Source organism: Catenuloplanes sp. NPDC051500 (genome assembly GCF_044454585.1).
Taxonomy (GTDB): Bacteria; Actinomycetota; Actinomycetes; order Mycobacteriales; family Micromonosporaceae; genus Catenuloplanes.
In genome coordinates, this window is the sequence record NZ_JBITDX010000003.1 from 1 (window position 1) to 112,134 (window position 112,134).

Here is a 112,134-nt window from a genome sequence, read left to right on the forward strand (position 1 = left end):
CTGCCATGGGCATGGCTGGTTGGCTACGTTCGGAAGGGATAACCGCTGAAAGCATCTAAGCGGGAAGCTCGCTTCAAGATGAGGTATCCCACCACCTTCGGGTGGGTAAGGCCCCCAGTAGATGACTGGGTTGATAGGCCGGAGATGTAAGCACGGTAACGTGTTGAGTTGACCGGTACTAATAGGCCGAGGACTTGACTACATCCCAAAAACTTTGAAGTTTGCTCGCGTCCACTGTGTGATATCTGAACAAACAACCGTGTACACATCCGGTTGAGAAGTTCATAGTGTTACGGCGGTTATAGCGGTGGGGAAACGCCCGGTTACATTCCGAACCCGGAAGCTAAGCCCACCAGCGCCGATGGTACTGCACTCGTGAGGGTGTGGGAGAGTAGGACACCGCCGGACTTCTTATTAATCAGGGCCAACCCATATGGGTTGGCCCTGATTTGTTTTCCGGGCACGTCTTTGATCCGGACGTCCGAGGAAAATGTCGCACCCGCTGGATACGGTAACGCCGAAAGTGAGCGAGCCGCAGGAGGTTGGTCGTGACAACTGACGGTGTACCGGGTGATGAGGACACGTTCGTCATGCAGCCGGCCTGGCTCCGCGCCCACTATCCGCGCCGTGGCGAGTCCGGTCTGAAGCCGCGTCACCCGGAGGAGGCCAAGACACTGGCCGTGGTCGCCGAATTGGTAAGCGCGTCGCCCGGGAAGATCCGCAAGGTGCTTGAGCACCCGCTCACGGCTCCCGCGATCGCGGAGGCCGGCCTGGCGTACCACCGGGATCAGCCGGGTTCCACGCCGCTTGGCGCCGCCGCGGTCGTGCAGGCCTGCCACCACGTCATGAGCTACTCCCAGGCGGAGAAGCTGCCGTTCTATGCGGATGTCTGGCTCGCCCGGCACGGACTGCGCTTCGCGGCCGAGGCGGTGGTGGAGTTGTCCGCCATGCACATCGGCAACACCCAGGAGACGATCCGTTCCCTGCACTTCCTCGACGTGGCCGACCCGCGCTTCACCATGCACCGCAAGCCGTTGCTCGACCTGGCCGGCCGGGTGCGGCACGCGCTGGCGACCGCCCCCGAGGCCGAGTACCGGGAGGTGGTCGCCGTCCTGGCGGAGCACCGGGAGCGCGGGTCCGTGCTCCACCGTGCCGCCACCTCGTTCCTGGCGCCGTCCGAGACTGCCTGGGTCGAGGCCGACAGTGTGGAGGTCGCCGCCACCGGTTCCGCCGACCTGGCGTTGGTCACGCTTACCGCGCTCGGCACCCGGGAGCAGGCGGACAGGATCACGCCGCTGATCGTCTCGTGGTGGCTGCTCTCCCAGCCGGCCGTGCTGCACTCGTTCCTGTCCGGCGTCCGCGGGGGCGCGCTGCCGGCGCTGCTCACCTGGCTCGACACCGACGCCGCGGAGTACGCGAAGCGGTTCCTCCCCGCGATCGGTTCGGTTCCCACAGACGAGGCCTTCGAGGCGCTGCTCGACCGCGCCGACGAGCGTTACGTGCTGCCCGAGATCCAGGCCGCCGCAACGCGCTTCCCTCGGCGTGCGATCCGGCTGCTGGCCGCCCGCCCGGCCGGTAAGCGCACGCTCGCCGAGCTGCTTGACGCGCGGGTGCTCGCCGAGCCGGAGCTGGCGTCAGATCTCCTTCCGGACCTGCCTGACGGGTCCGCGGCCCGGGTTCGTGCCGTGCTCGCCCGTGCCGAGGGGGTGAACGAGGCGCCGCCGGAGTCGCTGCCGCAGGTGCTGGTCAGCCCGCCCTGGGCCGGTAAGCGGACGGTGCGGAAGCCGACGGTTGTCACCGGCCTGGAGTGCACAGATCCGCCCGCGCTCGACTGGGCGCCCGGCGAGGCGGAGGCCTGGTCCGGGGTGCGCTTCGAGCAGATGTCCTGGGTGGCGAACCACGACTGGGCCGCGACCGCGGCCACTGCGAAACGTGGGGGGAACACCAGCTGGTACCGGTCCGGCCCGTTCTTCGCGCTGGCGCCGTTGTCGCTGACGCTTCCGGAGATCGGCACCTGGAAGCCGCGTGACCTGTGGCAGCCGAGCGAGATCATGCGGCGGGTGGTGGCTCGGCATGCCATGGCGGCGTACCCGGCCGCGCTCGCCGCCGCGCAGGAGATGCCGCAGGCCACGGACGCGCTGTTGCCGTTCACCTCGCCCGCGGTCGCGACGCTGATCGCGGACCGGTACACGCGCCTCAAGTCGGTTCGGGCGACCGCGCTGGCCTGGCTGCAACGGCATCCGGTCTCCGCCGCCCGTGCGCTGGTCCCTGCCGCCGTCGGCAAGGCCGGGCCGGAGCGGCGGTCGGCGGAGGCGTCGCTGCTGGCGATCGTGTCCGCCGGTTACGCCGAGGAGGTGCGGATGGCCGCCCGGTCGTATGGCGATGCGGCCGCGACCGAGATCGAGCCGCTGATCACCACGAGCCCGCTGGAGCGACTGCCGGCCAGGATCCCTGTGGTGCCGGCGTGGGCGGACGCGGCGTTGCTGCCTCGTCTTCGCACCGCGGGCGGCGCGCTGCCGGCCGACGCGGTGCGGCACGTGCTCACCATGCTGGCGCTGTCGCGCCTTTCCGAGCCGTACCCCGGCCTGGATCTGGTGCGTGGGGTTGTCGACAGGCGGGGGCTCGGGGAGTTCGCCTGGGCGCTGTTCCGGCGCTGGCAGGCTGCGGGCATGCCGTCGAAGGAGTCGTGGGCGTTCGAGGCGCTGGCGCATTTCGGTGATGACGAGGTGGTGCGTGACCTGACGCCGGTGATCCGGGCATGGCCGGGCGAGGGCGGGCACGCGCGCGCGGTCACCGGCCTGGAGATCCTGTCCGCGATCGGGTCGGACGTGGCGTTGATGCACCTGCACGGGATCGCACAGAAGGCGAAGTTCAAGGGTCTGAAGGACCGGGCGACCGAGAAGATGGCCGAGGTCGCGGCCGCGCTCGAGCTGCGCCCGGAGCAGCTTGCGGACCGGTTGCTGCCGGACTTCGGGCTGGACGGCAACGGCAGCCTGACGCTCGACTACGGACCGCGGCGGTTCGTGGTCGGCTTCGATGAGCAGCTGAAGCCGTTTGTCGCGGAGGAGAGCGGCCGGCGACTGAAGGCGCTGCCGAAGCCGGGTGCCCGGGACGACGCGGAGATGGCGCCGGAGGCGTACCGCCGCTTCTCAGGTCTGAAAAAGGATGTGCGCACGGTCGGCGGGGACCAGGTGCGGCGGCTGGAGCAGTCGATGGTGACCGGCCGGCGGTGGACCGGGCTGGAGCTGACGCGCTACCTGGTCGGCCACCCGCTGCTTGTGCACATCGTGCGCCGGGTGGTGTGGGGCGTGTACGAGAAGGGCGAGCTGGCCGGGACGTTCCGGGTGGCGGAGGACAGGTCGTTCGCCGATGTGGATGATGCCCCGGTGACGGTCGCGGACGATGCCCTGGTCGGCGTGGTGCACCCGATGACGCTCGGCTCCGCGCTGCCGGCCTGGAGCGGCGTGTTCGCGGACTACGAGATCCTGCAACCGTTCCCGCAGTTGGGCCGCGAGCTCTTCCGGCTGGAGCCGGGCGAGGGGACGGCGTCGGAGCTGACCCGCTTCAAGGACGTAAAGGTGCCGACCACCAAGCTGCTCGGGCTGGAACGGCGCGGCTGGCGGCGCGGTGAGACCGGGGACGGCGGCCATCAGGGCTGGTTCGAGCGTGACCTGCCGGACGACCGGATCATGGTCGTGGTGATGGACCCCGGGATTGCGGTCGGCGCGATCGACTACTTCCCCGAGCAGCGCCTGGACGAGGTCCGGCCGCAGGGTGCGGGCGACTCCTACTGGAGTTCGCGCAAGAGCACGATCAAGCTGGGTGACCTTGACGAGATCACGATCTCCGAGGTCATCCGCGAGTTGAACGAGGTGACCGCGTGACCGATATCGAGACTATGCAGCGCCCGCCGGCCGAGGTCCGGTACGCGGACGAGCTGCGCAGGCTGCGCGAGACGGACTCGGATCCCCGCCCGCCGGGCTGGGCGCTGAGCCTGCGGGCCGCCCGCCGCTTCATCGTCGGCGACGCGCGGCACGGAATCTCGCAGAAGTTCGTCGGTGACCCGTCGCTGATCGACCGCTCGCTTGTCAGCCTCGCGACCAGCCGCGGTCTGATGCTTGTGGGCGAGCCCGGCACGGCGAAGTCGCTGCTGTCCGAGCTGCTGGCGGCCGCGGTCAGCGGTGACTCCACGCTGACGATCCAGGGTGGTGCGGCCACCACCGAGGACCAGATCAAGTACTCGTGGAACTACGCGCTGCTCGTGGCGGACGGCCCGTCGATGACGTCGCTGGTGCCGGCGCCGCTGCTGCACGGCATGTCAGGTGGCAAGGTGGTCCGGTTCGAGGAGATCACCCGCTGCCCGCTTGAGGTGCAGGACTGCCTGTTGTCGCCGCTGTCCGACCGGGTGATGGCGGTGCCGGAGCTGACCGGGCCGGACGCGATGGTGTTCGCCCGGGAGGGCTTCAACATCATCGCCACCGCGAACACCCGGGACCGGGGTGTCAACGAGATGAGCTCCGCGCTCAAGCGGCGTTTCAACTTCGAGACTGTCTTCCCGATCTCGGACCTGGCCACCGAGCTGTCGCTTGTCGAGGCGGAGGCGTCCACGCTGCTGCGGCGCTCCGGCGTCACCGCCGCGCCGAACCGGGATGTGCTTGAGGTGCTTGTCACCGCGTTCCGGGAACTGCGCGCCGGGCAGACCGCGCGCGGCGACTCGATGGACAAGCTGACGTCCGTGATGAGCACTGCGGAGGCGGTGTCGGTCGCGCACGCGGTCGGGCTGCGTGGCTGGTTCCTGCGCGGCGAGTCCGGCACGGCCGAGGACCTGGTCTCCTGCCTGGCCGGCACCGCGGCCAAGGACAGCCCGGAGGACCTGGCGAAGCTGCGCCGGTACCTGGAGCAGCAGGCCCGGGGGCGTAAGGGTCCGGGGTGGAAGGCGCTGTACGACGCCCGGCACGTGCTCCCCGGATGATCACCTTCATCGGGGTCCGGCACCACAGCCCGGCGTGTGCACGACTGGTCCGCGAGACGATCGAGGAGCTGCGCCCGGCGTACGTGCTGGTCGAGGGCCCGGTCGAGATGAACGCGCGGATCGGTGAGCTGCTGCTCGGGCACGAGCTGCCGATCGCGGTGTTCAGCAGCTACAAGGACGGCGAGCGGCATCACGCGTCCTGGGCGCCGTTCTGCGACTACTCGCCGGAGTGGGCCGCGCTGACCGCGGGCCGGGCGGCCGGCGCGGAGCTGCGCTTCATCGACCTTCCGGCGTGGCATCCGGCGTTCTCCGAGCGGCGGAACCGGTACGCGGACGCGGAGCAACGCTATGCCGAGGTGGTCGAACGGCTCTGCCGCGAGTTCTCGGTGGACAACGTGGACACGCTCTGGGACCACCTGTTCGAGGTCGCAGAGCCGGCGGGCCTGGCCGAGCGCCTCGCCACCTATTTCGACCTGCTCCGGGGTGAGGCCGAGGCGGGCGAGGACGACGTGGCCCGCGAGGCCTACATGGCGTCCTGGATCCGCAGGACCGCACGGGAGGCCGGCGACCGCCCGATCGTGGTGGTCACCGGCGGGTTCCACCGCCCGGCGCTGGTCCGGCTGGCCGCGCTGCCCGGCGACGACGAGCCGGTCGTGCACGCGCTCCCGGCGGACGCGGCCGGTGGCAGCTACCTGGTGCCGTACTCGTTCCGCCGCCTGGACTCGTTCGACGGCTACCAGTCCGGGATGCCGTCGCCCGCGTACTACCAGCGGGTGTTCGAGGCAGGCGTGGACGCGGCCGCGAACCACCTGCTGGAGGCCGTGGTCACCCGGCTGCGCGGCCGGAAGCAGCGGCTGTCCACCGCGGACCTGATCGCGGCGACCACGTCCGGGCAGGCGCTGGCGCTGGTCCGCGGGCATCGGCACCGGTCCCGTACCGACGTGCTCGACGGGTTGGTCTCCGCGCTGCTGGACGAGGCGCTTGACGTGCCGCTGCCCTGGTCGGCACGGGGCACACCGGCGCCCGGCACGCATCCGGTGGTGGTCGAGATGGTCGCGGCGCTCAGCGGTGACAGGGTCGGGCGGCTGCATGCGGACACGCCCGCGCCGCCGCTGGTGCATCACGCCACCGCGGAGCTGGAGCGCCACGGCCTGGACGCGGACGGCGCCCGCCGCCTGGACCTGGCCCGGGACGCTGACCGCGAGGTGAGCCGGGTGCTGCACCGGCTGCGGATCCTTGGCGTACCCGGCTTCGACAGGCACTCCGGGCCGCGTACCGGAATCGACCCGGAGCCGATCGAGGAGTGGGCCGTCGCGCGCGACGACCGCCGGCTGCCCGCGCTGATCGAGGCCGGTGGGTACGGCTCCACCATCGACGAGGCGACCGGCGCGCTGCTCGCCGAACGCGTCACGGACGTGGGCGGTGACGTGGAGAAGCTGGCCGGCGTGCTGTTCGACGCCGCGCTGGCCGGCATCCCGGAGCTGTCCGGCCTGGTGCTGGACGAGGTCGGCCGCGCGGTCGGCGCCACGCCGGAGATGGGCCCGCTGGGCCGCGTGCTCGACGTGGTGCTGGCGCTGTGGCGGCACGACCGGCTGCTCGGCACGGCCGGGAGCACGCCACTGGGCACTGTGATCGCCACGTCCGTGGAGCGGATCCTGTGGCTGGCCGAGGGCGTGCGTGGCGCCGGCCCGGCGGACCTGCCGCGGATCGGTGCGCTGGCCTCGGTCCGGGACGCGATCGTGCACGCCGGGACCGCGCTGGACCTGGACCGGGAGGCCGCGCTCGGGGTGGCCGCCCGGCTCGCGCTGAGCACCGAGACGCCACCGGACCTGCGCGGTGCCGGGTTCGGTCTCGGCTGGTCGCTTGGCTCGGCCGACGCGGGCGATCCGGTGCGGGTGGTCCGCGGCGCGTTCACTCCGACGTCCGCGGGTGACTGGCTGGCCGGGGTGTTCGCGCTGGCCCGCGAGGAGGTGCTGCAGGCCGGCGGCGTGCTTGACGTGCTTGACGAGGCGGTCGGCGTGATGGGCGACGGGGACTTCCTGATCGCGTTGCCCGCGTTGCGTCAGGCGTTCGAGTTCTTCCCGCCGCGCGAGCGGGACATGATCGCGCAGCATCTGCTGGCCCGGCGCGGGATCGCCGGCAACAGCCGTGCGCTGCTGCGCCTCGGTGCCGCGCCCGAGTTGGTGGCCGAGGGTGCGGAGCTGGACGGCCGGGTCGCCGAGCTGCTGAAGCGGGAAGGGCTGATCACGACGTGACGATCGATCCGACGCTGGAGCGTTGGCGGCTGATGCTTGGCGAGCCCGCGTCCGCGCTCAACGACGGCGAGATGAGCGGCGAGGGCAAGGCCCGGAGCGCGGCGCTGGACTGGCTCTACGGCCGCGACGAAGGCCTGCGCAAAAGGGGCATCCGCGGCGGTAAAGAGGGCGGGGACGGTGCCTCGGTGCTCACCACAGTGGACTGGCTGAACGAGATCAACCGGCTGTTCCCGAAGGAGACGATCGAGCGTCTGCAGAAGGACGCGGTCGAGAAGTACCAGATCCACGATGTGGTCACGAATCCGGCCGTGCTGGAGACGATCACCCCGAACCAGACGTTGCTCAAGGCCGTCCTGCAGACCAAGCACCTGATGAACCCGGAGGTGCTGCGGCTGGCCCGGCGGATCGTCGAGGCGGTGGTGCGCGACCTGATGGAGAAGCTCAAGGCGCAGGTGCGCACGTCGTTCAGCGGCAGCCGCAGCCGCCGTCCGAGCCGCTTCCAGCAGGCCCGCAACTTCGACGTCCGGCGCACGATCCGGGACAACCTCGGCCACTACCAGCCGGACGAGCGGCGGGTGCTTATCGAGACGCCGTACTTCTTCTCCCGGACCCGCCGCCACCTGGACACCTGGCAGGTGATCCTGCTTGTCGACCAGTCCGGCTCGATGACCGACTCGGTGATCCACTCCGCGGTCACGGCCGGCTGCCTGTGGGGCCTGCCCGGCATCAAGACGCACCTGGTCGCGTTCGACACCGAGGTCGTGGACCTCACCTCCGATGTGGAGGATCCGGTCGAGATGCTGATGAAGGTCCAGCTCGGCGGCGGCACCAACATCACCCGCGCGGTGGAATACGGCGCCGGCCTGATTGAACAGCCCCGCCGCACCATCTTCGTGCTGGTCAGCGACTTCTACGAGGGCGGCGACCCCGGCCACCTGGTCCGCCTGATCGGCAACCTGGTCGACCAGGGCACCAAGGTGTTCTGCCTCGCCGCGCTCGACGCCGACGCCAACCCGGACTACGACGCGCACACCGCGCAGCGCTTCGCGAACGCCGGCGCGGCCGTGGGTGCGATGACGCCGGGCGAGCTGGCCGCGTTCATCGCGGAACACGTCAACCGATGAGGGGGTACGCGTGAGGGCCGACCTACATGCGCTGACAACTGACGCGCTGGCCGCCCTGACCAACCGGGGCCTGGTCAAGCGCGCGGCACGGGAGCTGGAGACGGCACCGCCGGCGCTCGTCGAGGAGCCGGACGGCACGGTCGTCGCCACGTTCGCGGACGGCCCGGTGACCAGGCTGCCGGTCGGTGGCCTGGACGCCGGCTCCTGCACCTGCGGCGCGACGGGCGCGTGCCGGCACCTGCTCGGCCTGGTGCTGGCGTATCAGTCGCTTCCGGAAGGACCGTCGCCGGAGACAGCGCGCGACGAGGCCGAGGTGGTGGACTGGTCCCCGGCCACGTTCACTGACGAGCAGCTGCAGGCCCGGGTCGGCGCCCGCCTGATGACCGCGGCCCGCAAGACCATGCGCTCAGGTTTCGTGGCCCGGGTGCGCCGCCCGTCCGCGGCCGATCCCGCCCCGCAGGTCGACCTCGGGTCCGCCACCGTCAGGTTCCTGGTCCCGCACGATCTGGGCTTCGTGCACACGGACGCGGTCGCGGGCGCGCGCGACGACGTGCTTGCGCTCGCGGTCTGGGCGTTCCGGGCGGCGGACGAGCGGGCCCCCGGCGCACCGGAGATCCAGATCGAGGTCGGGGGTACGGACGCGGCCGCGGCCAAGGACGGCACCGGGCTGGCCCCCGCCGTGGCGGTCGCGTCCGACCTGCTGCGCGACGGTGCCGTGCACGCCGGCCCCGGACTGGCGTCCGCGCTTGCCGAGGCGCGCCGCGGGCTTGACTCCGCGGGCCTGCGCTGGCCGTTGCTCGCGGTCACGGACCTGGCCGAGCTGCTTACCGCGTACCGGGATCGCAGCGCGGGCTACCGGCCGGAGGCGCTTGCGGAGCTGCTTGTGGAGCTGCACGCCCGGGAGCGGACCGTGCGCAACGGCGGGTCCGGACTGCGCAGCCGGGTGCTGGGCACCGAGGAGGCGGCGGAGACGCCGTTGCGGCGTACCCGGCTGGAGAGCCTGGGCTGCAGGGTGACCGAGCTTGGCGACACCCGGACCGCCGAGATCTTCTTCGCGCACGCGGACTCCACGACCGTGCTGGTCCTGCGCCGGTCCTGGACCACTGAGGAGGACGGGCCCGCGCTGGCCCGCCGCCGGGTGGGCGGCACCACTGTCGGCGCGCTGGCCGGCGGCAACGCGATCACCGAGTCCGCGGTGCGAAGCGCCAGCCGGGTGGTGCGGCTGGCCACCGGCCGGCTGGCCAAGACGTCCGCGAGCCCGTCGCGCGGCACCTGGGACCAGCTGCCGGCCGGCCTGTTCGTCGACTCCTACGACGTGGAGCGCCGCCGCCTGGAGGTGCTGCCGCCGCGCCCGGTCCGGCCGCGCGTCGAGGCGGAGCTGGTCCGCGCACTGGCCGTCGCGGAGGTGCACGCGGTCGTCTACTCGCCCGGTCAGCAGCGGCTTGACGCGCAGGTCGCGGACGCGTCCGGCGCCCGCGCCACGATCACCGCACACCACACGCCTGCCGCGCCAGGCCGGCTCGACGCGCTTGCGGCCGCGCTTACCGGCGAGCACGGCCCGGTCCGGCTGGTCAGCGGCACCGTGCGCCGTGCCGCCGGCGGCCTGGTGGTGGACCCGCTCGCGGTGGCCGCGGACGGCACGATTGTGGTGCCGGACCTGGCGCCGGCGGACGGCCGGGCGGACTCGCTGCCGCACGGCGCCATCCCGGCCGACCCGCTTGCGGACGCGCTGTCCCAGGCCGGTGGCCTGTTGGCCGAGGTCGCCCACCGCGGCCTGGCGCACCTGCCCACGTCGTTCGCGGAGCGGCTGCGCGCCGAGGCCACCGCGCTGACCGGGCTCGGCCTGCGGCGGGTCGCGGACGCGGTGGGCGCGTTCGCGGACGCGCTCGGCCCGGACCCGTCCGACGCCGCGGTGCAGTCCTGGCTTGACGCGTCGCTGTATGTCGGCACGGCCCTGGAGCAGCGCTGATGGCGTACACCAGCCCGGTTGATGTCTTTCTGATCCTGTCCCGTGGCGGCGAGGTGCTGCTCGCCCGGCGGCAGAACACCGGCTTCGCGGACGGGCTGTGGAACCTGCCGTCCGGCAAGATGGAGGCGGGCGAGAGCGTGGTCGCGGCCGTGCTGCGCGAGGCGCGCGAGGAGGTCGGCCTGACGCTGACCGCCGCTGACGTGCGGCTCGCCGCCACCGTCCACCTGAGCCGGCCGGGCGGGCACGCGCGGATCGGCCTGTTCTTCCACGCGCCGCACAACCCCACCCGGCACGGCGCGCCGGTCAACGCGGAGCCGCACAAGTGCGCCGGCCTCGCCTGGTTCCCCGTCGGCGCGCTCCCGCCGGACACCGAGTCCTACAACGTGTCCGGCCTGACGGGCTGGCGCACCGGCACGCCCCTGATCCTGGACGGCTGGCCCAGCCCATGATGACGGCAGGACCAGGGCGAAAGCGAAGATCAAAGTCAAAGCGGATTTCCCGCTCTGCGTGTGGTGGCGGCCCGCATGCTCCCGCGGGCACCGGTCGTCGCCAAGGCTCCTCCCTTCCGGCCTCGCGGTCGGCAAGAAGAAGCAGAGACGTCCGTCCCAGGTCATGATGGTGCGCCCATGGAGCTGGCAGAAGACCGACCGGCTCGGTCTTGATCGTGCGACCACGGACCTGGCAGGGAGGCCGCCCGCGGCCGACCGGTGTCGCCGGGAGGCCTCGGGTGGTGATGCGTGACCAACTCGGCAGAGGAAAGGCTTGAGCTCAGTTGGTGAGGTCGACCATCCAGAAGCCAGCGGCGGTACGCGGGGGCGCCTCCGGCTTGTGCTGCCGGGTGCGGAACGCGAGCGCCTCGTCGTAGAACCGGTCGATCTGGAAGATCGCGCGGTCCGCCATGTGGTCGAGCGAGGCCGCGATCTGCGCGTCAAGCGCGCCGGTCGGGTCGCCCAGCGGATCGGTGCGGATCCAGTGCGCGATGACCAGGCGGACCAGGTGCGGGTCGCCGTTGACCGGCTCGGCCAGTTCGCGGAGTTCGCCGCGCGGGCCGGGATAGCGGCTTGTCGTCCGCGGCGCGGCGGTGATCGCGCGCAGCTCGGCCAGCCATCGGTCGGCGGGCAGCTCGGCCAGGCGCAGGTCGAGGTGGCTGACGACCGGTTCGATCTCGCCGAGCGCGAGGCCGTGCCGGAGCGCGCCGATCCGGTCGCCGGTCTGCTCGTAGTGCTCCCGGAGTCGTTCGTGGACGGCGCGCCACGAGTCCGGATGGTGGATCGGGCGGTCGGCGAGCTGGTCGAGCAGCACCCGGCGCAGGAACGGGTGCAGGACCCGGGCGCCCGGCGCGACAAGCAGGTCCGTCCGGGCGAACTCGGCGAGGCCGGGCGGCGGGGGCGCGGCGAGCGCGACCGCGGTCGAGACCGGGTCGAGGACCGGCAGCACGCTGCAGGTGACAAGCTCGTCGTGGAGCGCGCCGGCGACCCGGCCGAGCAGCCGCGACGCGGTCACCGTCGCGAGCGTCGCACCCGGGTCAACGGCGTCGGCCAGACGCAGCACCGCCCGGGGATCGAGGGGCGGACCGGAAGCTCCGTCCGCCTGTCGTGCCGCAGCCAGCGTCCGTAACACATGGGCAAACCCCCAGGGATGGCCGCCGGTGAGACGCTCGGCCACTGTCACGTCGTCGGAGGTGACGGCGGACTCGAGGTGGCGGCACATCGCCTCGGCGGAATCGTCGTCGAGATCAGGCAGCTCGGTCACGAGCAGCAGGTGTGCGGGATCGGCCCAGCCGGCGGCGAGCCGCTCCCGCCAGGCGCCGGCGCCACCGTCGGAGAGCAGGCCGGGTGGGGTGGAGGTGGCCGGTTTCGCGGTGCCGGCCGGGAATCTGGTGTGGCCGGACGCGAGCAGCAGCATCGGGTCGGACCGGCCGGTGCCGCCGCGCTCGACAAGCCGCTTGTGCCGGATGGCGGTGAGCAGGGAGAGCAGGCTCAGGCCGGAGCCGCTGTCCGCGTGGTCGAGCAGCACCACAGGGTGGTCGGTGCGCGGGCCGGCGAACCGGCCGCCGTCATACGCCGCCGCGAGGTCGGCCAGGAACGCCTCACAGAGGATCGACTCGATGGCCTCGTGGTCGACCTCCATGGTGTGCCGCATGTCGATAAGCGCGTCGAGCGGGTCGCGGGAGGTGGTGTGCCGCTGCCGGTACCACGCCAGGCTCTCGTGGGCGCGGCGGCCGAGCGCGGCCGCGGTGGCGTCGATCGCGGCGAGGTAGCTGACCTCGCTGGGGTCCGGTTTGAGGCCTGCGGCCGCGAGGTCCCGGCCGAGTTTGAGCAGCACCTCGCGGGTGGTGCTCTTCAGCCGGTGCCGGTTCGTCAGCAGCTCGCGGAGCACCTGCTCGGTGGCGTGCCGGCTGTTGTCGTCCTCGAAGGAGACACGCAGCGCGACCAGGCCGAGCGCGAACCGGGGCAGGGTGAGTCGCCCGTAGCCCTTGATCTGCCCGGCCAGGCCGAACATCACCCGGCCCAGCAGCTCGTGCGGCTCCAGCCAGCCGCAGGCGCCGAGGTCGATGCGCACGCGCGGCCGGACGCCCTGCGACTCGGCCCAGACGTGGGCGAGCAGGTCGCTGCCGCGGTCGCCGCGGGCCGTCCAGAACAGCATGATCGGCTGCTCGGCCGGGACCACGTCGCCGTCGTCGGTGAACTCCGGCTCCAGGAAGCGGGGCAGGAGGTGGTCGACGATCCAGCGGCGGTTAGGTGGCAGCGGGGGCGGCTCGGGCATGGCGGGGATCCTCGCTCGACTCGCTAGGTGGTGCGGTGCGGGGGAAGGCGCGAGGCGCTCCGGCAATGATGCGCGTCCGCACAGGACGGAGGCAAGTGCAGATGCACGTGCATCTGCAGACTCTCAAACGTGAGCCACTTCCGACCTATCCGGGGAAATCCGGACAATGTGGCGGGCGGCAGGCGTGACAACCAGGAACACCGATCGTTAGTTTCCCGGATTTTCTGCGTCCTGACGTGCTGAGGTTCGCCGCATCGGGGTCACAACTGGGCCAAGTTTGCGGCACCCCCGGGTCGTCCGTCTCGCTTCCGTCGGAATCCAGTCGTCCTCTTTACAGCGACTAACGGACGAATGCGGTAAGGGCGACGGCGAACAGCAGCAACGCGCCCGCGGCCGTCCACGGTGTCCTTGACGCGCGGCGACGATGCCGCCGGGCGCGTCCCGGCAGGCGGGGGCCGCCGGCCGGCAGCGTGCGGTGCACCCGCTCGGACTGCAGCGCTGTGTGGTGCTCCGCAACCCGGTGAGTGGCTTCGCGGCGCACGTAGTCGCGACTGCCCAGGTAGGCACTGTCCAGCGCGCGCCGGGCGTCCGCCTGCTCGCGCAGGCTCTCCGCACGCTGGGCGGCCGCGTAGATCAGCGCGCGGTGCACGTCCGGCGACTCGCGCTCGGCCGTGGACGCGGCCTCCAACTCCTCCTGCGTCCGCCGGCGCCGATGCCGCTTCGCGATGTCGACCAGGCTGACCGGCGAGAAGACCTTCGCCACGGCCGGAACCAGGTCGACCACCACGAAGACGATCTCCAGCAGGCGGTAGAGCCGGCGGGCCTCCGGGTCGGTCTCCAGCACCCGGGCGAGCGCGGTGCGGCGGGCGAAGATGCCGTCGTTGTGCGCAGTGGACGCGCTGGCCTGGCTTGCGGTGGCCGCGATCCGGGCGTCGAGGTTCCGCACTTCCGCGTCGATCTCCGTGCCGCGCGCCTTCAGCCGGCTCCGCGCGATGTCCCGGGCGGTCTTCGCCACGTTCAGGTCGCCGAGCTTGATGCTGGCGATCCGCCCGCAGCCCCACCGCCGGGTACCGCCGGTGCCGCTGCACTCCTCGTCGAACGCGCGCTGCAACGGCGGGATCGCGGCCGCCGCCCGGTCGTAGTCCTTCTGTAGCGCGGCCTTCTCCGCGGTAAGCGTGGCACGCTGCCGGGCCAGGTCGGAGTCCGCGCGGACCTGGGTGGAGATCGCGGCGGTGCTCTGCAGCCGGTCCGCGTCGAGCTGCTGCTGGATCTCCTTCGCGCCGACGCCGAGCATCGCGAACCAGGCGATCAGCAGCCCCATCGGCGCCGCGATCGCAAGCCGCGGCACCAGCAGCCAGAGCCGGTAGATCAGGCCGTCCCGTTCGAGGTGCGCGGAGACCAGCCACCTGTCGATCTGGAAGATGCCGAAGCCCCAGACCAGCGCGACCGCGGCCGCCACCCGCAGCGGTGCGTCGGTGGCGATCGTGACGGCCCAGAGCATGGCGGCGGATGCCATCAGCGTGGTGAAGAGGACCAGTGCGCCGAAGACGCGGTACCGGCCGGCCTCGCCCCAGAAGAGCGCCTCATCCGGATCCACGCCGGAAGCGCGAAGAAAGAGGTGGGGTCTGCGTCGAGCAGAGGACATCGAGCCTCCAACGGGCTAGATCATCCTCATTATGGGTTTTTGCCCCAGTCGTTTTGCCGCGAATGACCATATCCATCCTGATCAGACCGGGAACCGCCGTGATCGCTATGGGTGGTCGCTTGTAAGCGCTCAGTGATCAGCGGCACGCTAGCAGAGAGACGGCAGAATTTCTCTTGAATCGAAAATCCCATTACGTGCCGAACTTCCGCTACTTTCCTACCCGTTGGCGACGTCCGTTTCGCGCGGGGCGATCACCGCGGCCACCGCGCGCCGTGGTGGTGGCGAGAACGGGCGGCTGTGAACTAGGGGTGCATTGTGATCATGCCAGTGCGGCGTGCGCGTCAATGGTCGCGTTCCGCGCCGGGTCTTCTCGCGGTCGTGCTGATTCTCGTACCGACCGCAGTCCTTTTCGGACAGAGTTGGAACGGCGCCAGCGAGCGAATCGACTCGGTCAATCGCGAGCGCCAGGGTGTCGAATACGCCATCGCGCTCGGCGAGCTGACCCGCGTCCTGGCCGAGGCACAGTCGGCCGCGCTTCATCAGAGCCCGTCGCTGGACCCGGTCAACGGCGCGGTCGCGGCCGTGGACGGGGTGGACGCGCGACTCGGCGCGGACCTCGGCACCACCGCGCGCTGGGCCGACGCCCGCTCCAAGATCGAGGCGCTGGGCGGGGCGAACGGCAGCACGTCCACGGTCTACGAGTCGTACGCGGCCGTCACCGACCTGTTGCTCGCGCTGCACGCCGAGGTGCGCGACAACGCGGAGCTGAGCCGGGACCCACGCGGCGACACGTTCCACCTGCAGGAGGCCGGCGCGGCGGAGCTGCCCGCGCTGATCGTCGGCACCGGGCGCCTCGCCGACCTGGCCGGGATGGCGGTCGGCGCGTCAGACGCGGACCGGCCCGCGCTGCTCGGCCGGATCCTGGCCGCCCGCGCCACGGTCGAGAGAAGCGTCGCGGACCTCACCGACAACCTGCAGGCCTCGCTCGACTCCACGGAGAGCGACACGCTCAGCACCAAGCTGCTGACCGGCCTCAACCGCTTCCGGCAGGGCGTCGACAAGCTCTACGTGGTGGCTGCGGGCGCGGAGACGGACGCCGGCCTGGCCGCGCAGATCTCACCCGCACGCACCGAGGCGCAGCGCGCCCAGGCCGACCTGATGGCGACGGTCCTCACCGAGCTGGACACGCTTCTCCACGACCGGGGCGAGAGCCTGGCCACCCAGCGGATCGTCGCGGTGTTCATGCTTGTCCTGGCCGTACTGATCGCGGCCGTCCCGATACTGCTGCCGCTGGTGCGCAACCGGCCCCGCACCCAGACCGAGCCGGTACCACGGCACGCCGAGGAGACCGCGGCGGCGGAGGACGTCTGGGCGCCGAGACGGAGGCGGACCAGTGCCACGCGTTGAGTTCCCCGCGCTGCGCGTTCAGGGCAAGCTGGCGCTCGTCATGGTGGTGCCGCTGATCGGGCTGATCACGCTTGCGGTGCCGGTGGTCGTCGACCGCATGCAGGAGGCCGCGCGGGCGGGCGACACCGCGGACCGGGTCGTCCAGGCCGGGCGGGTCGGTGCGGTCGTGCAGGCGCTGCAACAGGAGCGGCTGCTCTCCGTGGCGTACGTGCGCAGCCTCACCGACAGGTCCCGGCTCGAACTGCAGACCGCACGCGTCAGCGACTGGACCGCCGAGCTGCGCGTCGAGGGCGACCTGACGCCGGAGCTGGCCGCGGCCGCGGACTCGGTCGGCGACCTTGCGGAGACGCGCAAGGAGGTGCTGGCCCGCACCGCCGGCACCGACGTGATCGGTGAAGACTTCGGGCAGGTCATCGCGCGGTTCATCGACGGGCTGCGGCTGACCGAGGTCGCGGACGGCGGTACCGCGACCGGCCGCCGGGTGCTCGCGCTGGACGCGGCGTTGCGCGTGGACGAGGAGGCGAGCGCCGGCGCGTACGTGCTGCTCGACCTCGCGGGAAGCAAGGACATCGCCGCGGTGGCCAGAGCCGCCGGGAGGTTCGAGGCGCTCGACCGGGAGACGGCCCGGCTGCGCGGCTTCGCGGACGCGGAGCAGGCCGCGGCCTACGACTCGGTGCTCGCCCAGATGCGCATCGCGGCCGGCGACGAATTCTTCGAGAGCTTCGCCGCCGACCCGGTCGGCACCGCGAACCGGATGGACGCCGCGCGCATGCTGCCGTCCATCCAGTCGATCCTTGTCAACGGCCGGTTCATCGAGCACCAGATCGCCCGCGAGGTCGGCGATCTGGTCGAGGCCGACCGGCGCGAGGCGAACGCGATCGCCACCGTGGTGCTCCTGCTGACAGTGCTGCTCACCGCGGCCGTCGTCGCCGGCGCGTTCCTCACCGCCCGCCGCGTCACCAGGCCGCTGCTGCGCCTGACCGAGACCGCGGACCGCGTCGCCCGCCTCACCGAGGAGGAGCTGACCCGCGTCGCCGACGACGAGGCCGAGTCGTCCTCGCCGGTCCGGCTCGATCCGCTGCGGGTGCGCGGCGACGACGAGGTGAGCGACCTCGCGCACGCGTTCAACCGGCTGCAGAGCACCGCGGCCCGGCTGGTCGAGCGGCAGGTCGCGAGCCGGCGGAACGTCGCCCAGATGTTCGGCCACATCGGCCGCCGCGCGGAGAACCTGATCGACCGCCAGCTCGCCATCATCGACGCGCTGGAACGCGACGAGGCGGACGCGACGCGCCTGGAGAGCCTCTACCGCCTCGACCACATGGCCAGCAGGCTGCGCCGCAACGCCAGCAGCCTGGTCGCGCTCTCCGGTGGCGACGCGGCGGCCGGCCAGCACCGCGAGCCGCTGCCGCTGCTTCACGTGGTCCGGCTCGCGCTCGGCGAGATCGAGGGCTACCCGCGCGTCGACGTGGACCTGCCGGACACCATCGACGTGCTGCCGCAGGCGATCGCGGACCTCACGCTGGTCGTGGCGGAGCTGATGGAGAACGCCTGCACGTTCTCGCCGCCGGACACCCGGGTCACGGTCACGGCCGCGCCGGCCGACAACGGCGTCCGCCTGCTCGTCACGGATCACGGCCTCGGCCTGCCGCCGGACCGGCTGGCGTGGGAGAACGCGCGGCTGGCCCGCCGGGAACGGCTCGACCTGGCGCCGTCCGAGGTGCTCGGCCTCCTCGTCGTCGGCCGGGTGGCCCGCCGGCAGGGCATGCCGGTCGTGCTCGGGGAGACGCCCGGCGGCGGGGTCACCGCGTCCGTGCTGCTCGGCCGTGGCCAGCTGATCCTGCCGGAGCCGGAAAAGGCACAGTCCTTCGCGGCGGTACGGGTGGAAGCCGCGCCCTCGACCCCGGGCATGGAGGTGGCGCTGCTGGACCGGGCGAGCCGCAGCCTGGAGGCCGGCCCGTCGTGGGACGCGTTCTCCATCGCGGCCGCGGCGGCCGAGCTTGCGGAGCTGCCCGAGGTCGAGGCGGAGCCGGAACCCGCCGCTCCCGAGCCCGTGCCGCAGACGCCGCTGCGGGTCCGGCCGGTGATCGAGTACCGCGCCGCCCCGGTGCCGCTCCCCGGCACGGTCCCGCTCCCCGGCCCGCTGGCGCTGCCCGGTCCGTTGCCGGCGCCGCGGAAACCGGTCAGCCCGCTGATCGTCGCGGACGCGGACGGCCGGACCGTCGACACGGCCGACACCGCTGAGGTGCCGAGGCCGCTGATCGTCCCGATGGTCGCGTCCCGCGGCGAGATCGTGGAGCACCCGGCGCCGTCCGTCCGGCAGGCCGGCGACGACACCGCACCGACGACCGAGATCACGGTTATCGACCCGGCCGAGACGGGTAACGGGCTGCTGAAGCGGGTGCCGGGCGCGACCATGGGCACCCAGGACCTGCCACGTGTTCCACCGAGGATCATCCGCCCGGGAACCTCGCCGGCCCGTCAGGACCCGGAGAAGGTACGCGAGTTGATGCGGCAGTTCGAGTCGGGCGTCGCCCGAGGCCTGCGTGCCGTCCGATCCGACCAGCACACCGACGAGGGAAACACCCGATGAGCACCCTGAGCACCGAGGCCAAGACCTTCAACTGGCTGCTGGACACGTTCGCGTCCGGCACCGCAGGCGTGGTCCAGGCGATCGCCGTGTCGTCCGACGGCCTGCTGATGGCCATGACCACCGCCCAGGAACGGGCCAACTCGGAACGGCTCGCCGCGGTCGTCTCCGGGCTGACAAGCCTGGCCGCGGGCGCGGCGGGCTGCTACCCGCTCGGCGGCCTGAACCGGGTCATCCTGGACATGGACGAGGGATATCTGCTCGTCACGTCGATCAGCGCGGGCTCGGCACTCGGCGTGATAGCCGAGCGCTCCGCGAACCTGGGCACGCTCGCCTACGAGATGACGCTCTTCGCGAACAAGGCCGGCGACGCGCTCACCCCGACGCTCATCAACGAGCTGAAGCGCAACGTCCAGGCGTGACCGGCCCGGAAGACGACGAAGAGCCCGGCGGACGGCACCGGGTCCGCCCGTACCTGTCCGCCGCGCCCACGGATGAGCCCGGGTGGAACAACTCCACAGGCTTCCGGCCGTTCGTGCTGACCTCCGGGCGGGTCCACGACACGGACGCGGACGTGGGCGGCGGCATCGGCATGGAGACGCGGGTGGTGGCGCGCTGGGGCGAGTCGACTGATGCGCTCGGCCCGGAGGAACGTGAGATCGTGCGGCTCTGCGTGGAGTCGCTGTCCGTCATGGAGATCAGCGCCCGGCTGGGCCTGCACCTCGGCGTGACGATGGTGCTGGTCGGCGACCTGAGCGCGGCCGGGCACCTGGTCGTGCAGGAGGAGGATCCGGCGCCGGACGGGCCCACCGAGGAGACCATGACGCGGGTGGCCGAGGGGCTTCGCCTGCTCTGAATTGTCGTACCCCCTCCATAGGGTCGTTGAGTGCCCGTCGAACCGTGGACGGCCGCGCACGTGCTCGCCCTCGCACCCGACGCCTCCTCGGCGAAGGGTGCGCAGAGCGTGAGCGGCGCGGCCAAATGGGAGGCCCTCGGCCTCAGCGATGACGTTCTGTGGGGGCTCTGCAAGGGCAGCGGCAAGAAGCCGTACCAGGCCTGTGTGGACCTCTCCGGACCCGCCTACAGATGTTCCTGCCCGAGCCGCAAGTTCCCGTGCAAGCATGCGCTGGGTCTGCTGCTGCTCTGGTCCGGCGGCGGCGTGGCCGACGGTGGCGACCTGCCGGACTGGGTGGCGGAGTGGCAGGCCGGGCGGCAGTCACGTGCGGTCAGGACCGAGGCCCGCCGTGCCGAGCCGGGCGCGGTGGTGGACGAGGCCGGTGCCCGCAAACGTGCCGGCCAGCGGGCGGACCGGGTGGCCGGCGGGCTCGCCGAACTCGACCTGTGGCTGCTCGACCAGGTCACCTCCGGGCTGGCCGGCGCGGAGCGCGCCGGATATGCACCCTTCGAGGCGATGGCCGCCCGCCTTGTCGACGCCCAGGCCGGCACGGCCGCGAGCACGGTGCGCAGGCTCGGCCGACTGGCAGGTGTCGGCGCCGGGTGGGCCGACCGGCTGCTCGGCGAGCTGGCGCTGCTGCGGCTGCTGACCGCGGGCTACGGCCGCCGCGACGCGCTGCCGCCGGAGCTGGCCGCGACCGTGCGCACCCGCGTCGGCTTCGCCACCTCGGCCGACGAGGTGCTGGCCGGCCCGCGTCTGCGGGACTCGTGGCAGGTGCTCGGCCAGGCCGACACCGTCGAGGAACGGCTGACCAGTCGCCGCACCTGGCTGCACGGCGCCACCACCGGCCGGTTCGCGCTGCTGCTGTCCTTCGCCGCGCCCGGCCAGTCGCTCCCCGCGGACGCGGTGCCCGGCACGCTGCTCGACGCGGACCTGTGCTTCTACCCCGGCGCGTCCCCGCTGCGCGCCCTGATCGCCCAGCCATACGCCACATCCCCGCTCACAGCCACCCCAGGATCCTCGGGGGTACGGGACGCGCTCGCGTCCGCCGGCCGGCTGCGCGCGGCCGACCCCTGGCTTGAGGAGACGCCGGTCCTGCTCGCCGACGTGCGCCCGGCCGGCCCGGACCGGCTGGTCGACCCGGCCGGCGACGCGGTGTGGCTGGTCGGCGGCGAGCCCTGGTGGCTGCTGGCCGCGTCCGGCGGCCACCCGGTGACGGTCGCGGGCGAGCTGACCACGGACGGCGGCGTACGCCCGCTGGCCGCCTGGTCCGGCGACGGCGTGTTCACTGCGGCGCCGCCCGGCGCGGTGACCGGCGACCGGCACGCGACGCGGCTGCCGGAGGAGCTGGTGTCGGCCGCGCTTGTCGGCGTGGAGCGACGACCGTGGCGCGGCCCTTCGGTGACCGTTGACGGCCGTGAGCTGCTGATCGTCGGATCGCAGACGTCACAGGCGGTTCCCGGCGGCCTCGCTGAGACGCCGGCCCCCGGGAACGACATGACGATCTCCGATCGGGCCGTTGTGCCGGCGGGGGACGCGGTCGGCCATGCGACTGCGGGAGCGGCCGGGTCACCGGCCGGCGATCGGGCCGGTGCGCCGTCGGGGGACGCGGTCGGCCACACGACTGCGGGAGCGGCCGGGTCGCCGGGCGGCGATCGGGGCGGTGTGCCGGCGGGCGACGGGGCCGGCCATGCGGCTCTCGGCGAGGGAGGGGAACGCGGACCCGGGACCGATCGGGCGATCTCCGACCGCGCCGCTCCTGGTGAGCGCGGCGGGACGGCTCTCGAGCCGGCCGCGGCCCTGCTGGAGGCCGCCGCCGTGGTCGTGGCCTATCAACGGTCGGGGCCGGCACCGTCGCGCGACGCCGAGCCGGACGCGAAGGCAGGCGACGAGACGCGCCCGGTGGTCACGGAGGCGGCCGGGCGGCGGCTGGCGCAGCTGCTGTACGGAGCGGGCGTGCCGGGTGGCGGCGATGTGGCGCAGCGGCTGCTCGCGGAGTGGTTGCGGATCGCGGCCGCGCACGGGCTCCGGGCACCCGCGTCCACGTTGCCTGCACTGCTTGACGCCGGTCGCCGCAGCACCGCGCTGCGGCCCGCGCTCGCGCTGGTCGCCGGGCGGCGCGGTGCCTGGCTGGCGGCCCGGCACCCCGACTGGCGGTACCTGCTGGCCGAGGCGGCCGGTCCGGGCGTGGAGGCGGACTGGGCGACCGGCACGCCCGGCGAGCGGCTTGCCTACCTGGTCTCGCTGCGGGAGCGGGATCCGGACGCCGCGCGTGAGCTGCTGGCCGCCGGTTTCGACGCGGAGGAGCCGGAGCAGCGCGCCCGGTTCGTCGCCGCGCTCGCCACCGGGCTGGCCGCGGCCGACGAACCGCTGCTTGAGCGCGCGCTCGACGACCGCCGCCGGGAGGTCCGGCAGGCCGCGGCGGACCTGCTGGCCGTGCTGCCCGGCTCCGCGCTGCGGGACCGGATGACCGCGCGTGCGCTGGCCGCGGTCCGGCTCGACGCGGGCCGGCTGCTGATCACGCCGCCCGCGGCCTGCGATGCGGCCATGCGCCGGGACGGCATCGCGCCGAAACCGCCGCGCGGCGTGGGCGAGCGCGCGTGGTGGCTGGAGGAGGTGGTCGCGCGGACGCCGCTGAGCACCTGGACCGGCACGTTCGGCCTGGACCCGGCCGCGATCACCGAGCTGCCCGTGGTGGACGACTGGGCGCTGACGCTCCACAAGGGGCTGTCCCGCGCCGCTGTCACCGAGCGCGACCCGGCCTGGGTGATGCCGCTCGCGGACCTGATGTCACGGCCGGTCAACCGGGACCTGGACGTGGCCGACCACCTGCTGGCGATGACGCTCTACGAGGCGCTGCCCCCGGCCGAGCTGGCCCGCTACGCCGCACGCGTGCTGCGCGGCGATCCGGCCCGTGCGCACCGGCTGGCCGAGCTGTGCCCGGCGCCGTGGCCTGACGACCTGGCCGACGCCACGCTTGACGGCCTGGCGAGCCTGGCCGGGTCCGGGCGGTACGCGTGGAACCTCGGCGACCTCTGCCGGCTGGCGTCCACGGCCATGCCGGTCGGCTACACGATCCGCGTCGCTGAGCTGGCCGAGCGGATCCGGCAGGCCGGCGACCCGTCCTCGACCCGCCCGGCCGACACCGTCGCGGCGCTGGCCGCCGCACTGACCTACCGACACGAGATGACCGAGGAGCTTCGATGACGGCCCTGCGCCCGCACGCCGAGCAACTGTTCGCGGACGAGTTGGAGCGGCTCGCTGCCGCGGACGACCTGCCCCGCCCGCCCGGCTGGCGGCTTTCCCCGCAGGCGGCCGTGACGTACCTGCTCGGCGACGGCGACACGATCACGCCGAAGTACGTCGGGCCGCGCCGGCTGATGGAGGTCGCGGTCGCCACGCTCGCCACCGACCGGGCGCTGCTGCTGCTCGGCGTACCGGGCACGGCCAAGACCTGGGTCTCCGAGCACCTGGCCGCCGCGATCTCCGGCGACTCGACGCTGCTGGTCCAGGGCACGGCAGGCACGGCGGAGGAGGCGATCCGGTACGGCTGGAACTACGCCCGGTTGCTGGCCGAGGGCCCGTCCACGGACGCGCTGGTGCCCAGTCCGGTGATGCACGCGATGCGGACCGGCGCGATCGCCCGGTTCGAGGAGCTGACCCGGGTGCCGTCCGACGTGCAGGACTCGCTGATCACGATTCTGTCCGAGAAGACGCTGCCGGTGCCGGAGCTGAACACGGAGATCCAGGCGCAGCGCGGCTTCAACATCATCGCTACCGCGAACGACCGGGACCGTGGCGTGAACGAGCTGTCAAGCGCGCTGCGCCGGCGCTTCAACACTGTGGTGCTGCCGGTGCCCGCCTCCGCGGACGAGGAGGTCGACATCGTCGCGCGCCGCGTCGAGCAGCTGGGCCGTTCGCTCGAGCTGCCGGATGTGCCGGCCGCGGTCGAGGAGATCCGCCGGGTGGTCACGGTCTTCCGCGAGCTGCGCGGCGGCCTGACCACGGACGGCAGGACCAAGCTGAAGTCGCCGACCGGCACGCTCTCCACGGCCGAGGCGATCTCGGTGATCACGAACGGGATCGCGCTGGCCGGGCACTTCGGCGACGGCACGCTGCGGGCCGGTGACGTGGCGGCGGGCATCGTCGGCGCCGTGATCAAGGACCCGGTCTCGGACGCGGTGGTCTGGCGGGAGTACCTGGAGACCGTGGTGCGTGAGCGCGACGGCTGGTCCGACTTCTACCGGGCCGCGCGCGAGGCGATCTGATGGAACGTCACTACGGGGTCCGGCACCACGGGCCCGGCTCGGCGCGGGCGGTGCTGCGCGCGCTCGACGAGCAGCGCCCGGACCTGGTGCTGATCGAAGGGCCACCGGAGGCGGACGAGCTGGTCGGCTGGGCCGCGGACGACGGGCTGGTGCCGCCGGTCGCGCTACTGGGCTATGTCACCGACTCCCCGGGCACGGCCGCGTACTGGCCGTTCGCGGTCTTCTCGCCGGAGTGGCAGGCGATCCGCTGGGCGGTCACCCACGACGTGCCGGTCCGCTTCTTCGACCTCCCATGGGCCTATCGCGCGGCCGATCAGCTGGACCAGGCCGGCAACGCAGAGCAGGCCGGGAACGGGGACCAGCCCGGTAACGGCGACCAGCCCGGTAACGGGGAGCAGGCCGGTAACGGGGAGCAGGCCGGGGGCGGGCCGCGAGCCGAGGCGAACGCGGAGGAGGCCGCCGAGCCGGACGCCGGCGAGGATGAGCCGGCGCGGCCGGTCGACCCGATCGGCGAGCTGGCCGCGGCCGCCGGCTACGACGATCCGGAGCGCTGGTGGGAGGACGTGATCGAGCACCGGGGGATGCCGGCGTTCGAGGCGATCGCGGAGGCCATGGCCGCGATCCGTGCGGAGGCGCCGGAGGACCCGGAGGATCTGGTCCGCGAGGCGCACATGCGCACGGTGCTGCGCGCGGCCCGGCGTACCCACAAGAACATCGCTGTGGTCTGCGGCGCCTGGCACGTGCCCGCCCTGGACGCGAAGATCACGGCCGCCGCGGACGCCGCGCTGCTCAAGGGCCGGAAGAAGGCCAAGGTCACGTTCACCTGGGTGCCGTGGACGTACGGCCGGCTCGCGTCCTGGCAGGGCTACGGCGCCGGCGTCCGCTCACCTGGCTGGTACGACCACCTGTTCGCCACCACGGACCGGGTGATCACGCGCTGGCTGGTCCGGGCGGCCGCCGTGCTCCGCGACGACGGCGTGCCGGTCTCGTCCGCGCACGTTATCGAGGCGGTCCGGCTCGCCGAGGCGCTCGCGGTGCTGCGCGGGCGCCCGCTGGCCGGCCTGGCCGAGGTGACCGAGGCGGCCCGCGCGGTGCTCTGCGAGGGCGACGAGCTGCGCCTCGACCTGATCGGCCGGCGGCTTGTGGTAAGCGAGCGGCTCGGCGAGGTGCCGGACGACATGCCGGCCGTGCCGCTCGCCCGCGACCTCGCCGCCCAGCAGCGCACGCTGCGCCTCAAGCCGTCTCCGCTCGAGGCCGAACTCAAGCTGGACCTGCGCAGGGAGACCGATCTCAGCCGGAGCCGCCTGCTGCACCGGCTGCGACTGCTCGGCGTGCCGTGGGGCGAGCCGGACGGGGGCGGCGGCGGCAAGGGCACCTTCCGGGAGACCTGGAACCTGCGCTGGCAGCCGGAGTACGCGGTCGCGCTTGTCGAGGCGAGCGGGTACGGCACGACAGTGCTGTCCGCGGCCACCGCCCGGGTGGTGGAGCGGGCGCGGCAGAGCACCGCACTTGCCGAGGTGACCGCGCTTGTGGAGGTCTGCCTGCTCGCGGACCTGCCGGACGCGTATCCGCCGGTGCTGCGCGCGCTGGACACCCGCGCCGCGCTCGACTCGGACGTCACGCACCTGATGGCCGCGATCCCGGCGCTGGCCCGCACGCTGCGCTACGGCGACGTGCGCGGCACCGACCTGGGCGCGCTCGGCACGGTGAGCACCGGGCTGCTGGGCCGGGTCTGCGCCGGTCTGCCCTCGGCAGTGCTGTCGCTCTCCGACGAGGCGGCCGAGGAGGTGCGCGACCACGCCGACGCGGTGCACGCCGCGATCGGGCTGCTCGACGACGCCGGGCCGAGGGAGCGCTGGCTGGACACGCTGGCGTCGCTTACCGGCCGCGACGACCTGCACGGGCTGCTGGCCGGCCGGTGGACCCGGGTGCTCTACGAGGCGGACCGGCTGGACCGGGCGGAGACGCGGCGGCGGATGGGCCTGGTGCTTACCGCGGGCGTGACACCGGCCGCGGCGGCGCGCTGGATCGAGGGCTTCCTGTCCGGCGGCGGGCTGCTGCTGGTGCACGATGCGGCGCTGCTGTCGCTCGTCGACGAGTGGCTGGCCGGGATCGGCGGGGACGCGTTCACCGAGGCGCTGCCGTTGCTGCGGCGCACGTTCGGCTCGTTCGCGCAGCCGGAGCGGCGGGCGATCGGGGACCGGGTGGCGGGCGCGGCGTCGTCAGGCGATCCGGGCGCCGGCGGGAGCGCGCGGGGTGTGGATCACGAGTCGGCCCGGTTGGCGCTGCCCACGCTTGGCGCGCTGCTGGGCCGGGAGATCGGCTACGAGATGAGGAGCACGGCATGACCAAGCGGGGGATAAAGCTGGCCCGGATCCGGCGGATGCTCGGCGGCGGCGTGCCCGCGACCGGCGTGACCCGGGTGCACCGTGCGGCCACCACACCGTCCATCCTGGACGTGGGCGAGCCGGCCGCGGACACCGAGACGCGGGGTGGGGACGCGCCGGAACCCGGTGCCGGGGAGACCGCGACGACCACGGCCGTCTCCCTCGGAGTCGACGATGTGCACGGGCGCCGTCGTACCGTGGCGGATTCTGGGTCTTACAAGGGTGTGCACCGGCGGGTGGCGGCGTGAACGAGCAGGAGCGGCTGCGACGCTGGCGGCTGGTGCTTGGTGGCGCGGCCGGTGGCGGTTTCCGCGAGCTGACCGGCGCGGAGGCCGCGATGGACGCGGCGCTCGGCGCGCTCTACGACGGTGGCGACGATGACTCGCGCGCGAAGGGCCGGTCCGCCGGGCTGGGTGGGTCGGCGCCGCGGGTGGCGCGCTGGCTTGGCGACATCCGGGAGTACTTCCCGAGCACTGTCGTGCAGGTCATGCAGCAGGACGCGATCGAGCGGCTGAATCTGACGTCGCTGCTGCTGGAGCCGGAGATGCTTGCCGCGGTCGAGCCGGACGTGCACCTGGTCGGCACGCTGCTGTCGCTCAACCGGGTGATGCCGGACCGGACGAAGGAGCTGGCCCGCCAGGTGGTCCGGAAGGTGGTGGCGGAGTTGGAGCGCCGCGTCGCGCAGAAGACGCGGGCCGCGGTGACCGGTGCGCTCAACCGGGCGACGCGGGTGAACCGCCCGAGGCACGCGGACATCGACTGGGACCGGACGATCCGGGCGAATCTGAAGCATTACCAGCCGGAGCAGCGGACCATCGTGCCGGAGCGGCTGATCGGGTACGGCAGGCGGACCAGCGCGGTGCAGCGGGACGTGGTGCTGTGCGTGGACCAGTCCGGCTCGATGGCCGCCTCGGTGGTGTATTCCGGCGTGTTCTCGGCGGTGCTCGCGACGATGCGGAGCCTGCGCACCTCGCTCGTGGTCTTCGACACCGCGGTCGTGGACCTGACCGACCAGCTCAGCGATCCGGTGGAGGTGCTGTTCGGCACGCAGCTCGGCGGCGGCACGGACATCAACCGGGCGATCGCCCACAGCCAGACGTTGATCACTCGGCCGCAGGAGAGCATCTTCGTGCTGATCAGCGACCTCTACGAGGGTGGTGTACGGGATGAGATGCTGCGCCGGGTGGCCGCGATGGTCGGCTCTGGCACGCAGGTGATCGTGCTGCTGGCGCTCTCCGACGAGGGTGCGCCCGCGTTCGACCACGAGAACGCGGCCGCGCTCGCCGCACTCGGCGTGCCCGCGTTCGCCTGCACGCCGGACATGTTCCCGGAGCTGATGGCGGCCGCGATCGAGCGCCGGGACCTGAGAGCTTTCGCAGAACGTGCCGCTGAGCGTTAGGGGTCACCGCCGGATGGGAAAGGTTCGACCCAACTGACGGTAAGGAGCCTGCGGTGCAGGAGCTATGGACCCAGCTCGCGCTGGTAGCGGTGCTGGTTGTCCTCAACGCGGCGTTCGCGGGCAGTGAGATGGCGCTGGTCTCCCTGCGGGAGAGCCAGATCCATCGGCTGGAGCGGGAGGCCGGTTCGGCGGGCCGGGTGCTGGCCCGGCTGGCGAAGGACCCGAACCGGTTCCTCGCCACCATTCAGATCGGCATCACGCTTGCCGGCTTTCTGGCGTCCGCCGCGGCCGCGGTGTCGCTGGCCAAGCCGCTGGTGCCGCTGCTGAGCCCGCTCGGTGGCGCGGCCGAACCGCTGTCGATCGTGCTGGTCACGCTCGTGCTGACGTTCGTCACGCTCGTCTTCGGCGAGCTGGCCCCGAAGCGGATCGCGATGCAGCGTGCGGAGGGCTGGGCGCTCGCGGTGGCCCGCCCGCTGAACACGCTTGCGACGGTCTCCCGGCCCGCGGTGTGGCTGCTCGGCGCGACCTCGGACGTGGTGGTCCGCGCGTTCGGCATCGACCCGTCCGAGGAGCCGGACGAGATCAGCCCGGACGAGCTGCGCGACATCGTGTCCGGTCACCGCGGCTTCACCGTGGAACAGCAGACGATCATCAACGGCGCGGTGCAGATCGCGGAGCGGCAGCTGCGTGCCGTGCTGGTGCCCCGGCTTCAGGTGTTCACGCTTGACTCGGGCACCACGGCGGAGGCCGCGCGGATCGTGCTTGCCGCGTCCGGCCACTCGCGCGCGCCTGTGGTCCGGCACAGCATGCTCGACGACACGGTCGGCGTGGTGCACCTGCGTGACCTGATCGGCGTGCCTGCCGAACGCCCGATCGACGACTGCGCCCGCCCGCCGCTGCTGCTTCCCGACTCGTTGCCGATCGCTGACGCGTTGCGTCAGTTCAAGGCGGAACGTCAGCACATAGCGCTTGTGGTGGACGAGCGCGGCGCGATCGAGGGCATCGTGACGCTCGAGGACGTGCTTGAGGAGATCGTCGGCGAGATCTACGACGAGACGGACCGGGACGTGCAGTCGGTGCGTACCGAGGAGGACGGCACGCTGGCGCTGCCCGGCACGTTCCCGATCCACGACCTGCCGGACATCGGTGTGGAGCTTGAGGACCGCCCGCACGGCGACTACACGACAGTGGCCGGGATGGTGTTGACGGTGCTCGGCCACATTCCGACGGTGCCGGGCGAGCGGGTGTCGATCGACGGCTGGGAGGCGGCCGTGACCGCTGTGGAGCATCACGCGATCACCGGGGTGGCGCTACGGCGGCTGTCGGACAAGACGGACGCGTCAGTCGAGGCCGAGGTCTCCTAAGATCCACAGCCATCTGTCCGCTTGCCGTTATCGAATCGTGATGATCCGCTGCTTCTGGTCACGCGCGGTGAGGCTTCGGCTGTGGTTTGCCCGGGATTGACCGGTTAACCGGCTGGAAACCTTTGAACGCGCCGTAATCAACGGCGCCCATTGATGGTTACCCATGGGTAATGGACGGGTTGTGACGCACGTCGCTTCGCACAATCATTGGCTCCGCGATTCGTTACCGGCCGGTAGGCCCAGTGCGCCGCCGGTGCTTCCCTCGTCGTGAGGAGTGACTGTGCAGGCGAAACAGGCGAAGGGCCACGTGCGCTGGCGTCGTGCCGCGGCGTTGGCGATCCCGACCGCGGCCGCCACCGGGCTGATGGTCCTCGGCATGTCCAACGGCGCGATCGCCGCGTCGTTCTCGGTCTCCGGTGGCACGTTCAAGGTCGCGGCGGACCGGCTGGAGGGCGACGGCTTCGCCCAGTACGGCGGCATCGCGTCCGAGCAGAGCGGCGCCAAGCACCCGACAGCGGTCTCCGCGATCCGGGACGCGGAGCTCTACAACCTCTGCCAGTCAGTCGACGCGTCGAACCCGCTTACCGGGCGCGTCATCCTGACAATCAACGCGGGCGGCGGTGGGAACCCGGCCACCGCGACCAACCTGGTGCTCGACGTGGACGAGCTGCGCGGCGACACCACGTTCACGAACATCGAGATCGGCCGGGACGCGTCCACGCTGAACAAGGGCGGCGAGAGCGCCAAGGGCCAGGCCGGGCTGTTCGGACAGCAGGCCGACCACGTCACGATCCTCGGCCTCAAGCAGGTCGCGTGGTCGACCACGGCCGGCACGTTCGCGCTCACCGGCCTGCGACTCAAGGTCAACACCGGCGCCGACGCCAAGGAGTGCTTCTGATGGGTGACCGGGCCGCGCGTCTCGGCGGGGCCGTCGCCCGGGCCTGGCGGAGCTTCGGCCGCTGGCGCTGGACCAGGCCGTTCTGGGGCGGGCTGCTGCTCGTCCTGGCCGGTCTGGAGCTGTTCGCCACCACCCAGGGCGGCGCCGACCTCAACGGGCTGTCCGTGCACGTCGGGCCGAGTGGCTACCTGAGCTGGCTGATCCCGGCCGTGCTTGTCACCTGCGGCCTGCTGATCTGGTTCAGCCCCGCGCAGCGCGTGTTCTACTCCGTGATCGGCGCGGTGACCTCTGTGTTCTCCCTGATGGCGGTCAACCTGGGCGGATTCTTCCTCGGGCTGCTGCTCGGCGCGGTCGGCGCGGTGCTGGCCTTCGGCTGGACCCCGCCGTCCGCGCAGGAGCCGGAGCCAGGGGAATCGGAGCTCGGGGAGCCGGCCACGGAGGAGCTGACCGGCCCAAAAGGTGAGGGGGACGGCGGCCCCGGCATGAGCACCGGACCGGAGAGCAGGTCCGGCACCGTCGACGAGCAAGCGCAGAAACGGCATCGGGGGTACGACGAGAGCGCCGTGTTACGGCCCGCGACGGAGCCCACGGCCCTGCCCTCAGCCGGGCCGGTCCGGCGCGCACGGCGTACCCCCTGGATGTCGATGTGGATTGTGATGATGATCCCGGGCGTGGTGCTGATCCCCGGCGCGCGGGCGGCACACGCCCGGCCCTGCCCCACGCCGTCGGGGTCGGCCTCGCCGTCGGCAAGTCGTTCGCCGGGGCCGATCGAAGGGATTCTCAACGGGATCGGTGGCCTGTTGGGTCTCGGTGGCACGCCCGGCACCGCCGCCTCGCCGTCGCCGAGCCCGTCCGTGTCGGAAGGGGCGTGCGGCGGGACCGAACCACCACCGGACGGCGATCCGGAGCCGGAAGGTCCCGGCGATCCGGAGCCCGGGAATCCCGGTGGACCGAGCGCGCCCGGGACCCCCGCCAAGCCTGGGCCGGGTGGTTCCGGTACGCCGTCGAAGCCCGCGGACCAGGTGAAACAGCTGGGGATCCCCGCGGGGGTGCCGCCGGTGGCGATGCGGCCGTCGCTGCTGACCGGGACCAAGGTCGAGATGTGGAACCTCGGCATCGACGGCATCGTGGACATGCCGCGCGCGGACGGGAGCACGATCAAGGCGTTGCAGTTCTCGATGACCAAGGCCTACACGCACGACTTCCGGCTGGACACGCCGCGCCACCAGGAACTCTCCCCGATCACCAGCAGCAGGCTGGGCGTCGAGGGGGACGTGAAGTTCTACGCCACCCGGTTCACCGGCACGCTGCTCGGCCTGACGATCACGCTGACGCCTGAGTCGCCGCTGCCGCCGGACGGCATCCCGATCGCAGTGCCCTACATCGCGTTCGGTGACCCGAGCATGGATCTGCTGCTCGCCACGGCCCGCACGCTCACCGGCCCCGACCTGGTGGACACCGTCTGACCCCTGGGGTTCCCACCCCTACGGGTGGTGTCAGCACTACCTCGAATCGGCGGGCTGGCATCATCGATCGGCGTCTCCGTAATCCCTACGGTCGTAGACAACGACCGGACGGGGGCCGACGATGCCGCGTTTCACCGAGATCGAAGCCGCAGGACAGACCTGTTCGCGCAGGTCTACGGCATGAACCTGTTCGAGCATCCGTACGCGCTGCTGGGCCCGCTGGTGCTCGTCGAGGGGCCTGCCGCGACAGTGACCGCCGGGTCGCTCGTCGGGGCCGGGCTCGCGCGGTTCTGGCCGGTCTGGCTGATCGTGGTGCTCGCCGACCTGGCCGGGGACAGCGTGCTCTACCTGCTCGGGCGGTTCTCGCACCAGCGCCGGGCCGCGGTGCTGCTGACCCGGATGGGGCTCACCGACGAGCGCCGGGCCCGGTTCACCGCGGCGGTCACCAGGTCGTTGCCACGACTTGTGCTCACCGCGAAGGTGGCCGACTTCCTCGCCATTCCGGCCTATGTCGCCGCGGGGGTGGCCCGCGTTCCCTATCAGCGCTTCGCCGCCTGGGTGGCGGCCGGAGCGGCGGTCCGCGGCGCGGTCCTGCTCGGACTCGGCGCGCTCATCGGTTCCCGCTTCCACGGCAACGTGCTGCTGCTGACCAGCTGTGTCGCGGTGGCGGCCCTGCTCCTGCAGTTCGGCTTCCAACGACTTTTCAAGAAACGCGAGGGACGACCATGCGCATCCTCATCGGTGCCGAGACCTACGCCCCGCACGTCAACGGCGCTTCCTATTTTGCTCAGCGACTCGCCAACGCGCTGAGCACGCGGCACGACGTGCACGTGGTGGCGCCGTCGACCGGATATCACAGCTTCCGGCGGAGGGCGGCTAACGGCGTCGTCGAGCATCGGGTGCGCGCACTACCCGTACCCACGCATCCTGGTTTCCGGTTCTGTGCCCCGCTTGATCTGCGGCGGGTGGCCGGGCGGATCCTTGACGAGGTGCGGCCGGACGTCGTGCATGTGCAGAGCCATTTTCCGCTGTGCCGCGCGCTTGTCGTCGAGGCGCGGGCGCGTGGGCTGCACATCGTCGCGACCAACCACTTCATGCCGGAGAACCTGACGCACTATCTGCCGGTCGGCGCGGCCGGGCGGCGGGCCGTGCACGACTGGGCCTGGCGTGACGTCGCGCGGGTCTTCGCCGAAGCGGACGTGGTCACCGCGCCGACGCCCTATGCGGCGGCGCTGGCCACCATGTCCGGCGTGCCGGGCCCGGTGCTGCCGATCTCGTGCGGCATCGACCTCGACCGCTTCGGCCCGTCGTCTGCCGCCGCGGAGTTCCGGCTGCGCCACGGGCTCGACGGCAAACCCACAGTCCTGTACGTGGGCCGGCTGGACGCGGAGAAGAACCTGGACGTGGTCATCTCGGCGTTCGCGCTGCTCACCATCGACGCGCAACTGGTGCTCGTCGGCAAGGGCGCGGAACGGCAGCATCTGGAGGCGCTCGCGGAGCGGCTCGGCGTCGGTGCGCAGGTGCGGTTCACCGGGTTCGTGCCGGACGAGGAGCTGCCCGCGGCATATGCGGCGGCCACCGTCTTCGTCAACGCCGGGACCGCGGAGCTGCAGAGCCTCGTCACGCTCGAGGCGATGGCGAGCGGGCGTGCGGTGATCGGCGCGGACGCCGCCGCGCTGCCGCACCTGGTCATCGACGACGAGACCGGCTACCTGTTCCCGCCGGGGGACAGCGTGGCGCTGTCCCGCCGGTTTCTGGAGGTGCTCGGCGACCCGGAGCTGGCGGCAGATCTCGGGCGCCGGGCCCGCGCCCACGCCGAGCAGCACGACGAGGCACGGAGCGTGGCCGCGTTCGAGAACCTGTATGCGATGCGGCAGGTGCTTGTCTGAGCGTTGCCCCGGCCCGGCTTCCACCGGGCCAGGGCTCGTCTCAGAACCGTTCCATCGCGCGGCGGAACGGGTCCAGGCCGATCGAGCCCAGGTTCAGCCCGGCCTCGTGGAACTGTCGCAGGTCGAAGTCGGCGCCCTGCCGTGCCCGGGCGTCCTCGCGGGCCTGCAGCCAGAAGCGCTCACCCACCTTGTACGACGGCGCCTGCCCCGGCCAGCCCAGGTAGCGGTTCAGCTCGAAACGCAGGTTGTCGTCCGGCACCCGGCAGTGCGCGCGCATGAACTCCCAGCCGTGCCGCGGCGTCCACCGCTCGCCCGGCGCGAAACCGAACGGGTTGTCCGCCGGGATCTCCAGCTCCAGGTGCATGCCGATGTCGACGATCACCCGCGCGGCCCGGAACGCCTGGCCGTCAAGCATGCCGAGCTTGTCACCCGGGTCGTCCAGGTAGCCCAGCTCGTCCATCAGCCGCTCCGCGTAGAGCGCCCAGCCCTCGCCGTACCCGGAGGTCCAGCACATCAGCCGGCGCCAGCGGTTGAGCAGGTCCGCGCGGACCGTCGTCTGGCCGACCTGAAGGTGATGGCCGGGCACGCCCTCGTGATAGACAGTGGTGACCTCGCGCCAGGTGGAGAACTCGCTGATCGCGCCGGGCACGGCCCACCACATCCGGCCCGGGCGGCTGAAGTCCTCGCTCGGCCCGGTGTAGTAGATGCTGCCGTCGCTTGTCGGCGCCAGGCAGCACTCCAGGCGCAGCACCTGCGCCGGGATGTCGAAGTGGGTCCCGTTCAGCTCGGAGACGGCCTTGTCGGCGAGCGCCTGCATCCAGTCGCGGAACGCCTCCTTGCCGTGGATCGTCCTGGTGGGGTCCGCATCGAGCGCCGCGACGGCCTCGTCGATGCTCGCGCCGGGGCCGACGATCCGGCCCGCCACCAGGCGCATCTCGTCCTCAAGGCGGGCCAGCTCCTCGAAGCCCCAGGCGTACGTCTCCAGCAGGTCAAGCTTCGCGCCGATGAAGTACTGCGAGGCCAGCTCGTAGCGCTCGCGGCCGGCCGCCTGCTTCTCCCGGCCCAGCGGCGCCAGCTCACGCCGCAGGAACTCGCCGAACTCGGCGGTCGCCCGGGTCGCCTCCCGTGCTCCGCGGTCCAGGTCCTGGGCGAGACCGGCGCTGCCCGGCGCCAGACGCCGGACCAGCGAGTGGTAGACGTCGTCCCGGGCCGGGTCGGTCCAGATGCCGCACTGCTTGGCGACCTCGACGATCTGCTCGCGCGCGCTCACGTGACCGCGGGCGGCCTCGTCGAGCAGCGTCGTCCTGATCTGGTCCAGCGCCTGCGGGACCTTGTTCAGCCGGGCCGCGATGTTCGCGATCGCGCGCTCACCCTCGACCGGCATCAGGTCGAAGGCGCCGCGGACCTCGTGCAGCGCGCCCGTAATCACGTTGACCTGGCTTGCGGTCTCGCCGGCCTCGTGCCGGGCCAGACTCAGCTCCAGCCGCTCGATCATCGCCTCGCGGCCGACCTCCTCGTCCGGGGAACCGGCCGGGGTGGCGTGCAACGTGGCCACCGTGCGGCGGTCGAGGTCGGCCTGTGCGGCGTACCCGTCCGGTGTCAGGTCGTCGAATTGGTCGTCGTAGCCGTCGATACCGAGGTGCGTGGCGCCGATCGGATTCAGCGGCGCCCATTCCTCGACGTACCGTTCGGCGAGATCGTCGATGTGTCCCACCCGGAGATGTTGTCATACCCGTAGGGAAGAGTGGCCCGGTGTGACGACCCGCTCCTGGCTGCCCGGATATCTCGCTCTCGCCGCCGTCTGGGGCGCCAGCTTCCTCTTCATCGGCATCGGTGTGCGCGAGGTGCATCCGGTCTACGTGACGCTCGGGCGTGTCGTGGCCGGCGCGCTCACGCTCCTCCTGGTGCTGCTGCTCACCCGCGACCGGCTGCCACGCGATCCCGGCGCCTGGGGTCACCTCTTCGTGATCGGCGTGTTCGGTGTCACGATCCCGTTCACCCTCTTCGGGTACGGCGAGCAGCGCGTCTCCTCCGGCCTGGCCGGGATCTGGAACGCGACCACCCCGCTGCTCACCCTGCCGATCGCGGCGCTTGTGCTGCGCACCGAGAAGCTCACCGCCCGGCGCGCCGCCGGCGTCGGGATCGGGTTCCTCGGCGTGCTCGTGGTGCTCGGCGTGTGGCAGGGCGTCGGCGGCGCACACCTGTCCGGGCAGCTCATGTGTCTGGGCGCGGCCGCGTGCTACGGGTTCGCGATCCCGTACCAGAAGAAGTTCCTCGGGCATCGCCCCGACTCGTCGGCGTCGCTCGCGGCCGGGCAGCTCCTGATGGCGACCGCACAGCTGCTCGTCGTCGCGCCGCTGCTGGCCGGCGCGCCGCCGGACGTCACAGACCTGTCGCCCGAGGTGATCGGCAGCGTGCTGACGCTCGGCGTGTTCGGGACCGGGCTCGCATTCCTGATCAACATGCGGAACATCCGGCTGCTCGGCGCGAGCACGGCCGCGTCCGTGACCTACCTGATCCCGATCTTCGCGGTGCTGCTCGGCGTGCTCGTGCTGGATGAGCACATCTCCTGGTACCAGCCGGTCGGCGCCGTGATCGTGCTGCTCGGCGTCTCCGTCAGTGCCCGGCGGCCCACCGGGTGAGCTCCTCGGCGGACCAGGTGTTCACCACGCGGTCCGCGGGCACGCCGCACATCGCGGCGCGCTCGCAGCCGTACCGCTGCCAGTCGAGCTGACCTGGCGCGTGCGCGTCCGTGTCGATCGCGAAGAGACACCCGGCCTCGACCGCGAGCCGGAGCAGTCGCTTCGGCGGGTCCAGCCGGTCCGGCCGGCAGTTGATCTCGACGGCCTTACCGTGCTCCGCCGCCGCCGCGAACACCCGCTTCGCGTCGAAGTCGCTCGGCGGCCGACTGCTGGTCCTGGCGTGTGCGCGGTCGTTGTTCTTCGTCGGCAGACGGCGGCCGGTGCAGTGCCCGAGCACGTCCAGGTGCGGGTTCGCGACCGCCTTCAGCATCCGCCGGGTCATCACGGCCTCGTCCGCCCGCAGCTCGCTGTGCACGGACCCGACCACCACGTCCAGCCTGGCCAGCAGCTCGTCCTCCTGGTCAAGCGTGCCGTCCGGGTTGATGTCCACCTCGATCCCGGTCAGGATCCGGAACCCCTCCGGCAGCTGCGCGTTGACAGTCGCCACGTGGTCGAGCTGCCGTTTCAGCCGGGCCGGGCTCAGGCCGCGTGCCACCTTCAGCCGCGGCGAGTGGTCGGTCAGCACCAGATACTCGTGACCCACCTCGACCGCGGCCAGCGCCATCTCCTCGATCGGGGAACCGCCGTCCGACCAGTCCGAATGGCTGTGACAGTCGCCGCGGAGCTTCTCCCTGAGGTGTACCGCCGCCACCGGCAGGTCGTCGTCCTCGGTCGCGAGCAGCCGCCGCAGATACACCGGTTCCTCACCGGCGAGCGACTCCGCCACACAACGCGCGGTCACGTCGCCGACGCCCTTCAGATCGGCAAGCGTGCCGTTCTCCGCACGGGTCCTGGTCTCCTCCGGGTCGAGCCCGCCCAGCACGTTCGCGGCCGATCGGAACGCCTTCACCCGGAACGTCGCCTCGTGCGCCGACTCCAGCAGGAACGCGATGCGCCGCAGATCGGCGACAGGATCACGGGAAGCCATGTCGTCAACCTAACGCGGGGTTGTCCCTCAATGCGCGCAATAGGTACTGTCCGCTCACGTACGCCCGGTGCGTACCGGGAGGATCGACGATGACCGCCACGCTACGGGCCGCCGTCTCGGTGGCGCTGCTCGCCGGGTTCTACCTGGTCGCGCTCGGTCAACTCGCGCTCGTCGCGGTGCTGCTCTTCTGGGTAAGCGTGCTCCTCGCCGGCACCGACGCGGTCAAGGTCGCGCTGCCGCTCATCACCCTCGGCGTGGGCGTCGCCGCGCTGCCGCTCGGCCGGGGTCTCGCACCCCGCCGCACCCGGTCGCCGGGCATCCCGGTCGCGCCGGAACGCGCCCCCGACCTGTGGCAGGTCGTCCGGGAGATCGCGGACCGGGCCGGCACCCGCGCCCCCGACCGCATCCGGCTGCTTCCGGACGCGACCGTGCGGATCACCGAGGATGTACGGCTGCTGGGCCTCGCCGGGGGCCGGCGCACGCTCTACGTCGGACTGCCGCTGCTGCAGATCATGACGGTGGACCGGGCGCGTGCGGTGCTCGCACACGAGTTCGGCCACTTCTCCCGGCCGGGCGGGGTCGCCTACCGGGGCCGGCTCGCGGTCATGTCCGCGCTGCCCCGGATGCCGATCAACCTTCGCTGGTACGCCCATCTCTACCTGGCCGCAGACGCCTCCGGAACGCGGGAGCAGGAGGCCGCGGCCGACCGGCTTGCGGTTGCCGTCGCGGGCCCGGGAGCCGCGATCGCCGCGCTTCAGGACCAGCCGGTGCTGGAGGCCGCCTGGTCGTTCTTCTTCCGCAGGTACGTCCGGCCGGGCTGGGAGAACGGCTTCGTACCCGACGATCTGTTCGGGGGTTTCGCGGACTTCGTGCATGCCCGGGTGGATGAGCTGGATGATCTGCGAAATCAGAAGCCCGAGGTGGACCGCTGGGACACACATGCGCCGGTCGCGGAGCGGGTGGCCGCCCTGGCCGGCGCAGAGTCGTCCGACGAGTCCGGCCCGTTCGCTGAGGACAAAGCCCCGGAGCCGGCCACCGCACTGATCACCGACCCCGCCGGCGCCGCCCGCGCGCTCCAGGACGCCACCGTCGCGGAAGGCCGCCGCCCCCTGGCCTGGCCCGAGTTCATCGCCGCCGCCGGCACCGCCACCCTGCGCCGCGAATCCGACGAGGTCCTCCGCGAGACCGCCCGTACCCTCGCCCGTGACGACATCGGCTTGGCCGAGGCGCTGACCGTGGCCGCCACCGGCCGTTTCCCCCGCCGCCCGATCGAGTCCCTGCTGCTCCTGGCCGCCATCCACGCCGGTGCCGCCGGCTGGCGTCACAGCTGGTCCGCACCCCCACGCCTGATCGGCCGCGACGGCCACACCCTCCGGCTGGGCGAGATCGCCGACCTGGCCCGCAGCCCCGGCACCCTCGACGAGGCCCGCAAACGCCTTGCCGACCTCGGCATCGACGCCGGCTCCACCGCCCCGCTCGCCCCCCGAACCGGCGCCGCCGGCTCCGGCGCCATCGCCGGCCTGATGAACGTCATCGTCGACGGCGCCCGCTCGGACGTGGTCCTCCTCAACACCGGGCTGATAGTCGTCCCCGGCGTCCCCCGCCTCCGCCAGCGCGAGGTCCGCCCGCGCATGCACGCCATGCTCACCTCGATCCCGCCCGAGGAACTGGCCGCCGCCCCCACCCACCGCTTCATCCCCTACGCCGACTTCGCCGACGCCCGCCTGGCCCGCCGCGTCCCCAAGACCTACGAGTTCACCCTGCACAGCGGCGATTCCCTGAAGATCCGCGCCGGCGGCGACACCGAGGAGCTCGGCCCCGGCTGGTCCGCCCTGGCCGACGCCACCCTGGCCTCCCGATCGCTGTAGGCGACCGGAACCCGCGGGTGCTCGGCCTGGTTCCTCGCGCCTATTCCGGGCGGACGGCGGTGACTGTGGTGCGGTCCTTGGAGACCGAGGTGATCCAGCCGCCGGCGCGGCCCAGATCGAGCAACGCGGGGACCGTGGGGCGCATCGGGAGGGGCTCGCCGGGGACCGGGGGCCACGCGGAGCGGACGTCGTGGCCAGGGGTCAGCCACGGGCCCAGGGCCGCGATAGGGTCGCGGGCGTCCAGGGCATCGCGGGCGGCCGTCAGAGAGGCGATGACCGCGTCGAGAACGGGCCGGACCGCCTCGGCGTTGCCGCCGCACATGGCGGCGACCAGTTCGGAGCGGGTGGCGGCGACGCGGGTGCCGTCACGGAAGGAGCCGGCGCCGAGTGCGGCCGCCAGGGGGCCGGCGGCCTGTTCGGCCACCGCGGATGCGACCAGATGGGGAACGTGGCTGATCGCGGCGACCGCGCGGTCGTGGTCCGCCGCGGTAGCGGGTACCGCACGGGCGCCGAGGCCGGTGACCAGGTCCGCCAGGTCGAGCCAGTCGCCGAGCATGGTGCGGCCGGGTTCAAGCCCCAGAACCCAGGCGCAGCCGTCGAAGAGGCGTGGGTCGGCGGCGGTGAAGCCGGAGGTTTCGCGCCCGGCCATCGGGTGGCCGCCGACGAAGCCGGCCAGGCGTTGGGAACCGCCAAGGTACTGCTCGGCCAACTCAAGCACCGGAACCTTGACCGAGGTCACGTCCGTGATCAGCCCGCCGAAGCCGCGGCCGGTCAGCTCGTCCAGCACGGTTCCGAGCGCGGTCAGCGGCACGGCGACGATGCACAGCTCGGCGTCGGCGACGGCGGCGGAGACGGACGGCGCTATCTGCCACCGGGCGCGGAGTGGAGCTTCGGCGGAGGCGGTGCGGGCGGTGCCTCGGGTGGCAGGATCGGAGTCGAAGCCGGTCACCTTGTGGCCGGCGGCGGCGAGGGCACGCAGCACGGACCCCCCGATGAGACCCATTCCGATCACGGCGACGCGCACGCGGTGACTGTGTCACAACGGGCTCCGGGGCGGACGCGCGGCTCCGGGTCGCCGTTCGGCCCGGGCGCGCCTCCACCGAAGGATCTGCGGCTTTTCACCCTTTTCGTTCGCCCGGGGCCGCCTTTCCCACCCGTACCGTTATGAAATGATTTTTAGGAAATTGATGGGTCGAATCGCCGTGACGATGATCGCGGTCGGCGTCGTCGTGACCGGGACCGTCACACCCGTGCAGGCGATGGGGTCCACGCCGGACAACGCGCCCGGGTTCAACGGCTCGGTCTGGGCCACTGCCTACGCGGGCGACACGATCTACGTCGGCGGTGATTTCACGGCCGCGGTGGTGGACGGCAAACAGGTCAAGCGCAGCCGCCTCGCCGCGATCGACGCGAAGACCGGCCGGCTGCTCGACTGGGCGCCGGCCGCGGACGGCACCGTGCGCGCGATCGCCACCGGCGGCGGCGCGGTCTACGTCGGCGGCGCGTTCGGCATGATCGGCGCGACAAGGCGGGACAGCCTGGCGAAGCTGGACGGCGCCACCGGCACGGTGAGCGCGATGCTCAACCACACGATGACCGGACAGCCCTACGCGCTGCTGATCGAGGGCAACCGCCTCTACGCCGGCGGCAACCTCACCGAGGTCGACGGCGCCCCGCGCGGCATGCTCGCCGCGTTCAGCCTGGGCAGCGGCAAGCTCGACACCACCTGGCTGCCCCGGGCCGACGACCAGGTCCAGGCGCTCGCCGCCGCCGGAGGCCGGATCTACGTCGGCGGCAAATTCAAGAAGATCAACAACATCGGCGGCGCCCCACGGCTCGCGGCCGTCAGCCCGGTGTCCGGCGCACCCGACACCGGCTTCAAGACCAGCGCCACGGTCATCGTCTACGGCCTCGCCGTCAGCCCGACCGGCGTCTACGCCGCACACGGCGGCCAGGGCGGCAAGGTCATCGGCTACGGACTGGACGGCGCCACCCGCTGGACCATGACCATGGACGGCAATCCACAGGCCCTCGCCATGCTGTCCGGCACGCTCTACATCGGCGGCCATTTCGACAACATCTGCGCCACCGCAACCACAGGCAACCAGGGCAGTTGCGCCGACGGCCAGACCCCCCGCGTCAAACTGGCCGCCGCCGACCCCTCGAACGGCTCACTCGAACCCTGGACCGCCGACGGCAACGGCGTACTCGGCGTCCTGGCGATGGCCGCAAGCCCCGCCCTGGGCAAGGTCGCCGCCGGCGGCGCATTCACCACAATCAACGGCAGCCCCCGAAAGCGTTTCGCCCAATGGGGTTGATCATCGGTCCCTCCGATCCGGCCGCGCCGGCGCGGATCGAAACGCCCACCCCAAAACCAAAGATCAAGACCACAGAAGCTCCTCTCCTGCCTCCGCGCTGGTCCAGACCCGCATGCTCCCGCGGCCTCATATCCGTGGCCGGTCACCAAAACCCACATGCGACCGCCAACCGCCCGGCGTGCTGCGCCGTCTGGCGTGCTGCGCTGTCTGGCGTGCTGCGCTGTCTGGCGTGCTGCGCTGTCTGGCGTGCTGCGCCGTCTGGCGTGCTGCGCCGCCCGGTGTGCTGCGCCGTCTGGCGTGCCGCAGCGTCGCTCAGACCGCAGCGTCGCTCTGACCGCAGCGTCGCTCTGACCGCAGTGCCGCTCTGACCGCAGTGCCGCTCTGACCGCAGCGGTAGGCGGGTTATCGGCGTCGGGCGGGCCGCGGCGGGTAAGCAGAGCAAACGCTGCCGGGAGCGCGTCGGAGAAGCCGGAGAGGTTGATCTTGCACGTAGTGTGGCCACGGCGGGACCGGCTCCGAGCGACGTGCGGAGCGCTAGCGGAGCCCGACGCGAGGTTTGCCCGCGGGAGCATGCGGGCCGGACCACCGCGGGAGCGGGAAGATCGGGGTCTTGGGTCGTTTTCAGGTTGGCTCGGACATCTGCGGGAGCATCCGTGGGCGCCGGAGCCTGACGCGAAATCTGCCCACGGAAGCGACGCTGCTGCCCACTCGGTGATCGAGTGGCGAGAGATCACCGCGCTGGTGATGCGCATGCCCTGCCCTGCCCGGGGATCGGTCCGGCGGACGTCCGGCGGACGTCCGGCGGTCAGCGCCGACGCCTTGTCCGATATATCGGCATAAGCGATCCGACGGGAACCGCCCCCGTGTGGCCCCTCGAGACCAACGACGGTAAACGATCTGTGAGTGCCGCGAAAGATAGGTCAACCAGCGAAGTTGACCTATCTTTCGCGGCACTCGGCGGTCGTCTGTGTGGGGGGCTCAGTAGGGGGCTTTGGGGCAGCCGCTGTTTTGGGAGAGGTAGTCGGCGGCGGCGGCCTTGGGGGAGTTGGAGCCCTGTTTGCGCCAGGAGTCGAGGTAGGGGGCCGGCCAGATGGCACCGCGGCGGATCCACCAGTCGCCGATCTGGGAGCAGGCCGGGGAAATGCCGAAGTGGAGGTGGCAGACGTTGTTGGCGTTGCCGGTCTTGCCGACGTTGCCGAGGCGCTGACCTGCGCGTACGCGGACGCCGGGCTCGATGCCGGCGTCGACGACGGACATGTGGGAGCCGTAGTAGCGCACGCCGTCGTCGCCGACCAGGGAGACGAACAGGCCGCCGTTGAGCGGGCCGTCCGGCTTGCCCTTGACGAACGTGTCCTTGCGGCTGATCTCGATGACCGTGCCGTCGGTGACGGCCAGGACCGGGTTTCCACAGTTCGCGAAGATGTCGGTGGCGGGGTTGGTGGCGTGCGTCGGGTGGTACGAGACCGGGCTGCCGGGCACCGGGAACACGTAGGTGTAGTTCGCGGCCTTCGACGGCGTGGGCGACGCGCTCGCGGAGGATGACGGGGACGGCGAGGCTGAGGCGGCCGGCGTGGGGGACGACGAGGTGGGCGGCGGCGGCACCGCGACCGGGGCGGACGACGAACCCGCCTGCCACTGCGGCGCGGACGGCTCCGGACCGGTGGCGCAACCGCCGGCCACCAGCGCGGCCGTCAGTGTCATCGCGAACCCGGCCATTGATGAGGTGCCCCGTTGCATTCGGCCATCTTGGCAGATGGATGCCACGGGCGCGCTCCTGCCGTCTTCCCGGCGTTAGGCTCGGAGGAAGGCAACCGCGAGCGATCCAGGAGCGTGGCTACGTGGCGCAACAGCCCGGTTACGGCAATCCGGCCTTCGTGGCGCCGCCGCCGTTCGAGCCGAGCGATGACCGCTTCGCCGGGCCGCCCGCGATGGTGGCGGCCCGGGAGGCGTACCGGTTCGGTCAGATGCCGCAACCGTCGTCGATACCGCTCCGGCCGACCTACCGGGAGCCGCATCCGGTTCGCGCGCTGCCGTTGCTGGCCGGGCTGAGTGGCGCCGTGCTCTGGATGGCGGTCCTGCCGCTGCTTGGCACGAGCCTCGCCGGGTACGTGTGGTGGACGCTGATCGCGGGCGGCGTGGCCTGGCTGGCCGCGGCCGTGCTCGCCAGAGCGGGAGACCGGGGGGCAGCGGCCGGCATCTCGATCAGTGTGGGCGTGGCCTGGGCGATCGCGGCCTACGCGGTCGCGGTGCGGTGGGCCGAGACTGCGAACTGGCCGCTCTGGTAGGGATTCACTTCAACAGCTCCTTGACGACGGTACGGGCATCGTCCGACCACGGGGCCGGGCGCATGGTGGCCGGGTCGAGCCGGACGTTCACCCGGCGGCCCTCCGCGTGCACGACCGTGCCGTCCTCGGAGAGGAAGCGGAACCGGTAGTCCGCGCTTGTCGTGCCGATCTTCTCCAGCCAGAGGTGCACGGCTGCCCGGCCGGTCCCGGCGATCGGCGCGTGGAACGTGATCGAGTACTCGCGTATCACGTTGAACGCATCAGGCCGGGTGGGGCGCCCGCCGGCGTAGGACCAGCCGCGCTCTCCCCACCAGGCGAGCAGGGCGCGTTCGAAGAGCACCCCGTACCGCGCGTTGTGCAGGATGCCCTGCGCGTCCAGGTCGTCGAAGTGGATCGTGACGGGGATGGTCACGCCGTAGCCGGGCTCGGTGACTGTGGTCATGAGGGCTCCTTGATCAGGTCGGGGTCGGTGCTGAGGGCGCGGAGGCGGTCGCGCATGGACCGCAGCGCGTGGTCGTAGACGGAGGCGGCGTGGATCAGCCGGGACTGCATGACCGCGGCCAGCCCGAGCGCCTCCGACTCGTAGGCGAGCAGCGCGGGGTCGGTGTCCGGCCGCAGCTCGCCGACCTCGATCGCCTCGCGTGCCAGCCGCTCGATCAACGCCAGCCAGTCGGTGAGGATCTCGGCGAACCGGTCCCGGATCGGGCCCGGCCGCGCGTTGAACTCGAACTCTGCGGTGGCGAAGAAGCAGCCGCCGGGGAGCACCGCGCCCGCGTAGAACGCGATGCGCCGCTGGTGCAGCGCCCAGAGCCGGCGTACGCCGCGCGGCTCGCGAAGCGCCGGGCTGATCACCTGCTCAAGCCACTGCTCGCGGGCGCGCTCGATCGTGGCGAGCTGCAGCTCCTCCTTGCTGCGCCAGTGCGCGAAGAGCGCGGACTTGCTGATCTGCAGCGCCTCCGCCACCTGGCCGAGTGACAGGCCGTCCAGGCCGTCCTTCGTCGCAAGCACCACCGCGGTGTCGAGCACCGCGGCCCGGGTGCGATCGCCTCGGGCAAGGCGTCCGTCGCGCGTGGTCATGGCTAGGACGGTACTAAAAGAACGACCGGTCGTAAAGATTTTCCGCCGGCTCTGCCATCGTGCCGGAATGCCCTATAAGCAACGCTTGCACCGACTAGCGTCCTGCGTATCGACGGCTGGTCTTCGGGGGGTCCCAATGTCGTACTTCGCTGCCGCCCTGGTTCGGGGCCCGAGTGGTTGGTCCGCACAAGACCTCGCCCTTAACGGCGCCGCGGACACCGAGGACATCGCCGACCGGCTGCGGGACGTCGACCACGACGCCGACCTCAGCCTGCTCTTCGTCGAGTCCGACGATTCGTACCTGGTGATCATGCGACTCGACGAGGGCGAGGACCCACGCGTCTTCGGCTCCGACTCGATCTTCGCCGAGGAGTCGCGCCTCGGAGCCCTGCTGCTCAGCGACATCGAGATGCCCGCGATCGAGATCCACAACGAGATCGAGGAAGTCACCGAGGGCGTGGAGGAGGGTTCGGCAGCGCACAAGACCTCGCCGGACGAACCCGAGATCGACCCGGTGGGCGACGCTGACCTGCTGGCCGACCTCGGAATCTCGTCACACGACCTGCTGCTGCTGTGCGGTCGCGGCGGCGTACACCCGTCAGACGTCACGCACGAGCTCTGCGAGCAGATCATCGGCAGCGCGGAGGCCGTGGACGAACTGCGTGAACTCGCACTGCGGCACTGAGCGTTTAATTGGCGGGTGGAGACGCGGCGGGAGCGGCACGAGCGGTGGATGCGGCGGGCGCTCGCGGTGGCCACCACGGCCGGCGACGACGTACCCGTGGGGGCCGTGATCTTCGGTCCGGACGGCGCGGAGCTGGCGCTTGGCCGCAACGAACGCGAGCTGACCGGAGACCCGACCGCACACGCTGAAGTGCTGGCACTGCGCCGGGCCGCCGCGGTCGTCGGCGAATGGCGGCTGAGCGGCTGCACGCTTGTGGTGACGCTGGAACCGTGCACGATGTGTGCCGGGGCGCTTGTGCTGGCACGGGTGGAGACTGTGGTGTTCGGCGCGTGGGAGCCGAAGACCGGTGCGGTCGGGTCACTGTGGGACGTGGTCCGCGACCGGCGCCTCAACCACCGCCCTGAGGTGTACGGCGGGGTGCTCGAGCCGGAGTGCGCCGCGCTGCTGCACGACTTCTTCGGCGGAGACTCCGGGGACGGGCCTTCGCACCCGCCCCCGGCCCTGGTCAGGCCGTGATGGCCGTGTCCAGGGCGATCTCGATCATCGTCGAGAACGTCTGCTCGCGCTCCTGGGACGTGGTCTTCTCACCGCGCTTGATGTGGTCGCTGACGGTCAGCAGCGTCAGCGCCTTCGCCCGGTAACGGGCCGCCGTGGTGAACAGCGCTGCCGACTCCATCTCCACCGCGAGCACGCCGTAGTCGGCCAGGCGGTCGTAGATGTCCATCCGGTCCGTGTAGAACAGGTCCGCGGCCAGGATCGGGCCGACCCGCACCGGGATCTGCCGCTCCTCAGCCGTGGCGACCGCGGTCCGCAACAGCCCGAAGTCCGCCACCGGCGCGTAGTCGATGATGCCGTCGAAGCGCTGCCGGTTCATGCTCGAATCCGTCGACGCGCCGTTGACCGCGATCACGTCCCGCAGATTGAGGTCGTCGACGATCGCACCACACGTGCCGACCCGGATCAGCGTCTTCACGCCGTACTCGTTGATCAGCTCATGGGCGTAGATCGTCGCCGACGGCATCCCCATGCCGGACCCCTGAACCGACACCTCGACCCCACGGTACGTGCCGGTGAACCCCAGCATCGCCCGCACGGTCGAGTAGCACGTCGCATCCTCCAGGAACGTCTCCGCGATCCACTTGGCCCGCAGCGGATCCCCCGGCATCAGGACCCTCGGGGCGATCTCGCCCGGCTTAGCGCCGATGTGCACACTCATGCCGCCGATCATGCCAGGCCCTGAGCAGGCGCGTTCCCGGAAGCATCCCCCGTGCACAGCGGGGTCAGGGCGTCCGGTAACGTACGTACCGGTGGTGTGTCCGAGCGGCCTAAGGAGCACGCCTCGAAAGCGTGTGAGGGTGCAAGCCCTCCAAGGGTTCAAATCCCTTCACCACCGCCATCTAGCAGGGCAAACGCCCGGCAGCTGCGAGAGCAGCGGCCGGGTGTTTCTCGTTTGAAGATCGCTAGTCTCACTTGTTGTCTCAGTTCGCCGGCGGACCGCGGCGCGCCGAACAGCGAGAGCGGCCAGCGCCCAACCATCGTGGGCTGAGACGCTGACCGCGCGTCGTCGGGGCGGAAAAGCGAGCCGGTTGGTTGTCTTTGGCGCGCCCTCGTCCAGGTCGCTATCCGACCAGCGCAGTCCGAGCGCCTCGCTTTGCCGGGGACCGAGCGCCAAGGCGATTGCCCACCGTGCGCTGTTTCGTCACTCGCTGGCGACGGCAAGAAAGCTTCCGAACCTCCGCGACGGTGTACGGCTCGATCTCTTCGTCTGTGAGCTTCGGTGGCTTGGCGAGCGCTGCCGAATCGCGGGCAAGGTGACCTCGACGCACGAGGAGAGGACTCGGCGGATGATGTCTCTCGGAATTGACCGGCCGACCGCTGAGCAGCTCGCCGCCGCACAGGACGCCGACATGGGCCGCGCGCTGCTGACTTTGTACCGTTCCGCGAAGCAGCCGGTGCTGGCCGATCTCGGCCGTGCACTGCCGAGCGCGGCGGCCCGTCCCGGGCTCGCCCTGGTGGCGAGTGAGGACCACCACGTGGGCACAGTGGATCAGCGCCGGCGAGCGGCAGGGCTGGCGGGCGCACACGTCGAGATCCTCGAAGGTGCCGGGCACTGGTGGATGACGCAGGACCCGGCAGGAGCCGCCGCCGTTCTCGCGACGTTCTGGTCATCCGTCCCGGCGCCGCTGTCCTGAGCGTAGAAGAGCGTCGAGGTGCTCCTGCACCGGTTGATACAGGGGGTAGGGCACGTGTTCGGTGAGGGTGGCGCGGTCGCACCAGGCCACCTCGGCCAGTTCGTCCTCATCCGCGACGTGCGCGGTTCCGCTGATCAACGCGCACGCCACGTAGTGCATGAGCCGGCCGGTGCTGGGGTGGATGCGCTCGCCGAGCAGCAGCGTCGGGCGTACCGTCAGACCGGTCTCCTCTGTCGTTTCGCGGGCCGCGGCCAGCTCGGCGGTCTCGCCCGGCTCGATCTTGCCCGCCGGGAATTGCCAGGAGAGCGGCCCTTCCGCGACCCGTCGGCGGACCAGTAGTACCCGGCCGCCAGCGACGATGACGGCGGCGGCGACGGCGAGGCGTTCGGACCGGGTCGTTGCTTCGGTGACCGTCAGCTTCGTGCCGGCCGGGTAGGTTTCGATCTGGCCGGAAACGCGGGTCACGCTGACGGCGGCACCTGAGGTGATGCTGTCGCCGGGGCCGAGGTCCACCGATGGGGGCGTTTCAGATACGAATGTGCCGTGCCCATGGCGGACCTCGATAAGGCCTTCCTGCCGTAGGACGGCGAGCGCACGCCGGATGGTTTCCCGTGCCAGGCCGAATTCGTCATGGAGGTCCTTCTCGGACGAGACCCGTTGACCGGTGTGCAGCTCACCGCTCCGAATGCGATCACGCAGGACGGCGGCGAGCTGCCGGTAGGCGGCACCTTCGCGGTCGGGGGCGATCACACGGTCACGGTAGGAGCCCGGGTAGAGGCGTTGAGACGCGTACTCGTCTAGACCTATCTCATGAGCGGTGGTGGCAGACCGCCTCAAGGTTGATGCCGTGTGGGTCCAGGACGAAGGCGCCGAAATAGTCCGCGTGGTACTCCGGGTGGATCGCGGGGGCCTGTAGCGTGCCGGCGCCGGCGTTGAGCGCGGCCTGGTAGAAGACGGTCACGTCGTCCCTGGTGGGGACCGTGAAGGCGATGTGCATGTTGGTGCCGACTGTGCCGCCGTCGATGAGCCAGAAGTAGGGCTTGACCTCGGCCAGGCCGAAGCCGGTCATGGCCGTGGGCTGGTTCGGGGTGGCGTTCGGCGGGATCTCAAGCATCTTGGTGATGCCGATGGTGGCCAGGACGGGCTCGTAGAAGGCTACGGCGGCGGCGAGATCGGGCACGGAGATGTTCAGGTGGTCGATTCTGGAGCCGGCGCGGTCGAGTGGACGTGACGTCATGGGTGCCACGCTGCCAGCGGTAGCGGACACCCGATGTCCGCTATCCGGACCGTCGCGGCACTGTTCCGACCGGACCGTGACCGATTGGGCCGGACTGGCAGACCGGGGGATGACGCGGCCGGGCGGAGCGTGGAAAGGTGGGTTGCGAAAGAGCCGAACCCGATGAAGAAGGCGCTTAACTTGCCGATGGCATGGCGATCCGAACGGCTCCAGGCGATCCCTTCCACGTCCGCCGACCTGTCCACGTCAACTGACCGCACCACGGCCGCGGGCTCCACTACGACCGCGGGCTCCACCACGGCTGCGGGCTCCACCACTGTCGCGGCCACGACCGCCCTGGTCGAGCGACCGGGGCAACCCGCGCGACCCGGGCACGTGGCGCCCTACCCGCCACCGGCGCAGACCGGGGAAGGCCGCGTCGACCGCCCGGCCGAGCAGGCGCTGCTGCGACACAGCACCCGATCGGGCGTGCTCATGCGCGGCTTCGTCGGTTTCGTCGCGACGATCGCCGGCGTGATGACCGCGCCGGAGGCGAGCGTGCTCGTCGTCGGCGTGATCGCGGCGAACCTGATCTGGTCCGTCGCGTTCGTGGCGATCGCGCGGGTGCGGGGTCTGATGTGGTGGCTGGCGCTCGGTGACGTCGCGATCGTGTCGGGGCTGTGTCTGCTCCAGCAGTCCGTGGTGGTGCCGGCGGCACTGCCGGGCGCGGCCAGCTGGATCGGCAGCCTTGTGACGATGACGTTGCTGGTCGCGGGCCTGGGACTGCCGGCGCGCTGGGCGGTTCCGGCGTCGCTGGTGTTGATCGTCTCCAACTTCGTGGGGATTAGGCCGGCGGACGACGGCGTGATCGCGGCGCTGATCCACGTCATCCAGCTGATCGCCATCACGGTGCTGATGCGGTTGTTGCGGCGGTCCGCCGGGTTCGCGGACGACGCGCTCGCGGCCGTGCTGCGGGACCAGCGCGCCGAGCTGATCGAGCGGGCCCGCCGGGCGGACGACCGGGAGCAGCGCCGGGACCTGCACGACACCGTGCTGTCGACGTTGACCGTTGTCGGGACGGACGGCATCCACGGCCCGTCCGAGCAGCTGCGGCGGCGAGCGGCGGCGGACATCGGGGTGCTCGACCGGATCGCGGACCCGGCCGCGCCCGTGCCGGACCTACCCTCGCGGGATCTCGATGAGCGGATGCGGGAGATCGCCCTGCAGCCGGACATGGATGTGGCGCTCGCGCTGACGCCTGTCGAGGTGCCGGCGCCGGTGGTGGAGGCGATCGCCGGCGCCACGGCCGAGGCGGTCAGCAACGTCCGCCGACATGCCGGCACCAGCCGGGTGCGGATCAGCCTGACCAGCGAGAACGGGGCTGTTCAGGTGGAGATCCGGGACCGGGGACGAGGGTTCGACCCATACAGCACACCCTTTCACCGGTACGGCGTGCGTGAGGCGATCATCGGGCGGATGCTGACTGTCGGCGGCACCGCGGACATCGACTCCGGCCCCGGCGGCACCACTGTCACGCTGCGGTGGTGGCCGTGATCGAGTCTACAGCGGTCCTGGTCGCGCGCCGATACGTGCGCGGCATGGCGATCGCCGCACTTGTCATCCCGATCTGCTGGCACCTGCTCTACGACGGCACGATGACGCTGCTCGGCTGGTCCGTCTACCGCTGGCCGTGGGTGGTCGCGGCGTGCTGGGCCGGCTACCTCGTGATCGGCGTGATCGGCGCGTTCAACCTGTTCGAGCGGGCGCGTCCCAGGCTGTTCTGGCCGCTGACCGTCGCCTCGCTGGCGCTTGTCGCGATCGTGCTGGCCGCCTGCCCGCCGGTGGAGATCCTCCGCTCGTTCGACTGGGCGTGGGGCTCGATCGGCTGGCTCGGCGTGATCGTCTGCTGGCGTCGCCCGATCAGCCACCTGGCGGCGATTCTGCTGGCCAACAGCGTGATCGTCACGGTCGGGCTGGTGCTCGCCGACCAGCTCGACCGGGTCACGCTGGCGCGGTTCGGCACGGTGGTGATCAGTAGTTGTGCGTTGCAGCTCGGCTTCTCCTTCACGGCCGGAAGTGTCCGGGCGATCGCCGCGTCCGCAACCGAGAGCGCGTTGGCCCAGGCGGCCGTCGCGGACCGGCGCGCGGTGGCGGAGGCGGTGCACCAGGCCCGGGTCGCGCGGTACGTGAACATCCGCGACGACATCCGGCACCTGCTGATCGAGCTGGCCGACGGCGCCGACCCGGCCGATCCACTGGTGCAGCAACGATGCCGGGCCGGCGCGGCCCGGTTACGCCGCCTGCTCTCCGAGACCGACGACGTGCCCGACCCGCTGCTGCACGGCCTGCGCGCCGGCGCGGACGTCGCGGAACGCCGCGGCGTCGAGGTCTCGCTGGTCCGCGTCGGCATCCTCCCCGACCTCACCGTGGAGACCTGCCGCGCGCTCTCCGAGGCCCCGATCGAGGCGCTCAGCAACGCCGCCACCTGGGCCCGCGTCACAGTGGTCGGCTCCGGCGAGGAAGTCGTGGTCAGCGTGATCGGCGACATGCCGGAGGCACCCATCGCCCCTCGCGAGGGCGTGGAGATCACGGCCCACACGGAGGGAGAACGTTGCTGGGTCGAGGCCCGCTGGTCGCTCGCCCAGGCTGCCTAGTCGACCGGCTTCGACCGGCTTCGACCGCCGGCCCGTCAACTGTCGCGCGGCGCCGCAACGGAAATCCGGATGACGCTCAGACGGAGATCCGGCGGCGCTCAGACGGAAATCCGGATGACGCTCAGACGGAGATCCGGCGGCGCTCAGACGGAAATCCGGCCGACGCTCAGACGGAAATCCGGCCGACGCTCAGACGGAAATCCGGATGACGCTCAGACGGAAATCCGGCCGAAGCTCAGGACGCCGCTGCCGCCTCCGGCCAACTCGCCCGCGGCCGGTCGTAGCAGCTCCAGCGCCCGGGCAGAGATCGCGTCCTCGCCCAACTCCGCCGCCGCGCGCGCCACCAGCCACCACCGCGCCTCCATCAGGAGATCTCGCGGCGACTCCGGGACCTCCCGCAACGCGGCCCGCGCCGCCGCCCGCCGCCCGGCCGCGATCAGCCGCAACGGGCGGATCCACGGCTCGTACGGACCGGACTGCGACAACGGGGCATCCCGCCCGAGCGAGAACAGTGCCAGCGGCAACAGCCCGTCCTCCATGCCCGGCATCCCTCGCCTGGCCATCCGCGCCGCCGCCGCCCGATATGCCGTTTCCGCCGCCGCATCGTCGCCGTGCAACGCGTGCCGCAGGCCCGCGTACCAGCCGGTGAAGATCTCCACCATGGGCAGCTCGTACCGCGCGGCCAGCCGATCCACGTCCGCCGCATGCCGGTCCGCCGCGTCCGTGTCCCCACGCGCGCACGATGCCTGCAGCAGCACCAGATGCCCCAGCACCTCATACGTCACAAGTCGATGGCGGGCGGCCAGCTCCACCAGCTCCGCCCCGATCGCGGCCCGCTCCGCAGACAGCCCGGCCCGCCCGAAGCAATGCAGGAACCGCGCATTCAACGCGAACGCCAACAACACCGGCTCCCCGGACGCGCGCGCCAACCGCTCCGCCTCGCGCGCCGCCACCTCGCCCCGGTCGTCCGCCCGGCCACGCAGCTCCAACGCCATCGTGCTCAACAACCTGCTGCGCAGGCCAACCCGGCCTTCGGCCGACAATCCAGCAAATCCCGCCACGGTACGCCCGCACTCTTCCCCGGCGCCGGCGAGCACGCCACGGCCCGCACCGTCACCATCGGCCGTTCCCGCCTCGTCCCGCTCCCACGCGGCGAGCACTTTCTCCGCCGCCGCCACGATCCGCGCCGACAGCTCCTCATCATCGTTGCGCGGCCACACCGCCGGCACGTCGAACGAGGTCAGCGCGACCGCGACCGCCTCCGCACCACCCATCGCCTCCGCCGCCTCGATCGCCTCCGACCGATGCCGCCGCGCCTCGTCCAGCCGCCCGACCACCGCAAGCGCCCGCCCGAGCCCCATCACGGCCGCCAGCCGCTCCTCCACCTGCTCGGCGGCGTGCCGGTCGCGTGCGGGCCGTTCCGCTGTGGTCCGCCCGGCAGCCGCCCGATCGTGGGCGTCCACCGCAAGCCGCCACATCCGGGCCGCCTCGTGTGAATTGCCGCGGCGCTCCGCCTGCTCCGCCGCGACCCGCGCATGCCGGGCGGCCCGCGGTGCGTGGTCCGTCCCGGCCAGCGCGAAGTGGTGGGCCAGCGTCGCCGCGTCATCAGGCCGCAGCCGCTCCATGGCCAGCCCGGCCGTCGCGTGCCAGCGGTTCCGGCGCAGCGCCGACAGGTCGCCGTAGACGGTGTCCCGGACCAGGATGTGCGTGAACCGCAGCCGCCCATGATCCTCGGCAAGCAGCCCCGCGCCCACGGCCAGCTCCACCGCGTCCAGCAGCGCGTCGTCGTCCAGCCCGGCCAGCGCCGCGAGCACGTCCGGGTCGAGGTCGCGGCCGAGCACAGCGGCCCGCTGAAGGAGTGTCTGAGCCGGCGCCGGAAGCCGGGTCAGTCGATGCCGGATCACGTCCCGCACCCCGGCCGGAACGCTCTCCAGCGCGCCCGGCCCTTCCGCGGCAAGCACCCGGGCCAGTTCCCGGACGAAGAACGGATTTCCGCCGGTACGCCGATGCAGCCGCGCGACCACGTCCGGCGCGAGCCGATGCCCGGCGACCACGGCGGCCAGGTCCCCGGTCTCGGCCGCGGGCAGTCCACCCAGACGGATGCGGACCGGCTCGGCCCGGGCGAACCGCGCCAGCGCCGCCCCCAGCTCCGGCGTGATCTCCGTGGCCCGGTAGGTCCCGACGATCAGCACCGGCCCGTCGACAGTGTCCGGCCCGGTGAGCAGCCCGGCGAGCAGGTCGAGCGTGCCCTCATCGGCCCAGTGCAGATCGTCAAGCACGATCAACGCCGGTGCGGCCCGCGCAACGCTCCCGACCAGCGCCGATGCCGCCCGCCGCAGCCGGAACCGGGCCGCCGCGGGGTCCGCATCATGACGCTCGGACTCCGGGCCGTGACGCTCCGGGCCCGCCTGATCGGAGTCGGCGCCCGGCACGCGGCGCGGCGCCAGGTCACCGAACGCCGCTGAGTCGCCGCCAACTGCGGTGGGGAGTCCAGCCACGGTGGGGAGTCCGGCTGCGGTGGGGAGTCCGGCTGCGGTGGGGAGTCCGGCTGCGGTGGGGAGTCCGCCTGCGGTGGGGAGTCCGCCTGCGGCGGGGAGTCCGCCTGCGGTGGGGAGTCCGCCTGCGGCGGGGAGTCCGCCTGCGGCGGGGAGTCCGCCTGCGGCGGGGAGTCCAGCCACGGTGGGGAGTCCAGTGGCGGTGGGGGGTCTGGCTGCGGCGGGGAGTCCAGCTCCGGCGGGGAGTCCGCCTGCGGTGGAGAGTCCGGCTGCGGCGGGGAGTCCGGCTGCGGTGGGGAGCGAGGAGGAGAGCGCGTCGGTGATCTGGAGCCAGGGCCAGGCGACCGGGGCGCCCTCGTATTCGGGGCACCGACCCCAGGCCGTGGTCCACCCTGATTCGGCGAGTACCCCGGCCAGCGCCTCCGCCAGCGCGGTCTTGCCCGCTCCGGCATCGCCCGAGATCAGCGCCAGCACCGGCCGCCGCAGCGCGACCGCCACCTGCGCGGCGTCCGTGAGTCGTCGGCGCTCCTCGTCACGCCCCACGAGCGATGCCTGCCCGGTGAGCGGCTCCTGGCCGGCATCCGCGAGTTGCTGAGGTGCCGCGTCCTGGCCGATGAGCAGCCCTTGACCGGTCGCCGAGAGCCGCTGGTGCCCCTCGAACGGCCCCGGGCCGGTGAGCAGCCCTTGTCCAGTCGCCGAGAGCCGCTGGTGCCCCTCGAACGGCCCCGGGCCGGTGAGCGAGCCCCGGCCGGTGAGCGAGCCCTGGCCTGCCCCCGGTTCCCCGGCGGCGGACGCATCCGGCGCGGAGCGTGCCGGATCGGGAGGTGCTGACGGTGACCGGGCCGGCCGTGAATTGCTCGCCGGGGCCGTCGGGGACGGGGGTCGTACCAACAAAGGATCTTGGTGTAGGTGAGGGGCCTGGGAGAGGATGTCGGACTCGAGGGCGCGCAGGCCTGGGCCGGGATCGACGCCGAGCTGGTCGGCGAGGAGGGTGCGGGCGCGGCGGAGCGCGGCGAGCGCGTCGCCCTGGCGGCCGGCGCGGTAGAGGGCGGTGGCCAGGAGGTGCCAGGCGGCCTCGCGGAGCGGGTGGTCGGTGACGTGCGACTGCAGCGGGGGTACGGCGTCGGCTGGGCGATGCAGGTCGAGCAGGGCTTGGGCGCGGCGTTCGACGGCGAGCGCGCGCAGTTCGTCCAGGCGGTCGATCTCGGCGCGGGCCCAGGGTTCGGCGGTGAACTCCGCGTAGGCGGGGCCGCGCCACAGTGCCAGCGCGTCGTCGAGGCGGGTCAGCGCGTCCGCGGGGGCCGGCGGGGTGAGCAGCACCGCGTCGGCGAAGCGGCGGGAGTCCAGGTGTTGCGCGTGCAGCGCGTAGCCGGGCGGCGCGGTGACCAGCAGGGTCGAGGGCTGCCGGGGCGGACGGCCGGGCTCCAGCGCGCGGCGCAGGTCGGCCACGAATGTGCGGATCGAGGCGACGGCGCGGTCCGGGGGTGTGTCCGGCCAGAGGTCGTCGACGAGCGTGTCGACGCCGACGACGTGACCGTTCGCGACAAGCAGCCGGGCCAGGACCGCGCGCTGCCGGTTGCCGCGCAGCGGGACGGGGTGCTCGCGGCCGGCCGTGAGCGGGCCGAGCACGCCGAACTGAACCGTCACGTGCCCAATCTACTTTTCGGCCGCTGATCTGCTGCCGACGGTGGAGATCGAGGAGCTGCTGACCAGGTAAAAAGTGAGTGGCCGCCCTCCGCCCCGATGCGGAGAGCGGCCACTACGGCCCTGTCGAACCGATCAGGACGTCGTGCCGGCGGCGGCCCGGACCTTGGGGGCGTCGTCGGCGTCTTCAGGATCGTCGCCGCGGTAGCGCCAGACCGAGTCGGGCTCGTCGGACTTCTGCGGCGCCGGTGTGGCCACCACCGGAGCAGCCGGAGTCGCCGGCTTCCGGCGGGACGCGGCCAGCCAGGCGATCACGCCGCCGCCGAGCAGTCCGGCGACCAGCCCGCCGATTCCCAGCCAGAGCCCGGTGTTTGAGCTGTCGTCCGTCACGTTCGCGACCGGCTGCGTGTCAGTCGCGGTCCCACCGTGGTGGCCGCCGCCGTTCTGATCGCTGATCGTGTCCGGGATGAGCCGCAGCACTGCCGCGCTGTGCGGGGCGGACGCGCCGGGCGCGGGCACCACGTCGTTCACCACTGAGGTGCCGTCGTCGTACTTCTCGGTGACCGCGAAGACCACCTGGTCCGCGACCGGCAGTGGCCCCAGCGTGATCAGAAGCTCGGCGGACTGGCCGGGCTTGACGCCCTTGCCGGGCATCGCGATCCAGGTGATGTCAGTGACGGCCTCGGTGACCTTGCTGCTGTGCACGCCCTGCAGCGGCTCGGCCAGCTGCTTCCAGTTGATCCGGGGTGCCCAGTCGTCGACCGACAGCGGGTACGTCTCCGCGATCGGCATCGAGTCCGGCATGGTCAGGACGACCTCGTTGAGTGTGGCTCCCGGGCTGCCGTTCGTGACCGTGAAGGTCAGCCGGGGAGCGCCGCCCTGGACGCTCACGTCCGGGTCGACCGTCACGTCCGCCGACGCGGGCGTGGGGAGGGTGAGCGCGCCCGCCGCGAAGGCGAGGGCCGCGCCTGCCAGGGACCTACCGAGCGAGCACCTCATGACGGGTAGTTCGGATGGCGACCCCTGTTTGGTTCAATGGGCCAACAAGATTGATGATTGCCGATCGGACGGCCTAGACTGGGGTCCGGTGCCGCGGGGGCTGACGCGACACCGAGCCGGAGCTGCGCTTCCTCACTTTTCGTGTCAGACACACCGTGAGAGGAAGCATTGTGAATCTTCGACGCAGGGTGGGCGCATATCTCGCCGCCTCCATGCTGGCCGTCGGGCTGGTAACAGTCATCGCCCCGCCCGCCGCCGAGGCGCACGGCGCGATGATGACGCCCGGTTCGCGCACCTATCTGTGCTGGCAGGACGGGCTTGACTCGACCGGCCAGATCATTCCGCAGAACCCCGGGTGCAAGGCCGCCACAAACATCAGCGGTACGAACGTGCTCTACAACTGGTTCTCCGTGCTGCGCTCCGACGGGGCCGGCCGGATGGAGGGCTTCATCCCGGACGGCCAGCTCTGTTCCGGCGGCAACACCAACTTCACCGGCTTCAACGTGGCCGGCGACTGGCCGCTGACGCACCTGACCTCCGGCGCCGCGTGGAACTGGAAGTACAGCAACTGGGCGGCCCACCCGGGCACGTTCAGCCTGTACATCACGAACGACGGCTGGAACTCGAATGCGCCGCTGACCTGGGGTGCGCTGGCCGACACGCCGTTCCTCCAGGTGACGAACCCGCCGCAGAACGGCGCGGTCGGCACGAACGACGGCCACTACTACTGGTCGGGCAACCTGCCGTCCGGGAAGAGCGGCCGCCACATCATCTACTCGGTGTGGTCGCGGTCGGACAGCCAGGAGACGTTCTACGGCTGCTCGGACGTGGTGTTCGACGGTGGGAACGGGCAGGTCACCGGCCTGAAGGGCGGCACCACCACGCCGTCCCCGACGCCGACGACGCCGGCACCGACCACTCCGGCTCCGACGACGCCCGCCCCGACCACTCCGGCTCCGACAACGCCCGCTCCGACCACGCCGGCGCCCGGCGGTGGCTGCATGGCCGTGTACAGCGTGGTCAGCACGTGGAACGGCGGCCTGCAGGGTCAGGTCGAGATCATGAACCACAACAGGGCGACGTCCGGCGGCTGGACCGCGTCGCTGACGCTGCCGAGCACGTACACGATCAGCAGCGTGTGGAACGGCACACTCAGCGGTAGCGGCACCTCGATCCAGGTCAAGAACGTGAACTGGAACGGGGCGATAGCCCCGGAGGGCAGCACCACGTTCGGCTTCATCGCGAACGGCACCGGCTTGCCACAGGTGTCCTGCACGTTGAGCTGACGAGGGCGGCGGGGCTCGGTGAGCCCCGCCGTTGTCCGCCGATCGGGTGGCGAGATCCGGACATCGGTCGCAGGATGGGTGAATGCGACTGGTTACCCGAGCACTGAGCCTGGCCCTGGTCCCGGCGTTGGCCCTCGGGCTCGCGGCCTGCGGCGACGACGAGAACGGCGCCCCGGAGGCCGGCGCGAGCACCCCGGCGGCCGCGCCGCTTGCGGTCACCCCGGCGGACAAGCAGGCCGCGGTGCCGGTGTCCGCGGAGATCGGCGCCGACGAGAAACTCACCCAGGTGACGCTCACCGACGCGCAGGGCGCGGCGGTCGAGGGCGAGCTGCGCGAGGACGGGAGCAGCTGGGTCCCGGCCGATCCGCTCAGCTACGACACCACGTACACGGTGAACGCGACCGCGGGGGAGCGGACGGCCACCACCACGTTCAGCACGATGTCCCGGCCGGAGAACCGGATGGACGCGCAGATCTTCATGTCCGAGGGCAGGACCTACGGGCAGGCGATGCCGGTCGTGGTGGAGTTCGGGCAGGGTGGCGTGGCCGAGGCGGACCGGGCCGCGGTGGAGAAGCGGCTGTTCGTGAAGAGCGACCCGCCGCAGCCCGGCGTCTGGCACTGGGACAGCGCCATCCAGGTCGAGTACCGGCCGCAGGCGTACTGGCAGCCGGGCACGAAGCTGACCGTCCGGCTCGGGCTCGGCGGGCTGCCGGTCGGCCAGGACCGGTACGGCAAGGTCGACGTCGACCTGACCGCCTCGATCGACACCAAGCGCCGCGAGATCACTGTCGACAACGCGACCAAGAAGCTGATCGCCACCGAGGACGGCAAGGAGGTTAAGTCGCTGCCGGTGAGCCTCGGCAAGACTGATGCGCCGTCGTACTCCGGGACCATGGTGATCGTCGAGCGGCTGGACAAGACCACGTTCGACTCCTCCACGTACGGCGTGCCCGCCTCCTCCGCGGACGGCTACCGCACGGACGTGCAGTTCGCCGAGCGCCTCACCTGGAGCGGCCAGTTCATCCACGCGGCGCCGTGGTCCGACGCGGACCAGGGCCGGCGCAACGTCTCGCACGGCTGCGTGAACGTCTCCAACGACGGCGGCAAGTGGGTCTTCGAGTGGACCCGGGTCGGTGACCCTGTGGTGATCAAGGGGACCGAGCAGAAGCTGCCCACCGGCGACGGCTGGACCGCGTGGAACCTGTCCTGGGAGGACTTCCAGGCGGGCAGCGCACTGCGGTAGCCGGCACGCCGCTCCCGCGACGGCGGCGGGCGGCGGTGACGACTGAGCGAGGCCCGGGACTCACCCGCCCCGGGCCTCGCTCAGTCAAACGTCAGCGTGCCCGGTTGACCGCGCTGGTCACGGCCTGGATGGAGGCGGTGACGATGTTCGCGTCCAGGCCGACGCCCCAGTAGGTGACGTCGTTGATCTCGCACTCCACGTAGGCGGCTGCCTGCGCGTTCTCGCCCGCGGTCAGCGCGTGCTCCGCGTAGTCCAGCACCCGGACCCGGATGCCCAGCGCGTGCAGCGCCTGCACGTACGCGTCGATCGGCCCGTTGCCGACCGCCGCCAGCGGACGCCGGTTGCCCTGGTAGTGGACCTCCGCCTCGATCTCCACCTTGCCGTCGACGCTGCCGGTGGAGTACCGCTCCAGCGCCAGGCGCGGCGTCACCTGGTGGTCGACCAGGTAGGACGTCGCGAAGATCTCGTACATGCGCTGCGGGTCGACCTCGCCGCCCTCGCCGTCCGTGACCGACTGCACCACGCCGGAGAACTCGATCTGCAGACGTCGCGGCAGGTCGAACTTGTGCTCCTCCTTCATGATGTACGCCACGCCACCCTTGCCGGACTGCGAGTTGACCCGGATGACCGCCTCGTAGGACCGGCCCACGTCCTTCGGGTCGATCGGCAGGTAGGGGACGGCCCACTCGACGTCGTCGATCTCTTGAGAAGCCGCGGTCGCGTCCGCTGCCAGCGCGTCGAAGCCCTTCTTGATCGCGTCCTGGTGCGAGCCGGAGAACGCGGTGTAGACCAGGTCGCCCGCGTACGGGTGGCGCTCGTGCACCGGCAGCTGGTTGCAGTACTCGACGGTCCGCTTGACCTCGTCGATCCGGGAGAAGTCGATCTGCGGGTCGATGCCCTGGGAGAACAGGTTCAGCCCCAGCGTGACCAGGTCGACGTTGCCGGTCCGCTCGCCGTTGCCGAACAGGCAGCCCTCGATCCGGTCCGCGCCGGCCAGCAGGCCCAGCTCGGCCGCCGCGACGGCGGTGCCCCGGTCGTTGTGCGGGTGCAGCGACAGCACGACGGAGTCACGGCGCGGCAGGTTCCGGTGCATCCACTCAATCGAGTCGGCGTAGACGTTCGGCGTGGCCATCTCGACCGTGGCCGGCAGGTTGATGATCAGCTTCCGGTCCGGCGTCGGGTCGATCACGTCGATCACGGCGGAGCAGACCTCGAGCGCGTACTCCAGCTCGGTGCCCGTGTAGGACTCCGGCGAGTACTCGTAGTAGATCTCGGTGTCCGGCGTGTGGATCTCCGCGTACTTCTGGCAGAGCCGCGCACCGCTTGTCGCGATGTCGGTGATGCCGTCCTTGTCCAGGCCGAACACCACGCGCCGCTGCAGCGCGGACGTCGAGTTGTAGAAGTGGACGATCGCCCGCTTCGCGCCGCGCAGCGACTCGTAGGTGCGCTCGATCAGGTGCTCCCGGCACTGGGTCAGCACCTGGATCGTCACGTCGTCCGGGATCAGGTCCTGCTCGATCAGCTGCCTGACGAAGTCGAAGTCGGTCTGCGACGCGGCCGGGAAGCCGACCTCGATCTCCTTGTAGCCCATCTGCACCAGCAGCTGGAACATCCGGCGCTTGCGCTCCGGCGACATCGGGTCGATCAGTGCCTGGTTGCCGTCCCGCAGGTCGACCGCGGACCAGCGCGGCGCGGTCTCGACCCGCCGGGCCGGCCACTGCCGGTCCGGCAGGTCGATCGGGAACTGCTCGTGGAACGGCTTGTACCGGCCGAACGGCATGGTGCTGGGCTGCTGCGTGGCGATCGGATCGCTGTGCGTGCTCATGGTTGTCTCAAGGCTCCCGTCAGAGGCTTCGCGCGAAATTTGATCTAGGCGGGCGGCGGCATCTTCGACAGAGATTCGGATGCCGGGGCCGACTGGCGGGCGCTCAACGGGCGCGCGCTAGATCACCGCGACGAGGAGCCGGCCTGGGATGGGGCCTCGCCGCGGCGGCGAAGGAGGAGACCCTGCTGCCACATAACGGGCCCAGCCTACGTGATCCGGTCCCGCCCCGCTAACGCACGCCCGGGTGTCCCAACCAACAAGATCATTCGTGGGTACGGATGGGAGCCGCCTCATCCGGCCGAGGCGGACCTCGTACCCGCGGAGGGTGTGGCTTGTGTCTTCTGGGGTGCCGGCGTCGCCATGCCCAGCGCCGGGCCCTTCACCACCGGACCGGGCAGCGCGATCGTCGCAGGTCCGGCCGCCGGCGCCTGAGCCAGCACAAGCGTGCCGAAACTCAGCCGGGCGCCGGTCAGCACCCCGCCGCCGTCGTAGCAGTAGATGCCGGTGTCAAGCGGCGCGTCGAGCGAGGCATAGGTGGACTCGACCGCGTAGCAGTCGCCCGACGCGCCCTCCACCGCCTTCGCGAACGAGACGGAGAGCGGCGCCTGGCGGTCGGTAAGCACCTCCCGCCAGTCCGTGAACGTGTGCTGCACCCGGGGGTCGATGTGCTTCGGCAGCGTGCCGGCCGCGTCCGTGATCCGGATGCAGGCCGGCTCGACCGGGCGGGTCGTGGACGGCAATGCGCACTGGTAGAGGCCGTCCGCGTTCACCGCGACGGACACGTCGGCCAGCCCGCCCATCGCGCCGCCCGCGATGTCCACCCGCCAGCTGCCGTCCACGGCGGACGTGGCGACCACTGTGCGCGGCGCCGACCTCCCCTCGGTGAGCGTGTAGGTGGCGGCGACCTTCCGGTCCTCCGCGGCCGCGGCGCGGGCGGCAAGCACTGACCGTGCGTTCTCCTGCTGAGGCGGGGCCGACGTGGCCTCCGGCCCGGGTGACGGCGTCGCCTCGACCTCGCCGCCGCAGCCGGTCGCGGTGACCGCGACGATCAGCGCGAGCAGGACCGGGCTCAGGCGTGTCGTCTCCACGCGCCCATTCTCGGCCGCCGCCGGCGGGTTGATCGTGAACCTTCGTGCACGACACGCCGAGTGGTTGATGCCAGCTTTTTCACTGGTTTTCTGGTTTGGGCGGGCCTTCCTGCAGGTGGGAACGGGGATTCCGGCCGGATCGTGGGATCGCATGCGGGCGGTGCGAGAACTCGTCGGTACCCTGGTGAGGCTTACGCGCCGCCGTCGGTTCTTCACACGGCGGTGTCGTTCCCAATCCGTGTCAGTACAGGAGGCGTGAGACCCCGTGGCCCTCGTGGTGCAGAAATACGGCGGATCCTCGGTCGCGAACGCGGAGCGGATCAAACGGGTCGCCGAGCGCATCGTGGCGGCGCGGAAAGCCGGCAACGACGTCGTCGCCGTGGTCTCCGCGATGGGTGACACCACTGACGAGCTGCTCGACCTGGCCCACCAGGTAAGCCCGCTCCCGCCCGGCCGTGAGCTGGACATGCTGCTCACCGCCGGCGAGCGCATCTCGATGGCGCTGCTGGCGATGGCGATCCACAACCTCGGCTTCGAGGCGCGCTCCTACACCGGCTCGCAGGCCGGCGTGGTCACCACATCGGTGCACGGGCGGGCACGGATCATAGACGTCACACCTGGCCGCCTGCGGACCGCGCTCGACGAGGGCGCCATCGCGATCGTGGCCGGCTTCCAGGGCGTCTCACAGGACACGAAGGACGTCACCACGCTCGGCCGTGGCGGCTCCGACACCACGGCTGTCGCGATCGCTGTCGCGCTCGACGCCTCCGTCTGCGAGATCTACACGGACGTGGACGGCGTCTACACCGCGGACCCGCGGATCGTCTCCGACGCGCGGCACATCAAGACCATCACGTACGAGGAGATGCTTGAGCTCGCCGCCTGTGGCGCGAAGGTCCTGCACCTGCGTAGCGTCGAGTACGCACGCCGGGCGAATCTCCCCATCCACGTGCGCTCGTCATATTCGCTCAACACCGGCACCATGGTCACCGGATCGATGGAGGACCCTTCTGTGGAGCACGCGCTGATCACCGGTGTCGCTCACGACCGCAGCGAAGCGAAGATCACGATCGTCGCCGTACCGGACGAGCCCGGTGCGGCCGCGAAGATCTTCGAGACCGTGGCCGAGGCCGAGATCAACATCGACATGATCGTGCAGAACGTCTCCACCGAGGGGACCGGCCGCACCGACATCTCGTTCACGCTCCCCAAGGCGGACGGCCCGACCGCGATGGCCGCGCTCAACAAGGTCCAGGAGCAGGTCACGTTCAAGGGCCTGCTCTACGACGACCACGTCGGCAAGGTGTCACTCATCGGCGCCGGCATGCGGTCACACCCCGGCATCGCCGCCAAGTTCTTCTCCTCGCTCGGTGAGGCCGGCGTCAACATCGAGATGATCTCCACTTCGGAGATCCGGGTCTCGGTCGTCTGCCGCGACACCGACCTGGACGCCGCCGTGCGCTCCATCCACGACGCGTTCGACCTCGGTGGCAACGAGGAGGCCGTCGTCTACGCCGGTACCGGACGGTAAGCGGCATGGGACGGCGCCCCACCCTCGCCGTCGTCGGCGCCACCGGCGCCGTCGGCACGGTCATGTGCGAGCTGCTGTCGTCCCGCAAGGACGTGTGGGGTGACATCCGGCTGACCGCCTCCGCGCTCTCCTGCGGCCGGCTCCTCACCGTCCGCGGTAGGGAGGTCGAGGTCCAGGCGCTCACTCCGGAGTTCTTCGACGGCGTCGACGTCGCCATGTTCGACGTGCCCGAGGCGGTCGCCGTCGAGTGGGCGCCGGTCGCGGTCTCCCGCGGCGCCGTCGTCGTCGACAACTCAGGTGCGTTCCGGATGGACCGCGACGTCCCGCTCGTCGTCCCCGAGATCAACGCCGAGCAGGCCCGCAACCGCCCCCGCGGCATCATCGCGAACGCGAACTGCACCACGCTCACAATTGTCGTCATGCTCGCCCCGCTCCACCGCGAGTACGGCCTCCGCGAGCTGGTCCTCGCCTCCTACCAGGCCGTCTCCGACGCCGGCCAGTCCGGCGTCGACATCCTCCACGACCAGATCTCCAAGGTCGCCGGCGACCGCGCGCTCGGCACCCGCTCCGGAAACGTCCGCCAGTCCGTCGGCGACGACCTCGGCCCGTTCCCCGCCCCGATGGCGCTCAACGTGGTCCCCTGGGCCGGCACCCTGATGGACCTGGGCTGGTCCTCCGAGGAGCTCAAGGTCCGCAGCGAAACCCGCAAGATCCTCGGCCTCCCCGACCTCAAGGTCTCCGCCACCTGCGTCCACGTCCCGGTCGTCACCGGCCACTCGGTCGCGGTCCACGCCGTCTTCGCCTCCGAGATCGACGCCGAGGGCGCCCGCGAGGCCCTCCGCAACGCCCCCGGCGTCATCCTCGTCGACGACCCCGCCTCCGGCGAATACCCCATGCCCATCGACGCGGTCGGCACCGATCCGGCCTGGGTGGGCCGCCTCCGCCGCGCCATGGACGACCCGCGCGCCCTCGATCTCTTCGTGACTGGCGACAACCTGCGCAAGGGCGCGGCCCTCAACACAGTGCAGATCGCGGAGCTGCTCGCCAAGGAGTTCACCTCCAGTTCCAGTTCGCCTCGCTGAAACGAAAGTCACCCAGACGTGGTGGGGCAAGTTGCCGGTGTGGCGCCGCGACGCATCGGTTCTCGTCTACAGTCAGGCTCGATGTTGAGTGCCCGGCGGCGACTCTGCATCGGTGACGATCCTGCCAACGTGCGCCGCCTCGTTCGTGAGGGTCGGCAGCCATGGGCGAGCGATCGGCGCAGGCCGAGTGGCGCAAGAGCACCTACAGCGCTGAGATCAACTGCGTTGAATTCCGGCGCGAGTCGTCGTCTGCCGTGGGGCTCCGCGATTCCAAGGACACCACCGGTCCTCATCTGCGCGTCTCGGTCGCGGCGTGGATCGTTTTCCGGAGCGCTATGACATCCGCAGGACGTCCGTCAGCCGGTTGATCGCCCCGTCCAGCATGTCGCTGCTCTCCGATGCGGAGGCGCTGCAATCCTCCACGGCCCAGAAGAGCTCGACATAGGACGCGGGCGACGAACTCTTCACGTCGATGGCCACCCCACCACCCTGGTGCTCGATGAACGCGAGTTCGTTGTTATCGGGTGAAGGGAACTCCAGCACAACGAACGGGCCTCGTAGGCCTGGGTGCGCACCACGAGCGAACGGCACTATGCGGACCTCGACATTCGTGGCATCGGCCATCGCGCGCACATGACGTAGTTGGCGAAGCATGATGGCTGGTCCGCCGACCTGGTGATGGAGCACCGCCTCGTCGAGGAGGAAGACGGCCCGGAAACCGTCCACCCGATGAAGAATGCGCTGGCGCTCCATACGGAGTTGCACCCGCCGCTCCTTCACGTCGTCGCTGTCCGTGGTGATCGGGCGGGATTCCAGGATGGTTCGCGCGTATTCTTCGGTCTGCAGAAGTCCCGGGACGAGCGACAGTTCGTACGACCGGTACATCGAGGCTGCGCTCTCGTACTGCAGGAAGTACGCCAGCTCGGACGGCAGGATGTCGCGGAACCTCTCGTACTGCTGGCGGTGTGCCTGGCCGGCCACTCGGATCAGTTCCTCCACCTGAGCGTCATCCTCCACGCCGTAGTGGTGGAGCAGTACACAGAGGTCCATGACCGAGATGTCTAGAACTCCGCGTTCGATCCGCAGGAGTTTCGACGCCGGCTGCCACCCCAGCGCCGTCGCCACCTCACGTTCTGACCAGCCGGCCTGTTCGCGCAGGTTGCGGAGCGTGATCCGGAGTCGTTGGCGCAGAACGAGCGGACTTTCACCTTTGTTGTTCGGGCCGCGCGGCACGTCAGACCTCCGGCGAACGGGTGTCGATTGAGGTAAGAACACTCATGGTAGTGGCTCTATGTCAAGGCGTAGCTGGATGTTGACCCTTGTCGCGCTCCTCAGTGGATCTCGAGTCGCGGAATGTCGTACCGGTGTCGCAAGCTGTAGGGGTGACACGTTCTCTCAAGGTTGTGATGGCTGCGGTTGCCGCCGCGGCGGTGCTGGGGATGGCCGGCTGCCAGGTTGACGTCGGGTCCGGGGGCGGGGGTGACGGGACCGGGGCCACCGCGAACCCGGGCACCGGCGCCGCCGATGCCGCGGCGCAGTTGGAGGAGCTGACCGTGGGGAAGGCCGGCTCGATGAGCGGCTACAGCCGGGAGAAGTTTCCGCACTGGCGGGACACCGGGCCGAACTGCGACATGCGGGACACGATCCTGCAGCGCGACGGGAAGAACATCACGCTCGACGGCTGCAACGTGACCGGCGGCAGCTGGTTCAGCGTCTACGACGACAAGACCTACGACGACCCGGGCAAGGTCGACATCGACCACATGGTGCCGCTTGCGAACGCGTGGCGGTCCGGCGCCAGCGAGTGGACGAACGAGCAGCGTGGCGATTTCGCGAACGATCAGGAGCGTCCGCAGCTCTTCGCGGTTTCGGCGTCGCAGAACCGGGCAAAGGGTGACCAGGATCCGTCGACCTGGAAGCCGGCGTCACAGGGCTACTGGTGCACGTACGCTCAGCACTGGATCACGGTGAAGCACTACTGGAAGCTGTCGATCACGAGCGCGGAAAAGGGGGCGCTCGGCGACATGCTGGCGAAATGCTGAAAGGGTTGAGGGATGGCTGACGCGGCGATCGTCCCAGGGCCGGGCGGCGTGATGACCGACGAGGTCGGCGTGGTGACTGGCGAGCTGACGCTGCGCAGCGAGCTCGTCGACGGCCACGCCGTCCTGCGCGTCCAGTACAAGGACGCCGAGGAGTGGTATGCGGTGACCGGCGGCAAGGCCAAGCTCACCGACCCGGCCGACCTCGACGCGATCCACGCGATCGCGGTCGGCCTCCTCAACCGCCCGGAAGGCTAGAAACCCTCAACAGCCCTCAAGAGCGAGAACCATCTTCCCGCTCTGCGGGTGGTCGCGGCCCGCACGCTCCCGCGGGCTCCGGTCGTCGCTGGCGCTCCTCCCTGCACGTTTCGCGCGTGGCCAGGAAGACCGGAGCAGGACCGCAGGCCACAGAGAACGGCCCCGGAAGGTTGACACTCCGTCGATCACACCAGGGCCGCGGTAACGGCCGGGAGGGCCGATGACAGAGTGCCGGGCGCGCCCGGCGAGACAACCCCGCGGCCGATTCTGAGCGGCGCGACTGGCCGCCGCGGATCCCGCCGGGACCGCGAGCCGGGTTTGAGCGGCGCTTACGACCGGTCGCCGCGGATCCCGCCGGGACCGCGAGCCGGGTTTGAGCGGCGCTTACGACTGGCCGCCGCGGATCCCGCCGGGACCAGGACAGGCAAGCCGGTGTCCGGCGCCGCGCGCCGAACACCGCTTCGCGCCCGCTAGGACGTGGCCCGCCCGGCTCCGGTCCCCGCCCACATGTCCTCGAGCGCCGGCCCGCACTGCGGCTGCCCCTCGAACACGGCCATGAACTCCTCGATGTCGACCCGCTCGCCGTCGCCCGCCGACGGAATCGCCACCGGCCGCCCCAGGTCGTTGAGCAGCAGTTCGATGCTGTCCTGCTCGGCCTCGACCGCGAGGTGCGGCGATGCGCCCGGCGGCACCGTCGCCGACATGCGGCGTACCCGTCCCTGCGGGTCCAACTCGACCTCGCCGGTCACCTCGGAGGCGGTCAGCCCGATCCGTCCGGAGTCGAGCGCGGCCCGCAACGCCGGCCGGTCCTCGGCCGGTGCCAGCTCCAGCGCCTGCCGCAGGTCCAGGGTGACAGTCAGGCAGTCGGACGACACGGACGCGGACGTCACCCCGCGCAGCCAGGAGAGCATGCCGATCGGCGTGGCGGCCAGGCCTTCGGACCCGAGCCGGGATGCCTCCCATGAACCTGCCGGTTCGACGCCGGACGGTTCCTGCAGCGAGTAGAACGCGCCTTCGGTGACGATCGAGCGGTTCTCCACGATCCATTCCGCGCCGGGCCGGCTCGGGTCGACGAGCGCGGAGTCGAATTCGGGCTCGGCAAGCGACGGGATCTGGAACCGGGACCGCATCGCCAGCCGGCCACTGTCGAAGTCGACGGCGCCCTCGCAGGAGCCGAGATCGCCGCGGCCGGCCGGCATCCGCCAGCAGAACATGGCCGTTCCCGCGGCCTGGGTGGCGTCGACTGCCGCCCGTACCCGCGCGTTGAGCTCTTCTGTCACACCCGCCCCCTCAATTTCGTGATCCAGCTCTGCACAGAATGAGCCAGGTCACACGCCGAGGGGGCGGGTTTGCTCACTCCGGGTCGGAGACCACCGTGGCGATCTTGTCGCGGGCCAGTGCGGCCGCGCGCGACCGTCCCTCGCTTGACGCGTGCTGCTCCTCGTCGCTGACCGGGAAGTGGCAGGCTACCTGGTGGCCGGTGGCCAGCACGGCAAGCGGCGGCTCCTCGGTGGCGCACACGTCCTGCGCCTTCCAGCAGCGGGTACGGAACCGGCAGCCGGACGGCGGGTCGATCGGGCTGGGCACGTCGCCGGTGAGCAGCACGCGCTCGCGCTGCGCCCGGTCCCGGCGGGACGGGTCCGGCACCGGCACGGCCGACATGAGCGCCACCGTGTACGGGTGCCGCGGGTGCGCGTACAGGTCGTCGCGCGGCGCCACCTCGACCACCTTGCCGAGGTACATGACCGCGACCCGGTCCGAGATGTGCCGCACCACGGAGAGGTCGTGCGCGATGAACAGGTAGGTCAGGTCCAGTTCGCGCTGCAGGTCGTCGAGGAGGTTGACGACCTGCGCCTGGATGGAGACGTCGAGCGCGGACACCGGCTCGTCCGCGACGATCATCTTCGGCTTGAGCGCGAGCGCGCGGGCGATGCCGATGCGCTGCCGCTGGCCGCCGGAGAACTCGTGCGGGTACCTGTTGTAGTGCTCCGGGTTGAGGCCGACCATCTCCAGCAGGTCCTGCACCGCGCGCTTGAGGCCCTGCGGTGTGGGGATCTTCTGGATCTGCAGCGGCGCCGAGACGATCGTGCCGACCGTGTGCCGCGGGTTCAGCGACGAGTACGGGTCCTGGAAGATCATCTGTACGTCGCGGCGCAGGTCCCGCAGCGGGGTGCCCTTGATGTGCGTGATGTCCTGGCCGTCGAACGTGACCTTGCCGCCGGTCGGCTCCAGGATCCGGGTGATCAGGCGCCCGGCCGTGGACTTGCCGCAGCCGGACTCGCCGACCAGGCCGAGCGTCTCGCCCTTGTGCACGGTCAGGTCGATGCCGTCGACCGCGCGTACGGCCGCGACCTGACGGCGGAGCAGCCCGGCCGTGATCGGGAAGTGCTTCTGCAGCCCGCTGACCTCGAGAAGCGGCTCAGCGGCCGGGGAAGCCACCGGAGAGGCCGTGGGAGAAGGAGTGCTCACAGGTTGGGGCTCACTTCCTGGACGAAGATCTCGCGGCGCAGCTCCGTCGGCATGTGGCAGGCGACCGCGTGCGTCGTGCCGGTCAGCTCGGGGCGCTCGGTGAACGACCGGTCCCCGTTGCGGCCCGCGTACGGGCAGCGCGGGTGGAAGGCGCAGCCGGAGGGCAGGTTGATCAGCGACGGCGGCGTACCCTTGATCGGGTTGAGGCGGTCGCGGACCTCACGGTCGAGGCGCGGCATCGAGCCGAGCAGCCCCCAGGTGTACGGGTGCTCCGGGCTGCGGAACACGACGTCGGCCGGCCCGCGCTCGATTGCCTTCCCGCCGTACATGACCAGGATGTCGTCGGCCAGCTCGGCCACCACGCCGAGGTCGTGCGTGATCATGATGACCGCGGAGCCGAACTCCTCCTGCAGGTCCCGGATCAGGTCGAGGATCTGCGCCTGCACTGTGACGTCGAGCGCGGTGGTCGGCTCGTCCGCGATCAGCAGCTCCGGGTTGTTGATCAGCGACATCGCGATCATCGCGCGCTGCCGCATGCCGCCGGAGAACTGGTGCGGGTAGTCGTCGACGCGGCGGGACGGCTGCGGGATGCCGACCCGGGCCAGCATGTCGACCGCGCGCTGCTTGGCCGCCTTCTTGCTGCCGCCGTGGTGGATCCGGTACGCCTCGACGATCTGCTGGCCGATCGTGAAGTAGGGGTGCATCGCGCTCAGCGGGTCCTGGAAGATCATCGACATCTTCCGGCCACGCAGTCGGCGTACCCGCTCGTTGTCGGCCTTGATCAGTTCTTCGCCGTCGAGCCAGATCTCGCCGCCGACCGTGGCGTTGCTGCGGCTGCGGTGCAGGCCGAGGATCGCGAGGCTTGTGACGCTCTTTCCGGAGCCGGACTCGCCGACGATGCCGAGCGTCTTGCCGCGCTCCAGCCCGAAGGACACACCGTCCACGGATTTGACGATGCCGTCGTCCGTCGCGAACTGCACGCGCAGGTCGCGCACCTCGAGGAAGGACTTGGGCGGCGAGAGGTCGGCCGGGCCGATCTCGGTGACAGGCACTGAAGTGGTCACAGGGGTTCCCTCAGCTCAGCCGGACGCGCGGGTCGACAGCGGCGTAGAGCAGGTCGACGACCAGGTTGGCGATGACGATGAAGAACGCGGCGAAGAGCGTGACGCCGAGGATGATCGGCAGGTCGTTCTGCCGGATCGAGGTAAGCGTGGCCTCGCCCAGACCGCGGAGGTTGAACGTGGTCTCGGTCAGGATGGCGCCGCCGAGGAGGCTGCCGAGGTCCAGGCCGAAGACGGTGATCAGGGGCGTGAGGCCGGAGCGCAGGCCGTGCTTGCCGACCACCGCGCGCTCGCGCAGGCCCTTGGCGCGCGCGGTGCGGATGTAGTCCTCGCTGAGCGTCTCCAGCATGTTCGCCCTGGTCAGGCGCGCGTAGGTCGCGGCGAAGAGGAACGCCAGCGTGATCCACGGGAGCAGCAGGTTCGTCGCCCACTCCAGCGGGTTCACCGCGAAGTCGACGTACCCGGGCGGCGGCAGCCAGCCCAGCCAGTAGGAGAAGATCGCGGCGGACACCAGGCCGGTGAAGTAGATCGGGAGCGAGACGCCGGCGAGCGCGGTCGTCATCACGATCCGGTCCGCGGCCCGGCCCTTGCGCAGCGCGGAGATGACGCCGGCGCCGACACCGCCGATCACCCAGAGGATCGCGGCGCCCAGGGCGAGCGACAGCGTGACCGGGAGGCGGTCGAGCAGGTACGGCCACACCTCCTGGTCGGTCTTGAACGAGTAACCGAAGCAGGGCGCCGCGCAGTGCGTGACGTCCGGGCCGTTGTCGTAGTCCCGGCCGACCACCAGGCCCTGCAGGAACTTGCCGTACTGGACGTAGATGGGGTCGTCGAGACCCAGCTTGGTCCGGATGCCTTCGAGCGAGGCCGCATCCGCCGTCTTGCCGATGTAGAGCAGGGCGGGGTCACTGCCGGTCAACTTCGGCACCAGGAAGAAGACGCCGAAGGTCACCAGCGTGACGACCAGCAGCGTGATGACGACGTTGAACAGTCGCCGAACGACGTATGCGAACACGAGCCGAGGCCTCCAGGTTCGGCGGGTGCCCCTCCGGTGGGAGGGACACCCGCCAAGACGTGCTACGAGTTAATTAACTGCCTCAGCTGGAGACACCGAGCGCCTGGAAGTCGTACATGCCCCAGAACTGGTGGATGTAGACGTTGGTCAGACGCGGGTTGCGGTAGTTGAGGGCCTTGTCGGCGACGAAGGGCAGGATGTACGCGCCCTCCATGACCTTGTGGTTGATCTGCGTGTAGACAGCGGCTGCCTCGGTCGGCGGCAGCGTCTTCGCCTGGTCGAAGAGCGCGTCGATCGACGGGTCCTTGATCTCGGCGAAGTTGAAGTTGCCGTTCTTCAGGATGTACCGGCTGTCCACGAGCGGCTGCAGGTAACCGGCGCCCGACGGGTAGTCCGCCGCCCAGCCGGAGATGATGATGCCGTAGCCCTTGGCGTGCACGTTGTCCGGCGCGCCCTGGAGCGAGCTGGCCTGAGCACCGTCGATCTGGTCGATCTTGGCGTCGATGTTGACGGCCTTCAGCGCGGCCTGCAGCGCCTCGGCGGTCTTGACCTCGGCCGGCTTGTTGTTACGGACGGCGATGACCGTGGAGAAGCCCTCCGGCTTGCCACACGCGGCGAGCGCGGCCTTGGCGGCGTCCACCTGCGGCTTGCCCTGCGCGCGGCCGTACGGGTCGTACGACGGCTCGGAGCCCGGGATGTTCGGCGGGAGCATGTTGACGCCGATGTCGCCACCAGCGATGGGGCCACCACGCGCGGTCTGCAGCGAGGTCGGGTCCGAGGCGAGGATGACGGCCTTGCGGCAGTCGACGTTCTCGAACGGCGCCACGCCCGTGGACATCGCGGCGTACCGGATGAAGCCGGTGGTCGGGGTGTCCGAGTTCGCCGCAAGGGTCTTGTCCTGCAGGATCTTGGTGCGGGCCGCGGCCTGCACGCCGGTCTGCGCGGCGTCGATGTCGGCGGTACCGGCGATCAGGCGCTGGTCCATGTCATCGGCGTTGGTCGTGATCGTCATGTTGATCGCGTCCGGCAGTGCCTTGCGCAGCGGGTCGCTCGCCTGGTCCCAGTTCGTGTTCCGGGTCCACTTGATCGCCTTGCCGGGCTCGTACGACTCGATCTTGTACGGGCCGGAGGAGGCCGGCTTCGAGCCGTACTGCGCGCCGGTGTCCCGGGCGACCGGAACCGGGCCCGCGCCCGGCATGGCCAGCAGGTACGGGAAGTCCGCGTACGGCGCGGCCAGGTTGAAGACGACGGTCTTGTCGTCCGGCGTCACGACGGACTTCAGGCCCAGCTTGTTCGGGTCCGAGTCCTTGTACGGGCCCGGGTACTTCTGACCCTGGTCCAGCTGCTCCATCAGGTAGACGGGGCCGCCCGGGACGACGTCCTGCGCGAAGATGCGCTCGATGCCGTATTTGACGTCCTTCGACGTGATCGGCGTGCCGTCGTCGAACTTCAGGCCGTCGCGAAGCGTGTAGGTGTAGGTCTTGCCGTCGTTGCTGAGCGCGGCCTCGGCGGTGGCCAGGTCCGGCACCAGCTTCATGCCGTCAGCGCCGGGCTTGGCGTCGTAGGAGACGAGCGTACGGGTGTAGAGCCGGTTCAGGTTCCACACGAACGCGTAGTAGCCGCGGGCCGGGTCGAGGCTGTCGACGTCCTGCGAGCTCCAGAGCTCGAGGGTGCCGCCCTTCTTGTCGGACGCGTTCAGCACGCCGGTCAGGGCGGCGTTCTGCGCGTTCTTGGCACCACCGTTGGACGAGTCGGACCCGCCGCCGCCACCGCATGCCGCGGTGACGCTCAGGGCCAGGGCTGCCGAAACGGCGACCATGGCCTTCCTCTTACTGAACAACACTGCTGCCTACCTTCTTGACGTGCGACCGTGGGTCGCGACTGGTGCGCGTGGTGGTGCGATCGGTGTGCAAAAGAAGGCTCAGTGAGCCTTCGGGTCGAGGGCGTCGCGAAGTCCGTCGCCGAACAGGTTGAAGGCCAGGACGGTGATGAAGATGCACACGCCGGGAATGACCATGTACATCGGGTCCGACTGGTAGTAGCTCTTCGCGTCGTAGAGCATGCCGCCCCAGGAGGGGTTGGGCGCCTCGATGCCGACGCCGAGGAAGCTGAGCGACGCCTCGGTGATGATGTTCGTCGGAATGATCAAGGTGGTGTAGACCAGGATCGGCGCCGCCAGGTTCGGCAGCAGCTCGCGGAACAGGATCCGCCCGGTGCGGGCGCCCAGGCTGCGGGACGCCTCGATGAACTCGCGCTCGCGCAGCGACAGCACCTGGCCGCGGACGATGCGCCCGATGTACGGCCAGCCGAAGAAGCCGATCACGCCGATCAGCACGGCCATCCGGGAGACCCGGCCGTCCAGGCCGAAGAACGAGTCCGGAAGCACCGAGACGAGCGCGATCGAGAACAGCAGCTGCGGGAATGCGAGCAGGAAGTCCATGATCCGGCTGACCGTGGTGTCGACCCAGCCGCCCAGGAAGCCGGCCGCCAGGCCCAGGATCGCGCCCATGATCGTGGAGACCGTCGCGGCCAGGAACGCCACGATGATCGAGGTCTGCGCGCCGAAGATGATCCGGCTGAACACGTCGCGGCCGGAGGTGGGCTCGACGCCCAGCCAGTGCTCGCCGCTGATGCCGCCGAACGAGCCGATCGGCAGGCCCAGCGTCGGATCGATCAGGTCGTTGTTGAAAGCGTCGATCGGGTGCCCGATCAGACTCACGATCGGCGTGGCGAAGATGGCGACAAGCACCAGGAAGCCGACGAAGACGCCGCCTGCCATCGCCACTTTGTCACGCTTGAACCGACGCCAGGCGATCTGGCGCAGCGAGCGACCCTCGATCGCCTTCGCCTTGCCGGTGGTGCCGTTGACACCGCCTTCGGCCGGATCGGCGACGTCGTGCGTCGACTCCTCAGAGAGGGACGCGCCCGGTCCACTGACCATCCGTGCCTCGGTCCTCCTCCGGTCGCCGGACCGCAGGGCGCCGCCGCAGCGACAACCCGGGGGCACGTGGCCCGCCAGGCTTTGCACGGTGGAACACCCGCGGCCTACGGCAACCGGTCGATTGTCGTGAGCCTCGAGTGCCCACGCTCCTACCGACGGCCTCAGGTTGGGGCGGCGGGAAGGCAGCGCGGACACGACGACGGGTTTGCCGTCGTCGAGGTGAACAGTCCACCGAGGATGGCACTGAGGTCAACGCTCACAGTGAGCATGTAACCAACTTCAGGCCACGCCGTGATGGTGGCGTGACCTGAATGGGATCAAGTGCGGAAAAAGAGGGCAAATCAATTTTGAGTGTGGACGGAACATGTCTATTACGTACGCATTTCCCAGCGAAACCGAAGACTTTTCGCAGCGTAAGATGCTTACACTGCGCGACGGCCCTCGAACGCGCGACCCAGAGTGATCTCGTCGGCGTACTCCAGGTCGCCGCCCACCGGCAGCCCGCTCGCCAGCCGCGTCACCGCGATCCCCATCGGCTTGATCATCAGCGCCAGGTAGGTCGCGGTCGCCTCACCCTCGGTGTTCGGGTCGGTCGCCAGGATCAACTCCCGCACGTCCCCGTTCCCAAGCCGGATCAGCAGCTCACGGATCTTCAGATTGTCCGGGCCGATGCCCTCCAGCGGATTGATCGCACCGCCGAGCACGTGGTAGCGACCGCGGAACTCGCCGGTCCGCTCGATCGCCACCACGTCCTTCGGCTCCTCGACCACGCAGAGCACCTCATTGCCGCGACGCGGGTCACGGCAGATCCGGCACTGCTCCTCCTCGGCCACGTTGTAGCAGGTCACGCAGAAGCGCACCGACTCCTTGACCTTCCGCAACGCCGCCGCCAGCCGCGCCACATCGGTCGTGTCCGAGGACAGAATGTGGAAAGCGATCCGCTGGGCGCTCTTCGGACCCACGCCGGGCAGGCGTCCCAGCTCGTCGATCAGATCCTGAATGGCACCCTCGTACATCGCCGGCTCAGAACCCCATACCGAGTCCGCCGAGCCCGCCCGTGACCGGCCCCATCTTCTGCTCGGTCAGCACACGCACCGCCTCGGACGCGTTGTGCAGCGCCGCAAGCACCGCATCCTCGAGCGTCTCCGGATCCTCCGGGTCGATCACCTTCGGATCGATCTTCACGGACCGCACCTCACCGGTGCCGGCCATCACGACCGTCACCAGCCCGCCACCGGCCGTTCCCGACACCTCGGCCTCCGCCAGCTCGGCCTGCGCTGCCTGCGCCGCCTGCTGCAACTTCGCCGCCTGCTTCATCAACTGCTGCATGTTGGGCTGTCCCCCGGGACGCACGGCAGCTCCTTCACATCGTTTCTCATCAGCGGCTCCGGCGCCTCACCGAACCGCCGCCAAGCGTAGCCGGATCACCGCCGCGAGCCCTCGCTCGCCTCTCGCAGAACCGGATATACCCGCTTCCGCCGAGCGCCAGACCCCGATGCTCCCGCCCCCGTGGCCGCACGATCCCACCCACAGGCACGAGCCGGATATACCCGCTTCCGCCGAACACCAGACCCCGATGCTCCCGCCCCCGTGGCCGCACGATCCCACCCACAGGCACGAGCCGGATATACCCGCTTCCGCCGAGCGCCGGACCCGCATGCTCCCGCGGGCCGCCGGCCCCGTGGGCGCACGGTCACACCCAGGCGCCGTCCCGCCCGCGGCCCCGCACTGCTCCGGCGGTGAGATGTGACGGCTGGAGCAGGCGGCAGCGCCCCGGGACGGTCACACCTCGCCGATCTTCTCCGCCCCGAAGGCCGCCTGAAGCAGCAGGAATGCCTGCTGCTCACTGTTCTGCCGGGCGGCCTTCTCGTCCACGACCTCATCAAGCGGCTCGTCACCGGGATCGAAGCCCTTGAACTCCTTCGCCCCCGGATCGACCGGTTGACTTGCCTGCGCCGCAGCCGCCGCGGCCGCGGCCGCATTCGCCGCAGCCAACGCCGCGGCCGCACGCCCGGACGTGGGCCGACCCGGCTCGGCCACCGGCACAGCCGCCGCTGACTTCGCCTGCGCCCCCCGGCCCTGGGCCGCCGCCGCATGGGCCGCAGCCCTGCTCGCCGCCGCCTTGGCGCTCGCCAGCGCCGGATTCGCGCTCCCGCCATGGCCCCCCGTGCCCGAAGGCGCCGCAACCGACATGGACGCAGTTGATATCGGCGCGGCCGACATCGGCGCGGTTGAGGTCGACGCGGCTGAGGTCGGCGCGGCAGGGGCCGGTGCGGTGACGATCGGTGCGGGGGAAACAGTGGTGCCGGACAGGCCGGCAGAAACCGGTGCGCCCGAGCCCGGTGCGCCCGAGCCCGGTGCGCCCGAGTCCGATGCGCCCGAGCCCGGTGCGCCCGAGACTGGCGCGCCCGAGGCCGGTGCGCTGGAGGTTCGGGCGCCCGGATCGAGGGCTGGCGAGATGCCACCGACCGCCACCGGTCCGCCGCCCTTCGGCAGCGGACCGTCGTAATCCGGGTCGTAAGGCGGCTCTTCGTCCTCGGGGAAGTCATCCCACGCGCTCCCGCCACCCGCGGGCGCCGAAGGCGGCTGAGGCGCAGCAGGTACCGGAGCCGCTACCGGCCGCGCTGCCACCGGGCTGTGCTGACCGCTACTGCCCGGCGAGTCCTGCTTCCCACGGTTGCCCGCCGCAGCCGCACGGGCTGCCGCCAGTCCACCGGAGGTGGCACGCCGGGGCGCCTCGCCTGCAGCCGGTGCCGGACTGATCGGCGCAGCCACGCCGACCCCCGGATCCGGACGGCCACCACCCGCCTGTGCGGGTTCGGGCCATCCGCTGTTGTCGGCGGTGTGTGGTGTGCTCCCCGGCTGTGCCGGTTCGGGCCAACCGTCGCTGTCGGCGGCGTGTGGTGCGCTCCCAGGCTGTGCGGGTTCGGGCCATCCGCCGCTGTCGGTGGGCCCGTCTTCGCCGACCGGTCGCGTCGGGCTGGGCCAGCCGTCACCGGTGGGCGGCGCGACTGAGCTGCCGGGCGGGGCCGGGCTTGGCCAGTCCTCGCCGGCGTTCGGTACTGCCGTGCCCGCCGGCTGTGCCGGGAAGGGGCGATCGCCGTCGGGCGAAGCGGCGGCAGAGGTGGCCGGAGCGCTCGCGGCGGCGGTGCCGGGCTGGGCGGGCGTGGGCCAGGGCTCCTCCGCGTCGGGCTGTGCGGAGGAGGGCGGCGTGGCGGGGTGGTCGGTGGTGGAGGGGATGGCGGCAGGGGTGGGCCAGCCCGCGTCCTCGGCCGCCGTGAGGGACGCGGAAGGCGGCCCCGGGTCCGGCCCCGATCTCGAGTCTGACTCGGATAACGAGCGCGCGGGAGCGGCGGGCGGCGTGGGGTGGCCCGGCTGAGGCTGCTGGGCCGGCTGCCGCTGCGGGGCGGACTGGCGCTGCGCGGGGGCCCGGCCGTTGTTCGGGCGGGCGGTCGGCATGTCCACGGCCCCGGCCGCACCGGCGGGCTCGCAGCGGATCTGCCAGCGGACGCCGAACAGCTCGTAGAAGGCCTCGCGGAGCAGCGACTCCTCCGGCGTACCGGCGAAGAGGTCGATGTGTTTCGGGTGCTGGAACGTGAGTACGAGCGTGTCGCCGTCGACCGCGCGGACCGTGGCGTGACGGAGCATCGCACCGGCGCGCTTGCTGCGGGTGTTGACGAAGGCGAACGCCTCGGGCCACCAGCGGCTGCGGAGTTCGGTCACGTCGGGGCCGTCGGTGGCGGCGGGCCCGCCGGACGTGGGCACCTCGGCGGGCGTCGGCTGAGGCTGCGGTGCCGATCCCGGCTGCGGCGATCCCGGCTGCGGCGAACCCGGCTGAGGCGGGCCCACCTGTGTCGGTCCGGCCTGCGAAGGTCCGGCCTGCAAAGGTCCGGCCTGCGAGGGACCGACGGGCGCCGGTGATGCCGACCCAGGGGTCGCAGTCGTGGGCGCCTGCGGTGGAGCTGCCTGCGCTGATGCGGAGGCCAGAGTCGCCTGCGGCACAACCGCCTGAGACTGCCCCTCGGACGCCTCTGCCTGGCCATCGGAGCCGGCGTGGGAAGCCGCGCCGGACTGAAGAACCGCCCCGGCCTGCGCGACCGCGCCAGGCTGAGGAGCCGCGCCAGGCTGAGGAGCCGCGCCAGGCTGAGGAGCCGCGCCAGGCTGAGCGACCGCGCCAGGCTGAGGAGCGGGTTCTAGACCTGCGCCGCGTGCGGCAGGCCGGGCCGGGGCCTGCGTGGACGCCGGACGAGCGGCAGACGCGCCGGCACCCGACCGGCGCGCTGCGGCCTGGCGGGCGGCGGCGCGAGCGTCGAAGCCCGCCTCGTTCGAGGTAGCGGCCGCCACAGCCGGACCCGCGGTTGCCGGAGCGCCGGCGGTGACAGCCGTGCCACCACCCATCGGCGCGCCACCCACCGCCGGTGCCACCGGAGCGGGAGCTGCCGCGCCGGGGGCGGGCTGAAGCCGTACCCCCAAGGGGTCTTGAAGTGCACGCTCCATGCGCTCCAGGCGCTGCAGCAGGGCGCTCTGCGAATCGTCCGCGCCGGGCAGCAGCATGCGGGCGGTGATCAGTTCGAGGAGGAGGCGGGGGCCGGTGGTGCCGCGCATCTCGACCAGGCCGTTGTGCACGATGTCGGCGGCGCGGGAGAGAGTGGCGGCGCCGAACCGGCCGGCCTGCGCGGTCATCCGCTCGATCTCGTCGGCGGGGCCGTCGATCAGGCCCTTGGCGGCCGCGTCCGGCACCTGCTGCATGACGATCAAATCTCGGAAGCGTTCGAGCAGGTCGGTGGCGAAGCGGCGCGGGTCGTGGCCGGCCTCGGCGACCCGGTCGATCGCGGCGTAGGCGGCGGCGCCGTCGGACGCGGCAAGCGACTCGATCATGTCGTCGATCAGCGCGGAGTCGGTGACGCCGAGCAGCGCGACCGCGCGGGCGTAGGTGACGCCCTCCTCACCGGCGCCCGCGATCAGCTGGTCGAGCACCGAGAGCGTGTCCCGCGCGCTGCCGCCGCCGGCGCGGACGACGAGCGGGAACACCGGCGCCTCGACCTTGGCGCCCTCGGCCTCGCAGAGCTGCTCCAGGTACGGCCGGAGCACGCTCGGCGGAATCAGCCGGAACGGATAGTGGTGGGTGCGGGACTTGATCGTGCCCAGCACCTTTTCCGGCTCGGTGGTCGCGAAGATGAACTTCACGTACTCCGGCGGCTCCTCAACAAGCTTGAGGAGCGCGTTGAAGCCGGCCGACGAGACCATGTGCGCCTCGTCGATCACGTAGATCTTGTAGCGGCTGTTGGCCGGCGCGAAGAACGCCTTTTCCCGCAGCTCACGCGCGTCGTCGACACCACCGTGGCTGGCCGCGTCGATCTCGATCACGTCGATCGAGCCGGCGCCGTCGTTCGCGAGCGAGCGGCAGGACAGACACTGACCGCACGGCTCCGGCGTCGGCCCCTGCTCGCAGTTGAGCGAACGGGCCAGGATCCGCGCCGAGCTCGTCTTGCCGCAGCCGCGTGGGCCCGAGAAGAGGTAGGCATGGTTCAACCGGCCGCTGCGCAGCGCCTGGCTGAGCGGCTCGGTGACGTGCTCCTGCCCGATGACCTCGGCAAACGTTCGCGGCCGGTACTTGCGGTAGAGGGCCAACGCCACTGCCGTCTCCTCTCGACCGCGCCATTCTCCGCCGCCGGGGTTGAAGCGGCCACCACCGGGTCAGACACTTTTCCGACCAGAGGCGCGACGCGGCGCAGGTATGCGATCGACCTGGGAAAACCCAGGGACACGAAGGCTCCCCGTGCACCTGTCAGAGCCCGCTTATCCTTGCTGCCTTCCGGCCCTGGGGAGGTTCACGGGATACACACCGCACGGGGAGCGACGCCAACTCTACCCGCCCGGGCGACCCGCCGTGGCGGCAGGGGGCGAGAGTCCGGTCACGGGTAACCCCGATGCGAGCCGCCGCGACGGCACGGTATTGTTTGCGGCGGAGGATTCGCCTAGTGGCCTAGGGCGCACGCTTGGAAAGCGTGTTGGGTTAACACCCTCACGAGTTCGAATCTCGTATCCTCCGCTCGCTCGAGCAGGACCGGTCCCATCGGGGCCGGTCCTTCTTCATGTGTCCACCGCAGAGCGGATGTGCAGCGGGTTCGGCCGGTCGCTCGCCGTGGCGCCGGCCGTGCTTTCGGGGATGGCAAAGCGATCCGGGGATATGGTTTAGGCGTCCGGTGGGCCGCGCAGGTACCCTGACAGCCGCGGGCCGCTAGCTCAATGGCAGAGCTGTGGACTTTTAATCCATAGGTTCGGGGTTCGAGTCCCCGGCGGCCTACCAGCGAATTTACCCCCTCGGGGGCTATTTACCAGGCAAGACTGTTGCACTCGACTGTTGCAGTAGTGCTGCAAGCCCACCGTCAAACAGTGCGCTCGCGACGCGTTCGACCGCCTGCTGCTTCAGCTCGACGGCCACGTCCACGTATCCCTGGGTGGTCTTGATCGACGAGTGCCCCAGGTCGTCCTGGACGACGCGGATGTCCGTGCCGGTCGCCAACCGCAGGGTTCCGGCGTCGTGGCGCGCCAGGTGCAGCCGACTGTCCGGGAGGCCGGCGCGCTTGAGGAGCTGCTCCCATCGCTCGTGGTCGACCCGCGGGTCGACCGGTCGGCCGGACGGCGTGGCGAACACGAATCCTGTCGAGTCCCAGGCGTGCCCCGCCGCGGCCCGCTCCCGAATCTGCGCCTCGCGATGCTGCCTGAGCGCCTCGGCAGCAACTGCGGCAATAACCACCGTGCGGTCGCTCTTCTCCGTCTTGAGGTCCTCCTCGACCAAGCCGCCCCCGATCTTGTCCGGACAGGCGCGCGCGTGATCAGTGCACCCAGGCGCGCAGACCTTCGGGCATGCGCGCTGGTGCGTGTTGCACCCGGGGACGCGCCGGCGGGCCGGGCAGAAGTGCGCCCAGATCTTGCACGTCGCGGCATCGACGCAGCCATGTTCCCAGCGCGGCGGACAAGCCTTCCGGCGGCACTTTCGGGCTGCGCACGCCACAGGATCTGTGCAGCCGTGCTCCCACCGGCGGCGCTGTACCTGCTTCTGCGGCTGAAGCCGCGGCGGCGCCGCGTCAAGTTCGAGGTCGGACCATCGAAGCCCGAGCACCTCGCCCTGACGAAGGCCGCTGAGGATGCCGAGGTACCACCGGGCAGCCCACACGTCCACAACCGCTGTGCGGATGATCGCCTGAGCCTCTTCGAGAGTGTGCGGTTTGATCTTCACCGTGCGGGTCACGGGCTTGAGCACCATGTCCGCCACGTTGCGGCCCGCCTTCCCACGCCGCACGGCTTCGGCGAGCGCGGTGCGGAGGATGCGGTGGACCTTCGCGCGGTAGTTGTCCTTGACTCCTCGCCTCTGCATCTCACTGTGCATCGTGTCGAGGTGCTCGGGTTCCAGCCGGTTCCTTGTCCCGTCCAGGCGGTAGCGCCCGATAACGGGTATGACGTGGTGGTCAAGGGCACTGCGATGCCCACGCCAGGTGTTGTACTTCCGGTTGCGCCGGATGATCTCCTCGAGCCAGTAGTTCAGCCAGTCCTCGACGGTAAGGATCTCCGTAGGGATGCCGTTGCCCTGCCGAATCCGCTTTTCCAGGTCTTCAACGGCGTCCAGGACCATTGCGGAGGTCTTGCGGCGGATGTGCTTGCGGCGAGGCGTGCCGTTGGGTTTCAGGCCGATCGTGACGTAGCAGTGGTACCAGCCATCTGACCCCTCGAAAATCGTCGGGCGTCCTCGGGGCTGCTGCTTGCGGGACATGGGCTACTCCATCGGTGGAGGGCGCGCAGCGACCGTCGCCGCGGCACCCGCGGCAACCGGTGCGTGCTGAAAGAAGGGGGTGGGCTGGGATCAGCTGGAGATGCGGCGGGGATCGCGGCGCGCGAGGCTGCTGAGCGTCTCGCGGATGAGCCACTTCTCGTTCTCCGGGACGTTGGGGTCCTGGAGCATCTGCAAGATGGTGCGGATGTCGGGCTCGATGGTCGGCTCGGGGGTCGTGCTAGCCGACCGCTCGCCGAAACCCAATGCCGCTGCGGCAACCGCCGTGGGGATGCCCAGGCCGGCGCAGAACGCCTCGACCTTCTGCAGCTCGGGCTTTTCGGTTCGCCACGCCTCCCGCTTCCAGCGGTGGAAGGTGGACTTGCCGACTCCGGTAGCGGTCTGGATGGCGTCGTCCGACATGCCGCGGTCACGCGCATCGCGGAGGGCGCGCACGACGAAGGCCTTGAAGACCTCTTTCTGCGCCGCCTCGTCCACTGCCACCCGTAAACGGTAAGTGCCATGCACGGGACGGCTGTGCTGTTCATGGCAGTGGTGCCGTCCGTGGCACCGGCATCTCTTGCGGGCGAGACGCCGCGTATCGCGCCCTGAATAACGCTGCATGGCTCACACGGTAGCCAAAAATACCAAGGTCAGAATCATCCGAAAGTATGAGTGGTGCCATGCATGGCACTAGGTATGTTCAGTGCCATGCATGGCACTGACACCCTCAACACTGCCACGCGTAGCACCGTCGATCTCTCCGACGAGCAGCGCGCATACAAGGTCAAGGAGGTCGCTCAGCTGATCTCCGTGACGGAGCGATACGTCTGGCACCTCGTCGGGACCGGCGTGCTGCCCTCGCTCAAGATCGGCAACTCGCGCCGAATTCTCCGCTCTGACCTGGACGCCTACCTCGACAGCCTTCGCGCCGACGAGCAGCAGGCCCGGGAGTACGCCCGCACGCACCCGCCGTCGGGGCCGCACACGCCGCCGCCCCCGTCGGGCCCGCGCGTGCCGGCGCCTTCGCAGGCCGCCTGACCTTCAGAAATGCCACAGGCGCCCCACCAGCCGGCAAGCGATCGGGGCGCCCAGACACAGGGAGTATCCCATGGATTTCACCAATCCCATCAGGGCTGCTGAGGCGCTGGAGGCGGTCGCCGCCGACCTCCGGAAGCTCGGCGACGTCAGTCTGCCTGGGCTGCACGTGTACCTGGGCGTCCAGGTGCCGGTCGACGTCGCGGACGAGGAGGCCCGCAAGGCCGACGTCGACCGCGTGGCCGGCATCCTCGGCCTTCCGGTCGAGGGCCCGTCCAAAACTCATTCGCTGTACTGCACGCCGAGCGACTCCGAGCACGTCGGTGGCCTTCCGGTCGACGTCTACACCGGTATCAACCGCGACGGTGCGGCATGAACCTCACGCTCGCGGCCCTCTACCGAGACCCGATGCCACCGCAGGAGCGCGCCGCGCTGGACCTGCTGCAGAGCCCGATGTTCGCGCTGCGCGTAGCCGTTGAGGTGCGGCGTCACATCGTGCACATCCCGGAGCGCGGCAAGCAGGTGCCGGTCATTGACTGGCGGGCGCTGTCCACCGCGGTCGAGGACGGCGCTCTGGACGTGCGCACGCCGGACGGCCGGCGGCCGGTCCCGAGCAACATGGTGCGCCTGGTCCGGATCGCGTGCTCGCTCGGCGCGGGGACCAGCATCGACCTCCGCGCTGAGATGGGCGGCCTGGACCGGCACGAGGCCATCGCCGTCGCGGCCGCGGTCGCCCGCGCCTCCGACGTCGACCTGCGCCAGCTGGTCGCCGCGCTCGACGAGCAGCTGGTCCGGGGGGCGCTGTGAAGCCCGTGATCCTAGCCCGGGTCAAGCCGTGCTGCGGCGCCGTGTTCGTCGGCGAGATCTGCAAGTGCCTCGGCACGAACCCTGCGTCCGGCACGCCGACGTACGGCAAGCCGGAGTACGCAGAGGGCCTGTCCCCGGACCCGGCGGCGTGGCAGGAGATCGGTTTCGACGTCGACGAGATGCCGGAGCCGGAGGCCGCCAGCGTCGGCTGGGACTTCGCCGGCGGCATGCGGCTGACGTTCTCCGCGGCGCTGCGGCCGGGCGACCCGGTCGTGGTGTTCGCGTCGATGAGCGACTACGAGCAGGCCAACGGCGTCATGCGGCGCACGACCGACGCAGCCACGCTGCGGCAGTACGCGCTGCTGCTGCTCCGCCTGGCCGACGCGCACCAGGCGGTGGCCGAGTGAGCGCGCACCTGGACCCGACCGCGACGGCGGCCGCCGTTTGGAACAGCACGGTGAAGTCGGGCGACCCGGTGCTCTACTGGCCGAACGGCAACCGCGACGGCGCGCCCGAGATCGACGCTGTCTGCCGGGACGCGTTCGTCATGCGCGGTGGCCCGTACGTGCTGGCCGACCCCGCTCCAAGGTTCGCGGCTGTCTACCTGTTCCGCAACTACCAGCCGATCCCGGTTGGGCACGTCGAGCGGCACCCGCTGGCCGATCAGATCCGCGCGCTCGGCAAGCCGGAGGACCGGGAGCTGGAGTTCCCGCCGCCGGACTGCCCGTGGTGCGACGTGCCGTGCGAAAGCGACGCGGACGGCTTCACCTGCTCGCAGTGCCACGCGGCCTGGGGCACGAACGGCCACCTCGGCGGTAGCACCCGACGGTGCGTCGAGAACAGCGACCACGAGGCCCAGGTCACCGGCGAGGACGAGCAGCCGCGCTGCATCACCTGCCAGACCACGGTGCTCGCTGGCGAGATCGAGGCCACCGAGCCGTACGGCTGCCGCCGCTGCCGGGAGCACGTGGTCGGCATGCCGGCCGACCTGCCGGCCGCCGCGGCGCAGCTGTGCGGTCGCTGCCACGAGTCGGACGAACAGCAGACGCGAATCGACGCCTATCTCGCACAGAGGGGAGTCGGTCGTGCCAGCGCCTAGAAACAGCGTGCCGATGCCCGGGCTGGCCGCACGGCGCCGCGCCCTGGGCCTCACGCAGGCCCGGCTCGCGCGGCTCGCGCAGGTCAGCCGGAACCGGGTGACGCTCATCGAGGGCGGGGAGCCGGCCAGCCGGTCGACCGCGGCGCTGATCGAGCAGGCGCTTCGGGTCGCCTCGGCCAACCATGCGCGAGCCACTGCGGCGCGGTCCCGCGTCGTGATCCTCGACGCGGTCATCGGCCTCGACGCCGAGACGGCCGCCGGGCTCCTCCGCGGACTCGCCGACGAGATTGCCTCGGAGCCGGTACTCGCGGGAGCGGCCCGATGACCGCCGACGGCGCGCTCGCGCTGGTCGTCGGCGTGCTCATCGTCGCGTCGCTGATCATCTCCGCGCTCGTGCTCGTCACCGGCGCGTGGCTGGCCGCGCGCCGGGAGGCCGACCGGGAGCGCACCCGGGCCGCCGCGTGGCAGGCCGAGGCCCGGGCTGCCTGGCGCCGGGCGATGAGCGTCGACGCGCTGTCCATGGACTACGACCAGCTCGCGGCGTGCGCCGCCGACCTGCTGCGCCGGGCCGAACTCCCTATTGATCTTGACCAGCTTCCCCCTGAGGAGGAGACGTGCTGACCCCCGAGGTGATCACTACGGTCGCCGCATACGCGTTCGGCCTCGTCGCGGGCGCCGGCGGCCTGGCCGTCGTCGTCCATGGCTTGGACCCCACCGAGCCCGGCCGGCACCGCCGCGCCGCCGACCCGACGCCGGACGTCGAGGCGTCCGTTGGTGTGCCGGTCCCGGCCGAGCAGGCGTGGGCGCGGTTGGCCGAGGCGCTGCCGTCGGCCGAGGCCGAGCGCGATGCCGAGCGCACGCCGACCGATGACCGGCTGCGCGTCGGCCCGGCCGCGTCGAGCGCGGAGACGCTGCCGTTGCCGCACGCCGGCGCGCTCGCGACGGTCGCTGGCGAACTGGTGCTGGAGTACCGCGGCGGTGCCGCGTGACGACACCGTTCGCGGCACCCGTGCCGCTGCAGAAGATCGCCGCCGCGCTCGCCACGGTCCAGGCCAAGCTGCCGAAGGTCCGCAAGTCCGAGACGGCGAACACCGGCAGCTATGAGTACCGGTACGCCGACCTGGCCGGGGTGAGCGAGGACCTGCTCCCGCTGCTCGGCGAGAACGGCCTGGCGTGGATCACCATGCCGACGCTGCGCGAGGGCCGGTTCGTCCTGGCCTACATGCTGGTCCACACCTCGGGCGAGCGGCTGGAGGGCGAGTACCCGCTGACCGGCAGCACGCCGCAGGCCTTGGGCGGGGCGATCACCTACGCCCGTCGGTACTGCCTGTGCGCGGTCACCGGCGTGGTCCCGGACGACGGCGACGACGACGCCAAGGCCGCGCAGCAGGAGGCGCTGGAGGACCGCAAGCGCGGCCAGCAGCGCCAGGCCGCGCCGCGCCGGGCAGAACGGCCCGCGCCGGCCGCGCGCCCGGACCGGCCGGTCGAGCCGCGAATGATCAACACCGAGCAGAGCAAGAAGCTGCACGCGCTCTTCCGCGACGCCGACCTCGGTGACCGCGACGCGGCGCTGGCGTACTGCGCGGAGGCCGTCGGCCGCGAGGTGTCCTCCACCAAGGAGTTGACGCTCGCCGAGGCCTCGGCCGTCATCGACCGGCTCGTGCGCTTCGTCGAGCAGTCCACCCCGCCCGTCGACGCGGCTGAGCCGGAAGGAGCTCCGGCGTGAACCGGGCACAGAAGATCGCCGAGATCGTCCGGCTGGAGGGCATCGCCGCCGCGGCCGCCGGCCTCGCCAAGCAGCTGCGCGGCGAGATCGACGCCGAGGCCCGCGCCGAGCTGGCCGAGCAGGGCGCCGCGCCGCGGTGGACGATCCCCGGCGTCGGCACCGTGTACCTGCCGCTGACCAAGCCGGCGGTCACCGTGACGGACCCGAAGGCCTGGACCGCCTGGGTGCGCGCCGAGCACCCCAGCGAGGTCGAGACCGTCGAGCGTGTCCGGCCGGCCAGCGAGACCGCGCTGCTCGGTCGGCTCCTCACCGAGGGCGACGTCGCGGTGGACCGCGAGACCGGCACGATCGTGCCCGGCCTGCGCGTGCGGCCCGGCGGCGAGCCCGGTGCGCTCACTCTCCGGATCGACTCCGACGCCCGCAAGGCCGCGATCACCGAGGCCGGCCACGTGCTGACCGCGCTGGCCGAGCCGATCGGGCACCTCGCACCGTCGGAGGTGCCCGGTGCCTGACACGACCCCCAGCTCGGCCCCGGTCGCGGAGCTGATCGAGCTGGACATGCGCCGGCCCGGCCACGACCGCGTGCTGCTCAACGAGCGCACCGGCGACGTCGTCTACCTCTCCGCCGACTGGCGGACCACGGTCGACGCGCTGAACGAGGGCGGTGACCAGCGATGAGCCTGGCCTACATCCGTCAGCGGTACGCGGTGCCGGCCCGTCGCGGTGCCCGCGTCGTGGCCGCCGGGCAGCTCGGCGTCATCACCAGCGCGCGCGGTGCGTACATCCGCGTGCGGCTCGACGGCGAACGGCACAGCACGCCGTGGCATCCGGCCTGGCGCATGGAGTACCTCGGCCAGACCCCGGCCGCGCGCCAGGTCGACCAGCTTGCCAGCCGCCGGATCGAAACGGTTGCGGTAGCCGGAGGTGTGCTGTGACCAAGATCGACGTCACCACGACTCGGCCGGCCCGACGGATACCGGCCCCCGCGTCCGACCGGGACGCGCTGCGCTCGCTGGAGCAGGTCGGTCCGTCGATCTACGAGCCGACCGCGGACGAGAAGCGGGCCGCGGCCTCCGTGCTGGACCGGATCGCGGTCCGGCGCGGCGAGACCGCCGACGCCCTGGCCGAGGTGCTCGACGCCCTGGGCGTGCGCTCCGGCGCCGCCGACGCACTCGCCGCGCGGCACCGGAGGGCCGCGTCGTGACCGCGAACGTCCGGCCGAGCGCCGCGCCGCACCCGTTCCTCGAGGACCGCGAGATCCCGGCGGCGCAGGACGGCCAACTCGCCTGCGGCCGCTGCCACAAGCTCGGACGCCCGGGCGACGCCCAACACCCGGAGCCCCGCGACCTGCCGCCCGCACCGCCGGCGCAGCGCGCCATGGATCGCCGGTACGACCCTGAGGAGGGCATCGATGCCTGATCTCCGCATCCTCGACACCGGCCATGCTGACGAGGCGCCAGTCCGGACCTGGCTCGTCGACGCGCTGACCGCGTCGCGCGTGGCCGACTGCCCGGACTGCGGTCGGGTCAGCATCTGTGCCGGGCACGCGGCCGACGCGGTGCTCGACGCGACCCGGCGCGAGGACCTGGTCGTCATGCCAGTCGCCCTGGCCGACCGGATCTTCGAGCGGGCGCGTGAGCAGGGCCGGGCGGAGGTGTGCCGTGGCTGATTCGCCCAGCTTGCGGATCCGGATCAATGGCGACATCGCCACCATCCGACGCCTGGTCGCGGTGCTGCGCGAGGTCGACCCGCTCTTGGACGCGGACGAGACCACGCGGCGCGATGGCAAGCCGGCCGTCTACGTACAGATGCGCATGCCTAATCAGCCGGGCGGCACCGCATGACCGGGCTGCTCGCGGTCTGGCCCATCACGGACGAGACCTACACCCGCGACGCGCTGATTGCCGAAGGTCTCGACGACCTGCCCGCGGTCGCGGCGGAGGCCGGCGTCCGCGTCATCGGGCCGAGCACCTGGCGAGTTCTGGATGCCGAAGAGCTGGAGGGCTGGGAGCACTGGCCCGGCCTGATCCTCGTGGCCACCGCGCCGGCCGAGATCGTCGAGCCCGCGTGGCGCCGGCGGCGCGCCGCTTCCCGGGCCGCCTGACCAGCGCGACCAGCCCGGCCCCATCTTTCTGGGGGCCGGGCTGGCGCACGCCAGACAAAAGATCGACTTACACGGATGGATCGGAAGGGGTGGAGGACGTGATCCGGCGGATGGTCTCCCGGGTGTACCCGGTCTTCCGCACGATCTCGCCCTGCTTCATCCCCGCGCCGTCCGCGTACGCCCTGCGGATCTGCACGTGCAGGTCGTCGCGCCGCGCTTCCATCTCCGCCTCCGCCTTGCGGAACGCGTCGACGGCAGCGTCAAGAGCCGTGGATTCCATGGACACATTATGTGGCCTACTCGCATCGCCTGTCATGTGGCCTCTCGGATATGCCAACCCATGTGGCATACTCATGAGGCCACATGATCTTCCGATCAACGCCCGCAAGGGGGCTCTCTCCTCATGACCTGGTTCAAGGTGGACGACTCGTTCCACTCCCACCCCAAGGTGCTCGCGGCCGACCCGGCCGCGCTGGGCCTGTGGGTGATCGCCGGCACCTGGTGCAGCGCGAACCTCACTGACGGGTTCGTGCCGGACTACGTGCTTCCGCGGTTGCTCCCGGACTCCGCGCGGCTGGCCGACACGCTGGTGACCGTCGGGCTGTGGAGGCGGGCGAAGGGCGGCTACCGGTTCCACGACTGGCACGAGTACAACCCGACCGCCGAGAGCGTGCAGGACGAGCGCAAAGCGGCCCGCGAACGTATGCGGAAGATGCGGGAGAAGCGCAAGACCAGTCAAGGAACCGCAGGTCGAACCGGAAATGGTTCGCCCGAACAACACCCGAACGTTCGGGAGAACTTCGACGCCACTCAGGCCGAACGTTCGGGTGAAGTTCGGCTTCCCCGACCCGACCCGACCCGTAGTTCTTCTAAAGAAGAACTACCTCAGGAGACTTCGTCTCCTTCGGGGACGCGCAAGCGCGCCACCCGCATCCCGGATGACTTCGCCGTGACAGACGAGATGAAGGCCTGGTTCGCCGAGCACTGCCCGGGCGTCAACGGCCAGCAGGAGACCGCGAAGTTCCTGGACTACTGGACCGCGAAGTCCGGCAGGGACGCCACTAAGACGGACTGGATCGCGACCTGGCGTCTCTGGATGCGCCGCGCGGCTGAGGGCGGCACCGGCCGCACCCGGCCCCCGGGTGTCGCCTCCGGCGCGAACCGGCACGTCGACAGCCTCACCCCCGAACAGCGCCGCGAGCGCAACCCCCTCCTCGGTGCCGTGCGCGCCAGCGACTTCCTCACGAACGGAACCGCCCGATGAACAACCTCGCCACCGCCCTCGACCCGTGGCGCCGCGACATGCGCGCGCTGCAGACCGCCGACTACGCCACCTCGCTGGCCGAGGTGCGTCGCCTGGCCGACGAGGCAGAGCTCGCCGCGATCAAGGCCCGGCAGACCGCGAACCGAAACCTGCAGTACGCCCGCCGCCGGCCGAGCCGGTATGCCAACGCCGCCTACCGCAACCTGCGCCCGGAGCAGGATCCGCGCGGCATGATCTCCAGCTGGTACGACCGCGGCCCCCGCGCGCTGCTCATCGCCGGCCCCGCCCGCACCGGCAAGACCACCGCGGCGTTCGCCATCGCTAACGCCGCCCATACCCAGAACGAGTGGGTGATGGTCTACACCGCCGCGGACCTCTCCGCCGCGCTCAAGCCCGACGCCGAGCCGCTCGCGTTCGACTACGCCACCACCTGCCCGCTGCTCGTCCTCGACGACCTCGGCCGTGAGCGCGTCACGGACTGGTGGCTGGAGCAGCTCCAGCGCATCGTCGACATCCGGTGCGCCAACGAGCGCCGCCTCATCGTCACCACCAACGCGGCCGCCGACGCCGGCGCCGCCTACGACGCGCTCGTGGCCCGCTACGGCGACCCGATCGTCGAGCGCCTCATTGACGACGGCGGGGTGGTCGTCCTCGACGGCCCGGCCGTCCGGCGTGTGGTCACGGAGTGGTGATGACCCGGCGCCTGACCGGCCGCGAGCACGCCGCTCGCACCAGCGCCCGGGCCGCCGTTGAGCGCGCCCGGGCGCACGCCCGGACCACGCCCGCCGATGTCCAGCAGCCGGCCGCGTTCGCTCCGGCGCCGCGGCCCGCGCGCGACGACGCGCCCGTGGGCCTGGACGACCCGGTCCGCTGGCGGCGGCGGTGCCGGCAGATCCGGGACGAGCTGGAGAGCGAGGCCCGCGCGCTCGGCCACCAGCGCCACATCCGATGGGCCGGCTGTCCATGCGGCAACCGCCCAACCCGCCTGATCGAGAGGACCGCCGTGCCCACGACCGACGATCACAACACCACCGCTCGGCACGCCGAGAGCACCGCTGCGAGCCTGGGGAGTGGATCTCCGGGCATGGAGCCGAACAAGGCCTGTGTGACGGCTCAGCGGGGCGCTCAGGCGGAGGGCGACCGTGGCTGACCGTATCCCGTACGACGCACTGTGGCCGGACGCCCGCGACGCGCTGATCGCGTGGCTGCAACTGCACCGCGTCGATCCGAAGCAGACGCCGGTCGACCCGGTCATCGAGCTGGACGTCGCGACCGACGAGTGGCGCATCGAGCAGTACGCCGGCGTCGCCGGCCGACTCCGGCTCACCGCGGACCGGAACGACGTCCAGCGGATCACGATCCGGCGCGTCAGCCGCGCGCCGCTGCCGTGGCCGGAGGTCGCACGATGACGTCCGAGCCGTACTACGCCGATGCGACCACCACGCTCTACCTCGGCGATATGCGCGACATCGTGCCGCGCCTCGACCCGGTCGACCTGGTGCTCGCCGACCCGCCGTACGCGGAGACCGCGCTCGCGTGGGACCGCTGGCCGGACGGCTGGCCCACTCTCGCCGCCCGCGCCTCCCGCTCAATGTGGTGCTTCGGCTCGATGCGCATGTTCCTCGCCCGGGCCGACGAGTTCGGCGCCTGGGCCATGTCGCAGGACGTGGTCTGGGAGAAGCACAACGGCTCCGGTTTCGCCGGCGATCGCTTCCGGCGCGTCCACGAGCACGCCGTGCACTGGTACCGCGGCCCTTGGGCGGAGATCCACCACCAGGTGCCAATCGTCCCCCACGACGGCCCGGACCGCGGCACCCGCCGGGCCGCCCGCGCCGGCGCCGCGCACCTCGGTGCGAACAACGGCCACGACCGACCCTGGCTCGACAACGGCACCCGCCTCACCAAGTCGGTCATCCCCGTCAGATCGATGCACGGCCGCGCGATCCACCCCACCGAGAAGCCCACCGCGATCCTCACCCCGCTGATCGAATACGGCTGCCCACCCGGCGGCACCGTGCTCGACCCGTTCGCCGGCTCCGGCTCCACAGCGCTCGCCGCCCGGCTCCTCGGCCGCCGCGCCGTGCTGATCGAGGGCGACGAGCGCTACTGCGACGCCATCGCCCGCCGCCTCTCCCAGCTCGACCTCTTCGCCACCTGACCCGCCCGCTGAACAGGAGCACCACCCCGTGACCCACCCGCACCGCCTGCACGCCACCGCCGCCGTCTGGTCGCTCCGCGCCGCCTGGCCGCACCTCGCCCACGCCGCCGAGGTCGAGCGCCGCCAGCTGCTCGTCGACGACGACGCCGGCACGCTCCGCGCCCAGGTCTACGGCACCATCGGCGGCAGCACCATGCACCACAGCAACGGCATCCTCAACGCGATCCTCGGCGCCGAGCGGCGCACCGGTGGCGACCAGCTCCAGCGGCTCGTCGCCAGCACCCGGGAGACGATGATCTGGCTCGCCGGGCGGATCCTCGACGACCGCTACCGTCCCGGCGACCCGGTGCTGACCGCGCTGCTCGAGCAGATCCCGCTCATCCCGCCGGTGGCCGCGGCCGAGGTCGCGCGATGGGTCGGCGAGGCCGACTCCGCGGTACGGGCCGCGCTCCAGCTCGGCCCCGACCACGAGCCGCTCGTCGGCGTGCCATGCCCGGCGTGCGGGAGCCGACGGTTAGCAGTCCGCATGTCGGCGCCCGCCGACCGTTCGGTGGTATGCGGAGGTGGATGTGTCTGCACGGGGGCGGACTGCTTGTGCGGCATGGATGAACGACCAGTCGGCATCCTGCATATCTGGGCACCATCCAGCGGCCGACTCCGGTAGGCGATATACCCTCTTTGCGTATTTTCGACCAAGAGGGGACATCAATGGCCGTAATCACGTGCCCGCGCTGCGACGGCTCGCCGCTGAACTACGACGAGCCCCCGACCTGCGACTTGTGCGAAGCGTCGTTCGAGTCAGCCCGCGAGGCGGCTGTCGAGTGGTACGAGAAGTACCAACAGAAGTCCGCCTTCGAGTCGAATCCGGGCGAGCCCCAGGTTCCCGGCCCCGTGCAGGAGTGTCCGCAGTGTGCGGCCGAAGCGGTGACCGGACCGACGGAACGCGACTTGGTGTGCCTGGGATGCGGTGCCCCCTACAACGCAACCTGCGACAAGTGCCAGCGGCTGCGCTGGGAGGACGAGAACTCTGGCGGCGCCTGCGACGACTGCTGGTCGGGGGCTCTGGCGTAACAGCTCAATCCCGCGAGGCGGGGAGGCCGCGATGTCGACCTCCCCGTCTCGGTGCCGGACCCTCGTGGGGATAGGTCAGCCCCGCTGCGCCCGCGCAGCAACAAGCGCGGCCCGCAGCGCGTAGTGGCCGGTGACGTAGGCCGCGGTGATCGTGCCGAGGGCAAGCGCAACCTGGCCGGCAGCCGTCGGCTGGTGGTGCGCCAGGAGCAGGAGGCAGCTGGTCGCCCCGGCCGTCACGCCCCACGCCTTCGCGCCGACCGGGGTGCGCCGCAGCGTTATCATTTTCCCGGTGTTCATTCAGTTCCCTCCCTGGGGCTGTGTGCACCTTGCGCCCGGCCTTGGGCGGTCACCCTTGGCCGGGACTACTCCACGTTACCATTGGTCATCGAACATGATCTGTCCAAAATGCCCCTGTGAACAACGTACACCTGCGGTAACGGCTACATGCAACCGAGCTTTGACCAGGGTGGATGTAACTCTGAGTGAAAGTCATTCACGGGCCCGGGCCGCCGAATGCCGAGGGCCCTGTGTCGCAAGTCATACTCCGCAGGAACGAGGGGGCATATTGATCTCTCTTCTGGGCGACCAGTGGGGAACTGCCTCCGAGATCGCCACCCACCTCGGCCCAGATGTCACTCCGGCTATGGTTCGCCGCTGGCACGAGCGCCATGCGCTTCCCGCAGTCCGCGAGGGTCGAACGGTCAGGTACCTGTTCAGTCGGGCGGCAGCGATCGAGCGTGACGTCCGTCTCGGAGGACGCGGCAGACGACGCAGCGCTTGACGAGACAGCCCCGTCCATTCGATCATTTGTTCACATCACGGGTTGGCAGATGCTGCCCAGATTCGTTCCGCAGAGCGCCGAGCGCCGCGGTTCTTCGATTCTTGCGCTGCCCCCACAGCGTGGCGACCTGCCTGGCCGCCACCTATGGGGGTAGGCGGCGGCCAGGCAAATCCTCACGCATTGTCGTACCCCCACGCGAACGGGGGCAACGATGACGACCGCTTGGACCATGTACGACGGCGACGCGCTCGCCGTACTGCCGACGCTGGAGCCGGAGAGCGTCGACCTGGTGCTCGCCGACCCGCCGTACAACAGCGGTGGCCGGACGCAGAGCGACCGGACGCGGGAGGGCGCCCGCGGCAAGTACGTCTCCGGTGACGCCCAGCATGCGCTCCACGACTTCACTGGCGACAACCGCGACCAGCGCAGCTACACTGCCTGGCTCTCGCTGATCCTCGCCCACTGCCTCGCGGCCACCCGGCCGGGCGGATCGCTGCTCACCTTCTGCGACTGGCGGCAGCTGCCCGCCACGAGCGACGCGCTGCAGGCCGGCGGATGGCTCTGGCGCGGCATCATCCCGTGGCACAAGCCGATCTCGCGGCCGCGGATGGGCGGCTTCAAGGCCGAGTGCGAGTACCTGCTCTGGGGCTCGAAGGGCGCGATCGACGCGACCCGAAACCCGGTCTATCTGCCGGGCCTGTACTCCGCGAGCCAGCCGCGCGGTACGAACCGGGTCCACATCACGCAGAAGCCGGTCACGCTCCTGACTGAGCTGATGGGCGTGTGCGTCCCGGGCGGCCGGGTGCTCGACCCGATGGCCGGCTCCGGCTCTACCGGCGTCGCAGCCATCAGCACCGGGCGCACGTTCATCGGCGTCGAGACCTCGGCGCACTACGCCGGTGTTGCACGAGGGCGGCTCGAAGCCGCCGAAGCGGAGTGGCGCGGCAGTGCGCCGGGGTCATAACCCGGAGGTTCCTGTTCCCCAGGACTCCGCTACACCAAGACCTCGGACCGCAGATGCGGGACGAGCAGGGGGGTCGGTAAGGCCGGGCGGCGTTCGCGGGAGCGCCGCCCGGCCGCCTGACTTACTTGCAGATGTGGGTCTTCATCAGCTCGAGCGCCCGATCGGCCTGACTTGCGTTGATCGTGGCGTTCCCGCCCGACAGGCGTTCGACCACCCGATCGACCAACTTCGAGCCCGTGATCTCGCCGGCAGCAATGTCGGCACAGGTCTCCTCGGCGCGCCGGATCGCGCGCTCCTCGTTGACCACCAGGCCGGGATCGATTTTCGCCAGCTCGGCGAGGTAGGTCGCGCGGTCCTGCTCGGAGTACGACGGCTCGGCGGCCGGCTTCGGAGCCGCCGCTGCTGATGTAGCTGGTGCTGCCGGTGCTGAAGTCGCTGGGGCTTTCGGCGCGGCCGGTGGCTCGGCGTCGCTACCGCCGCACCCGCTCAGCGCCACCATGCCTGCGGCGATGACCGCCACGGCCCAGATGTTTCTGCTCATCCGAGCAGAGTGGACGATCAGTAACAGCCCCGCCGCGCAGTGTCAGGGAGGCGACAGTTCCCGATGGCGCTTCGCCCCTGCCTGGACTGCGGCGTGTTGACCAGCGGATCGCGGTGCTCCGCGCACCAGCAGAGCCGCGACCGAGACACACTGCGGTCCAAGCGGCAGCGGCGGCCGCGGATCTCGCGGCCCGAGGAGCTGCGCCGTGCCGCCGCGGTGCGAGCGCATCGGCAGGAACACGGGGACTGGTGTCCCGGATGGCGGCGCGAGGCGCACGAGGCGGCCGATCTGACCGCGGACCACATGCAGGCGGTTGCGGCCGGAGGCGACGAGCGCGGGCCGCTGCAGGTGCTCTGTCGCTCGTGCAACAGCGCGAAGGGCGCACGGTGAGGCCCGAAAAAATCCAGGGCCGCGAGCTTATGGACCCCCGCACCAGGCTTCTCGCGATGTGTACGGGTCCGGAGATCCTGCGACAGGGGGTGATCTTGCATGGGAGGCATGGGACCGGCGCCGAAGCCTGACGGCACGCGCGTGCGCCGCAACGCGACCCCCGGCACGGAAACCCTTCCGAGCGAGGGCCGGACCAAGCCCGCGCCGCGCTGGCCGCTGATCCCGGACGTTGTGCTGACGACGCGGCACAAGCTGGCCGAGGGCAAGGTCGCCGAGCTGCGCGCCAAGATCGACGAGGCCGAGGACCTGGGCAACCCGACCGGGCCGCTGGAGCGCCGGCTCGACCAGGCGCTGGAGAAGGCCGCGATCTGCGAGGCGCAGCTACGCGAGCAGAAGGCGCTGGAGTCCCGGCTGTGGAAGGACCTGTGGAAGCTGCCGCAGGCGGTGGCCTGGGAGCGGCTCGGCTGGACCCGCGACGTCGCGCAATACGTGCGGCACAAGGTGATGGCGGAGCTCGGCGACCTCGACGCGGCCAAGGAGGCGCGGCAGTGGTCGGACCGGCTCGGTCTGTCACCGATGGCGATGCTGCGGCTGCGCTGGCGCATCGCCTCCGACGAGGTCGGAGAGAAGCGCGAGCAGCAAGAGCAGCACGCGGCCGGCGCACGGGGCCGGTTCAAGGCGGTCGGCTGAGCCGGAGGGAGCACGGATGCCCTGGCGTGGCCCGGAAGAGCCCGGCGAGTTCCCGACCCTCGGCTACGAGGTCGGCGAGTGGATCGAGGCGAACTGTGTCATCCCGGACGGTTACCGGATGGGTCAGCCGTACCGGCTGACCGACGAGATGTGGATGTTCCTGCTGCACTACTACCGGCTGTATCCGCACGCCGCGCCCTGGCCGGCGCCGGACTCGCTGCGGTTCCTCGGCGGGCAGCTACGCCGGTCGCAGAAGTGGGGCAAGGACCCGTTCGGCGCCGCGATCATCCTCGCCGAGGCGATCGGCCCGACCCGGTTCGACGGATGGGACGCCGCCGGCGAGCCGGTCGGCGCGCCGTACCCGACGCCGCTGATCGTCTGCCTCGGCACCTCCGAGGAGCAGACCGACAACACCTGGCGCCCGCTGCTGTCCATGCTGCGCAACGGGCCGCTGATCGACATCCCGGGGATGGACGCTGGCCAGACCCGCGTGGAGCTGCCCGGCGGCGGCCGGATCGAGCCGGTGACCACCAGCGCCAAGGCCCGCCTCGGCGCGCCGCTGACGTTCCTGACCATCACCGAGTCACACCTGTTCACGCTCCAGGGCGGATATCGGCGGGTGGCCGGCGCGGTAAAGCGGAACGTGGCCGGCATGGACGGCCGCTGGCTGGAGCTGACCAACGCCTGGGACCCGAGCGAGGGCTCCGAGGCACAGGTGACCGCGGAGTCTGGCGACGAACGCGTCTACGTCAACACCGTCGAGCCGCAGCGGGTCGACGACCTGAGCAACGACGAGGCCGTCCACGCGGAGCTGCTGCGCCAGTACGGCGACTCCGCCCGCGAGCGCGGCGGCTGGGTCAACATCTCCGGCCGGATCATGCACGAGGTCCGCTCCGTCCGGCATACCGAGGCGGACCGGCGCCGGTTCTTCCTCAACGAGATCGTCGTCGGCGAGAACACCTTCGTCATCCCGGAGGCCTGGGACCTACGCGGCCGGCCCGACGACGGGCTGCGCGCGGGCGACGCGATCGCCCTGGGCTTCGACGGCTCGAAGTACCGCGACGCGACCGCCTTGATCGCCTCGCGCCTGTCCGACGGGCACCTGGTCACCATCCGGATCTGGGAGCGCCCGAAGGACGCCGGCCGCGACTGGCGCGTGCCGTCCGCCGAGGTCGACCGGGCCGTGCGCGACACGTTCGGCGCGTACGAGGTGGCGGTCATGTTCGCCGACCCGTACCGGTGGCAGGACTACCTCGACCGCTGGTCGGCCCTGTGGCCGGACCGGGTTGTCGAGTTCCCGACCAACGTCCAGCAGCGCATGGACAAGGCGATCGAGCGCTTCACCACCGCGTTCGCCGACGACGAGATCACGCACGACGCGAACGAGAAGCTCACCCGGCACGCGAAGAACGCCGTGATCGTCAAGGGAGACCGCAAGCGCGCCCGGCCCGGCGAGGACGAGCTGATCGCCACGCACTACCTCAAGCTCGCCAAACGCGGCGACGGCATGTGGATCGACGGCGCGGTCGGGATGGTGCTGGCCCACACCGCCCGGGCGCACGCGATCGAGCACGGCTGGAAGCGCAAGCCGCCTCCGGCCGTGCCGGTCAACGCGCCCGCCGACGGCCGATCCGAGACCGACCAGCTGGCCACGGCCGGTTTCTAGGAGACGTGATGAGCCAGGTCGACGCGTTCCGCACCATGCTGCTGCAGCTCAACGGGCAGGTCAAGCCGATGCACGAATGGCTCGCCGGCCAGCGCGCGTACTTCGTAGGCCAGGGCTACACCGACGACGAGGCCCGCGCGATGGCTGCCGCCCTCTTCGTCTCCGTCTTCGGCACCGGCATCACCCGAACGGGAGGCGACGGCACATGACGATCCCCGCCGCGCCGGTCAGCGAGATCGGCTATGCGAACCCGTACGCCGGCGACTGGTGGACCGTCCTCGACGACGAGCCGACGCCGGAGCTGCGCTGGCCGCACTCCGTCGAGGTCTACGACGCGATGCGCTCCCAGGACGCCCAGGTCGCCTCGGTCCTCCGCGCCGTCACCCTGCCCGTGCGCCGCACACCCTGGCGCATCGACCCGGCCGGCGCCCGCGACGAGGTGGTGCGCCTGGTCGCCGAGGACCTCGGCCTGCCGATCGTCGGCGCCGACGGCAGCCTGCCGCCGCCCGCCCGGGTCCGCGACCGTTTCTCCTGGCCGGAGCACCTGCGCCTGGCGCTGCTCATGCTGCCGTTTGGGCACATGATGTTCGAGCAGGTCTACCGCATCACCGACGACGGCCAGCGCGCCCGGCTCCGAAAGCTCGCCCCGCGGATGCCGCGCACGATCGAGCGCGTCGACGTCGACTACGACGGCGGCCTGATCAGCATCACCCAGTTCAGCGCGAAGGCCGGCCAGCGCCAGCGCCCGATCCCGGTCACCCAGCTCGTCGCGTACGTCCACGAGCGCGAGGGTGGCTCGTGGTTCGGCCGCTCCCTGCTGCGCCCCGCGTACAAGCACTGGTTGATCAAGGACCGGCTGCTGCGCGTCGACGCGCAGACCATCGAGCGCAACGGCATGGGCATCCCGGTCTACGAGGGCGCCGACGGCGAGGGCGACCTCACCAAGGGCCTGGCGATGGCCAAGGCCTGGCGCGCCGGGGACTCCTCCGGCGCGGCCACCCCGTACGGCGCGAAGCTGCGGCTGGCCGGCGTCGAGGGCAGCCTGCCGAACGCGCAGCCCTCGATCCGGTACCACGACGAGCAGATTGCCAGAGGCGTCCTCGCCCACTTTCTCAATCTGGGCACGCAGACCGGATCCTGGGCGCTGGGTACCACCTTCGCCGACTTCTTCACGCTGTCGCTGCAGACGCTCGCGCAGCAGATCGCCGACGTGGCCACGCAGCACATCGTCGAGGACCTGGTCGACGTCAACTTCGGCGAGGATGAGCCCGCGCCGCGGATCGTCTTCGACGAGATCGGCAGCAGGCAGCAGGCCACCGCGCAGGCGCTGAAGATGCTCTTCGACGCCGGTGCGATCTTTCCGGACCGCACCCTCGAGGAGACGCTGCGCCAGCAGTACGGCCTCCCGCCGAAGGACCGCCCGGCACCCGCGCCCGCCCCTGCGGAGGAGCCATGACCGGGGTGATCGCCGACACCGCGCATGCGGTCCTCGTCGCGCACCAACGACGCGATGCGGGTAGCTGCCTGTGCGGTTTCTCCGAGCTCGGCCGGTCTCATCCCGGTCATCAGGTCGCGATGCTCGCCGAGGCCGGCTTGCTCGCGGCCGAGCCGGAATCCGTCGCGTGCCCGGATCACCGCCCGGTCCAGCACCGCGACCGCAAGCCGCCGTGGTGCCGCACCTGTGGGCGCGATACCGAGGGCCGCCTCATCGGCCGGCCGAAGACAGGAGACCCGACGTGACGACCCGAGCCCGGCGCGCCCGCGCGAAGACCTTCAGCAGTCGCGGCGACGCCGGCGACCGCGCGTCCGCCGTCAGCGTCGCCGCCCGCAGCGCGGGCCAGCCACCACCCTGGTACCACGTCGGCCCGGTCCTGGCGCTCGCCGTGAACGAGGACGCCGACGAGGCCACGACCGAGGCGACCAGCGCGGACGTCTACGTCTACGAGTCCATCGGCGGCTGGTGGGGCATGACCGCCGACGACTTCGTCCGCGACGTGGCCAGCCTCGACGTCGACCAGATCGTGCTGCACCTCAACTCGCCCGGTGGCGATGCGTTCGAGGGCGTCGCGATCGCCAACGTGCTCCGCGCGCACCGGGCCCGCGTGGTCGTCCGCGTCGACGGCATGGCCGCTTCCGCCGCCAGCGTCATCGCGATGGCCGGCGACGAGGTAGTCATGGGCATCGGCAGCCAGATGATGGTCCACGACGCCTGGGGCTACGCGGTCGGCAACGCCGCCGAGGTCGAGCGCTACCTGCGCCGCCTCAACGCCACCAGCGACGCGATCGCCTCCACGTACGCCGCGCGCACCGGCGGCACCACCGCGGACTGGCGCGCGATCATGCAGGCCGAGTCCTGGTACACCGCCGAGGAAGCCGTCGCCGCAGGCCTCGCCGACCGGATCGCGGCCGCCGACGAGACCGGCACCGCCCAGGGCGAGCAGATCACCCCGGGCGGGTCCAGCAGCTTCTGGGACCTGTGGGACTCCCTCGCCGACCAGGCACGCCACGACCTCAGCCTCTACACCTACGCCGGCCGCGAGCACGCACCCGCGCCGCGGATCCCGGCCCGACAGACCCCGGCCGCGTCCGCGTCCGGCATCACCACGCAGGAGAGGAGCCCCGCCGTGGCGTTCAGCGACGAGCAGCTCACCACCATGCGGCAGCAGCTCGGCCTGGCCGACACCGCCGACGAGGGCGCCATCCTGGCCGCGCTCGGCGAGCGCCTGGCCGAGCCGCCGGCACCGCGCACCGCACCCGGCACCGTCACCCTCGACGAGGCCCAGCACGCCCAACTGCTGGCCGACGCCCGCGACGGCCGGGAGGCCCGCGCCCAGCAGCTCACCGAGCGCCGCGAGCAGCTCGTCCAGGCCGCGGTCTCCGACGGCCGCATCCCGCCGGCCCGCCGCGATCACTGGGTCGCCCAGCTCGCCGCGGACCCGGGCGCCGAGCAGGTCCTGGCCGACCTGCGGCCCGGCCTGGTGCCGGTCGCGGAGATCGGCTACGCGGGCAACGCCGAGTCGGCCACCGCCGACCCGGCCACCGCCGACGACTACTGGTTCCCGGGCGTCAGCGCCCCGGCGAAGACGAAGGGCTGATCATGGCGAACGAGGCCATCCCGTTCTACGAGCCCGGACGACGGATCACCGCGCATGCGACCGCGAACGTAGTCGGCAAGCGCTTCGTCATGATCTCGGGCAACCGGCAGGCCGACGGCAACATCAGCGTCGCGCACGCCACCGCAGCCACGAAGGCGTTCGGCGTCACCGCCTACGACGCCGCGCTCGGCGAGAAGGTCGGCATCCTCCGCGGCTCCGGCTTCATCGTTCCCGTCACCGCCGGCGCCAACCTCACCGCCAACCAGCGCGTCGAGGTCGGCACCAACGGCCAGGCGGTCGTCCTGGCCTCCGGCGTCGCCGTCGGCACGGTCGTCACCGGCGCCACCAGCGGCAACGACGCGCAGATCGCGCTGGACTAGGAGACAGAACCCATGCCCACGCAGCAGACCGCGTACCCGCTGGCGGCCCCGACCCTCAGCGGGAACAACCTCACCGTCGACCTGGCGCTCAAGCAGCCCACCCGGGTCACGCGCCGGATCATGGATCTGACGCTCCAGAAGTTCATCGTCGACCGGATTTTCGCCAACGGCGGCACCGCCACCGGCTCGGTCGTCTACGACCAGGCCACCACGAACGAGCTCTACACCGACCGCGACGTCGAGCGCCGCGGCCCGGGCGACGAGTACCCGATCGTCGGCTCGCAGCGACCGGTCCCGAAGGTCGCGCTGCCCGAGGACTGGGGTGGCAAGTTCTTCGTCACCCGCGAGGCGCGCCGCCGCAACGACATCGCGTTCTTCAACAACCAGGTCACGCAGCTCGCGAACACCATCGTCCGCAAGGTCAACACCAACGCGGTCGCGGTGCTGGAGACGGCGATCGCCGGACTCGGCGGCGCCGGCACGTTCGTGGGCCACAACTGGTCGACCGTGGTCACCGCGGGCTCGTCCCAGACGAACAACTCCGGCTGGCCGGCCGCCGACTTCGCCATGGCCCAGTACCTGGCCGACACCGACGAGCTGGGCGTGCAGTACGACCTCTGGATCGTCAACCCCAAGCAGAAGATGGACCTGGTCACCGCCTACGGCAGCAGCCTCCAGGACATGCTCGCAGCGGCTGGCATCGACGAGTTGTTCGCCTCCAACCGCATCGCGAACGGCACCGCGTACGCGGTCGCCCGCGGCCAGGTCGGCGAGCTGCGCGTCGAGCAGGGCCTGGAGACCGAAACGTGGGAGGAGAAGGAGACCAAGCGCGACTGGGTCCAGTCCTCCGTCGTCCCGATCATGTACGTCACCAACCCGTACTCGATCAAGAAGGTGACCGGGCTCAATGGCTAAGCAGACGATCAAGCACGGCGCGTTCTGGTACATCGACGCCCAGAACCGCAGCGTCACGGCGCTGCGCGGCGAGACCGTCGACATCCCCGGCGACGACGACCTCGAGCGCGGCGAGCGCCTCGACGCCTTCGCCACCGCGAAGGACCTGGTCGACGGCACGCCGTTCGCCATGTTCCTCGCCGCCCGCCGTGCCGCGCTCGGCGAGAGCCCCGTGCCGGAACTGCCGGACGAGCCGGCCGACTCGGAACAGCCGGACGAGCTGGAGAAGCCCGCCGCCAACGCCTCCCGCAAGGACTGGGCGGCATACGCGGCCAGCCAGGGCGCGCCGGACGAGGAGACCGCCGAGCAGGGCGGCCTCACCCGCGACCAGCTGCGCGAGAAGTACGGAGCCTGACGTGGCGGACCTGTTCACGCTGGCCGAGCTGACGGACTACCTCCAGCAGGGGCCGCTGATCGAGGCCAGCGCGATCGTCGCCCGGCGCAAGGCGTCCGGGTGGCTCAGGTCCGCCACCGAGCTCACCACCTGGCCCGACCCGATCCCGGACGACCTCTGGGGCTGGGCGATCGAGCTGGCCGCGCTCGCGTACGACAACCCGACGCTGCTGGCCAGCGAGACCGTCGGCGCCACGTCGCGCACCACCGACCGGGCCCGGTTCACCGCCATCCTCGACGCCGCCCGCGAGGCATATCGCGACGGGTCGGCGCCCGGAGGCGGCGGGCCGCTGCACTCCTTCCCCGAGCCGGACTGGTCCTGGGGTTCCGTCGTCACCCGCTTGTAGGAGCCGACTGTGCAGCTGCGCGACCTCATCACCCGGCTCCGCGCGCCGCTGGCCGGCGATGGGTACGGCAACGAGCGGCCCGACTGGAGTGCCGCGACCAGCACGCCGTACCCGGCAGATGTGCAGCCCGCCTCGTCGACCGAGGACGTCGTCGACGAGCAGCGCACCGTCACCCGGTGGCGGGTGTGGCTACCGCGCACCGCCGACCTGCTCGCCTCCGACCGGATCGAGTGGGACGGCCAGACCTACGAGGTCGAGGGCGACGTCGAACGCTGGAAGGTTCGCGGCTGGCTCCACCACCTCGAAGCCGTGATGATCAAGGTGACGCAGGAGTAGCCGTGTACGTCCAGCCCGACGTTGACGCCGCCCTGGTTGCCCACCTGAAGGCGCACGCCGCGCTGGTCCCGCTGCACTCCGGCCGGGTCGGTACGCGGCTCGCGTCCGGCGACGCTCCGGCCGTGCGCACCACGTCGCTCGGTGGCTCGCACGCCTGGCCGTGGGAGGCCAGCCCGGAATTCCAGATCGAGTGGTGGGGCGGCGACCAGGCCGCCGCGAACCGCCTGGCGCGCACCGGCGAGGCCGCGCTCTACGGGCTGCTCGGCCCGATCACCGGCGGCTGGGTCACCGGCCTCGCCGTTCCCCTGTCGATGCTCTGGTCCCCGGACGAGACCAGCGGCAGGGCCAGATACCTCACGCAAGTCCAGCTCACAGTGAATCCGGAGGGGTCCTCGTGACCATGCGCATCGTCACCTCCGACATCCCTGCCGGCGACCCGGGCCGCGGCGTCTACGCGTACCGGGTCGGCGACAAGGTGTCGGCCGACGCCGTCACGGCCAACGGCTGGGAGGACTACGTCGCGTCTCCCAGCTCGAAGGCCGGCCAGACCGCCGCGGCCACCGCCGCCGGCCAGGAGACCCCGGCCCCGGCCGGGAAGGAGGCGAAGTAGATGGCCACCACGACCATCCAGCCCGGCCAGATCAAGACCGGCCCGGGCGTCATCCGCTGGGCGCCGCTCGGCACCGCCGCACCCACGGTCACCGCGGCCAACGGGAAGCTGTCCGTCACCTGGGATCCGGCATGGCTTCAGGTCGGCGCGACCGAGTCCGGCATGACCTACAACGAGTCCACGAGCACCGAGCCGATCCGGGTCGCGGAGTCGGTCTACCCGGTCAAGATCGTGACCACCGAGAAGTCCGGCACGACGTCGTTCACGATGAGCCACATCAGCGACGTGAACTGGAAGCTCGCCATGAACGGCGGCACGATCACGATCACCGGCTCCAACGGCACCAAGCTCAGCGCGTACGTGCCCCCGCTGACCGGCAACGAGATCCGCGTCCAGCTCGCGTTCCTCAGCCTGGACGACGAGGAGCTGATCTGGTGGCCGCAGGTCTTCAACGGCGGCGCCGTCGAGACCACGCGTGGCGAGATTTCGGCCAAGGCGGGCCTGCCGGTCGAGTTCGCCGCCGAGCTGCCCGATCCCGCCGTGCTCGCCACCCCGTACAAGCGGTGGACGGCCGGCTCGCTGGCGCAGGGCACCTGATGCCGGGGGAGCTGCAGCAGCCTCCGGCCGACAGCACGCCGAAGGCCGAGGACTACGTCACCGCCGCCGGCTCAGTGCTGGCCGTCGACGCCATCGAGAAGATCAACGCGGGCGCGGCGCTGGCCTACGCGCTCTACTACCAGCCCGCGCACAAGATCCGAGCGCTGACCCAGGACGCGCCTGGGCTCTTCGATGCAATGTGTCGGGCGCAGGTCGCGTACGAGGTAGGAGCCCGCGCATGAGCCATCTGGGTAGCTTCGGCGCCGCGGTCCGCGAGACGGACCCGGCCGCCGCCAAGGACACCTTCGAGTTTTTCGGCGAGACGTTCGTCGTGCACGGCGTCATTCCCTCGATGCTCATGCTCCAGATCGGCGCCGCCGCCACCGGCAAGATCGACGAGCAGGAGGGCCTCGGCGCGATGTGGGAGGCCATGCGGTGCAGCCTCACCGTCCCGGCCGCCGATGACCAGCCGGCGGACGGCAAGGCCTTCGACCGGCTCTACAAGCTCGCGGTCAACCACAACTGCAACATCGACGAGCTGATGCGGCTCGCGATGGCGCTGTTCGAGGTGCAGGCCGGCCGCCCTACCAAGGAGCCGCAAGGCTCCTCACCTGGGCCGTCGTCCACTTCGCCGAGTGCGAGCACCTCATCCTCAGCCTCCCCGGTCTCCACGCACCCGAAGCTCGCGGACATGGTGCCGGTGGCCGCGGTCCTGGGTGGCTGAACCTCTCGCCACGGCTGCTCTGCAACCTCATCTACGTGCACCTCGCCACCCGGCAGGAGCACTCCGAGAAGTGCAGCCAGACCGCGTGCGCCGAGGACTGCGGCCACCAGCGCTTCGCCGAGTGGCTCGACGCGCCCCTGCTGCCATCTGAGATCAACGCCCACCAGCGCCGCGAGGAACGCCGCGCTGCGCTCTGGCGTGGCGAGATCCCCGCCTGAGAGGAGGACCTCGGTGCGTACCGACAACAAGCCGATCCGCCCCGAGGTCCTCGCCGCCTTCTCCCAGGTGCCCGAGGTCGCCAAGGCCGTCCGCCAGGTCGCCAACGCCATCCGCCGCGACGCCCGGCGCCTGGCCAAGAAGCGCACGGGCAACCTCCGACGCAACATCGCGGTCGAGCGCATCTACGACCGGGAGAACGGCTTCGTCTTCTTCATCGTCGGCTGGTCCCCGCGGGCCTGGTACGGGTGGATGGTCGAGGCCGGTACCGAGAACGAGCCGCCCCAGCCGCACCTGGTCCCGGCGGCGGTCAAGAACGGTGCCCGATGAGCGTGCTCCGGACTGCGTTCGTCGCGGTCATGCCCCAGATGGACGACTTCGGCAGCGAGCTGACCAAGCGGCTCAAGCGCATCGACGCGACCAAGGACGGCAACCGCCTCGGCACCCAGATCGCCGCCGGCATCCAGGACAAGCTCAAGTCCGGCCTGGGCACGAGCCTCGGCGCGTTCGGCCTGGGCGCGGGCGTCGGCGCCGCCTTCGCCTCCGGCGTGACCGGCGCGCTCGAGGTCGGCAAGGCCACGGACAAGCTCCGCGCGCAGCTCTCCCTCACCCAGACCGAGTCCGCCCGGCTCGGCCAGGCCGCCGGCGCGCTGTACGCCCGCGGCTACGGCGAGAGCCTCGGCGAGGTCAACGACGCGATCGCCTCGGTGGTCCGCAACATCCCCGAGATGCGCGACGCGTCCGTGCCGGTCCTCGACGAGATCGCGGCCGGCGCGCTCAACATCGCAAGGGTCTTCGATGAGGACGTCGCCGGCGTCACCGCAGCCGTCTCCTCCATGCTCCGCAGTGGCCTCGCGCCCAGTGCGCAGGTCGCCCTCGACGTTCTGACTAAGGGCTTTCAGAACGGCGCCGACAAGGGCGCCGATCTGCTCGACACCTTTACCGAGTATTCGGTGCAGTTCGCGAAACTGGGCTTCGACGGGCCGAAGGCGCTCGGCGCGATCACCCAGCTTCTCGACGGCGGTGCCCGCAACGCCGACCTGGCCGCGGACTCCTTCAAGGAGTTCTCGATCCGCGCGATCGACGGCAGCAAGACCACGGTCGACGCGTACAAGGCGCTGGGCGTCAACGCCGACGAGTTCGCGAAGAAGCTGGCCAGTGGCGGCCCGGCCGCGACCGCAGCGTTCGACGTCATCGTCGACAAGATCAACGCAATCAAGGACCCGGTCGAGCGGAACACCATCGGCGTCGGCCTGTTCGGCACGACCTTCGAGGACCTGGGCGACAGCTTCCGCAACCTCGACGTCTCCTCGCTCACTTCGGAGCTGGGCAACCTCGCCGGCGCGACCGCCGGGCTGGCCGACCAGTCCGACAGCGCGCGGGTCGACGGCTTCATCAGGTCCATCCAGCAGGGATTCGTCGGCGTCATCGGCGGCCAGGCCATCCCCGCGGTCAAGGACTTCGCGGCCGCACACCGCGACGAGCTCAACGGCGCGATGGACGAGGCGGCCCGGATCGGCCGGGAGGTCGTCCTGCCCGCGCTGCGTGACCTGGCGGTCTACACCACCGGAACCCTGATCCCGGCCATCGGTGACACGGTCGACTGGTTCCGCGAGCACGAAACCACCGCCAAGATTCTCGGCGGCACACTGGCCGGCACGCTCGTCATCGTTAAGGGCTACGGCGCCGCGGTCCTTGTGGCCGGGGCAGCGACCAAAACGTGGGCGGCCGCGACCGCGATCGCCAGCGGCGCGCAGATCGCGTACAACGCGGTCCTCGGTATCGGCAACACCACGCTCGGCGTCTGGGTCGGCGTCAAGGCCATCGAGTTCGCGGCCTGGGTGCGCACCGCCGCCGCGGCGGTCGCGGCCACCACCGCCACGATCGCCTCCACCGTGGCGCAGAACGCGGCCGCGATCGCCAGCAAGGTGTGGGCGGCCGGCCAGTGGCTGGTCAACGCCGCGCTGACCGCCAACCCCATCGGCCTGGTCGTCGTCGCGATCGGCGCCTTGGTCGCTGCCGTGATCATCGCCTACCAGAAGAACGAGACCTTCAGGGCCATCGTCAACGCCGCCTGGGCCGGTATCAAGGTCGGCATCGGCGCCACCGTCACCTGGTTCCTGACGTACGTGTGGCCGTGGCTGAGCAAGGCCATCGACGGCATCGTCTGGTACTTCAAGCTGCTGCTGTCGATCACGATCACCGTCTGGACCGGGATCTTCAACGCGATCTCCTCGGCCTACGGGTGGATCCGCGACCGGGTCTTCAGCCCGCTGGCCAGCTTTATCACGGGCACGCTCCCGAACGCTTTCCGGACCGGCGTGGACGCCATCCGCGGTGCCTGGGACCGGGTCAAGGACGCGGCGAAGACGCCGATCACTTTCGTCGCCAACAGCGTGATCAACCCGCTGATCAAGGGCATCAACTCGGCCGCGTCGTTCGTCGGCGTCAAGGACCGCATCCCGGAGATCAAGGGCTTCGCGAACGGCGGGCAGATCCCCGGCATGCCGAGCCTGAAGGACAACCGGCTCGCGGTCGGACCGAACGGGCTGCTCAAGGTGGCGTCGGGCGAATTCGTCACGAACACCGCGAGCACGATGGCCAACCTCGGCCTCGTCAAGGCGATCAACGCCAAGCGCGGCAAGGTCAGCCGGGACGACGTCGACCCGTACCTCGACGGCCGCGAGGACGGCGGCCCGGTCGGCATCGGCTCGGGCATCGGCGACTTCTTCGGCAAGGTCGTCAACGGCGCGAAGGGCCTGGGCGAGTGGGTCACCGACCCCAAGGGCGCGCTCGCGCGGCTCGCGCAGCCCCTGCTCGCCCAGATCCCGGGCGCGGGCAGCCTCGGCGCGCTCGTGTGCGGCATGGGCGGAAAGCTCGTCGGCTGGGCCGGGCAGTGGCTCACCGACAAGCTCGGCAGCGACGGCGGAGGCCTCGGCGGTCAGTCCGTGCTCGGCGGCTCCGCGGGCATGGCGAAGCTGGTCGCCAACCGATTCCCCGGCCTACGGTTGATCTCCGGCTACCGGCCCGGCTCGCGCACGCTGAGCGGCGAGTTGGACCTGCACTCCCAGGACCGGGCCACCGACTGGCCGGCAGTCCGGGCGCTCGCGGTGTGGATCAAGTCGACGTTCGGGGCGAAGACCAAAGAGCTGATCACCCCCTGGCACGACGTCAACCTATGGAACGGCCAGCCCTTCCGGTACACCGGCGACGTCTACGACCAGCACGCCGGCACCGGCCGCTTCCAGGGCAACGCGCACATCCACTGGGGTGCCGAGCGCGGCGGCCTGGTCGGCAAGAACTGGGGCCTGCCGTTTGGCTCGTACGACTCCGGCGGCTTCCTGCCCACCGGCATCTCGCTGGCCCACAACGGGACCGGCCGACCGGAGCCGGTCGGGCACGACCTGGGCGGCACGCGGACCTACAACATCACGGTCAACGTGCCTCCGACGGCGCACCCGGCCGAGGTAGGGCGCCAGGTAGTCGAGTCGATCAAGGCGTTCGAGGCCGGAAGCGGGACAAGGTGGCGAACGAAAAATGAGGGTCCTGCTTGAGATCGGCCTGGCCGCGGGCGTCGAGTTCAACCCCCAGTGGCTGATCCTCGACCACCCCACCCAGGGGCTGCTCGACACGCACTACCTCGCGCCGGACGACGCCCTGGCCGACTACTCGCACCGGCTGATGTCGGTGACGGTGGAGCGGTCCTCGACGCGCAGCGTGGGCCCGCTCATCGAGTACAACGCCGGCACGTGCACCGCGACCGTCGTCGACTTCGACGGCTCCCTCGACCCGTCCACGCTCGAGGCCGCGGGCATCGTCGTTCCGGGCGTCATGATGCGCGTGCGGGTCGAGCACGGCGGACTCATCTACCCGATCTGGTCCGGGTTCGTCGACTCGATGCTGCCGTCGACGATGAGCCCGGAGCACTCCGTCGTCACCATCACCGGCACCGACGGCATGTCCCGCCTCACCCGGTACAAGCGGCCGGCCGGACCCGCCGTCGGCGCCGGCGAGAACACCGGCGCGCGCATCCACCGCATCCTCGACTCGGCCGGCTGGCCCGCCGCCCGGCGCAGCATCGGGACCGGAGCCTCGACGCTGCAGGCGACCACGCTGGAGGGCATCGCCCTCGACGAGGCACAGCAGGCCAACCTCAACGAGATCGGCGAGTTCTACGTCAACGCCTCCGGCGACATGGTCTTCCGCGGCCGGAACGCGGTCATCACCGACACCCGCTCGGCCGTCAGCCAAGGCGTCTTCGGCTCCGGCGCCGGCGAGCTGCCGTACGTCGGCCGGCCCGGACTGTCCAGCGACATCGGCCAGTTGCGCAACCGGATCGTGGTGACGCGCGAGGGCGGCGGGACCCTCGAGCGCTCCGACCTCGACTCGATCGACCGCAACGGCGACCACCCCTACGAGGAAATGCTTACCGTCACCGACGACGACCAGGCCGCCGGCTGGGCCGGCTACGTCCTCGCGCAGACCAAGGCCCCGGAGTTCCGATTCACCACGCTCACGATCGACACCCGGGCGCGGCCGGACGCGCTCATCCCTCACGCCGTCGGCCGCGAAATCGGCGACCGCATCACCGTGGTCCGCCGCGCACCGGGCGGCATCGTCGACGCCCGCGACGTCTACATCCGGTCGATCTCGCACACCTGGACCGGCGCCGATCGGTGGACGACCAACTGGGGCCTCCAGCCGACCAGCAAGTACCCGTTCCTCATCCTCGACCACCCCACCCAAGGGCTGCTCGACGTCAACTACCTCGCCTACTAGGAGGGCTCGTGTTCAAGGACTTCGACGGGCTCACGCCGCTGACGGCCTCCGACGTCGACAACTACCTGATGAAGCAGGTCGTGATCGTCTGTACATCCATCGACAGGCCGTCATCTCCGGTCGAGGGCATGACCATCTACGAGACCGACACCGACATTTACCAGGGATGGACGGGGACGGCGTGGGGGTTCCTCGCGGTCGCAAACCCGATCAAGGCCCGCGGCTACATCGCGGTCGGCACCAGCCTCTCCGCCAGCAACGGCACCGAGCAGGCGACCTTCCGCTGGCCAGCGATCCAACTGCACGCCAACCGGCTCTACCGGATCGAGATGTCGGGCCTGCACCTCAATGCATCGGTAACCAACATCGAGTACGAGCTCAGGTGGAGGGTCACCGAGAACAACACCATTCCGACGACGTCTTCCACAACGATCGCGCAGGACCGGAACCGGATCGCGCCGTCGGGGGCGGACGGGCCGGTTCTCAACTGGACCGCCCACTACATCAGCCCCGGCACCGCCCCCGTCTGGTCCGGGCTGCTGACCACAAAGCGATACAACGGCACCTCGGGCACCGTCACCCCGGTGCCAGCCACCGGTGGCACGCACTTCGTGCTCTACGACTGCGGCCCGGCGCCGGTGGCGACCGGCATCACCTTCTGACCCCTCTCCGCCCCTCTCCGCTGGAGGCACGTCATGCCCTACCCGACTGATGGTTACAACCCGGACGTCGCCACATACACCGTCATGTGCAGCCAGCCTGGCGAAGGCGGCTCCGCGCTGATCACGATCAGTGCCCCGGCGTGGGCCTCTCTGCCCGGCTGGCACGACACATTCGAGGCGGCTGTGGCCGCGTTCCGGGCGTCGCTGCACGCCCAGGTCGACGACCTGACCGTCAACGTCAACCGGTCGCTCACCGCCGTGAACTACATAGCCATAGACGAACCGGAGGCATGATGTCCGCCGCACCGCAGGAACTGCTCGAAGCCCGGGCGCTGCTGCTCAAGCACCTCGACATGCACCCCGGTACCCCGCCGGCGGACCTCGACCCGGCAGAGGTGGGCATCGTCGGCGGCCCCGCGCACGTCGGCACCGACACCTACCACTGCGGCGTCGACACGCTCGCACGCGGCTCGTGGTACTCCGCCGGCGAATCGCCGCGCGACCGCAAGCCCGACGTCTACGCCGCGGCGCTCGATGTCGGCGACTTCTCCCGCGGCAAGGCGAACCTGCGGCACTTCTCCGCATGGCTCGTCGCCCAGTGCGCGGCAGGAGCCAGCTTCACCCGCGACATCCGCGAGGTCATCTACTCCCTCGATGGTCGCACCGTGCGGCGCTGGGACCGGCTGGGCCTGCGCTCCAACGGCGGCCTCGACCACACCTGGCACACCCACATCAGCTTC

Annotated in this window: 113 protein-coding genes, 3 tRNA genes, 2 rRNA genes, 1 other RNA gene and 1 pseudogene (1 of these 120 only partly in view); 89 read left to right on the forward strand and 31 right to left on the reverse strand. The window is 71.2% G+C overall.

Features of this window, described 5'->3' with window-relative positions:
- From ACIA8K_RS06495 to ACIA8K_RS06530, 8 genes are all read left to right on the forward strand, one after another.
- Positions 1–202, forward strand: a 23S ribosomal RNA gene (locus ACIA8K_RS06495); the annotation flags it as partial.
- 89 nt (positions 203–291) lie between these two features.
- Positions 292–408: ribosomal RNA gene (gene rrf / locus ACIA8K_RS06500) — 5S ribosomal RNA — on the forward strand.
- A gap of 140 nt (positions 409–548) precedes the next feature.
- Positions 549–3,884: a DUF4132 domain-containing protein gene (locus ACIA8K_RS06505; protein ID WP_396055681.1), complete on the forward strand. Its 3,336-nt coding sequence runs from the start codon at positions 549–551 to the stop codon at positions 3,882–3,884.
- A 14-nt stretch (positions 3,885–3,898) separates the two neighbouring features.
- Entirely contained in the window at positions 3,899–4,972 is a 1,074-nt protein-coding gene (locus ACIA8K_RS06510) for an AAA family ATPase (protein WP_396056683.1), read from the forward strand.
- Positions 4,969–7,227, forward strand: a complete 2,259-nt coding sequence (locus ACIA8K_RS06515; RefSeq protein WP_396055683.1) for a DUF5682 family protein — start codon at positions 4,969–4,971, stop codon at positions 7,225–7,227. Before ACIA8K_RS06510 ends, ACIA8K_RS06515 begins: the two co-directional genes overlap by 4 nt.
- A gap of 32 nt (positions 7,228–7,259) precedes the next feature.
- Positions 7,260–8,351, forward strand: coding sequence for a VWA domain-containing protein (locus tag ACIA8K_RS06520; RefSeq protein ID WP_396056684.1), 1,092 nt, complete (start codon positions 7,260–7,262; stop codon positions 8,349–8,351).
- 10 nt (positions 8,352–8,361) lie between these two features.
- Entirely contained in the window at positions 8,362–10,320 is a 1,959-nt protein-coding gene (locus tag ACIA8K_RS06525; RefSeq protein ID WP_396055685.1) for a hypothetical protein, read from the forward strand.
- Positions 10,320–10,769, forward strand: a complete 450-nt coding sequence (locus tag ACIA8K_RS06530; protein WP_396055687.1) for an NUDIX domain-containing protein — start codon at positions 10,320–10,322, stop codon at positions 10,767–10,769. The genes ACIA8K_RS06525 and ACIA8K_RS06530 overlap by 1 nt, the downstream gene beginning before the upstream one ends.
- Positions 10,770–11,088: 319 nt before the next feature.
- Here ACIA8K_RS06530 and ACIA8K_RS06535 read toward each other — a convergent pair whose 3' ends face one another.
- Positions 11,089–13,086 carry a hypothetical protein gene (locus ACIA8K_RS06535; protein WP_396055689.1) on the reverse strand — a complete coding sequence of 666 codons (1,998 nt, stop codon included), beginning with the start codon at positions 13,084–13,086 and terminating at the stop codon, positions 11,089–11,091.
- 340 nt (positions 13,087–13,426) lie between these two features.
- A complete protein-coding gene (locus tag ACIA8K_RS06540) occupies positions 13,427–14,683 on the reverse strand; it encodes a DUF4407 domain-containing protein (RefSeq protein ID WP_396055691.1) in 1,257 nt (418 codons plus the stop codon).
- A 426-nt stretch (positions 14,684–15,109) separates the two neighbouring features.
- Between ACIA8K_RS06540 and ACIA8K_RS06545 the strand changes: the two genes are divergently transcribed.
- The 14 genes from ACIA8K_RS06545 (at position 15,110) to ACIA8K_RS06610 (ending at position 33,291) form a co-directional block, all read left to right on the forward strand.
- Positions 15,110–16,138, forward strand: a complete 1,029-nt coding sequence (locus ACIA8K_RS06545) for a hypothetical protein (protein ID WP_396055693.1) — start codon at positions 15,110–15,112, stop codon at positions 16,136–16,138.
- The gene (locus tag ACIA8K_RS06550; RefSeq protein WP_396055695.1) at positions 16,125–18,728 is read left to right on the forward strand and encodes an ATP-binding protein; all 2,604 of its coding nucleotides are present in this window, start codon (positions 16,125–16,127) and stop codon (positions 18,726–18,728) included. Before ACIA8K_RS06545 ends, ACIA8K_RS06550 begins: the two co-directional genes overlap by 14 nt.
- Entirely contained in the window at positions 18,725–19,147 is a 423-nt protein-coding gene (locus ACIA8K_RS06555; RefSeq protein WP_396055697.1) for a roadblock/LC7 domain-containing protein, read from the forward strand. The genes ACIA8K_RS06550 and ACIA8K_RS06555 overlap by 4 nt, the downstream gene beginning before the upstream one ends.
- Positions 19,144–19,581, forward strand: a complete 438-nt coding sequence (locus tag ACIA8K_RS06560) for a DUF742 domain-containing protein (protein WP_396055699.1) — start codon at positions 19,144–19,146, stop codon at positions 19,579–19,581. The genes ACIA8K_RS06555 and ACIA8K_RS06560 overlap by 4 nt, the downstream gene beginning before the upstream one ends.
- Positions 19,582–19,611: 30 nt before the next feature.
- Positions 19,612–22,827 (forward strand): DUF5691 domain-containing protein, encoded by a 3,216-nt coding sequence (locus ACIA8K_RS06565; RefSeq protein ID WP_396055701.1) that lies wholly within the window; start codon positions 19,612–19,614, stop codon positions 22,825–22,827.
- Entirely contained in the window at positions 22,824–23,888 is a 1,065-nt protein-coding gene (locus ACIA8K_RS06570) for an AAA family ATPase (protein WP_396055703.1), read from the forward strand. Before ACIA8K_RS06565 ends, ACIA8K_RS06570 begins: the two co-directional genes overlap by 4 nt.
- On the forward strand, positions 23,888–26,236 hold the full coding sequence (locus ACIA8K_RS06575; RefSeq protein ID WP_396055705.1) for a DUF5682 family protein: 2,349 nt from the start codon (positions 23,888–23,890) through the stop codon (positions 26,234–26,236). The genes ACIA8K_RS06570 and ACIA8K_RS06575 overlap by 1 nt, the downstream gene beginning before the upstream one ends.
- Positions 26,233–26,523 carry a hypothetical protein gene (locus ACIA8K_RS06580; RefSeq protein WP_396055707.1) on the forward strand — a complete coding sequence of 97 codons (291 nt, stop codon included), beginning with the start codon at positions 26,233–26,235 and terminating at the stop codon, positions 26,521–26,523. Before ACIA8K_RS06575 ends, ACIA8K_RS06580 begins: the two co-directional genes overlap by 4 nt.
- Positions 26,520–27,674, forward strand: coding sequence for a VWA domain-containing protein (locus ACIA8K_RS06585; RefSeq protein ID WP_396055709.1), 1,155 nt, complete (start codon positions 26,520–26,522; stop codon positions 27,672–27,674). The genes ACIA8K_RS06580 and ACIA8K_RS06585 overlap by 4 nt, the downstream gene beginning before the upstream one ends.
- 53 nt (positions 27,675–27,727) lie before the next feature.
- Positions 27,728–29,038 carry a hemolysin family protein gene (locus ACIA8K_RS06590; protein ID WP_396055711.1) on the forward strand — a complete coding sequence of 437 codons (1,311 nt, stop codon included), beginning with the start codon at positions 27,728–27,730 and terminating at the stop codon, positions 29,036–29,038.
- A gap of 280 nt (positions 29,039–29,318) precedes the next feature.
- Complete coding sequence (locus tag ACIA8K_RS06595) at positions 29,319–29,936, forward strand: DUF6230 family protein (protein WP_396055713.1); 618 nt, start codon at positions 29,319–29,321, stop codon at positions 29,934–29,936.
- Positions 29,936–31,402 (forward strand): DUF6114 domain-containing protein, encoded by a 1,467-nt coding sequence (locus ACIA8K_RS06600; protein ID WP_396055715.1) that lies wholly within the window; start codon positions 29,936–29,938, stop codon positions 31,400–31,402. The genes ACIA8K_RS06595 and ACIA8K_RS06600 overlap by 1 nt, the downstream gene beginning before the upstream one ends.
- A gap of 180 nt (positions 31,403–31,582) precedes the next feature.
- Positions 31,583–32,212 (forward strand): DedA family protein, encoded by a 630-nt coding sequence (locus tag ACIA8K_RS06605; protein WP_396055717.1) that lies wholly within the window; start codon positions 31,583–31,585, stop codon positions 32,210–32,212.
- A complete protein-coding gene (locus tag ACIA8K_RS06610; RefSeq protein ID WP_396055719.1) occupies positions 32,128–33,291 on the forward strand; it encodes a glycosyltransferase in 1,164 nt (387 codons plus the stop codon). Before ACIA8K_RS06605 ends, ACIA8K_RS06610 begins: the two co-directional genes overlap by 85 nt.
- 40 nt (positions 33,292–33,331) lie before the next feature.
- Here ACIA8K_RS06610 and ACIA8K_RS06615 read toward each other — a convergent pair whose 3' ends face one another.
- The gene (locus ACIA8K_RS06615) at positions 33,332–35,005 is read right to left on the reverse strand and encodes a DUF885 domain-containing protein (protein ID WP_396055721.1); all 1,674 of its coding nucleotides are present in this window, start codon (positions 35,003–35,005) and stop codon (positions 33,332–33,334) included.
- 40 nt (positions 35,006–35,045) lie between these two features.
- Between ACIA8K_RS06615 and ACIA8K_RS06620 the strand changes: the two genes are divergently transcribed.
- Positions 35,046–35,933 (forward strand): DMT family transporter, encoded by an 888-nt coding sequence (locus ACIA8K_RS06620; RefSeq protein WP_396055723.1) that lies wholly within the window; start codon positions 35,046–35,048, stop codon positions 35,931–35,933.
- On the opposite strand, the gene ACIA8K_RS06625 is transcribed toward ACIA8K_RS06620, so the two are convergent.
- Positions 35,908–36,960: a PHP domain-containing protein gene (locus ACIA8K_RS06625; protein WP_396055725.1), complete on the reverse strand. Its 1,053-nt coding sequence runs from the start codon at positions 36,958–36,960 to the stop codon at positions 35,908–35,910. The genes ACIA8K_RS06620 and ACIA8K_RS06625 overlap by 26 nt on opposite strands.
- Before the next feature lie 89 nt (positions 36,961–37,049).
- On the opposite strand from ACIA8K_RS06625, the gene ACIA8K_RS06630 reads away from it, so the two are divergent.
- Positions 37,050–38,828, forward strand: a complete 1,779-nt coding sequence (locus tag ACIA8K_RS06630; RefSeq protein WP_396055727.1) for an HtpX-like protease — start codon at positions 37,050–37,052, stop codon at positions 38,826–38,828.
- Between the two features lie 40 nt (positions 38,829–38,868).
- Here the strand turns inward: ACIA8K_RS06630 and ACIA8K_RS06635 are convergent, their stop codons facing one another.
- The gene (locus ACIA8K_RS06635) at positions 38,869–39,852 is read right to left on the reverse strand and encodes a prephenate dehydrogenase (RefSeq protein ID WP_396055729.1); all 984 of its coding nucleotides are present in this window, start codon (positions 39,850–39,852) and stop codon (positions 38,869–38,871) included.
- 163 nt (positions 39,853–40,015) lie between these two features.
- Here ACIA8K_RS06635 and ACIA8K_RS06640 point away from each other — a divergent pair, with 163 nt between their 5' ends.
- Complete coding sequence (locus ACIA8K_RS06640) at positions 40,016–41,146, forward strand: hypothetical protein (RefSeq protein ID WP_396055731.1); 1,131 nt, start codon at positions 40,016–40,018, stop codon at positions 41,144–41,146.
- Positions 41,147–42,124: 978 nt separating this feature from the next.
- Here the strand turns inward: ACIA8K_RS06640 and ACIA8K_RS06645 are convergent.
- Entirely contained in the window at positions 42,125–42,883 is a 759-nt protein-coding gene (locus ACIA8K_RS06645) for a M23 family metallopeptidase (RefSeq protein ID WP_396055733.1), read from the reverse strand.
- Positions 42,884–43,074: 191 nt separating this feature from the next.
- Here ACIA8K_RS06645 and ACIA8K_RS06650 point away from each other — a divergent pair, with 191 nt between their 5' ends.
- Complete coding sequence (locus ACIA8K_RS06650; protein ID WP_396056686.1) at positions 43,075–43,431, forward strand: hypothetical protein; 357 nt, start codon at positions 43,075–43,077, stop codon at positions 43,429–43,431.
- Between the two features lie 4 nt (positions 43,432–43,435).
- On the opposite strand, the gene ACIA8K_RS06655 is transcribed toward ACIA8K_RS06650, so the two are convergent.
- Together ACIA8K_RS06655 and ACIA8K_RS06660 are read right to left on the reverse strand one after the other, a co-directional pair.
- Positions 43,436–43,873 carry an acyl-CoA thioesterase gene (locus ACIA8K_RS06655; RefSeq protein ID WP_396055735.1) on the reverse strand — a complete coding sequence of 146 codons (438 nt, stop codon included), beginning with the start codon at positions 43,871–43,873 and terminating at the stop codon, positions 43,436–43,438.
- The gene (locus ACIA8K_RS06660; protein WP_396055737.1) at positions 43,870–44,508 is read right to left on the reverse strand and encodes a TetR/AcrR family transcriptional regulator; all 639 of its coding nucleotides are present in this window, start codon (positions 44,506–44,508) and stop codon (positions 43,870–43,872) included. Before ACIA8K_RS06660 ends, ACIA8K_RS06655 begins: the two co-directional genes overlap by 4 nt.
- A gap of 136 nt (positions 44,509–44,644) precedes the next feature.
- Here ACIA8K_RS06660 and ACIA8K_RS06665 point away from each other — a divergent pair, with 136 nt between their 5' ends.
- Both ACIA8K_RS06665 and tadA read left to right on the forward strand, forming a co-directional pair.
- Positions 44,645–45,193, forward strand: coding sequence for a tRNA adenosine deaminase-associated protein (locus ACIA8K_RS06665; RefSeq protein ID WP_396055739.1), 549 nt, complete (start codon positions 44,645–44,647; stop codon positions 45,191–45,193).
- Positions 45,194–45,208: 15 nt separating this feature from the next.
- Positions 45,209–45,709, forward strand: coding sequence for a tRNA adenosine(34) deaminase TadA (tadA, locus tag ACIA8K_RS06670; protein ID WP_396055741.1), 501 nt, complete (start codon positions 45,209–45,211; stop codon positions 45,707–45,709).
- On the opposite strand, the gene deoD is transcribed toward tadA, so the two are convergent.
- Positions 45,699–46,409 carry a purine-nucleoside phosphorylase gene (gene deoD / locus ACIA8K_RS06675; RefSeq protein ID WP_396055743.1) on the reverse strand — a complete coding sequence of 237 codons (711 nt, stop codon included), beginning with the start codon at positions 46,407–46,409 and terminating at the stop codon, positions 45,699–45,701. The genes tadA and deoD overlap by 11 nt on opposite strands.
- 90 nt (positions 46,410–46,499) lie before the next feature.
- Between deoD and ACIA8K_RS06680 the strand changes: the two genes are divergently transcribed.
- Positions 46,500–46,589 (forward strand) — tRNA-Ser (locus ACIA8K_RS06680).
- Between the two features lie 451 nt (positions 46,590–47,040).
- Positions 47,041–47,385 carry an alpha/beta fold hydrolase gene (locus ACIA8K_RS06685; RefSeq protein ID WP_396055745.1) on the forward strand — a complete coding sequence of 115 codons (345 nt, stop codon included), beginning with the start codon at positions 47,041–47,043 and terminating at the stop codon, positions 47,383–47,385.
- Here the strand turns inward: ACIA8K_RS06685 and ACIA8K_RS06690 are convergent.
- Both ACIA8K_RS06690 and ACIA8K_RS06695 read right to left on the reverse strand, forming a co-directional pair.
- Positions 47,359–48,135 carry an NUDIX domain-containing protein gene (locus ACIA8K_RS06690; RefSeq protein ID WP_396055747.1) on the reverse strand — a complete coding sequence of 259 codons (777 nt, stop codon included), beginning with the start codon at positions 48,133–48,135 and terminating at the stop codon, positions 47,359–47,361. The genes ACIA8K_RS06685 and ACIA8K_RS06690 overlap by 27 nt on opposite strands.
- A gap of 58 nt (positions 48,136–48,193) precedes the next feature.
- Positions 48,194–48,622: a VOC family protein gene (locus ACIA8K_RS06695; RefSeq protein WP_396055749.1), complete on the reverse strand. Its 429-nt coding sequence runs from the start codon at positions 48,620–48,622 to the stop codon at positions 48,194–48,196.
- A gap of 186 nt (positions 48,623–48,808) precedes the next feature.
- Here ACIA8K_RS06695 and ACIA8K_RS06700 point away from each other — a divergent pair, with 186 nt between their 5' ends.
- Complete coding sequence (locus tag ACIA8K_RS06700) at positions 48,809–50,155, forward strand: sensor histidine kinase (RefSeq protein WP_396055751.1); 1,347 nt, start codon at positions 48,809–48,811, stop codon at positions 50,153–50,155.
- A complete protein-coding gene (locus ACIA8K_RS06705) occupies positions 50,152–51,255 on the forward strand; it encodes a hypothetical protein (RefSeq protein ID WP_396055753.1) in 1,104 nt (367 codons plus the stop codon). The genes ACIA8K_RS06700 and ACIA8K_RS06705 overlap by 4 nt, the downstream gene beginning before the upstream one ends.
- Before the next feature lie 212 nt (positions 51,256–51,467).
- Here the strand turns inward: ACIA8K_RS06705 and ACIA8K_RS06710 are convergent, their stop codons facing one another.
- Together ACIA8K_RS06710 and ACIA8K_RS06715 are read right to left on the reverse strand one after the other, a co-directional pair.
- Entirely contained in the window at positions 51,468–55,397 is a 3,930-nt protein-coding gene (locus ACIA8K_RS06710; RefSeq protein WP_396055755.1) for a BTAD domain-containing putative transcriptional regulator, read from the reverse strand.
- A 132-nt stretch (positions 55,398–55,529) separates the two neighbouring features.
- A complete protein-coding gene (locus tag ACIA8K_RS06715; RefSeq protein ID WP_396055757.1) occupies positions 55,530–56,393 on the reverse strand; it encodes a DUF1775 domain-containing protein in 864 nt (287 codons plus the stop codon).
- 167 nt (positions 56,394–56,560) lie between these two features.
- Between ACIA8K_RS06715 and ACIA8K_RS06720 the strand changes: the two genes are divergently transcribed.
- A complete protein-coding gene (locus ACIA8K_RS06720) occupies positions 56,561–57,679 on the forward strand; it encodes a lytic polysaccharide monooxygenase (RefSeq protein ID WP_396056688.1) in 1,119 nt (372 codons plus the stop codon).
- 82 nt (positions 57,680–57,761) lie between these two features.
- Positions 57,762–58,922 (forward strand): Ig-like domain-containing protein, encoded by a 1,161-nt coding sequence (locus tag ACIA8K_RS06725; RefSeq protein WP_396055759.1) that lies wholly within the window; start codon positions 57,762–57,764, stop codon positions 58,920–58,922.
- 91 nt (positions 58,923–59,013) lie between these two features.
- Here ACIA8K_RS06725 and leuA read toward each other — a convergent pair whose 3' ends face one another.
- Entirely contained in the window at positions 59,014–60,747 is a 1,734-nt protein-coding gene (gene leuA / locus ACIA8K_RS06730; RefSeq protein ID WP_396055761.1) for a 2-isopropylmalate synthase, read from the reverse strand.
- 290 nt (positions 60,748–61,037) lie between these two features.
- Complete coding sequence (locus ACIA8K_RS06735; RefSeq protein ID WP_396055763.1) at positions 61,038–61,835, reverse strand: hypothetical protein; 798 nt, start codon at positions 61,833–61,835, stop codon at positions 61,038–61,040.
- A gap of 265 nt (positions 61,836–62,100) precedes the next feature.
- Between ACIA8K_RS06735 and ACIA8K_RS06740 the strand changes: the two genes are divergently transcribed.
- The 3 genes from ACIA8K_RS06740 (at position 62,101) to ACIA8K_RS06750 (ending at position 64,816) form a co-directional block, all read left to right on the forward strand.
- Positions 62,101–63,366 carry an aspartate kinase gene (locus tag ACIA8K_RS06740; RefSeq protein WP_396055765.1) on the forward strand — a complete coding sequence of 422 codons (1,266 nt, stop codon included), beginning with the start codon at positions 62,101–62,103 and terminating at the stop codon, positions 63,364–63,366.
- A gap of 5 nt (positions 63,367–63,371) precedes the next feature.
- Positions 63,372–64,448 carry an aspartate-semialdehyde dehydrogenase gene (locus ACIA8K_RS06745; protein WP_396055767.1) on the forward strand — a complete coding sequence of 359 codons (1,077 nt, stop codon included), beginning with the start codon at positions 63,372–63,374 and terminating at the stop codon, positions 64,446–64,448.
- Between the two features lie 161 nt (positions 64,449–64,609).
- The gene (locus ACIA8K_RS06750) at positions 64,610–64,816 is read left to right on the forward strand and encodes a DUF397 domain-containing protein (RefSeq protein ID WP_396055769.1); all 207 of its coding nucleotides are present in this window, start codon (positions 64,610–64,612) and stop codon (positions 64,814–64,816) included.
- Here ACIA8K_RS06750 and ACIA8K_RS06755 read toward each other — a convergent pair.
- Positions 64,782–65,681 carry a helix-turn-helix domain-containing protein gene (locus ACIA8K_RS06755; protein ID WP_396055771.1) on the reverse strand — a complete coding sequence of 300 codons (900 nt, stop codon included), beginning with the start codon at positions 65,679–65,681 and terminating at the stop codon, positions 64,782–64,784. The two genes, ACIA8K_RS06750 and ACIA8K_RS06755, sit on opposite strands and share 35 nt — an antisense overlap.
- A 173-nt stretch (positions 65,682–65,854) precedes the next feature.
- Between ACIA8K_RS06755 and ACIA8K_RS06760 the strand changes: the two genes are divergently transcribed.
- Positions 65,855–66,490, forward strand: a complete 636-nt coding sequence (locus tag ACIA8K_RS06760) for an HNH endonuclease family protein (protein ID WP_396055773.1) — start codon at positions 65,855–65,857, stop codon at positions 66,488–66,490.
- 9 nt (positions 66,491–66,499) lie between these two features.
- Positions 66,500–66,745: pseudogene (locus ACIA8K_RS06765) on the forward strand (hypothetical protein); the annotation flags it as partial.
- A gap of 470 nt (positions 66,746–67,215) precedes the next feature.
- On the opposite strand, the gene ACIA8K_RS06770 reads toward ACIA8K_RS06765, so the two are convergent.
- The 10 genes from ACIA8K_RS06770 to ffs all read right to left on the reverse strand — a co-directional run bounded on the left by ACIA8K_RS06770 (position 67,216) and on the right by ffs (position 80,092).
- A complete protein-coding gene (locus tag ACIA8K_RS06770) occupies positions 67,216–68,025 on the reverse strand; it encodes a hypothetical protein (protein ID WP_396055775.1) in 810 nt (269 codons plus the stop codon).
- 73 nt (positions 68,026–68,098) lie between these two features.
- The gene (locus ACIA8K_RS06775; RefSeq protein WP_396055777.1) at positions 68,099–69,184 is read right to left on the reverse strand and encodes an ABC transporter ATP-binding protein; all 1,086 of its coding nucleotides are present in this window, start codon (positions 69,182–69,184) and stop codon (positions 68,099–68,101) included.
- 26 nt (positions 69,185–69,210) lie between these two features.
- Positions 69,211–70,278 (reverse strand): ABC transporter ATP-binding protein, encoded by a 1,068-nt coding sequence (locus tag ACIA8K_RS06780; protein WP_396055779.1) that lies wholly within the window; start codon positions 70,276–70,278, stop codon positions 69,211–69,213.
- Between the two features lie 10 nt (positions 70,279–70,288).
- On the reverse strand, positions 70,289–71,290 hold the full coding sequence (locus ACIA8K_RS06785; RefSeq protein ID WP_396055781.1) for an ABC transporter permease: 1,002 nt from the start codon (positions 71,288–71,290) through the stop codon (positions 70,289–70,291).
- An 82-nt stretch (positions 71,291–71,372) separates the two neighbouring features.
- Positions 71,373–73,109: an ABC transporter substrate-binding protein gene (locus ACIA8K_RS06790; protein WP_396055783.1), complete on the reverse strand. Its 1,737-nt coding sequence runs from the start codon at positions 73,107–73,109 to the stop codon at positions 71,373–71,375.
- 102 nt (positions 73,110–73,211) lie between these two features.
- Positions 73,212–74,231, reverse strand: a complete 1,020-nt coding sequence (locus ACIA8K_RS06795; RefSeq protein ID WP_396055785.1) for an ABC transporter permease — start codon at positions 74,229–74,231, stop codon at positions 73,212–73,214.
- 422 nt (positions 74,232–74,653) lie between these two features.
- Positions 74,654–75,247 carry a recombination mediator RecR gene (gene recR / locus ACIA8K_RS06800; protein ID WP_396055787.1) on the reverse strand — a complete coding sequence of 198 codons (594 nt, stop codon included), beginning with the start codon at positions 75,245–75,247 and terminating at the stop codon, positions 74,654–74,656.
- Between the two features lie 7 nt (positions 75,248–75,254).
- Entirely contained in the window at positions 75,255–75,560 is a 306-nt protein-coding gene (locus ACIA8K_RS06805; RefSeq protein ID WP_396055789.1) for a YbaB/EbfC family nucleoid-associated protein, read from the reverse strand.
- Between the two features lie 453 nt (positions 75,561–76,013).
- A complete protein-coding gene (locus tag ACIA8K_RS06810) occupies positions 76,014–79,868 on the reverse strand; it encodes a DNA polymerase III subunit gamma and tau (RefSeq protein ID WP_396055791.1) in 3,855 nt (1,284 codons plus the stop codon).
- A 129-nt stretch (positions 79,869–79,997) separates the two neighbouring features.
- Positions 79,998–80,092, reverse strand: an RNA gene (gene ffs / locus ACIA8K_RS06815) — signal recognition particle sRNA small type.
- A 106-nt stretch (positions 80,093–80,198) separates the two neighbouring features.
- On the opposite strand from ffs, the gene ACIA8K_RS06820 reads away from it, so the two are divergent.
- Positions 80,199–80,283 (forward strand) — tRNA-Ser (locus ACIA8K_RS06820).
- 183 nt (positions 80,284–80,466) lie between these two features.
- Positions 80,467–80,541 (forward strand) — tRNA-Lys (locus tag ACIA8K_RS06825).
- 21 nt (positions 80,542–80,562) lie between these two features.
- Here ACIA8K_RS06825 and xerC read toward each other — a convergent pair.
- Complete coding sequence (xerC, locus tag ACIA8K_RS06830; protein ID WP_396055793.1) at positions 80,563–82,005, reverse strand: tyrosine recombinase XerC; 1,443 nt, start codon at positions 82,003–82,005, stop codon at positions 80,563–80,565.
- A gap of 90 nt (positions 82,006–82,095) precedes the next feature.
- Positions 82,096–82,506, reverse strand: coding sequence for an XRE family transcriptional regulator (locus ACIA8K_RS06835; RefSeq protein ID WP_396055795.1), 411 nt, complete (start codon positions 82,504–82,506; stop codon positions 82,096–82,098).
- 207 nt (positions 82,507–82,713) lie between these two features.
- On the opposite strand from ACIA8K_RS06835, the gene ACIA8K_RS06840 reads away from it, so the two are divergent.
- From ACIA8K_RS06840 to ACIA8K_RS06920, 17 genes are all read left to right on the forward strand, one after another.
- Positions 82,714–83,043, forward strand: coding sequence for a helix-turn-helix domain-containing protein (locus ACIA8K_RS06840; protein WP_396055797.1), 330 nt, complete (start codon positions 82,714–82,716; stop codon positions 83,041–83,043).
- Positions 83,044–83,113: 70 nt separating this feature from the next.
- Complete coding sequence (locus ACIA8K_RS06845; RefSeq protein ID WP_396055799.1) at positions 83,114–83,416, forward strand: hypothetical protein; 303 nt, start codon at positions 83,114–83,116, stop codon at positions 83,414–83,416.
- Positions 83,413–83,847 (forward strand): hypothetical protein, encoded by a 435-nt coding sequence (locus ACIA8K_RS06850; protein WP_396055801.1) that lies wholly within the window; start codon positions 83,413–83,415, stop codon positions 83,845–83,847. Before ACIA8K_RS06845 ends, ACIA8K_RS06850 begins: the two co-directional genes overlap by 4 nt.
- Before the next feature lie 5 nt (positions 83,848–83,852).
- Complete coding sequence (locus ACIA8K_RS06855; protein WP_396055803.1) at positions 83,853–84,254, forward strand: hypothetical protein; 402 nt, start codon at positions 83,853–83,855, stop codon at positions 84,252–84,254.
- Complete coding sequence (locus ACIA8K_RS06860) at positions 84,251–84,946, forward strand: hypothetical protein (protein ID WP_396055805.1); 696 nt, start codon at positions 84,251–84,253, stop codon at positions 84,944–84,946. Before ACIA8K_RS06855 ends, ACIA8K_RS06860 begins: the two co-directional genes overlap by 4 nt.
- Entirely contained in the window at positions 84,933–85,271 is a 339-nt protein-coding gene (locus ACIA8K_RS06865; protein ID WP_396055807.1) for a helix-turn-helix domain-containing protein, read from the forward strand. Before ACIA8K_RS06860 ends, ACIA8K_RS06865 begins: the two co-directional genes overlap by 14 nt.
- Complete coding sequence (locus tag ACIA8K_RS06870) at positions 85,268–85,567, forward strand: hypothetical protein (protein WP_396055809.1); 300 nt, start codon at positions 85,268–85,270, stop codon at positions 85,565–85,567. The genes ACIA8K_RS06865 and ACIA8K_RS06870 overlap by 4 nt, the downstream gene beginning before the upstream one ends.
- Positions 85,561–85,935: a hypothetical protein gene (locus ACIA8K_RS06875; protein ID WP_396055811.1), complete on the forward strand. Its 375-nt coding sequence runs from the start codon at positions 85,561–85,563 to the stop codon at positions 85,933–85,935. The genes ACIA8K_RS06870 and ACIA8K_RS06875 overlap by 7 nt, the downstream gene beginning before the upstream one ends.
- Positions 85,932–86,672: an ERF family protein gene (locus tag ACIA8K_RS06880; RefSeq protein WP_396055813.1), complete on the forward strand. Its 741-nt coding sequence runs from the start codon at positions 85,932–85,934 to the stop codon at positions 86,670–86,672. Before ACIA8K_RS06875 ends, ACIA8K_RS06880 begins: the two co-directional genes overlap by 4 nt.
- Positions 86,669–87,184: a hypothetical protein gene (locus ACIA8K_RS06885; protein WP_396055814.1), complete on the forward strand. Its 516-nt coding sequence runs from the start codon at positions 86,669–86,671 to the stop codon at positions 87,182–87,184. Before ACIA8K_RS06880 ends, ACIA8K_RS06885 begins: the two co-directional genes overlap by 4 nt.
- Complete coding sequence (locus ACIA8K_RS06890; protein ID WP_396055816.1) at positions 87,177–87,350, forward strand: hypothetical protein; 174 nt, start codon at positions 87,177–87,179, stop codon at positions 87,348–87,350. Before ACIA8K_RS06885 ends, ACIA8K_RS06890 begins: the two co-directional genes overlap by 8 nt.
- Positions 87,347–87,607, forward strand: coding sequence for a hypothetical protein (locus tag ACIA8K_RS06895; protein ID WP_396055818.1), 261 nt, complete (start codon positions 87,347–87,349; stop codon positions 87,605–87,607). Before ACIA8K_RS06890 ends, ACIA8K_RS06895 begins: the two co-directional genes overlap by 4 nt.
- Positions 87,604–87,876: a hypothetical protein gene (locus tag ACIA8K_RS06900; protein ID WP_396055820.1), complete on the forward strand. Its 273-nt coding sequence runs from the start codon at positions 87,604–87,606 to the stop codon at positions 87,874–87,876. The genes ACIA8K_RS06895 and ACIA8K_RS06900 overlap by 4 nt, the downstream gene beginning before the upstream one ends.
- A complete protein-coding gene (locus ACIA8K_RS06905; RefSeq protein ID WP_396055822.1) occupies positions 87,873–88,091 on the forward strand; it encodes a hypothetical protein in 219 nt (72 codons plus the stop codon). Before ACIA8K_RS06900 ends, ACIA8K_RS06905 begins: the two co-directional genes overlap by 4 nt.
- A complete protein-coding gene (locus tag ACIA8K_RS06910) occupies positions 88,084–88,341 on the forward strand; it encodes a hypothetical protein (RefSeq protein WP_396055824.1) in 258 nt (85 codons plus the stop codon). Before ACIA8K_RS06905 ends, ACIA8K_RS06910 begins: the two co-directional genes overlap by 8 nt.
- Positions 88,334–88,516 (forward strand): hypothetical protein, encoded by a 183-nt coding sequence (locus ACIA8K_RS06915; protein ID WP_396055826.1) that lies wholly within the window; start codon positions 88,334–88,336, stop codon positions 88,514–88,516. The genes ACIA8K_RS06910 and ACIA8K_RS06915 overlap by 8 nt, the downstream gene beginning before the upstream one ends.
- Positions 88,513–88,776, forward strand: coding sequence for a hypothetical protein (locus tag ACIA8K_RS06920; protein WP_396055827.1), 264 nt, complete (start codon positions 88,513–88,515; stop codon positions 88,774–88,776). Before ACIA8K_RS06915 ends, ACIA8K_RS06920 begins: the two co-directional genes overlap by 4 nt.
- Positions 88,777–88,843: 67 nt before the next feature.
- Here the strand turns inward: ACIA8K_RS06920 and ACIA8K_RS06925 are convergent, their stop codons facing one another.
- Entirely contained in the window at positions 88,844–89,056 is a 213-nt protein-coding gene (locus ACIA8K_RS06925) for a hypothetical protein (protein ID WP_396055829.1), read from the reverse strand.
- A gap of 123 nt (positions 89,057–89,179) precedes the next feature.
- Between ACIA8K_RS06925 and ACIA8K_RS06930 the strand changes: the two genes are divergently transcribed.
- The 7 genes from ACIA8K_RS06930 to ACIA8K_RS06960 are packed head-to-tail and all read left to right on the forward strand — an operon-like array spanning position 89,180 to position 93,269.
- Complete coding sequence (locus ACIA8K_RS06930; protein ID WP_396055831.1) at positions 89,180–90,040, forward strand: hypothetical protein; 861 nt, start codon at positions 89,180–89,182, stop codon at positions 90,038–90,040.
- On the forward strand, positions 90,037–90,732 hold the full coding sequence (locus tag ACIA8K_RS06935) for an ATP-binding protein (protein WP_396055833.1): 696 nt from the start codon (positions 90,037–90,039) through the stop codon (positions 90,730–90,732). Before ACIA8K_RS06930 ends, ACIA8K_RS06935 begins: the two co-directional genes overlap by 4 nt.
- The gene (locus tag ACIA8K_RS06940; protein ID WP_396055835.1) at positions 90,732–91,190 is read left to right on the forward strand and encodes a hypothetical protein; all 459 of its coding nucleotides are present in this window, start codon (positions 90,732–90,734) and stop codon (positions 91,188–91,190) included. Before ACIA8K_RS06935 ends, ACIA8K_RS06940 begins: the two co-directional genes overlap by 1 nt.
- On the forward strand, positions 91,183–91,449 hold the full coding sequence (locus ACIA8K_RS06945; RefSeq protein ID WP_396055837.1) for a hypothetical protein: 267 nt from the start codon (positions 91,183–91,185) through the stop codon (positions 91,447–91,449). Before ACIA8K_RS06940 ends, ACIA8K_RS06945 begins: the two co-directional genes overlap by 8 nt.
- Complete coding sequence (locus ACIA8K_RS06950; protein ID WP_396055839.1) at positions 91,446–92,198, forward strand: DNA-methyltransferase; 753 nt, start codon at positions 91,446–91,448, stop codon at positions 92,196–92,198. Before ACIA8K_RS06945 ends, ACIA8K_RS06950 begins: the two co-directional genes overlap by 4 nt.
- 28 nt (positions 92,199–92,226) lie before the next feature.
- Entirely contained in the window at positions 92,227–92,862 is a 636-nt protein-coding gene (locus tag ACIA8K_RS06955; protein WP_396055841.1) for a hypothetical protein, read from the forward strand.
- A gap of 44 nt (positions 92,863–92,906) precedes the next feature.
- A complete protein-coding gene (locus ACIA8K_RS06960; RefSeq protein ID WP_396055843.1) occupies positions 92,907–93,269 on the forward strand; it encodes a hypothetical protein in 363 nt (120 codons plus the stop codon).
- Positions 93,270–93,344: 75 nt separating this feature from the next.
- On the opposite strand, the gene ACIA8K_RS06965 is transcribed toward ACIA8K_RS06960, so the two are convergent.
- Positions 93,345–93,566, reverse strand: coding sequence for a hypothetical protein (locus ACIA8K_RS06965; RefSeq protein ID WP_396055845.1), 222 nt, complete (start codon positions 93,564–93,566; stop codon positions 93,345–93,347).
- A 695-nt stretch (positions 93,567–94,261) separates the two neighbouring features.
- On the opposite strand from ACIA8K_RS06965, the gene ACIA8K_RS06970 reads away from it, so the two are divergent.
- Positions 94,262–95,014 (forward strand): DNA-methyltransferase, encoded by a 753-nt coding sequence (locus ACIA8K_RS06970; RefSeq protein WP_396055847.1) that lies wholly within the window; start codon positions 94,262–94,264, stop codon positions 95,012–95,014.
- Between the two features lie 121 nt (positions 95,015–95,135).
- Here the strand turns inward: ACIA8K_RS06970 and ACIA8K_RS06975 are convergent, their stop codons facing one another.
- Complete coding sequence (locus ACIA8K_RS06975) at positions 95,136–95,555, reverse strand: hypothetical protein (RefSeq protein ID WP_396055849.1); 420 nt, start codon at positions 95,553–95,555, stop codon at positions 95,136–95,138.
- 498 nt (positions 95,556–96,053) lie between these two features.
- Between ACIA8K_RS06975 and ACIA8K_RS06980 the strand changes: the two genes are divergently transcribed.
- The 23 genes in view from ACIA8K_RS06980 to ACIA8K_RS07090 are tightly spaced (at most 35 nt apart) and all read left to right on the forward strand, a layout consistent with a single transcriptional unit that may run on beyond the window.
- Positions 96,054–96,635, forward strand: a complete 582-nt coding sequence (locus ACIA8K_RS06980) for a hypothetical protein (protein ID WP_396055851.1) — start codon at positions 96,054–96,056, stop codon at positions 96,633–96,635.
- A gap of 16 nt (positions 96,636–96,651) precedes the next feature.
- On the forward strand, positions 96,652–98,301 hold the full coding sequence (locus ACIA8K_RS06985) for a hypothetical protein (protein ID WP_396055853.1): 1,650 nt from the start codon (positions 96,652–96,654) through the stop codon (positions 98,299–98,301).
- 8 nt (positions 98,302–98,309) lie between these two features.
- Positions 98,310–98,510: a hypothetical protein gene (locus ACIA8K_RS06990; RefSeq protein WP_396055855.1), complete on the forward strand. Its 201-nt coding sequence runs from the start codon at positions 98,310–98,312 to the stop codon at positions 98,508–98,510.
- Positions 98,507–99,757, forward strand: a complete 1,251-nt coding sequence (locus ACIA8K_RS06995) for a hypothetical protein (protein WP_396055857.1) — start codon at positions 98,507–98,509, stop codon at positions 99,755–99,757. The genes ACIA8K_RS06990 and ACIA8K_RS06995 overlap by 4 nt, the downstream gene beginning before the upstream one ends.
- Complete coding sequence (locus tag ACIA8K_RS07000) at positions 99,754–100,041, forward strand: hypothetical protein (RefSeq protein WP_396055859.1); 288 nt, start codon at positions 99,754–99,756, stop codon at positions 100,039–100,041. Before ACIA8K_RS06995 ends, ACIA8K_RS07000 begins: the two co-directional genes overlap by 4 nt.
- The gene (locus ACIA8K_RS07005) at positions 100,038–101,396 is read left to right on the forward strand and encodes a head maturation protease, ClpP-related (protein ID WP_396055861.1); all 1,359 of its coding nucleotides are present in this window, start codon (positions 100,038–100,040) and stop codon (positions 101,394–101,396) included. Before ACIA8K_RS07000 ends, ACIA8K_RS07005 begins: the two co-directional genes overlap by 4 nt.
- Before the next feature lie 2 nt (positions 101,397–101,398).
- Positions 101,399–101,776, forward strand: coding sequence for a hypothetical protein (locus ACIA8K_RS07010; protein ID WP_396055863.1), 378 nt, complete (start codon positions 101,399–101,401; stop codon positions 101,774–101,776).
- Positions 101,777–101,788: 12 nt separating this feature from the next.
- On the forward strand, positions 101,789–102,691 hold the full coding sequence (locus ACIA8K_RS07015) for a major capsid protein (RefSeq protein ID WP_396055865.1): 903 nt from the start codon (positions 101,789–101,791) through the stop codon (positions 102,689–102,691).
- A complete protein-coding gene (locus ACIA8K_RS07020) occupies positions 102,684–103,085 on the forward strand; it encodes a hypothetical protein (RefSeq protein ID WP_396055867.1) in 402 nt (133 codons plus the stop codon). The genes ACIA8K_RS07015 and ACIA8K_RS07020 overlap by 8 nt, the downstream gene beginning before the upstream one ends.
- A gap of 1 nt (position 103,086) precedes the next feature.
- A complete protein-coding gene (locus ACIA8K_RS07025) occupies positions 103,087–103,470 on the forward strand; it encodes a hypothetical protein (RefSeq protein ID WP_396055869.1) in 384 nt (127 codons plus the stop codon).
- Positions 103,471–103,479: 9 nt separating this feature from the next.
- The gene (locus tag ACIA8K_RS07030) at positions 103,480–103,806 is read left to right on the forward strand and encodes a head-tail adaptor protein (protein ID WP_396055871.1); all 327 of its coding nucleotides are present in this window, start codon (positions 103,480–103,482) and stop codon (positions 103,804–103,806) included.
- A 2-nt stretch (positions 103,807–103,808) separates the two neighbouring features.
- Positions 103,809–104,204 (forward strand): hypothetical protein, encoded by a 396-nt coding sequence (locus ACIA8K_RS07035; RefSeq protein ID WP_396055873.1) that lies wholly within the window; start codon positions 103,809–103,811, stop codon positions 104,202–104,204.
- Positions 104,201–104,416: a hypothetical protein gene (locus tag ACIA8K_RS07040; RefSeq protein WP_396055875.1), complete on the forward strand. Its 216-nt coding sequence runs from the start codon at positions 104,201–104,203 to the stop codon at positions 104,414–104,416. The genes ACIA8K_RS07035 and ACIA8K_RS07040 overlap by 4 nt, the downstream gene beginning before the upstream one ends.
- The gene (locus tag ACIA8K_RS07045) at positions 104,417–105,013 is read left to right on the forward strand and encodes a hypothetical protein (protein WP_396055877.1); all 597 of its coding nucleotides are present in this window, start codon (positions 104,417–104,419) and stop codon (positions 105,011–105,013) included.
- Positions 105,013–105,255 carry a hypothetical protein gene (locus ACIA8K_RS07050; RefSeq protein WP_396055879.1) on the forward strand — a complete coding sequence of 81 codons (243 nt, stop codon included), beginning with the start codon at positions 105,013–105,015 and terminating at the stop codon, positions 105,253–105,255. Before ACIA8K_RS07045 ends, ACIA8K_RS07050 begins: the two co-directional genes overlap by 1 nt.
- Entirely contained in the window at positions 105,252–105,737 is a 486-nt protein-coding gene (locus ACIA8K_RS07055; RefSeq protein WP_396055881.1) for a hypothetical protein, read from the forward strand. The genes ACIA8K_RS07050 and ACIA8K_RS07055 overlap by 4 nt, the downstream gene beginning before the upstream one ends.
- Positions 105,738–105,772: 35 nt before the next feature.
- Complete coding sequence (locus ACIA8K_RS07060; protein ID WP_396055883.1) at positions 105,773–105,955, forward strand: hypothetical protein; 183 nt, start codon at positions 105,773–105,775, stop codon at positions 105,953–105,955.
- 13 nt (positions 105,956–105,968) lie between these two features.
- Complete coding sequence (locus ACIA8K_RS07065; RefSeq protein ID WP_396055885.1) at positions 105,969–106,283, forward strand: HK97-gp10 family putative phage morphogenesis protein; 315 nt, start codon at positions 105,969–105,971, stop codon at positions 106,281–106,283.
- Positions 106,280–109,507, forward strand: coding sequence for a phage tail tape measure protein (locus ACIA8K_RS07070; protein ID WP_396055887.1), 3,228 nt, complete (start codon positions 106,280–106,282; stop codon positions 109,505–109,507). Before ACIA8K_RS07065 ends, ACIA8K_RS07070 begins: the two co-directional genes overlap by 4 nt.
- Positions 109,491–110,732, forward strand: coding sequence for a hypothetical protein (locus tag ACIA8K_RS07075; protein WP_396055889.1), 1,242 nt, complete (start codon positions 109,491–109,493; stop codon positions 110,730–110,732). Before ACIA8K_RS07070 ends, ACIA8K_RS07075 begins: the two co-directional genes overlap by 17 nt.
- Before the next feature lie 8 nt (positions 110,733–110,740).
- Positions 110,741–111,394: a hypothetical protein gene (locus ACIA8K_RS07080; protein ID WP_396055891.1), complete on the forward strand. Its 654-nt coding sequence runs from the start codon at positions 110,741–110,743 to the stop codon at positions 111,392–111,394.
- A gap of 33 nt (positions 111,395–111,427) precedes the next feature.
- Positions 111,428–111,688, forward strand: a complete 261-nt coding sequence (locus ACIA8K_RS07085; RefSeq protein ID WP_396055893.1) for a hypothetical protein — start codon at positions 111,428–111,430, stop codon at positions 111,686–111,688.
- A protein-coding gene (locus tag ACIA8K_RS07090; RefSeq protein ID WP_396055895.1) for a hypothetical protein crosses the window boundary here: on the forward strand, positions 111,688–112,134 show its 5' end (the start). The gene runs 498 nt beyond the window's last position; only the first 447 of its 945 coding nucleotides appear in the window; it begins with the start codon at positions 111,688–111,690; the stop codon falls past the right edge of the window. Before ACIA8K_RS07085 ends, ACIA8K_RS07090 begins: the two co-directional genes overlap by 1 nt.

Excerpts from the sequence above, each read along its gene's own strand:
- ACIA8K_RS06640 (WP_396055731.1), top strand. The coding sequence starts at position 40,016 with ATGGGTCGAATCGCCGTGACGATGATCGCGGTCGGCGTCGTCGTGACC.
- ACIA8K_RS06850 (WP_396055801.1), top strand. The coding sequence starts at position 83,413 with ATGAACCTCACGCTCGCGGCCCTCTACCGAGACCCGATGCCACCGCAG.
- ACIA8K_RS06530 (WP_396055687.1), top strand. The coding sequence starts at position 10,320 with ATGGCGTACACCAGCCCGGTTGATGTCTTTCTGATCCTGTCCCGTGGC.
- ACIA8K_RS07020 (WP_396055867.1), top strand. The coding sequence starts at position 102,684 with ATGGCTAAGCAGACGATCAAGCACGGCGCGTTCTGGTACATCGACGCC.
- ACIA8K_RS06845 (WP_396055799.1), top strand. The coding sequence starts at position 83,114 with ATGGATTTCACCAATCCCATCAGGGCTGCTGAGGCGCTGGAGGCGGTC.
- ACIA8K_RS06790 (WP_396055783.1), bottom strand. The coding sequence starts at position 73,109 with ATGGTCGCCGTTTCGGCAGCCCTGGCCCTGAGCGTCACCGCGGCATGC.
- ACIA8K_RS06630 (WP_396055727.1), top strand. The coding sequence starts at position 37,050 with ATGACCGCCACGCTACGGGCCGCCGTCTCGGTGGCGCTGCTCGCCGGG.
- ACIA8K_RS07070 (WP_396055887.1), top strand. The coding sequence starts at position 106,280 with ATGAGCGTGCTCCGGACTGCGTTCGTCGCGGTCATGCCCCAGATGGAC.
- ACIA8K_RS06555 (WP_396055697.1), top strand. The coding sequence starts at position 18,725 with ATGAGCACCCTGAGCACCGAGGCCAAGACCTTCAACTGGCTGCTGGAC.
- ACIA8K_RS06605 (WP_396055717.1), top strand. The coding sequence starts at position 31,583 with ATGAACCTGTTCGAGCATCCGTACGCGCTGCTGGGCCCGCTGGTGCTC.
- ACIA8K_RS06575 (WP_396055705.1), top strand. The coding sequence starts at position 23,888 with ATGGAACGTCACTACGGGGTCCGGCACCACGGGCCCGGCTCGGCGCGG.
- ACIA8K_RS06940 (WP_396055835.1), top strand. The coding sequence starts at position 90,732 with ATGACCCGGCGCCTGACCGGCCGCGAGCACGCCGCTCGCACCAGCGCC.
- ACIA8K_RS06600 (WP_396055715.1), top strand. The coding sequence starts at position 29,936 with ATGGGTGACCGGGCCGCGCGTCTCGGCGGGGCCGTCGCCCGGGCCTGG.
- ACIA8K_RS06920 (WP_396055827.1), top strand. The coding sequence starts at position 88,513 with ATGACCGGGCTGCTCGCGGTCTGGCCCATCACGGACGAGACCTACACC.
- ACIA8K_RS06515 (WP_396055683.1), top strand. The coding sequence starts at position 4,969 with ATGATCACCTTCATCGGGGTCCGGCACCACAGCCCGGCGTGTGCACGA.
- ACIA8K_RS06750 (WP_396055769.1), top strand. The coding sequence starts at position 64,610 with ATGGGCGAGCGATCGGCGCAGGCCGAGTGGCGCAAGAGCACCTACAGC.
- ACIA8K_RS07015 (WP_396055865.1), top strand. The coding sequence starts at position 101,789 with ATGCCCACGCAGCAGACCGCGTACCCGCTGGCGGCCCCGACCCTCAGC.
- ACIA8K_RS06990 (WP_396055855.1), top strand. The coding sequence starts at position 98,310 with ATGAGCCAGGTCGACGCGTTCCGCACCATGCTGCTGCAGCTCAACGGG.
- ACIA8K_RS06665 (WP_396055739.1), top strand. The coding sequence starts at position 44,645 with ATGTCGTACTTCGCTGCCGCCCTGGTTCGGGGCCCGAGTGGTTGGTCC.
- ACIA8K_RS06700 (WP_396055751.1), top strand. The coding sequence starts at position 48,809 with ATGGCATGGCGATCCGAACGGCTCCAGGCGATCCCTTCCACGTCCGCC.
- ACIA8K_RS06970 (WP_396055847.1), top strand. The coding sequence starts at position 94,262 with ATGACGACCGCTTGGACCATGTACGACGGCGACGCGCTCGCCGTACTG.
- ACIA8K_RS06715 (WP_396055757.1), bottom strand. The coding sequence starts at position 56,393 with ATGAGGTGCTCGCTCGGTAGGTCCCTGGCAGGCGCGGCCCTCGCCTTC.
- ACIA8K_RS06805 (WP_396055789.1), bottom strand. The coding sequence starts at position 75,560 with ATGCAGCAGTTGATGAAGCAGGCGGCGAAGTTGCAGCAGGCGGCGCAG.
- ACIA8K_RS06610 (WP_396055719.1), top strand. The coding sequence starts at position 32,128 with ATGCGCATCCTCATCGGTGCCGAGACCTACGCCCCGCACGTCAACGGC.
- ACIA8K_RS06570 (WP_396055703.1), top strand. The coding sequence starts at position 22,824 with ATGACGGCCCTGCGCCCGCACGCCGAGCAACTGTTCGCGGACGAGTTG.
- recR (WP_396055787.1), bottom strand. The coding sequence starts at position 75,247 with ATGTACGAGGGTGCCATTCAGGATCTGATCGACGAGCTGGGACGCCTG.
- ACIA8K_RS06950 (WP_396055839.1), top strand. The coding sequence starts at position 91,446 with ATGACGTCCGAGCCGTACTACGCCGATGCGACCACCACGCTCTACCTC.
- ACIA8K_RS06760 (WP_396055773.1), top strand. The coding sequence starts at position 65,855 with ATGGCTGCGGTTGCCGCCGCGGCGGTGCTGGGGATGGCCGGCTGCCAG.
- leuA (WP_396055761.1), bottom strand. The coding sequence starts at position 60,747 with ATGAGCACGCACAGCGATCCGATCGCCACGCAGCAGCCCAGCACCATG.
- ACIA8K_RS06535 (WP_396055689.1), bottom strand. The coding sequence starts at position 13,086 with ATGCCCGAGCCGCCCCCGCTGCCACCTAACCGCCGCTGGATCGTCGAC.
- ACIA8K_RS06870 (WP_396055809.1), top strand. The coding sequence starts at position 85,268 with ATGACCGCCGACGGCGCGCTCGCGCTGGTCGTCGGCGTGCTCATCGTC.
- ACIA8K_RS06995 (WP_396055857.1), top strand. The coding sequence starts at position 98,507 with ATGACGATCCCCGCCGCGCCGGTCAGCGAGATCGGCTATGCGAACCCG.
- ACIA8K_RS06660 (WP_396055737.1), bottom strand. The coding sequence starts at position 44,508 with ATGACCACGCGCGACGGACGCCTTGCCCGAGGCGATCGCACCCGGGCC.
- ACIA8K_RS06975 (WP_396055849.1), bottom strand. The coding sequence starts at position 95,555 with ATGAGCAGAAACATCTGGGCCGTGGCGGTCATCGCCGCAGGCATGGTG.
- ACIA8K_RS06510 (WP_396056683.1), top strand. The coding sequence starts at position 3,899 with ATGCAGCGCCCGCCGGCCGAGGTCCGGTACGCGGACGAGCTGCGCAGG.
- ACIA8K_RS06960 (WP_396055843.1), top strand. The coding sequence starts at position 92,907 with ATGGCCGTAATCACGTGCCCGCGCTGCGACGGCTCGCCGCTGAACTAC.
- ACIA8K_RS06685 (WP_396055745.1), top strand. The coding sequence starts at position 47,041 with ATGTCTCTCGGAATTGACCGGCCGACCGCTGAGCAGCTCGCCGCCGCA.
- ACIA8K_RS06795 (WP_396055785.1), bottom strand. The coding sequence starts at position 74,231 with ATGGTCAGTGGACCGGGCGCGTCCCTCTCTGAGGAGTCGACGCACGAC.
- ACIA8K_RS06655 (WP_396055735.1), bottom strand. The coding sequence starts at position 43,873 with ATGACCACAGTCACCGAGCCCGGCTACGGCGTGACCATCCCCGTCACG.
- ACIA8K_RS06930 (WP_396055831.1), top strand. The coding sequence starts at position 89,180 with ATGACCTGGTTCAAGGTGGACGACTCGTTCCACTCCCACCCCAAGGTG.
- ACIA8K_RS06745 (WP_396055767.1), top strand. The coding sequence starts at position 63,372 with ATGGGACGGCGCCCCACCCTCGCCGTCGTCGGCGCCACCGGCGCCGTC.
- ACIA8K_RS06520 (WP_396056684.1), top strand. The coding sequence starts at position 7,260 with ATGCTTGGCGAGCCCGCGTCCGCGCTCAACGACGGCGAGATGAGCGGC.
- ACIA8K_RS06925 (WP_396055829.1), bottom strand. The coding sequence starts at position 89,056 with ATGGAATCCACGGCTCTTGACGCTGCCGTCGACGCGTTCCGCAAGGCG.
- ACIA8K_RS06725 (WP_396055759.1), top strand. The coding sequence starts at position 57,762 with ATGCGACTGGTTACCCGAGCACTGAGCCTGGCCCTGGTCCCGGCGTTG.
- ACIA8K_RS06650 (WP_396056686.1), top strand. The coding sequence starts at position 43,075 with ATGGTGGCGGCCCGGGAGGCGTACCGGTTCGGTCAGATGCCGCAACCG.
- ACIA8K_RS06980 (WP_396055851.1), top strand. The coding sequence starts at position 96,054 with ATGGGACCGGCGCCGAAGCCTGACGGCACGCGCGTGCGCCGCAACGCG.
- ACIA8K_RS06895 (WP_396055818.1), top strand. The coding sequence starts at position 87,347 with ATGAGCCTGGCCTACATCCGTCAGCGGTACGCGGTGCCGGCCCGTCGC.
- xerC (WP_396055793.1), bottom strand. The coding sequence starts at position 82,005 with ATGTCCCGCAAGCAGCAGCCCCGAGGACGCCCGACGATTTTCGAGGGG.
- ACIA8K_RS06580 (WP_396055707.1), top strand. The coding sequence starts at position 26,233 with ATGACCAAGCGGGGGATAAAGCTGGCCCGGATCCGGCGGATGCTCGGC.
- ACIA8K_RS07010 (WP_396055863.1), top strand. The coding sequence starts at position 101,399 with ATGGCGAACGAGGCCATCCCGTTCTACGAGCCCGGACGACGGATCACC.
- deoD (WP_396055743.1), bottom strand. The coding sequence starts at position 46,409 with ATGAGTGTGCACATCGGCGCTAAGCCGGGCGAGATCGCCCCGAGGGTC.
- ACIA8K_RS07050 (WP_396055879.1), top strand. The coding sequence starts at position 105,013 with ATGCCGGGGGAGCTGCAGCAGCCTCCGGCCGACAGCACGCCGAAGGCC.
- ACIA8K_RS07055 (WP_396055881.1), top strand. The coding sequence starts at position 105,252 with ATGAGCCATCTGGGTAGCTTCGGCGCCGCGGTCCGCGAGACGGACCCG.
- ACIA8K_RS06965 (WP_396055845.1), bottom strand. The coding sequence starts at position 93,566 with ATGAACACCGGGAAAATGATAACGCTGCGGCGCACCCCGGTCGGCGCG.
- ACIA8K_RS07045 (WP_396055877.1), top strand. The coding sequence starts at position 104,417 with ATGGCCACCACGACCATCCAGCCCGGCCAGATCAAGACCGGCCCGGGC.
- ACIA8K_RS06935 (WP_396055833.1), top strand. The coding sequence starts at position 90,037 with ATGAACAACCTCGCCACCGCCCTCGACCCGTGGCGCCGCGACATGCGC.
- ACIA8K_RS06985 (WP_396055853.1), top strand. The coding sequence starts at position 96,652 with ATGCCCTGGCGTGGCCCGGAAGAGCCCGGCGAGTTCCCGACCCTCGGC.
- ACIA8K_RS06910 (WP_396055824.1), top strand. The coding sequence starts at position 88,084 with ATGCCTGATCTCCGCATCCTCGACACCGGCCATGCTGACGAGGCGCCA.
- ACIA8K_RS06625 (WP_396055725.1), bottom strand. The coding sequence starts at position 36,960 with ATGGCTTCCCGTGATCCTGTCGCCGATCTGCGGCGCATCGCGTTCCTG.
- ACIA8K_RS07000 (WP_396055859.1), top strand. The coding sequence starts at position 99,754 with ATGACCGGGGTGATCGCCGACACCGCGCATGCGGTCCTCGTCGCGCAC.
- ACIA8K_RS07085 (WP_396055893.1), top strand. The coding sequence starts at position 111,428 with ATGCCCTACCCGACTGATGGTTACAACCCGGACGTCGCCACATACACC.
- ACIA8K_RS06645 (WP_396055733.1), bottom strand. The coding sequence starts at position 42,883 with ATGCAACGGGGCACCTCATCAATGGCCGGGTTCGCGATGACACTGACG.
- ACIA8K_RS06695 (WP_396055749.1), bottom strand. The coding sequence starts at position 48,622 with ATGACGTCACGTCCACTCGACCGCGCCGGCTCCAGAATCGACCACCTG.
- ACIA8K_RS06840 (WP_396055797.1), top strand. The coding sequence starts at position 82,714 with ATGCATGGCACTGACACCCTCAACACTGCCACGCGTAGCACCGTCGAT.
- ACIA8K_RS07075 (WP_396055889.1), top strand. The coding sequence starts at position 109,491 with ATGAGGGTCCTGCTTGAGATCGGCCTGGCCGCGGGCGTCGAGTTCAAC.